96 protein-coding genes, 1 pseudogene and 1 riboswitch (1 of these 98 running past the window's edge) are annotated in these 115,343 nt (G+C 71.9%); of the genes and pseudogenes, 61 read left to right on the top strand and 36 right to left on the bottom strand.

The window, feature by feature from the left end:
• The 6 genes in view from hppD to ACFYL6_RS09650 are tightly spaced (at most 56 nt apart) and all read left to right on the top strand, a layout consistent with a single transcriptional unit that may run on beyond the window.
• Nucleotides 1–741: the 3' portion of a 4-hydroxyphenylpyruvate dioxygenase gene (gene hppD / locus ACFYL6_RS09675; protein WP_387169700.1), read on the top strand. Its footprint begins 351 nt before the window's first position; 741 of the gene's 1,092 nt are visible here — the last part of the coding sequence; its start codon lies beyond the left edge, outside the window; the stop codon is at nucleotides 739–741.
• 56 nt (nucleotides 742–797) lie between these two features.
• A complete protein-coding gene (locus ACFYL6_RS09670; protein WP_387169698.1) occupies nucleotides 798–1,727 on the top strand; it encodes a phytanoyl-CoA dioxygenase family protein in 930 nt (309 codons plus the stop codon).
• A 1-nt stretch (nucleotide 1,728) separates the two neighbouring features.
• Nucleotides 1,729–2,520 (top strand): DUF3050 domain-containing protein, encoded by a 792-nt coding sequence (locus ACFYL6_RS09665; protein ID WP_387169696.1) that lies wholly within the window; start codon nucleotides 1,729–1,731, stop codon nucleotides 2,518–2,520.
• Complete coding sequence (locus tag ACFYL6_RS09660; protein ID WP_387169695.1) at nucleotides 2,517–3,488, top strand: thiamine pyrophosphate-dependent dehydrogenase E1 component subunit alpha; 972 nt, start codon at nucleotides 2,517–2,519, stop codon at nucleotides 3,486–3,488. The genes ACFYL6_RS09665 and ACFYL6_RS09660 overlap by 4 nt, the downstream gene beginning before the upstream one ends.
• A gap of 28 nt (nucleotides 3,489–3,516) precedes the next feature.
• On the top strand, nucleotides 3,517–4,485 hold the full coding sequence (locus ACFYL6_RS09655) for an alpha-ketoacid dehydrogenase subunit beta (RefSeq protein WP_387169693.1): 969 nt from the start codon (nucleotides 3,517–3,519) through the stop codon (nucleotides 4,483–4,485).
• Entirely contained in the window at nucleotides 4,482–5,840 is a 1,359-nt protein-coding gene (locus tag ACFYL6_RS09650; RefSeq protein WP_387169692.1) for a hypothetical protein, read from the top strand. The genes ACFYL6_RS09655 and ACFYL6_RS09650 overlap by 4 nt, the downstream gene beginning before the upstream one ends.
• A gap of 82 nt (nucleotides 5,841–5,922) precedes the next feature.
• Here ACFYL6_RS09650 and ACFYL6_RS09645 read toward each other — a convergent pair whose 3' ends face one another.
• Both ACFYL6_RS09645 and ACFYL6_RS09640 read right to left on the bottom strand, forming a co-directional pair.
• Entirely contained in the window at nucleotides 5,923–6,639 is a 717-nt protein-coding gene (locus ACFYL6_RS09645; protein ID WP_387169690.1) for an SGNH/GDSL hydrolase family protein, read from the bottom strand.
• Nucleotides 6,640–6,678: 39 nt separating this feature from the next.
• The gene (locus tag ACFYL6_RS09640; protein WP_387169688.1) at nucleotides 6,679–7,629 is read right to left on the bottom strand and encodes a sialidase family protein; all 951 of its coding nucleotides are present in this window, start codon (nucleotides 7,627–7,629) and stop codon (nucleotides 6,679–6,681) included.
• 222 nt (nucleotides 7,630–7,851) lie between these two features.
• On the opposite strand from ACFYL6_RS09640, the gene ACFYL6_RS09635 reads away from it, so the two are divergent.
• Nucleotides 7,852–8,427 carry a hypothetical protein gene (locus tag ACFYL6_RS09635; RefSeq protein ID WP_387169686.1) on the top strand — a complete coding sequence of 192 codons (576 nt, stop codon included), beginning with the start codon at nucleotides 7,852–7,854 and terminating at the stop codon, nucleotides 8,425–8,427.
• Between the two features lie 14 nt (nucleotides 8,428–8,441).
• Here ACFYL6_RS09635 and ACFYL6_RS09630 read toward each other — a convergent pair whose 3' ends face one another.
• The 3 genes from ACFYL6_RS09630 to ACFYL6_RS09620 are packed head-to-tail and all read right to left on the bottom strand — an operon-like array spanning nucleotide 8,442 to nucleotide 12,186.
• Complete coding sequence (locus tag ACFYL6_RS09630; RefSeq protein ID WP_387169684.1) at nucleotides 8,442–9,365, bottom strand: aminoglycoside phosphotransferase family protein; 924 nt, start codon at nucleotides 9,363–9,365, stop codon at nucleotides 8,442–8,444.
• Between the two features lie 41 nt (nucleotides 9,366–9,406).
• Entirely contained in the window at nucleotides 9,407–10,630 is a 1,224-nt protein-coding gene (locus tag ACFYL6_RS09625) for an MFS transporter (protein ID WP_387169682.1), read from the bottom strand.
• Nucleotides 10,627–12,186, bottom strand: coding sequence for an AMP-binding protein (locus tag ACFYL6_RS09620; RefSeq protein ID WP_387169680.1), 1,560 nt, complete (start codon nucleotides 12,184–12,186; stop codon nucleotides 10,627–10,629). The genes ACFYL6_RS09625 and ACFYL6_RS09620 overlap by 4 nt, the downstream gene beginning before the upstream one ends.
• Nucleotides 12,187–12,500: 314 nt before the next feature.
• Here ACFYL6_RS09620 and ACFYL6_RS09615 point away from each other — a divergent pair, with 314 nt between their 5' ends.
• The 6 genes and pseudogenes from ACFYL6_RS09615 to ACFYL6_RS09590 all read left to right on the top strand — a co-directional run bounded on the left by ACFYL6_RS09615 (nucleotide 12,501) and on the right by ACFYL6_RS09590 (nucleotide 18,837).
• Complete coding sequence (locus ACFYL6_RS09615; RefSeq protein WP_387170386.1) at nucleotides 12,501–13,778, top strand: SGNH/GDSL hydrolase family protein; 1,278 nt, start codon at nucleotides 12,501–12,503, stop codon at nucleotides 13,776–13,778.
• A 67-nt stretch (nucleotides 13,779–13,845) separates the two neighbouring features.
• Nucleotides 13,846–15,057 (top strand): cytochrome P450, encoded by a 1,212-nt coding sequence (locus ACFYL6_RS09610; protein ID WP_387170384.1) that lies wholly within the window; start codon nucleotides 13,846–13,848, stop codon nucleotides 15,055–15,057.
• Nucleotides 15,058–15,064: 7 nt separating this feature from the next.
• Nucleotides 15,065–15,979: pseudogene (locus ACFYL6_RS09605) on the top strand (alpha/beta hydrolase); the annotation flags it as partial.
• Nucleotides 15,980–16,073: 94 nt separating this feature from the next.
• Entirely contained in the window at nucleotides 16,074–17,177 is a 1,104-nt protein-coding gene (locus ACFYL6_RS09600; protein ID WP_387169678.1) for an alpha-hydroxy acid oxidase, read from the top strand.
• A 3-nt stretch (nucleotides 17,178–17,180) separates the two neighbouring features.
• Nucleotides 17,181–18,509, top strand: a complete 1,329-nt coding sequence (locus tag ACFYL6_RS09595; protein ID WP_387169676.1) for a PLP-dependent aminotransferase family protein — start codon at nucleotides 17,181–17,183, stop codon at nucleotides 18,507–18,509.
• 67 nt (nucleotides 18,510–18,576) lie between these two features.
• The gene (locus tag ACFYL6_RS09590) at nucleotides 18,577–18,837 is read left to right on the top strand and encodes a hypothetical protein (RefSeq protein ID WP_091397680.1); all 261 of its coding nucleotides are present in this window, start codon (nucleotides 18,577–18,579) and stop codon (nucleotides 18,835–18,837) included.
• A gap of 101 nt (nucleotides 18,838–18,938) precedes the next feature.
• Here ACFYL6_RS09590 and ACFYL6_RS09585 read toward each other — a convergent pair whose 3' ends face one another.
• Nucleotides 18,939–20,375: a glycine hydroxymethyltransferase gene (locus ACFYL6_RS09585; RefSeq protein ID WP_387169674.1), complete on the bottom strand. Its 1,437-nt coding sequence runs from the start codon at nucleotides 20,373–20,375 to the stop codon at nucleotides 18,939–18,941.
• 19 nt (nucleotides 20,376–20,394) lie between these two features.
• Nucleotides 20,395–20,484, bottom strand: a riboswitch (ZMP/ZTP riboswitch).
• 149 nt (nucleotides 20,485–20,633) lie between these two features.
• Here ACFYL6_RS09585 and ACFYL6_RS09580 point away from each other — a divergent pair.
• Nucleotides 20,634–21,440, top strand: a complete 807-nt coding sequence (locus ACFYL6_RS09580) for an SDR family NAD(P)-dependent oxidoreductase (protein WP_387169673.1) — start codon at nucleotides 20,634–20,636, stop codon at nucleotides 21,438–21,440.
• A gap of 60 nt (nucleotides 21,441–21,500) precedes the next feature.
• On the opposite strand, the gene ACFYL6_RS09575 is transcribed toward ACFYL6_RS09580, so the two are convergent.
• The 3 genes from ACFYL6_RS09575 to ACFYL6_RS09565 all read right to left on the bottom strand — a co-directional run bounded on the left by ACFYL6_RS09575 (nucleotide 21,501) and on the right by ACFYL6_RS09565 (nucleotide 23,665).
• Complete coding sequence (locus ACFYL6_RS09575) at nucleotides 21,501–22,001, bottom strand: hemerythrin domain-containing protein (protein WP_387169672.1); 501 nt, start codon at nucleotides 21,999–22,001, stop codon at nucleotides 21,501–21,503.
• A gap of 79 nt (nucleotides 22,002–22,080) precedes the next feature.
• Nucleotides 22,081–22,950: an NAD(P)H-hydrate dehydratase gene (locus tag ACFYL6_RS09570; RefSeq protein WP_387169670.1), complete on the bottom strand. Its 870-nt coding sequence runs from the start codon at nucleotides 22,948–22,950 to the stop codon at nucleotides 22,081–22,083.
• The gene (locus ACFYL6_RS09565) at nucleotides 22,934–23,665 is read right to left on the bottom strand and encodes a histidine phosphatase family protein (protein WP_387169668.1); all 732 of its coding nucleotides are present in this window, start codon (nucleotides 23,663–23,665) and stop codon (nucleotides 22,934–22,936) included. Before ACFYL6_RS09565 ends, ACFYL6_RS09570 begins: the two co-directional genes overlap by 17 nt.
• Before the next feature lie 110 nt (nucleotides 23,666–23,775).
• Here ACFYL6_RS09565 and ACFYL6_RS09560 point away from each other — a divergent pair, with 110 nt between their 5' ends.
• Nucleotides 23,776–24,747 carry a DNA polymerase domain-containing protein gene (locus ACFYL6_RS09560; RefSeq protein WP_387169666.1) on the top strand — a complete coding sequence of 324 codons (972 nt, stop codon included), beginning with the start codon at nucleotides 23,776–23,778 and terminating at the stop codon, nucleotides 24,745–24,747.
• A 33-nt stretch (nucleotides 24,748–24,780) separates the two neighbouring features.
• Here the strand turns inward: ACFYL6_RS09560 and ACFYL6_RS09555 are convergent, their stop codons facing one another.
• The gene (locus tag ACFYL6_RS09555; protein WP_387169665.1) at nucleotides 24,781–25,287 is read right to left on the bottom strand and encodes an Lrp/AsnC family transcriptional regulator; all 507 of its coding nucleotides are present in this window, start codon (nucleotides 25,285–25,287) and stop codon (nucleotides 24,781–24,783) included.
• A 105-nt stretch (nucleotides 25,288–25,392) separates the two neighbouring features.
• On the opposite strand from ACFYL6_RS09555, the gene pdhA reads away from it, so the two are divergent.
• The 4 genes from pdhA (at nucleotide 25,393) to ACFYL6_RS09535 (ending at nucleotide 30,755) form a co-directional block, all read left to right on the top strand.
• Nucleotides 25,393–26,559, top strand: a complete 1,167-nt coding sequence (gene pdhA / locus ACFYL6_RS09550; protein ID WP_387169663.1) for a pyruvate dehydrogenase (acetyl-transferring) E1 component subunit alpha — start codon at nucleotides 25,393–25,395, stop codon at nucleotides 26,557–26,559.
• Complete coding sequence (locus tag ACFYL6_RS09545) at nucleotides 26,556–27,560, top strand: alpha-ketoacid dehydrogenase subunit beta (protein WP_387170382.1); 1,005 nt, start codon at nucleotides 26,556–26,558, stop codon at nucleotides 27,558–27,560. Before pdhA ends, ACFYL6_RS09545 begins: the two co-directional genes overlap by 4 nt.
• On the top strand, nucleotides 27,557–28,915 hold the full coding sequence (locus tag ACFYL6_RS09540) for a dihydrolipoamide acetyltransferase family protein (protein ID WP_387169661.1): 1,359 nt from the start codon (nucleotides 27,557–27,559) through the stop codon (nucleotides 28,913–28,915). The genes ACFYL6_RS09545 and ACFYL6_RS09540 overlap by 4 nt, the downstream gene beginning before the upstream one ends.
• A gap of 160 nt (nucleotides 28,916–29,075) precedes the next feature.
• Complete coding sequence (locus ACFYL6_RS09535) at nucleotides 29,076–30,755, top strand: right-handed parallel beta-helix repeat-containing protein (protein ID WP_387170381.1); 1,680 nt, start codon at nucleotides 29,076–29,078, stop codon at nucleotides 30,753–30,755.
• An 87-nt stretch (nucleotides 30,756–30,842) separates the two neighbouring features.
• Here ACFYL6_RS09535 and ACFYL6_RS09530 read toward each other — a convergent pair whose 3' ends face one another.
• Together ACFYL6_RS09530 and ACFYL6_RS09525 are read right to left on the bottom strand one after the other, a co-directional pair.
• Entirely contained in the window at nucleotides 30,843–32,933 is a 2,091-nt protein-coding gene (locus ACFYL6_RS09530; protein WP_387169659.1) for a PQQ-dependent sugar dehydrogenase, read from the bottom strand.
• Nucleotides 32,934–32,956: 23 nt separating this feature from the next.
• Nucleotides 32,957–33,922: a sugar phosphate isomerase/epimerase family protein gene (locus tag ACFYL6_RS09525; protein ID WP_387169657.1), complete on the bottom strand. Its 966-nt coding sequence runs from the start codon at nucleotides 33,920–33,922 to the stop codon at nucleotides 32,957–32,959.
• 713 nt (nucleotides 33,923–34,635) lie between these two features.
• Here ACFYL6_RS09525 and ACFYL6_RS09520 point away from each other — a divergent pair.
• A complete protein-coding gene (locus ACFYL6_RS09520; RefSeq protein ID WP_387169655.1) occupies nucleotides 34,636–35,904 on the top strand; it encodes an Ig-like domain-containing protein in 1,269 nt (422 codons plus the stop codon).
• Between the two features lie 230 nt (nucleotides 35,905–36,134).
• On the opposite strand, the gene ACFYL6_RS09515 is transcribed toward ACFYL6_RS09520, so the two are convergent.
• Nucleotides 36,135–37,151 (bottom strand): SMP-30/gluconolactonase/LRE family protein, encoded by a 1,017-nt coding sequence (locus ACFYL6_RS09515; RefSeq protein WP_387169654.1) that lies wholly within the window; start codon nucleotides 37,149–37,151, stop codon nucleotides 36,135–36,137.
• Nucleotides 37,152–37,333: 182 nt separating this feature from the next.
• Here ACFYL6_RS09515 and ACFYL6_RS09510 point away from each other — a divergent pair, with 182 nt between their 5' ends.
• Complete coding sequence (locus ACFYL6_RS09510) at nucleotides 37,334–37,720, top strand: STAS domain-containing protein (protein WP_387169652.1); 387 nt, start codon at nucleotides 37,334–37,336, stop codon at nucleotides 37,718–37,720.
• Nucleotides 37,721–37,805: 85 nt separating this feature from the next.
• Here the strand turns inward: ACFYL6_RS09510 and ACFYL6_RS09505 are convergent, their stop codons facing one another.
• Nucleotides 37,806–38,198: an FKBP-type peptidyl-prolyl cis-trans isomerase gene (locus ACFYL6_RS09505; RefSeq protein WP_387169650.1), complete on the bottom strand. Its 393-nt coding sequence runs from the start codon at nucleotides 38,196–38,198 to the stop codon at nucleotides 37,806–37,808.
• Between the two features lie 273 nt (nucleotides 38,199–38,471).
• Here ACFYL6_RS09505 and ACFYL6_RS09500 point away from each other — a divergent pair, with 273 nt between their 5' ends.
• Entirely contained in the window at nucleotides 38,472–39,428 is a 957-nt protein-coding gene (locus tag ACFYL6_RS09500) for a TerC/Alx family metal homeostasis membrane protein (RefSeq protein ID WP_387169648.1), read from the top strand.
• 84 nt (nucleotides 39,429–39,512) lie between these two features.
• Here the strand turns inward: ACFYL6_RS09500 and ACFYL6_RS09495 are convergent, their stop codons facing one another.
• Genes ACFYL6_RS09495 through ACFYL6_RS09475 form a run of 5 tightly spaced genes read right to left on the bottom strand, consistent with a single transcriptional unit; the run spans nucleotide 39,513 to nucleotide 41,933 of the window.
• Nucleotides 39,513–40,238 (bottom strand): helical backbone metal receptor, encoded by a 726-nt coding sequence (locus ACFYL6_RS09495; RefSeq protein ID WP_387170379.1) that lies wholly within the window; start codon nucleotides 40,236–40,238, stop codon nucleotides 39,513–39,515.
• A gap of 49 nt (nucleotides 40,239–40,287) precedes the next feature.
• Nucleotides 40,288–40,848, bottom strand: a complete 561-nt coding sequence (locus tag ACFYL6_RS09490) for a hypothetical protein (RefSeq protein WP_387169646.1) — start codon at nucleotides 40,846–40,848, stop codon at nucleotides 40,288–40,290.
• The gene (locus ACFYL6_RS09485) at nucleotides 40,845–41,366 is read right to left on the bottom strand and encodes a DUF6286 domain-containing protein (protein ID WP_387169644.1); all 522 of its coding nucleotides are present in this window, start codon (nucleotides 41,364–41,366) and stop codon (nucleotides 40,845–40,847) included. Before ACFYL6_RS09485 ends, ACFYL6_RS09490 begins: the two co-directional genes overlap by 4 nt.
• A 1-nt stretch (nucleotide 41,367) precedes the next feature.
• Nucleotides 41,368–41,748: an Asp23/Gls24 family envelope stress response protein gene (locus ACFYL6_RS09480; protein ID WP_387169642.1), complete on the bottom strand. Its 381-nt coding sequence runs from the start codon at nucleotides 41,746–41,748 to the stop codon at nucleotides 41,368–41,370.
• Nucleotides 41,745–41,933 carry a hypothetical protein gene (locus ACFYL6_RS09475; RefSeq protein ID WP_387169640.1) on the bottom strand — a complete coding sequence of 63 codons (189 nt, stop codon included), beginning with the start codon at nucleotides 41,931–41,933 and terminating at the stop codon, nucleotides 41,745–41,747. The genes ACFYL6_RS09480 and ACFYL6_RS09475 overlap by 4 nt, the downstream gene beginning before the upstream one ends.
• Before the next feature lie 163 nt (nucleotides 41,934–42,096).
• Here ACFYL6_RS09475 and ACFYL6_RS09470 point away from each other — a divergent pair, with 163 nt between their 5' ends.
• Together ACFYL6_RS09470 and ACFYL6_RS09465 are read left to right on the top strand one after the other, a co-directional pair.
• The gene (locus tag ACFYL6_RS09470; RefSeq protein WP_387169638.1) at nucleotides 42,097–42,972 is read left to right on the top strand and encodes a hypothetical protein; all 876 of its coding nucleotides are present in this window, start codon (nucleotides 42,097–42,099) and stop codon (nucleotides 42,970–42,972) included.
• Between the two features lie 296 nt (nucleotides 42,973–43,268).
• Entirely contained in the window at nucleotides 43,269–44,543 is a 1,275-nt protein-coding gene (locus ACFYL6_RS09465) for a hypothetical protein (RefSeq protein ID WP_387169637.1), read from the top strand.
• Between the two features lie 125 nt (nucleotides 44,544–44,668).
• Here the strand turns inward: ACFYL6_RS09465 and ACFYL6_RS09460 are convergent, their stop codons facing one another.
• Nucleotides 44,669–45,016: an Lsr2 family protein gene (locus ACFYL6_RS09460; protein WP_091397759.1), complete on the bottom strand. Its 348-nt coding sequence runs from the start codon at nucleotides 45,014–45,016 to the stop codon at nucleotides 44,669–44,671.
• Nucleotides 45,017–45,160: 144 nt separating this feature from the next.
• On the bottom strand, nucleotides 45,161–45,769 hold the full coding sequence (locus tag ACFYL6_RS09455) for a response regulator (RefSeq protein ID WP_387169635.1): 609 nt from the start codon (nucleotides 45,767–45,769) through the stop codon (nucleotides 45,161–45,163).
• A 98-nt stretch (nucleotides 45,770–45,867) separates the two neighbouring features.
• Between ACFYL6_RS09455 and ACFYL6_RS09450 the strand changes: the two genes are divergently transcribed.
• From ACFYL6_RS09450 to lon, 3 genes are all read left to right on the top strand, one after another.
• Nucleotides 45,868–46,587, top strand: coding sequence for a sensor histidine kinase (locus ACFYL6_RS09450; protein WP_387169633.1), 720 nt, complete (start codon nucleotides 45,868–45,870; stop codon nucleotides 46,585–46,587).
• An 83-nt stretch (nucleotides 46,588–46,670) separates the two neighbouring features.
• A complete protein-coding gene (locus tag ACFYL6_RS09445; RefSeq protein ID WP_387169631.1) occupies nucleotides 46,671–47,540 on the top strand; it encodes a manganese catalase family protein in 870 nt (289 codons plus the stop codon).
• 141 nt (nucleotides 47,541–47,681) lie between these two features.
• Complete coding sequence (lon, locus tag ACFYL6_RS09440; RefSeq protein WP_387169629.1) at nucleotides 47,682–50,012, top strand: endopeptidase La; 2,331 nt, start codon at nucleotides 47,682–47,684, stop codon at nucleotides 50,010–50,012.
• Between the two features lie 159 nt (nucleotides 50,013–50,171).
• On the opposite strand, the gene ACFYL6_RS09435 is transcribed toward lon, so the two are convergent.
• Nucleotides 50,172–51,905: a DEAD/DEAH box helicase gene (locus ACFYL6_RS09435; protein ID WP_387169627.1), complete on the bottom strand. Its 1,734-nt coding sequence runs from the start codon at nucleotides 51,903–51,905 to the stop codon at nucleotides 50,172–50,174.
• Nucleotides 51,906–52,211: 306 nt separating this feature from the next.
• Entirely contained in the window at nucleotides 52,212–53,111 is a 900-nt protein-coding gene (locus ACFYL6_RS09430) for a hypothetical protein (RefSeq protein WP_387169625.1), read from the bottom strand.
• Between the two features lie 132 nt (nucleotides 53,112–53,243).
• On the opposite strand from ACFYL6_RS09430, the gene ACFYL6_RS09425 reads away from it, so the two are divergent.
• The 5 genes from ACFYL6_RS09425 (at nucleotide 53,244) to ACFYL6_RS09405 (ending at nucleotide 56,853) form a co-directional block, all read left to right on the top strand.
• Complete coding sequence (locus tag ACFYL6_RS09425) at nucleotides 53,244–54,398, top strand: sensor histidine kinase (protein ID WP_387169623.1); 1,155 nt, start codon at nucleotides 53,244–53,246, stop codon at nucleotides 54,396–54,398.
• Nucleotides 54,395–55,000 (top strand): DNA-binding response regulator, encoded by a 606-nt coding sequence (locus ACFYL6_RS09420; protein ID WP_387169621.1) that lies wholly within the window; start codon nucleotides 54,395–54,397, stop codon nucleotides 54,998–55,000. The genes ACFYL6_RS09425 and ACFYL6_RS09420 overlap by 4 nt, the downstream gene beginning before the upstream one ends.
• A gap of 267 nt (nucleotides 55,001–55,267) precedes the next feature.
• Nucleotides 55,268–56,035 (top strand): DUF5753 domain-containing protein, encoded by a 768-nt coding sequence (locus tag ACFYL6_RS09415; protein WP_387169619.1) that lies wholly within the window; start codon nucleotides 55,268–55,270, stop codon nucleotides 56,033–56,035.
• Nucleotides 56,032–56,217: a DUF397 domain-containing protein gene (locus ACFYL6_RS09410; RefSeq protein WP_387169617.1), complete on the top strand. Its 186-nt coding sequence runs from the start codon at nucleotides 56,032–56,034 to the stop codon at nucleotides 56,215–56,217. The genes ACFYL6_RS09415 and ACFYL6_RS09410 overlap by 4 nt, the downstream gene beginning before the upstream one ends.
• A 117-nt stretch (nucleotides 56,218–56,334) precedes the next feature.
• On the top strand, nucleotides 56,335–56,853 hold the full coding sequence (locus tag ACFYL6_RS09405; RefSeq protein ID WP_387169615.1) for a 2'-5' RNA ligase family protein: 519 nt from the start codon (nucleotides 56,335–56,337) through the stop codon (nucleotides 56,851–56,853).
• A 23-nt stretch (nucleotides 56,854–56,876) separates the two neighbouring features.
• On the opposite strand, the gene ACFYL6_RS09400 is transcribed toward ACFYL6_RS09405, so the two are convergent.
• Together ACFYL6_RS09400 and ACFYL6_RS09395 are read right to left on the bottom strand one after the other, a co-directional pair.
• Nucleotides 56,877–57,518, bottom strand: a complete 642-nt coding sequence (locus tag ACFYL6_RS09400) for a hypothetical protein (protein ID WP_387169613.1) — start codon at nucleotides 57,516–57,518, stop codon at nucleotides 56,877–56,879.
• A 194-nt stretch (nucleotides 57,519–57,712) separates the two neighbouring features.
• A complete protein-coding gene (locus tag ACFYL6_RS09395; protein WP_387169611.1) occupies nucleotides 57,713–59,683 on the bottom strand; it encodes a tachylectin-related carbohydrate-binding protein in 1,971 nt (656 codons plus the stop codon).
• A 716-nt stretch (nucleotides 59,684–60,399) separates the two neighbouring features.
• Between ACFYL6_RS09395 and ACFYL6_RS09390 the strand changes: the two genes are divergently transcribed.
• From ACFYL6_RS09390 to ACFYL6_RS09360, 7 genes are all read left to right on the top strand, one after another.
• A complete protein-coding gene (locus ACFYL6_RS09390; protein WP_387169609.1) occupies nucleotides 60,400–69,861 on the top strand; it encodes a LamG-like jellyroll fold domain-containing protein in 9,462 nt (3,153 codons plus the stop codon).
• Nucleotides 69,862–70,304: 443 nt separating this feature from the next.
• Nucleotides 70,305–72,641, top strand: coding sequence for a hypothetical protein (locus tag ACFYL6_RS09385; RefSeq protein WP_387169607.1), 2,337 nt, complete (start codon nucleotides 70,305–70,307; stop codon nucleotides 72,639–72,641).
• Between the two features lie 97 nt (nucleotides 72,642–72,738).
• Complete coding sequence (locus ACFYL6_RS09380) at nucleotides 72,739–73,482, top strand: ArsR/SmtB family transcription factor (protein WP_387169605.1); 744 nt, start codon at nucleotides 72,739–72,741, stop codon at nucleotides 73,480–73,482.
• Between the two features lie 72 nt (nucleotides 73,483–73,554).
• Nucleotides 73,555–74,589, top strand: a complete 1,035-nt coding sequence (locus ACFYL6_RS09375) for a cytochrome P450 (RefSeq protein ID WP_387169603.1) — start codon at nucleotides 73,555–73,557, stop codon at nucleotides 74,587–74,589.
• Nucleotides 74,586–75,383 carry an isocitrate lyase/phosphoenolpyruvate mutase family protein gene (locus ACFYL6_RS09370; RefSeq protein ID WP_387169601.1) on the top strand — a complete coding sequence of 266 codons (798 nt, stop codon included), beginning with the start codon at nucleotides 74,586–74,588 and terminating at the stop codon, nucleotides 75,381–75,383. Before ACFYL6_RS09375 ends, ACFYL6_RS09370 begins: the two co-directional genes overlap by 4 nt.
• 216 nt (nucleotides 75,384–75,599) lie before the next feature.
• Nucleotides 75,600–76,568, top strand: a complete 969-nt coding sequence (locus tag ACFYL6_RS09365; protein ID WP_387169599.1) for a DUF5715 family protein — start codon at nucleotides 75,600–75,602, stop codon at nucleotides 76,566–76,568.
• A 4-nt stretch (nucleotides 76,569–76,572) separates the two neighbouring features.
• Entirely contained in the window at nucleotides 76,573–78,162 is a 1,590-nt protein-coding gene (locus ACFYL6_RS09360; RefSeq protein WP_387169597.1) for an asparagine synthetase B family protein, read from the top strand.
• Nucleotides 78,163–78,230: 68 nt separating this feature from the next.
• On the opposite strand, the gene ACFYL6_RS09355 is transcribed toward ACFYL6_RS09360, so the two are convergent.
• Both ACFYL6_RS09355 and ACFYL6_RS09350 read right to left on the bottom strand, forming a co-directional pair.
• On the bottom strand, nucleotides 78,231–79,442 hold the full coding sequence (locus ACFYL6_RS09355) for an SLC13 family permease (protein ID WP_387169596.1): 1,212 nt from the start codon (nucleotides 79,440–79,442) through the stop codon (nucleotides 78,231–78,233).
• 182 nt (nucleotides 79,443–79,624) lie between these two features.
• Nucleotides 79,625–81,070, bottom strand: a complete 1,446-nt coding sequence (locus tag ACFYL6_RS09350) for an LVIVD repeat-containing protein (protein ID WP_387169594.1) — start codon at nucleotides 81,068–81,070, stop codon at nucleotides 79,625–79,627.
• Nucleotides 81,071–81,209: 139 nt separating this feature from the next.
• On the opposite strand from ACFYL6_RS09350, the gene ACFYL6_RS09345 reads away from it, so the two are divergent.
• The 4 genes from ACFYL6_RS09345 to ACFYL6_RS09330 all read left to right on the top strand — a co-directional run bounded on the left by ACFYL6_RS09345 (nucleotide 81,210) and on the right by ACFYL6_RS09330 (nucleotide 86,469).
• Nucleotides 81,210–81,917, top strand: coding sequence for a DUF305 domain-containing protein (locus tag ACFYL6_RS09345; RefSeq protein ID WP_387169592.1), 708 nt, complete (start codon nucleotides 81,210–81,212; stop codon nucleotides 81,915–81,917).
• A 47-nt stretch (nucleotides 81,918–81,964) separates the two neighbouring features.
• Nucleotides 81,965–83,185: a sensor histidine kinase gene (locus ACFYL6_RS09340; protein ID WP_387169590.1), complete on the top strand. Its 1,221-nt coding sequence runs from the start codon at nucleotides 81,965–81,967 to the stop codon at nucleotides 83,183–83,185.
• A complete protein-coding gene (locus ACFYL6_RS09335) occupies nucleotides 83,182–83,847 on the top strand; it encodes a response regulator (RefSeq protein ID WP_387169588.1) in 666 nt (221 codons plus the stop codon). Before ACFYL6_RS09340 ends, ACFYL6_RS09335 begins: the two co-directional genes overlap by 4 nt.
• A gap of 147 nt (nucleotides 83,848–83,994) precedes the next feature.
• On the top strand, nucleotides 83,995–86,469 hold the full coding sequence (locus ACFYL6_RS09330) for an ABC transporter permease (protein WP_387169586.1): 2,475 nt from the start codon (nucleotides 83,995–83,997) through the stop codon (nucleotides 86,467–86,469).
• Between the two features lie 109 nt (nucleotides 86,470–86,578).
• Here the strand turns inward: ACFYL6_RS09330 and ACFYL6_RS09325 are convergent, their stop codons facing one another.
• Both ACFYL6_RS09325 and ACFYL6_RS09320 read right to left on the bottom strand, forming a co-directional pair.
• A complete protein-coding gene (locus ACFYL6_RS09325) occupies nucleotides 86,579–87,841 on the bottom strand; it encodes a nucleotide sugar dehydrogenase (protein ID WP_387169584.1) in 1,263 nt (420 codons plus the stop codon).
• A 124-nt stretch (nucleotides 87,842–87,965) separates the two neighbouring features.
• On the bottom strand, nucleotides 87,966–89,330 hold the full coding sequence (locus ACFYL6_RS09320; protein ID WP_387169582.1) for a protein kinase: 1,365 nt from the start codon (nucleotides 89,328–89,330) through the stop codon (nucleotides 87,966–87,968).
• 517 nt (nucleotides 89,331–89,847) lie between these two features.
• Between ACFYL6_RS09320 and ACFYL6_RS09315 the strand changes: the two genes are divergently transcribed.
• The 10 genes from ACFYL6_RS09315 to ACFYL6_RS09270 all read left to right on the top strand — a co-directional run bounded on the left by ACFYL6_RS09315 (nucleotide 89,848) and on the right by ACFYL6_RS09270 (nucleotide 97,692).
• On the top strand, nucleotides 89,848–90,495 hold the full coding sequence (locus ACFYL6_RS09315) for an RNA polymerase sigma factor (protein WP_387169580.1): 648 nt from the start codon (nucleotides 89,848–89,850) through the stop codon (nucleotides 90,493–90,495).
• Nucleotides 90,496–90,511: 16 nt separating this feature from the next.
• On the top strand, nucleotides 90,512–91,336 hold the full coding sequence (locus ACFYL6_RS09310; protein ID WP_387169578.1) for a hypothetical protein: 825 nt from the start codon (nucleotides 90,512–90,514) through the stop codon (nucleotides 91,334–91,336).
• Between the two features lie 158 nt (nucleotides 91,337–91,494).
• Nucleotides 91,495–92,730, top strand: coding sequence for an ergothioneine biosynthesis glutamate--cysteine ligase EgtA (gene egtA, locus ACFYL6_RS09305; protein WP_387169577.1), 1,236 nt, complete (start codon nucleotides 91,495–91,497; stop codon nucleotides 92,728–92,730).
• Between the two features lie 80 nt (nucleotides 92,731–92,810).
• Complete coding sequence (gene egtB, locus ACFYL6_RS09300; RefSeq protein WP_387170377.1) at nucleotides 92,811–94,157, top strand: ergothioneine biosynthesis protein EgtB; 1,347 nt, start codon at nucleotides 92,811–92,813, stop codon at nucleotides 94,155–94,157.
• 43 nt (nucleotides 94,158–94,200) lie between these two features.
• On the top strand, nucleotides 94,201–95,001 hold the full coding sequence (egtC, locus tag ACFYL6_RS09295) for an ergothioneine biosynthesis protein EgtC (RefSeq protein ID WP_387169575.1): 801 nt from the start codon (nucleotides 94,201–94,203) through the stop codon (nucleotides 94,999–95,001).
• Entirely contained in the window at nucleotides 94,998–95,963 is a 966-nt protein-coding gene (gene egtD, locus ACFYL6_RS09290) for an L-histidine N(alpha)-methyltransferase (protein ID WP_387169574.1), read from the top strand. Before egtC ends, egtD begins: the two co-directional genes overlap by 4 nt.
• A 217-nt stretch (nucleotides 95,964–96,180) precedes the next feature.
• Nucleotides 96,181–96,768, top strand: a complete 588-nt coding sequence (locus ACFYL6_RS09285; protein ID WP_387169572.1) for a TMEM165/GDT1 family protein — start codon at nucleotides 96,181–96,183, stop codon at nucleotides 96,766–96,768.
• A 39-nt stretch (nucleotides 96,769–96,807) separates the two neighbouring features.
• On the top strand, nucleotides 96,808–97,170 hold the full coding sequence (locus ACFYL6_RS09280) for a DUF1622 domain-containing protein (protein ID WP_387169570.1): 363 nt from the start codon (nucleotides 96,808–96,810) through the stop codon (nucleotides 97,168–97,170).
• Nucleotides 97,167–97,490: a hypothetical protein gene (locus ACFYL6_RS09275; protein ID WP_387169568.1), complete on the top strand. Its 324-nt coding sequence runs from the start codon at nucleotides 97,167–97,169 to the stop codon at nucleotides 97,488–97,490. The genes ACFYL6_RS09280 and ACFYL6_RS09275 overlap by 4 nt, the downstream gene beginning before the upstream one ends.
• 4 nt (nucleotides 97,491–97,494) lie before the next feature.
• Complete coding sequence (locus tag ACFYL6_RS09270; RefSeq protein ID WP_387169566.1) at nucleotides 97,495–97,692, top strand: hypothetical protein; 198 nt, start codon at nucleotides 97,495–97,497, stop codon at nucleotides 97,690–97,692.
• Between the two features lie 81 nt (nucleotides 97,693–97,773).
• On the opposite strand, the gene nhaA is transcribed toward ACFYL6_RS09270, so the two are convergent.
• On the bottom strand, nucleotides 97,774–99,141 hold the full coding sequence (nhaA, locus tag ACFYL6_RS09265) for a Na+/H+ antiporter NhaA (RefSeq protein ID WP_387169564.1): 1,368 nt from the start codon (nucleotides 99,139–99,141) through the stop codon (nucleotides 97,774–97,776).
• 338 nt (nucleotides 99,142–99,479) lie between these two features.
• Between nhaA and ACFYL6_RS09260 the strand changes: the two genes are divergently transcribed.
• Nucleotides 99,480–100,943 carry a polysaccharide biosynthesis tyrosine autokinase gene (locus tag ACFYL6_RS09260; protein ID WP_387169562.1) on the top strand — a complete coding sequence of 488 codons (1,464 nt, stop codon included), beginning with the start codon at nucleotides 99,480–99,482 and terminating at the stop codon, nucleotides 100,941–100,943.
• On the opposite strand, the gene ACFYL6_RS09255 is transcribed toward ACFYL6_RS09260, so the two are convergent.
• On the bottom strand, nucleotides 100,924–101,478 hold the full coding sequence (locus ACFYL6_RS09255; RefSeq protein ID WP_387169560.1) for a low molecular weight phosphatase family protein: 555 nt from the start codon (nucleotides 101,476–101,478) through the stop codon (nucleotides 100,924–100,926). The two genes, ACFYL6_RS09260 and ACFYL6_RS09255, sit on opposite strands and share 20 nt — an antisense overlap.
• Nucleotides 101,479–101,646: 168 nt before the next feature.
• Here ACFYL6_RS09255 and ACFYL6_RS09250 point away from each other — a divergent pair, with 168 nt between their 5' ends.
• The 4 genes from ACFYL6_RS09250 to ACFYL6_RS09235 all read left to right on the top strand — a co-directional run bounded on the left by ACFYL6_RS09250 (nucleotide 101,647) and on the right by ACFYL6_RS09235 (nucleotide 106,967).
• Nucleotides 101,647–102,912: a glycosyltransferase family 4 protein gene (locus tag ACFYL6_RS09250; RefSeq protein WP_387169558.1), complete on the top strand. Its 1,266-nt coding sequence runs from the start codon at nucleotides 101,647–101,649 to the stop codon at nucleotides 102,910–102,912.
• Nucleotides 102,913–102,996: 84 nt separating this feature from the next.
• Nucleotides 102,997–104,775, top strand: a complete 1,779-nt coding sequence (locus tag ACFYL6_RS09245; RefSeq protein WP_387169556.1) for a DUF4012 domain-containing protein — start codon at nucleotides 102,997–102,999, stop codon at nucleotides 104,773–104,775.
• Nucleotides 104,776–104,788: 13 nt separating this feature from the next.
• Nucleotides 104,789–105,418 (top strand): hypothetical protein, encoded by a 630-nt coding sequence (locus tag ACFYL6_RS09240; protein ID WP_387169554.1) that lies wholly within the window; start codon nucleotides 104,789–104,791, stop codon nucleotides 105,416–105,418.
• A gap of 988 nt (nucleotides 105,419–106,406) precedes the next feature.
• Nucleotides 106,407–106,967: a hypothetical protein gene (locus tag ACFYL6_RS09235; protein WP_387169552.1), complete on the top strand. Its 561-nt coding sequence runs from the start codon at nucleotides 106,407–106,409 to the stop codon at nucleotides 106,965–106,967.
• Between the two features lie 775 nt (nucleotides 106,968–107,742).
• Here ACFYL6_RS09235 and ACFYL6_RS09230 read toward each other — a convergent pair.
• Together ACFYL6_RS09230 and ACFYL6_RS09225 are read right to left on the bottom strand one after the other, a co-directional pair.
• Entirely contained in the window at nucleotides 107,743–109,182 is a 1,440-nt protein-coding gene (locus ACFYL6_RS09230) for an MFS transporter (RefSeq protein WP_387169550.1), read from the bottom strand.
• 85 nt (nucleotides 109,183–109,267) lie between these two features.
• Nucleotides 109,268–109,504 (bottom strand): hypothetical protein, encoded by a 237-nt coding sequence (locus ACFYL6_RS09225; RefSeq protein WP_238661377.1) that lies wholly within the window; start codon nucleotides 109,502–109,504, stop codon nucleotides 109,268–109,270.
• Between the two features lie 147 nt (nucleotides 109,505–109,651).
• Here ACFYL6_RS09225 and ACFYL6_RS09220 point away from each other — a divergent pair, with 147 nt between their 5' ends.
• Nucleotides 109,652–110,812 carry a geranylgeranyl reductase family protein gene (locus ACFYL6_RS09220; RefSeq protein ID WP_387169548.1) on the top strand — a complete coding sequence of 387 codons (1,161 nt, stop codon included), beginning with the start codon at nucleotides 109,652–109,654 and terminating at the stop codon, nucleotides 110,810–110,812.
• Nucleotides 110,813–110,891: 79 nt separating this feature from the next.
• Complete coding sequence (locus ACFYL6_RS09215) at nucleotides 110,892–111,065, top strand: hypothetical protein (protein WP_357765563.1); 174 nt, start codon at nucleotides 110,892–110,894, stop codon at nucleotides 111,063–111,065.
• Between the two features lie 57 nt (nucleotides 111,066–111,122).
• On the opposite strand, the gene ACFYL6_RS09210 is transcribed toward ACFYL6_RS09215, so the two are convergent.
• On the bottom strand, nucleotides 111,123–112,916 hold the full coding sequence (locus ACFYL6_RS09210) for a bifunctional metallophosphatase/5'-nucleotidase (RefSeq protein WP_387169546.1): 1,794 nt from the start codon (nucleotides 112,914–112,916) through the stop codon (nucleotides 111,123–111,125).
• 186 nt (nucleotides 112,917–113,102) lie between these two features.
• On the opposite strand from ACFYL6_RS09210, the gene ACFYL6_RS09205 reads away from it, so the two are divergent.
• Nucleotides 113,103–114,005, top strand: a complete 903-nt coding sequence (locus tag ACFYL6_RS09205; protein ID WP_387169544.1) for an SDR family oxidoreductase — start codon at nucleotides 113,103–113,105, stop codon at nucleotides 114,003–114,005.
• A gap of 71 nt (nucleotides 114,006–114,076) precedes the next feature.
• Here ACFYL6_RS09205 and ACFYL6_RS09200 read toward each other — a convergent pair whose 3' ends face one another.
• Nucleotides 114,077–114,736 (bottom strand): nucleotidyl transferase AbiEii/AbiGii toxin family protein, encoded by a 660-nt coding sequence (locus tag ACFYL6_RS09200; protein ID WP_387169542.1) that lies wholly within the window; start codon nucleotides 114,734–114,736, stop codon nucleotides 114,077–114,079.
• Nucleotides 114,733–115,074, bottom strand: coding sequence for a hypothetical protein (locus ACFYL6_RS09195; protein WP_387169540.1), 342 nt, complete (start codon nucleotides 115,072–115,074; stop codon nucleotides 114,733–114,735). The genes ACFYL6_RS09200 and ACFYL6_RS09195 overlap by 4 nt, the downstream gene beginning before the upstream one ends.
• Nucleotides 115,075–115,343 lie beyond the last annotated feature (269 nt).

The raw sequence follows: 115,343 nt of genomic DNA, 5'->3' as shown, positions 1-115,343 counted from the left end.
GTGATCGCCGAGGTGGACGGCTTCGCCGACGTGCGGCACCGGCTGGTGCAGCGCCGAGGCGACCGGGGCGAGTTCCTGCCCGGCGCCATCACCGCCGCGGCGTCCACCACGGACGGCCACCCGCCGGTGCTCGCCGAGATCGACCACCTGGCGGTCTGCGTCCCGCCCGGCCAGCTCGACGAGACGGTCCGGCACTTCGAGGCGCTGTTCGACTTCGCGCAGATCTTCGAGGAGCACATCGAGGTCGACGGGCAGGGGATGAACTCCAAGGTGGTGCAGAGCCCCTCCGGGCGGGTCACCGTGGTCCTGCTCGAACCGGACCGCACGCGGCGGCCGGGGCAGATCGACGCGTTCCTCGACCAGCACGCCGGTGGGGGAGTGCAACACCTGGGGCTGCGCACCGACGACATCGTCGGCGCGGTGGAGGCGCTGGGCCGGCGCGGGGTGCGTTTCGCCGGCACCCCGGCCAGCTACTACGACGCCCTGGAGGCGCGGGTAGGTCGGGTGGACGCCCCGCTGCACCGGCTGCGCGAGCTGGGGGTGCTCGTCGACTCCGACCACGACGGCCAGCTGTTGCAGATCTTCGCCGAGTCGATGCACGTGCGTCGCACGCTCTTTTTGGAGCTGATCGAGCGGCGCGGCGCGCGGGGCTTCGGCAGCGGCAACATCAAGGCGCTCTACGAGGCCAAGGAGCGGGAACTGGCCGCCGTGGCGGCCACACCACAGGGGGTGGGGGCGTGAGCGCGAGGAGTGAGCCGGGTTTTGCGAGCCCCGCAGTCGCGAACCAGGGAGGCACAGTGACCGCGACCGACTACGAACCGACGCTGACCGCCGAGGAGCAGGCGCTGCTGCCGTCCGACGACGACGTGCGGCACTACGCCGAACACGGCTGGTACCTGTCGAAGAAGGTGTTCACCGACGACGAGGTGGACGCCCTCGCCGCCGCCGCGCAGCGCTACTACGACGGGGAGCGGGACCGCCGGCTGCCGGTCCGCCCACCGAAGTTGGCCTACTGGGAACCGTCCAGGGGCCCGGTGCAGCGGCACAACGACTACGTCCACCACGAGCACGACGGGCTCGGCGCGATCCTGCGCAAGCCGCTGATCGGCGCGGTCGCCGCCCGGCTGGCCCAGGCCGACGAGATCCGGGTCTTCCAGGCCACGCTGATCTACAAGCCGCCGATCTCCGGCGAGCCGAGCAACATCGTGCCCTGGCACTTCGACAAGCACTACTGGGCGTCCTCGTCGTCGGAGAAGATGCTCACCGCGTTCATCCCCTTCCACGACTGCGGGGAGGAGATGGGCACCATCACCATGGTCGACGGCTCGCACCGGTGGAAGGAGATCGGCGCGGACGACACAGTGGTGCGGCACTTCGCCGACCGGGACCGCAGCCAGCTGGAGGAGATGCTGGCCGAGAACGCCGCGTTCAACGGCGTGGAGATCCGCAAGGTCCCGATGGTGATCCCCAAGGGACACGTGAGCTTTCACCACTGCCGCACCTACCACGGCAGCGGCCCGAACGTGAGCGGTCGCCCCCGACAGGCGATCTCGCTGCACCTGCAGGACGGCGACAACGCCTGGCGGGAGTTTCCGCTCTCCGACGGCACACTCGCCGCGTACAACCACGACGTGCTGGTCCGCCGCACCCACGACGGGCGGCCGGACTACGCGGACCCCGACTACTGCCCGGTCATCTGGCGCCACCGCGCCCAGCAGGGAGGCTGACATGTCACGGTACGACTGGGGTAAGACGCACCCGGGCATCGAGCGGTTGGAGCAGGCGGTGACCGACCGGCGCGACGCCGTGGTCAAACACCCGCTCTACGCCAACCTGGACACCCACGGGGCGCTCGTCACCTTCATGGAGCACCACGTCTTCGCGGTCTGGGACTTCATGTCCCTGCTGAAGTCGCTGCAACGGCAACTGACCTGCGTCACCGTGCCGTGGGTCCCGACCGGCCCGACCGGCAGCCGCCGCCTCATCAACGACATCGTCATGGTCGAGGAGAGCGACGAGCTGGGCGGCGGCTACATCAGCCACTTCGAGCTGTACGTACAGGGCATGGCCGAGGCCGGCGCGGACACCACGGCGGTGAACGCCCTGGTCGACCTGCTGCGCGCCGGCCGGCCGGTCACCGAGGCGCTCGCCGAGGCCGGGGTGCCGGAGGCGTCGGCGAGGTTCGCCGCGACCACCTGGCAGATCATCGAGTCCACCCCGGTGCACTGCCAGGCGGCGGCCTTCGCGTTCGGTCGGGAGGACCTGATCCCGGACATGTTCACCCAGGTCGTCTCGGTCAACGAGCACAGCAACCGACTGCACACCTTCGTCGACTACCTGGAGCGGCACATCGAGGTCGACGGCGAACAGCACACCCCGATGGCCATGCAGATGCTCGCCGACCTGTGCGGCGACGACGACACCAAGTGGCAGGAGTGCGCCGACACTGTCAACACCGCCCTCGCCGCCCGGGCGCGGCTCTGGGACGACATCCTGGCCGCCATCAAGGGGCCCGCGTGACCGACGCCGACCCGGTCCGGCTCTACCGCACGGTCCGGCTGATCCGCCGGTTCGAGGAACGGGCGGTGGAGCTGGTCCACGGCGGGCAGATCGTCGGCGGCATCCACCCGTACCTCGGTCAGGAGGGGATCGCCGCCGGCGTCTGCGCCGCGCTGGGTGTCGACGACGTTCTCGCCGGCACCCACCGCGGGCACGGGCACGTCCTGGCCCGCGGGGCCGACCCGGCCCGGATGCTCGCCGAGCTGTGCGGCCGGGTCACCGGCCTCAACGCCGGCCGGGGCGGTTCGATGCACGCCGCCGACCTGAGCATCGGCGTGCTCGGCGCCAACGCGATCGTCGGCGCCTCCGGGGCGATCATCACGGGCGCGGTCTGGGCCCACCGCCGTCGGGGCCGCGACACCGTCGGGGTGAGCTTCTTCGGCGACGGCGCGGTCAACGAGGGGATGCTGCTGGAGGCGTTCAACCTGGCCGCGCTCTGGCGGGTGCCGGTGCTGTTCGTCTGCGAGAACAACGGCTACGCCACCACCATGCCGGTCGCCGGCGCGGTGGCCGGCAGCATCGCCGGCCGGGCCGCCGCGTTCGACATCCCGGCCGTCCAGGTCGACGGCCAGGACCCGGAGGCGGTACGCGTCGCCGCGTCCGCCGCCGTCGGCCGGATGCGCGCCGGCGGCGGCCCCGAGCTGATCGAGGCCCGGACCTACCGCTTCGACGCCCACCACACCTTCGAACACGCGGTACGCCTCGACTACCGCCCGCCCGACGAGGTGAGCCGGGGCCGGGCCCGGGACCCGGTGCGCATCCAGGGCGAACGGCTCTCCGACGCCGACCGCACCGCCGTGGACGCCGAGGTCGAGGCGACCCTCGACGCGGCGATGCGGTTCGCCCTGAACAGCCCGGAACCCGACCCGGCCGACGCGTTGACCTACCTGTACGCCAGCGGCCTGACCGCCCGCACCGGAGGTGGCTGAATGTCCCTGCGCACCGGAGGTGGCTGAGGTGCCCCGACTGTCGTACCGTCGGGCGTTGACCCGGGCCCTCGCCGACGAGTTGACCCGCGACGAGGCGGTGTTCCTGCTCGGCGAGGACGTCCAGGTCGGCGCGTCACTGGTGACCACCGGGCTGGCCAAGCGGTTCGGGACCGAACGGGTCCGCGACACCCCGCTGTCGGAGCAGGCGTTCACCAGCTTCGCCACCGGGGCGGCGCTGGCCGGGCTGCGACCGGTGATCGAGTTCCAGATTCCGTCGCTGTTGTTCCTGGTCTTCGAGCAGATCGTCAACCACGCGCACAAGTTCCCGCTGATGACCGGCGGGCAGTGCAGCGTCCCCGTCACCTATCTGGTGCCCGGCTCCGGCTCACGCACCGGGTGGGCCGGGCAGCACTCCGACCACCCGTACAGCCTCTTCGCCCACGTCGGCGTGGTCACCGTCGTGCCGGCCACCCCGGCCGACGCGTACGGGCTGCTGGTCACCGCGATCCGCCACGACGACCCGGTGGTCGTGTTCGCGCCGGCCGGCGCGATGGACGTGCGCGACGACGTCGACGACCTGGCGCCGGTGCCGCTGGGCCGGGGCCGAATCCACCGCTTCGGCGACGACGTGACAGTGGTCGCGATCGGGCACCTGGTGCACGACGCGCTCGCCGTCGCCGAGGAGGTGGCCGACCAGGTCTCTGTGGAGGTGTTCGACCCGCGCACGCTCTACCCCTTCGACATCGACGGTCTCACCGAGTCGGTGGCCCGTACCGGGCGGCTCGTGGTGTTCGACGACGCCAACCGTTCCTGCGGGATGGCCGCCGAGATCATCGCCTCGGTGGTGGAGCGGGTCCGGCTGCTCGCCCCGCCGCGCCGGGTCACCCGCCCGGACGGGGCGGTGCTGCCGTTCGCGCCCGCACTGGACCGGGCCGTCCAGCCCGGCCGCGACCAACTCACCACCGCCATCCACCTGACCATGAAGGACGGATCATGATCGACCCGAACTATCCGTGGCCGGCGGCCGACCGGGCCTGGACCGACCTGCCGGAGCCGGCCCGTCAGGCCATGGTGGCCAGTGGCGCGGCGGCCTGGAAGCAGGTCTTCCACGGCCGGGCCACCTACAACAAGCAGTGGCGGTTGGCCCGCCCCCCGGTGCTCACCGCCGACGCCTGGCGGCACCTCAACGAGGTCTGCGACCGGCTCGCCCAGCTCATCCTCGACGCCTGCCGTCGTCGGGCCGGCACCGCCGGTGAGCTGCGCCGGCTGCTCGGCGTACCGGTGGGGGAGACCCGGCTGCTGGACGAGTCCGAGCCGCTGACCGAGGCGCTGCTGGCCGCGTACCGCCCGGACGTGATCTTCTCCGCCGGGGTGCCGAAGTTCGTCGAGTACAACATCGACAGCAGCCTCGGCGGCGGGTTCGACGCCGACACCGTCATCCAGCGGTTCGCGCACCTCTACCGGGAGCAGGGCATCCTGGACGACCTGCCGGTGCGGGCCGCGCCGTCCCTGCTCGACCAGCGGTTCGTGGCGATCCGCGAGGAGCTGCGGCTGCCCGAGGGCGCCCGGGTGGCGCTGCTGATGGACTTCGACGCCGACTACCCGGGCCTCGACGACCCGCAGACCTTCATCCGGATCCTCGACCCCCTCGCCGTACGGGCCCGGGACTTCGGCATCGACCTGGTCATCGCCCCGGTGTCCACCGCCACCCTGGGCGCCGACAACCGGCTGGTCGTCGACGGCGCACCTGTCGACGCGCTGTTCCGGCTCTTCGTGCCCAACCGGGTCACCCCGACCGCCGGCCTGGACGCGGTGGCCCTGGCCCTCGCTGCCGGCACCCTACCGATGTTCGTGTCGGCGGCGGCCTGGCTGCTCGGCAACAAGACCACGTTCGCCTGGCTGTGGGAGGACGTGGACGGGTTGCCGGCCGACGACCAGGCGCTGATCCGCCGGCACGTGCCGTACACGGTGCCGTTGACCGCCGCGGTGCTCGACCGGGCCATCGCCGAGCAGGCCACGCTGGTGGCGAAGCCGGCCGACGGTTCGGCCGGGCACGGCGTGCTGCTCGGCCCGGAGCTGAGCGCGGCGGACTGGGCCGACGGTGTGCGGGCCGCCGTGGACCAGGGCGGCGCCATCCTCCAGGAGTACCTGCCGACCGACCGGGTGTCGATGGACTTCGTCCAGATCGAGACCGGCGAGACGTTCACCGCCGACGTCCCGTACTCCCTGGCCCCGTACCTGTTCGGCCGGCACGCCTCCGGCGGCCTGGCGAGGGTCGGCTACCCCGGCTGCGACGGAGTCCTCAACCTGGCCCACGGCGTCCTCCTAACCGGAATCCTCCTCCAGGGCTGACCCCCGCCCCTGACCCCTTCGCCCCCGTTGATCATGAAGTTATTGCCCTTCGCGACGGCGTGTCGTGGCAATAACTTCATGATCAACGCGCTGGGCGTGGGGTTGGGGGTGGGGGTGGGGTGGGGTGGGGGAATTGGTGGGAGAGGGTGCGGAGGGTTTGGGCTGTTGCTATGGCGTCGCTGCGGGCGCTGCCGTGGCGGCCGTCGGTGCTGTAGAGGGTGGGGTCGGCCGTCAGCGGGTGGTCGGTCAGGTGCACGTGGAGGGTGCCGAGGCGTTGGGCCAGGCTTGCCGTGTGGGCCGAGAGGCGGCGCATTCGTTCCCCGAGGCCGGCCCGGAGGTGCTCGGGCACCGCGGGGCTGTGCGAGACGTCGAACATGCCCACGGTGATCACGTCGGCGCCCACGTCGCGCAGCGCGGTGATCATCGCGGTCAGCTCGGCGTCCACCGCCTCCGCGTCGTACGCCGGGTGGAAGGCGTCGTTGCCCCCGCAGACGACAAGCGCGAGGTCCGGGGCGAAGGCCAGCGCCGGGGCGAGCTGGCTGGCCCGCACCTGGTGCGCGCGCAGCCCGCGTCGACCCAGATTCAGGTACGCCAAATCGGGGCGTACCGCGGTCAGCTCGGCGGCGACCCGGTCGACCCACTGCACGTCCGGGTAGCCCGGTGTCGGCTCACACATGCCCTCGACGACGCTGTCGCCGAGCGCCACGAACCGCCGCCACGGGTGCCCGTGCAACAATCCGGCGGCCTCCCCGGGGCGCAGACAGTACGGGTCCGTCGATTCGGTGAGCGTCGATGGCATGCCGGCACGCTAACCGACCGCCGGGCTGCCGGACCAGGCTCAGCCGGTCAGGCTGACCTCGGCCAGGTAGACACAGGTCTGCCCCTCGTGGGAGGAGTAGTAGCTGACCCACAGCCTGTCGTCGTGCCAGACCAGGCCGGGGTAGCTGGTGTCGCCGCCGGAGGGCAGCGCGACCAGCTCGGTCAGCTCGCCCCGGTCGGGGTCGACGGCACAGATCGCGGTGCGGACCCGGCCGTCGTGCAGGCGGACCCCGGCCAGCAGCAGCCCGTCGGGCAGCCGGAGCAGCGTCGGCCCGCCCAGCTGGACACCCAGGTCGGTCCAGGTCCAGTCCCGGTACGGCGGCACGGCGCGGCCGAGCTGAGCGCTCGCGGTGCCCGCGTCCCGCCGCAGCAGGCACCGGGCGGTGCCGTCCGGGTCGAAGACCAGACCGGACTCGTTGGGGTACCCGTCCTCGAACAGCGTCGGCACCCAGGGCCGCAGGTCCACCCCGTCGGTGCTGCGGTAGAGCCGGGCGAACCTCGGTTCTCGGGTGGCGTAGCCGACGCCGTACATCGCGTCGTCGTGCCAGGCCGCCCGCCACACCCACACGCCGGGCTCGCCCACCGGGGTCGGATCGCCCCAGGCGCGCCCGTCGGTGGAGAGCCAGGTCACCGTCTGGAACGTCTTGGCGGCTCCGCCGGCGGCCCCGCCCGTGGCGGCCGCTGCCAGCAGTTGCAGCCGCCCGTCGGGGCGCGTCACGAAGCGCGGGTCGCGCAGGTCGGTGCCGGCCTGCGCGATGACGGTGGCGGAGGTCCAGGCCCGTCCGTCGGTCGACGTCAGCACCCGGATCACGCCGTCGTCGCTGAGGTGGCTCCGGGCCTCCCGGAAGGCGCAGAACCAGCTCCCGGCGTACCGGACGAGGTCGGTGAACGCGCTGTGCGGCGCGCTGTCGCCGATCCGGCGCACGGCGGTGACCTCGGCGGTGCGGCGGCGGGTGGGTGACGACGTCATACGCGGCAGCCTCCAGGTGCGGTGACGACGGTGGACGCTAGCCGCCCCCGCCGACGCCCGCGCGGCCAGCAGCCGAACGGCCGACGAACAACGCGCGGGCGCTGTCGGATTGGCGTCGTCGGCGCTGCGGATTCGGCGCGCTGGGGTGGGCTGTTGGCACCCGCCGCCCACGATGGGTGGTGGGCCGACCGCGGAACCCATCGGCGAGGGAGGTGGCTGACGATGCTCGGTTCGTTCCTTCAGGCTCTCGCGACGAAACTGGTCGAAGAGATCCTCAAGCTTCTGGTTCAGTGGCTGGCGCCGAAGGCGCTGCGGTCGGTGCCGCACCGCGCCTCGCCGAACTGCCCACGCTGCGGCGGGTACGGGGTCCGCCGGTGGGCGCCCGGCGGCATGTGGATGTTCCTGCCGTCCCTGCTGGCCTTCGCCTGGGGTTTCGGGTTCACAGTGCTCGGTGTGCCGGTGGTCGTGCTCACGGTGGTCGCCGTGCTGGTGTCCGACGGCGTCGGCGGAGTGCCGACCGCGCTGCTCGCGCCGCTCGGCCTGCTGGTCCCCGCCGCGCTGATGGTCGCGGGCGCGTTCGGCCTGGCCCACTACCACAGCTACCCACCGAAGTGGTGCGCCCGCTGCCACGGCCGGTGGCCGCACCGGGAGCGGGACGAGTACCTGCGGGCGTCGGCGCCGGTGCTGACCTGCGGCTGCGGTCAGCGGCTGCGGGTGCCCCGGACGGCGGCCGGGACGCGACTGCGCTGCCCGAGCTGCCGTACCGAACACACCACCCCGGCCCGGGCCGGGCGCTGACCGGCCCAGTCGGTTCAGCGGGCCACGCTGTGCTCGGCGAGGAGTTCTCCGAGCACTCGCCCGGCCTGCTCGGCCTTGGCCGGGTCCCGATTGTCCAGGGTGATCAGTGCCTTCCACAGCGCCCAGCCTCGTCCCCGGGCCCAGGTGGCGTCGTCGAGACCGAGCCCGGCGCGGAAGGCGGCCCGGCTGGGGCCGTGCAGCAGGGTCCAGGCGATCACGGTGTCGCAGGCCGGGTCACCCACGCCGGAGCAGCCGAAGTCGATGACCGCGGCGAGCCGGCCGTCGCGGACCAGCAGGTTGCCGTCCGCGACGTCGCCGTGGAACCAGACCGCCGGCCCGGCCCAGGTGGCGTCGAGGGCGGCCTGCCAGATGCCGGTGACGACGTCGACGGGCACCCGGTCGCGGTGCGTCTCGATCGCTGCCCGGGTCTCGGCGTCGTACGTGGACAGCGGGCCACCCCGCCAGGCGCTGTGCGGGCCGGCGGCCGGACCGTCGGTGGCGTCCACGCGGCGCAGGGCGCGCAGGAAGGCGGCGAGGTCGGTGGCGAACCGGGACAGGTCGTCGATCCGCTCGGCTCGGGCGGTCCGCCCGTCGATCCACCGGTAGACCGACCACGGGTACGGGTAACCCGCCCCGGGCCGGCCGTGGGCCAGCGGCACGGGGATCTCCACCGGCAACTGTGGCCCGAGCACCGGCAGCCAGCGCTGCTCCTTGGCGACCTGGAGGGCGTACCCGGCGCCGCTGGGCAGTCGCACGCTCATCTCATCACCCAGGTGGAACGTGCGGTTGTCCCAGCCGTCGACCTCGACGGGGCGGACCGGCAGCTCCGCCCACCGGGGGAACTGCTCGGCCACCAGTCGGCGGACCAGGGTCGCGTCGATCCGGTCGGCCACGGCGGCGTCGGTCACCGGGACGCCCGGGGGCGGCTGCGCGCTCATCGGTCCGAGCCTGCGGCAGCCGCGCCGGGCCCGCAACGGGTTTACCGGGTGGCGACGGGGGTGGGCCGCGCTGGCGTCTCCGGGCCGGACGCCCTGTGCAGCAGCGGGTACGCGGTGACCACCAGGCACGCGGCCGCCATGGTCAGCAGGGCCGGGGTGAGCCCCAGCGCGTCCACCGACCAGCCACCGAGCAGCGCGCCGACCGGCAACCCGACGAACGCCAACGAACCGGCGATGCCGATCACCCGGGTCTGCAACTCCGGCGGCACCCGCTCGTAGAGCGCCACCCCGAGCAGCGGGTTGACCGCCGCGATGCCGATTCCGGACAGGAACGTCACCACGAGCACCACCGGCAGTTCGTCGCTGATCGCCAGCGCCACCAGCCGAGGCGTACCGGCGACCAGCGCGCCGACCAGGAATGTCAGCCGTCGGGGCAGCCGGGGCCCGAGCGCGGTGAACACCAGGTTGCCCAGCAGCGCGCCCGCCGAGAACGCCGCCAGTACCAGGCCGAGTCCGCTGGGGCCGTGCAGCTCCCGGGCGACCCAGACCGGGATGTAGACGGCCACGCTGGCGTTGGCCACCATGTTCAGCGCCGAGATGACGGCGAGCATGCCGAGCAGCGGCCGGTCCCGACCCAGATAGCTGAAGCCGCCCCGCAGCGCGCGCAGGTAGCTCTCCGGTTGGGCGGGTCGCGTCGGCGCGGCCGGCGGGCGGACCAGGACGCCGATGAGCAGCGCGCAGACGCCGAAGCTGGCCGCGTCGATGAGGATCGCCTCGGTCACCCCGAACGCGGCGATCAGCAGGCCGCCCACGGCGGCGCCGAACAGGGTCATCACCCGGCTGAGCCCGTCGTACGCGGAGGTCAGCCGGATCAGCGGCACCCCGGCGGCCTCCGCGACCGGGCGGAACATCACGTGCTTCACCCGGTCCCCGATGCCCCGCAGCGCGCCGGCCACCGCGACGAGCGCCACCAGCGGGGCGAAGCCCAACCACGGGGTCAGCGCGACGACGACCATCGCCACCGCGCTGCCCGCGTCGCAGAGGATCGACGTGCGGCGCAGGCCGATCCGGTCCGCCCAGGGTGTGCCCAACGCGCTGGACAGCAGGTACGGCAGGGTCTCGGCGAACGCGACCAGGCCCATCTTGGTGGGGCTGCCGGTGGTGACCAGCACCAGCCACGGGATGGTCACCACCGAGATGCGGGTGCCCAGGTTGGAGATCAGGTCGGCGCTGACCAGGACGACCAGTTGCCGGCGGGAGGTCACGCCCCGACCACCGAGGCCCGATCGGCCGCGTACCGCGCGCGCAGCGCCCGCTTGTCCACCTTCATCGACCGGTTCACCGGCAGCCGGTCGAGGAACTCCACAGCGGCCGGTGCCCACATCTCGTTGAGTTCGGCGGTCACCAGGTCGATCAGCTCCGCCCCGGTGACCGTCGCGCCCGGCCCGAGCACCACGTACGCGTAGGGGACCTCGCCGGCCGTCTGGTCCGGCACGCCGATCACGGCGGCGGCCCGTACCTGCGGGTGCCCGGCCAGCACGTCCTCAATGGGACGGCAGAAGATCGGCCAGCTCCGCCGTTGCGTGAGGATCGCGTCATCCGCCCGGTCGACCAGATAGAGGTAGCCGTCGTCGTCGAGGTGGCCGATGTCGCGGGTCCGCACCCACCCGTCGACGAGCGTCTGCGCGGTCAGTTCCGGCTGACCGTGGTAACCGGCGAAGCTCAGTCGGGTGCGCACCCACACCGTGCCGTCGCGGCCCGTCGGCAGCACCGCACCGTCGTCGTCGCGGATCTCGATGCGGACGTCGCCGTAGGGCCGCCCGCAGGAGCGCAGCCGCTCCGGGTGCTCCGGATCGTCGGTCAGCCCGGGCAGCGCGGTGATCACGACCGCCTCGCTGAGGCCGTACACGATGCGCAGCACCGGACCGAACCGCGCGATGGCCTGGCGCAGCCGGGCGGGCGCGGCGGGCCCGGCGCCCACGTTGAACATGAACATGGCGGAGAAGTCCGCGCCGGCCAGCGCCGGGTGGTCCAACACCTCGTAGAGCATCGGCGGGGTGACGAAGGTCGAGTTGATCCGTTCCCGTTGCACGGTGTCCACGAAGGCCACCGGGTCCCAGTCGTCGCGCAGGAACAGCACCCCGCCGGTGAACAGGTTGAACAGCGTGGTGATCTGCCCGCTGGCCAGCCACATCGGCGAGTGCGACAGGTGCCGCAGCAGCGGGAACCCGGCGGCGCGGAAGTCGGCGGCCAGGGCGAGGATCTGGGCGTAGAAACTCTCCCGGTGGTGCACCAGCTTGGGGCTTCCGGTGGTGCCGCTGGTCTGCAGGAACGACTCGGGCGCCGGCACCGACGCCGGCAGCTCCGTGACGTCGGCGTCGGCGGTGAGGTCGGGTCCGGCGCCGCCCGCGCCCAGGCAGCACACCGGTGTGCCGGGCAGCGCGGCGGCCAGCTCCGGGCCCAGACTGGCCCGGTCCCGGGCGTCGTAGACCAGGGCGTCCGGGCGGGCCAACCGGATGAACTCGTCGACCTCCCGGCGCGCGGTCACCGGGGCGACCCACATCGTCCGGCAGCCGAGCAGATGCAGGGCGAGTTGCAGCAGCGGGCCCTCCACCGCGTTCGCGACGGTCACCAGCACCGCCGACCCGGGCCGTACGCCGTGCCGGGTCACCGTCGCGGCCATCGCCCGGACCCGCGCGGCGGCCTCGGTGTAGGTGAGACGCCGACCGCCGCCGACCAGTGCCTCCCGGTCGCCGAATTCGGCGAAGAGCTCCAACACCCTGTGCACGTAGGTCGTGGTGTGCCCGGGTCCGTCAGTCATCCGGCAGCCCCCCATCCCAGAAAGCGGCGGTCCCCGGGCAGCTCCCGGTGACGACGCGACGGTGGCGCGCTCGGGCGACCGCACCGCCGCCGCCTGGAAGCCTAGGCGGGAAACGGCTGGTCGGAACCGTGCCGACGGGCGATCCGAGCGGCCCGCCGGACATTTGATCGCGTCGATCAGGTTGATTGACGCCCGTCAGCGGCGGCGGCTAGGTTTCTGGACCATCGTCCAGGCGGGCGCCGTCAGCGGACGGCCCTGGGCTGCCACACGATGGAGGTTCCATGGCAACGGCAACCCCGAAGAGATGGCCTGTCATCGCCGCCGCGGCCGCGCTGTTGGTCGCCGGCGCACCCGCCGTCGTCGCCAGCGCCGGTCCGTCCGGCACCGCCGCCGACCGACCCGACCGCGCCGAGTGGGCGGGCAGTTGGGCCACCGCGGTCACCCGGGGCAACTCGGTCGGGTTGACCAACACCGGCCTCAACGACCAGAGCGTCCGGATGATCGTGCACGTGTCGGTGGGCGGCCCGGCGCTGCGGGTACGCCTCAGCAACCTCTACGGCGAGCAGGCGGTCACTGTCGGTCGCGCCACCGTCGCCCGGCCGAACACCGCGACTCCCGACGACCTCTCCGACGTCGACGCGGCGTCGGTGCGCCCGCTGACCTTCACCGGTGCCCCCACGGCGACCATGAACCGGGGCGCGGAGCTGCTCAGCGACCCGTTGGCCTTCCCGGTCTCGGACGACAGTGACCTCGTGGTCACAGTGCACTTCCCGACGCCGACCGGCCCGACCACGTTCCACGGGCAGTCCCAGCAGGCCAACTTCATCGGCGCGGGGGACCTGACCGGGGTGGCCGAGGGCACCGGGTTCACCATCCGTCCCACCTGCTGCTGGTTCTTCCTCTCCGGCGTCGACGTGCAGCGCAAGGGCAGCCCCGGCGCCCTGGTCGTGCTCAGCGACTCCATCGGTGACGGCAACGGCAGCACCGTCAACGCCAACCGGCGCTGGCCCGACCTGCTCTCCGACCGGCTGCTCGCCGACCGGCCGGACCGGCGCACCCCGGGCGTGCTCAACCTGAGCCTGGCCGGCAACCGGCTCAACCACGAGGGCACCGAGCCGGGCGACGGCAACTACCCCGGCTACTACCAGCTCGGCCCGAACGTGGCGGCCCGGCTCAACGAGGACGTCTTTCCCCAGACCGGGGTGCGTACCGTCGTCACCCACCTGGGCATCAACGACATCTGGATGTCGAACGACACACCCGAGGCGATCATCGGCACCCTGCGGCAGATCAACCAGCAGCTCCAGCAGCGCGGGCTGACCAGCCTGGTGGCCACGCTGACGCCGTACGAGGGGCACGGCGCGCCGGGCGTGTGGACGCCGCAGAAGGAGGCCACCCGCCAGGCGGTGAACGCGTACCTGCGCGGCAGTCGGGAGTTCGACGGGCTGCTCGACTTCGACCGGGTGCTGCGCGACCCGGCCCGTCCCAGCCAGCTGCTGCCCGCGTACGACTCGGGAGACCACATCCACCCGAACGACGCCGGCAACCAGGCACTGGCCGACGCCGTGCCGCTGCGGCTGCTCGACCTGTGACACCGGCCGGGGGCGGCGGGTGATCCCCGCTGCCCCCGGCCCCGACATCGGCGGGGAGGAGTTGACCGTGGACGTGGAGGAGATACTCACCGGCCTGTACAGCGAACAGGGCAGACAGGACCCGTACCCGTGGTACGCGGACCTGCACCGGCTCGGCCCGATCAGCGCGGTGCCGGCGCGCGCCGAGCACCGGACGGTGAGCGCGGTCGCGGTCGGCTACGACCTTGTCGACAGTTTGCTGCGCGATCCGGAGTGGACGAAACAGCCGCCGCCGGGCTGGGAGGAGCAGGAGATCCTGCGTACCTTCCAGACCTCGATGATGTTCGTGAACCCGCCCGACCACACCCGGATGCGGCACGTCTTCTCCCGCACCTTCACGCCGCGCCGGCTCGGCGCGTTGGAACCGGTGATCCTGCGGGTGGTCGACGAGCTGCTGGACCGGATGGCGGACGCCGGGGAGGGCGCGATCGACTTCGTGGCCGACTTCGCGTACCCGATTCCGGCCCTGGTGATGGCCGAGTTCATCGGCATCCCGGCCGCCGAGTTGCCGTGGTACCGCGAGCGGGTGGAGTGGATCGACGAGTTCCTGGACGTGGCGGGGAAGACCCCGCAGCGGCTGGCCGCGGCCAACACCGCCGCGCAGGAGTTGCGGGCCTTCTACCGGGAGTTGCTCGGGCACCGCCGCCGGGTGCCGGGGGACGACCTGCTCAGCGCGTTGGTCGAGGCGCTCGACTCCGGGGAGGTGGAGCTGACCGAGGATGAGCTGGTCAGCAACCTGATCGTGCTGTTCAACGCCAGCTTCGTCACCACCGTCTACATGTTCAGCAACGGGCTGCCGTTGCTGCTGGCCCACCCGCAGACGGTCGCGGCGCTGCCCACCGACGCCGCGCTGGCGCAGGGCTGCGTCGACGAGGTGCTGCGGTTGGCGAGCCCGGTGCACTTCCTGGCCCGCGCCGCGCCGGCCGACACCGTGCTGGACGGCGTGCCGGTCGGCGCTGACGACAACGTGTTGATCATGATCGCGGCGGCCAACCGGGACCCGGCCCGCTTCCCGGCTCCGGACACCTTCGACCCGACCCGTCCCGGCCCTCCGTCGCTGGCCTTCGGCGTGGGTCTGCACTTCTGCCTCGGCGCGGCGGTGTCGCGGTTGGAGGGTCGCCTCGCGCTGCCCCGGCTGTTCGCCCGGTTCCCCGCGCTGACGGTCACCGAGACGCCGACGTACAGCGGCAGCCTGTTCCTGCGCGGCATCGACACGTTGCTGGTCAGCACCGGTGGATAGGAGCGACATGGCAGTTCACCCGGAGGTGGCGGCGTACCGGGCGGCCCGGGCCGCGGCCGGCACCCCGCCGCTGTACGCGCAGACCCTCTCCGAGGCGCGCGCCGCGGACCTGGCCGCGATCCGCGCCGGCAGCGGCGCGGTCGAGCAGGTCGCCGAGGTACGCGACGTGCGGATCCCCGGCCCCGCCGGGGAGCTGCCGCTGCGGGTGTACCGGCCGGCCGGGTCGGGTCCGCTGCCCACCCTGCTGTACTTCTTCGGCGGCGGCTGGACGCTCGGCAGCATCGACACCGCCGACGGCATCTGCCGGCGGCTGGCCAACGCCGTGCCTTGTCAGGTGATCACCGTCGGCTACCGCCTCGCCCCGGAGCACCCCTTCCCGGCGGCGGTGCAGGACTGCCACGCCGCCACCTCGTGGATTGCCGGGCACGCCGACGAGCTGGGCGTGGACCCGACCCGGCTGGCGGTGGGTGGGGACAGCGCCGGCGGCAACCTGGCCGCCGCGGTCACCCTGCTCAGCCGTACGCACGGGCCCCCGCTCGCCGCGCAGCTGCTGGTCTACCCGAACACCGACCAGAGCGGCGAACCGGACGGTGACGACGACCCGACGCTGTTCAACCGCCGATCGGTCGCCTGGTACCGGACGCACTACCTCGCCGACCCGGCACACGCCAAGGATCCGCTGGCCTCGCCGCTGCTCGCCGACAACCTGTCCGGGTTGCCGCCGGCGCTGGTGATCACCGCCGAACTCGACCCCCTGTGCGCCGAGGGGCAGCGGTACGCCGAGCGGCTGCGCGACGCTGGGGTGTCCACCCGACTGGAGCACTACCCGGGCATGATCCACGGGTTCTTCGCCATGCCGGGAACCTTCACCGACGGGCGACGGGCACAGGACAGCGCGGCGGCCTTCCTCCGCGAGCGCTTCGGACTGCCGGCCGAGCCGGGCGAGACTGCCGAGGCCGCCCGGCCGGTCGAGGCGGATGGCCCGGCCGAGCCGGCTGCCGCGAGGGGCCGGGGCGATGGGTGAGCGGTTGTTGGCCGACCGGCCGGCCGTGTCGCTCGCCGACTACGCCGAGCGGGCCCGGGCGGTGCTGCCGCCGGACGTGTGGGACTACCTGGCCGGCGGCAGCGCGTCCGAGGTGACCCTCGCCGCGAACCGTCACGCGCTGGATCGGGTCGCGGTGCTGCCCCGGGTGCTGCGCGGGGTGGACAGCGTCGACCTCGGCACCGAACTGCTCGGCCGTCGGTACGCCATGCCGGTCGGCGTGGCGCCGATGGCGTACCAGCGGTTGGTGCACCCGGACGGGGAGCTGGGCCTGGCGGCGGCGGCCGGCGCGGCCGGGATCCCGTACCTGGCGAGCACGCTGGGCAGCACCCCCATCGAACAGGTCACCCGCACGGGCGCGGACGTCTGGTTCCAGCTCTACTGGCTGCGCGACCGGGCCCTCGTCCGCGACCTGCTGGACCGGGTCGTCGCGGCCGGGTGCCGGGCGCTGGTGGTCACCGTGGACGTCCCGGTGCTCGGTCGACGTCCCCGGGACCTGCGCAACGCGTTCCGGCTGCCGGCCGAGGTGGTCGCCGCGAACCTCCCCGACGGTCGTGACGCGTTGGCGCACTCGGGAGCCCCCGGGGTGTCCGCGATCGCCGCGCACACCGCCGCGTCGTTCGCGCCGGCGCTGCGCTGGGCGGACCTGGCGTGGCTGCGCGAGCAGGCCGACCTGCCGCTGGTGGTCAAGGGGCTGTTGGACCCGCGCGACGCGACCGAGGCGGTACGCGTCGGCGCGGACGCGGTGGTCGTCTCCAACCACGGCGGGCGGCAACTGGACGGCTCCCCGGCGAGTGTCACCATGCTGCCGGAGGTCGTCGACGCGGTCGGGGACGGCTGCCAGGTGCTGCTGGACAGCGGCATCCGCGGCGGCACCGACGTGCTGCGGGCGCTCGCCTTGGGTGCGGCCGGGGTGCTGGTCGGCCGGCCGCTGCTCTGGGCGCTGGCCGCCGGTGGCGAACCGGCCGCCCGGGACGCGCTGGGCCTGCTCGTCGCCGAGTTGACCGACGCGCTCACCCTGGCCGGCTGCGCCGACGTGGTGGCGGCCGGCGAGCTGCGGACCCTCGGGGTGGGGTGAGGGGTGACCGCCGCCGAACCGGTCGACCTGAGCGTCGCCGACCTGCACCCCGCGCTGGGCGATCCGGCGCTGACCTCGATGAACTTTCTCAACGAGGTGTCCGAGCGCTACCCGGGGGCGGTGTCCCTCGCGGCCGGCCGACCGTACGAGGAGTTCTTCGACCTCGCGGCGGTGCACCGGCACCTGGACACCTTCCACCGGCACCTCGTCGACGACCTGGGGCACCGACCCGAGCAGGCTCGGAGACTGCTGCTGCAGTACGGCCGGACGAAGGGCATCGTGCACCACCTGATCGCCCGTAACCTCGCGGTCGACGAGGGGATCACCGTCGACCCGGAGGACATCGTGGTGACCGTCGGTTGCCAGGAGGCGATGTTCCTGGTGCTGCGCGCGTTGCGGGCCGGGCCGACCGATGTGCTGCTCGCGGTCGCCCCGACCTACGTCGGGCTGACCGGGGCGGCCCGGCTGGTGGACCTGCCGGTGTGGCCGGTCGCCGGCGGGTCGTCCGGGATCGATCTGGCCGACCTGGCCGCCCAGGTACGCCGGGCACGGGCGGCGGGGTTGCGCCCGCGCGCCTGCTACCTGATGCCGGACTTCGCCAACCCCTCCGGGGTCAGCATCGACACCGCCCACCGTCGGCGGCTACTGGACCTGGCGGCGCAGGAGGATCTACTGCTGCTGGAGGACAACCCGTACGGCCTGTTCCACAGCGACGACGGGCCGCGCCCGCCCACCCTCAAGGCGTTGGACACCGGGCGGCGGGTCGTCTACCTCGGCTCGTTCGCCAAGACCGTGCTCCCCGGCGCGCGGGTCGGCTACGTGGTCGCCGACCAGCGGGTGGCCGGCCCGGGCGGGCGGGTCGGTCCGCTCGCCGACCAGCTCGCCATGATCAAGAGCATGGTCACGGTGAACACGTCACCGATCGCGCAGGCGGTGATCGGCGGCCGGCTGCTGGAGCACGGATGCAGCCTGGTGGCCGCGAACACCCGGGAGCGGTCCGCGTACACCCGGAACCTGCGCCACCTGGTGGCCGGCCTGACCCGGCGCTTCCCCGATCAGCCGGACCGACCGGCGGCGGTGCGTTGGACGGTGCCGGCCGGCGGGTTCTTCGTGGTGGTGACCGTGCCGTTCCCGGTCGACGACGCGTTGCTGGACCGCTCGGCGCGCGACTACGGGGTGCTGTGGACGCCGATGGCCCACTTCTACGACGACACCGCGCCGGTTCACGCGTTGCGGTTGTCGGTCAGCGCGGTCACGCCGGAGCAGATCGACGTCGGGCTGGACCGCCTCGCGGCGCTGATCACCGACGAGCTGACCCGCCGGGCGGGTTGACACACCGCGTTCACGGGATGGCAATGCGCGACGACCCGCGTGCCGCCGTCCTCGGTGGACGGTCATAATAAGCCGCATGGTTGCCTGGGAGTACGCCCTGCTCGTCCGCCGCTATCAGGGACAGGGCCGCAATTTTCACGTCTCGTTCGTCTGGTACGCGCCGGACGGGTCACGCAAGGACATCACCGCCTACGGCGACACCGCCATCGCGCACCTCAACCGCGCCGGCCGGGAGGGGTGGGAGCTGGTCTCCGCGGCCGAGGACGTCAACAACGTCCAGGGCAGCACCGAGGTCCACCGCTACCACCTGAAGCGCCCCATGGCCTGACGGCCGCCCCTCCGCGTCGATCATGGAGTTGTGGTGGTGGACGAAAGTCGCGTTCCAACCCGGATCGGGCACCACAACTCCATGATCGACGGGAGCGGGGGCTAGCTCAGGTCGATGCCGGGGTAGAGGGGGTACGTGGCCAGCAGGTCGGTGGCCTGGCGGGCGACCTTGTCGGCCAGGCCGGCGTCCAGGTTGTACTTCGCCTTCGACGGTGTGCCGTCGGCGTTGGCGCCGGCGGTCGTCTGGGTCAGCACGGTGTGGATCAGCTCGGCGGTCTGGTCCATCTCGGCGGTGCCGAGGCCCCGCGTGGTCAGCGCCGGGGTGCCGATCCGGATGCCGGACGTGTACCAGGCCCCGTTCGGGTCCTGCGGGACCGAGTTGCGGTTGGTGACGATGCCCGAGTCGAGGAGGGCCTGCTCGGCCTGCCGGCCGGTGAGCCCGTAGCCGGACACGTCGATCAGCACCAGGTGGTTGTCGGTGCCGCCGGTGACCAGCGTCGCGCCCCGGCGCAGCAGCCCTTCGGCGAGCGCCTGCGCGTTGTCGACGATCCGCTGGGCGTAGTCGGCGAAGTCGGGCCGGCGGGCCTCGGCGAGCGCGACCGCCTTGGCGGCCATCACGTGCGGCAGTGGACCGCCGAGCACCATCGGGCAGCCCCGGTCCACCTGGTCGGCCAGCTCCGGCTGGCAGAGCACCATGCCGCCGCGTGGGCCGCGCAACGACTTGTGCGTGGTGGTCGTGACGATGTGCGCGTGCGGCACCGGGTCGAAGTCGCCGGTGAAGACCTTGCCGGCCACCAGGCCCGCGAAGTGCGCCATGTCGACCATGAACGTCGCGCCGACCGAGTCGGCGATCTCGCGCAGGATCCGGAAGTTCACCTTCCGGGGGTACGCCGAGTAGCCACCCACCAGGATCAGCGGCTTGAACTCGCGGGCGGCCTCGGCCACCCGGTCGTAGTCGATCAGGCCGGTCGCTGGGTCGGTGCCGTAGCTGCGCTGGTCGAACATCTTGCCGGAGATGTTCGGCCGGAAACCGTGGGTGAGGTGACCGCCGGCGTCCAGCGACATGCCGAGCATCCGCTGGTTGCCCAGCTCGCGGCGCAAGGCGAACCAGTCGGCCTCGGTGAGGTCGTTGACCTGACGGACCTGGGCCTTCTTCAGGGCGGGGGACTCCACCCGGTCGGCCAGCACCGCCCAGAAGGCGACCAGGTTGGCGTCGATGCCCGAGTGGGGCTGCACGTACGCGTGCGCGGCGCCGAACAGCTCCCGGGCGTGCTCGGCGGCGAGCGCCTCGACGGTGTCGACGTTCTGGCAGCCGGCGTAGAAGCGGCGGCCGACGGTGCCCTCGGCGTACTTGTCACTGAACCAGTTGCCCATGGCCAGCAGGGTCGCCGGGGAGGCGTAATTTTCGCTGGCGATCAGCTTGAGCGACTCCCGTTGGTCGGTCAGCTCGGCGCCGATGGCGTCGGCGACCCGCGGCTCGACAGCCCGGATCACCTCAAGGGCGCTCCGGAATGCGGTGGACTCGGCGTTGCGGGACATGCGACCTCCAACAGACGTGCGGGAAGGCCCAGGCGCTCGGCAAACGTCCACGTGACGAGGCCGCTCCCCGATGGTTCTCCATCCCCACGCGCCAGTAACGGCCCGGGCCGATCCTACCGGGCCGGAACCGGCCGTTCGGGCCGCCCTCCGGGAGGCGACCCCGCCGACGTGATTGGGCGGTGCGTCGCGGGGCACACGGTAGGTGACCACCGCACCGTCGAGGGTGCGGCCAGGGTTCGCACAGAAGGAGTCGAGAACATGACCACACCCACCTCCACCCGGCCGCTCGCCCTGGTGACCGGGGCCTCCAGCGGCATCGGGTACGAGCTGGCGGCGCAGTTCGTCGAGCACGGCTTCGACCTGGTGATCGCCGCCGAGGACGACGGCATCGACCTGGCGGCACAGAAGCTGCGCCGCGACGGCGGCCCGCAGATCTGGTCGGTCCGCGTCGACCTGGCCCGCGAGCAGGGGGTGACCGAGCTGGTGGCCGCCGTCACCGCGACCGGACGGCCGCTGGACGCGCTGGCGCTCAACGCCGGTCGCGGCGCCGGTGGCGCCTTCGTCGGCGGCACCGACCTCGCCGACGAGTTGGAGATCGTCGACCTCAACGTGCGCTCGACGGTGCACCTGGCGAAGAAGCTGCTGCCCGGGATGGTCGAGCGGGGTACGGGACGGGTCCTCTTCACCTCGTCGATCGCCTCCACCATGCCGGGGCCGTTCCAGGCGGTCTACAACGCGTCGAAGTCGTTCGTGCAGTCCTTCGCCGAGGCGCTGCGCAACGAGCTGAAGGACACCGGCGTCACGGTGACCTCGCTGATGCCCGGGCCGACGGACACGGAGTTCTTCGACCGGGCCGACATGGAGGACACCCGGGTGGGCTCGGGTAAGAAGGACGACCCGGCGAAGGTCGCCGCGCAGGGCTTCGAGGCGATGATGAGGGGTGATCAGACGATCACCGCCGGTTCGCTGATGAACAAGGTGCAGACCGCGGCCGGCAAGATCATTCCGGACAAGCTCAAGTCCGAGCAGCACCGCAAGATGGCCGAGCCGGGCTCGGGCAGCTGACCCGTGGAGCACGACGAAGGGCCCGGCACGATGCCGGGCCCTTCGGTGTGAGCGGGCGCCTCAGGCCGTCACCGCATCGAGCGCCTTCTTGATCGCCTTCGGCGCGGTGGGGGTACGCGGCGCGTCCGCGCGCAACGCGATCATCTTCTCGCCGATCTCCTGGAGCTGCTTGCGGCCCAGCGCGTCCCGGACCTTGGGGAACCACTCCTCCTCTTCCTCCTCGACGTGGTGGGTGACGTTCTCGATCAGCACTGTCGTCTTGGCGTTGAACCGCTCGTCGTCGGCGTCCATGCTGGCCAGCTCGGCGCAGAGCACGTCGGCGACGTGGTGTTCCTCGTACGACTCGAGGATGTCGTCCTCCAGGTCGGGCAGCAGCCGACGGACCTCCGGGTACATCACCTCGTTCTCCAGGTAGGTGTGCACCGTCAGTGCCTCCAGGATCTGGTTCACCAGCTTCTGCCGCTGGCTCGCCGGCCCCTCCTCGGCGTCCTGGAAGGCCTTGAACAGGCGGCGCATTTCCTTGTGGTCCTCTTTGAGCAGGACGATGGCATCGGTCGACACCGGTATGACCTCCCTGAAAAGTCTCGGCTGGTGCAGTTCCGGTACCCCCACGCCGACTGCGGAAACAGGTGAAACCGGCTCAGACCATGGCCAACGTGCGGGGGATCTCGTCGAGCAGCTCCCGAGCCAGAAAGCCGATCCGGCCGTAACGGGGGATCAGCCGCTGACCGCTCACCGAGTGCGCGAACGAGCCCCAGCAGGCCGCCTGCGCCGGGTCGGCACCCCGGGACAGCAGCCCCGCCAGCAACCCGGCGAGCACGTCCCCGCTGCCGGAGGTGCCCAGCCCGGCGTCGCCGCTCTCCTCCCGCCAACCCCGCCCGTCCGGGGCGGCCACGTGCCCGTACAGCGACACGACCGCCTCGTACCGGACGGCCAACTCGGCCGCCTCGGCGTCCAGGTCGTCGCCCGGGTCCCGCCCGAGCAGGTGCCCGGCCTCGGTGACGTTGGGGGTGAGCACCACGGGCCGACCCGAGCCGACCAACAGCTCCGGTGCGTGGCTGAGCGCACCGAGGGCGTACGCATCGAGCACCAGCGACGTCTCCGGACGGGCCGCCTCCAGGACCAGGCCCAGCAGCCGGTTGGTCTCGTCGATCGCCTTCAGGCCGGGGCCGACCGCCACCACGTCGGCCTGCGCGACCAGGTCGCCGAGCTGCCCGTCCCGGTCGGCGGCCACCGCGCCGTCGGCGGTCTCCGGCAGTCCGACCACCAGCGCCTCGGGCACCTGGATGCTCAGCGCGGCGGCGGTGGACTCGGCGGCGGCGAGCTGGAGCACCCCGGCGCCGGCGCGCAACGCGGCCACCCCGGCGAGCAGCACCGCGCCCGGTGTGAAACGGGAACCACCGACCACCAGCACGGTGCCCCGGCTCTCCTTTCCACCGGCCGGCACCGGCAGCGCCCAGTCCCGCAGCAACGCAGGGGTGATCACCTTCACCTCAGACCGGCTCGGCATGGATCTCGTCCTCCCTGGTCGGCCGGGCGCCCTGCTGACGCAGGTGCTCGACGTGGTTGAAGGCGGTGAGCGCCAGTCGGTCCTCGCCGTCCGCCGACCACTCGGTGATCGAACAGTTGGCGATCACGTCCTGCCGGGTGAGCGCCATCAGCTCGTCCTCGGTCAACCCCTCCACCAGATAGCGAAGCAGGAAGACCAGCGCGTCGTGGCCGAAGAGCAGCACCCGGCAACCCTCGTGGTCCCGGCGCAGGTCGCCCAGCAGCGTCCGCAGCCGCAACGCCACGTCGGTCCACGACTCCCCGCCCGGCGGCCGGTAGTAGAACTTGCCCAACCGCTCCCGGCGGTCGGCCTCGTCCGGGTAGCGCCGCCGCACCCCGTGCCCGGTCAGCCCGTCGAGGATGCCCAGCTCCCGGTCGCGCAGCCGTTCGTCGCGGTGGACCGGAATGTCGGTGCCGGCCAGCGCCAACCGGGAGGTCTGCACCGCGCGCAGGTACGGCGACACCACCGCCACGTCCGGGCGCCTCGCCTCCGGCAGCTCGGCCAGCCAACGGCCGGTCGCCCGAGCCTGATCCTCGCCGGTCGCGGAGAGCGGCACGTCGGCGTCGCGGTGGGTGAGGTCGATCAGCTCGGCGCCGGTTGCCTCGGCCTGTGTCGCCGCCACGTTCGCGGTGCTCTCGCCGTGCCGGACGATCCAGAGGGTTGCCAGTTCCGCCATGCGGCCCCCCTACCCGGGCGCCGCCGACGGTAACCGTGTCCGGTGATCCGCCATGCCGATGTCCGCTCGGTGGACGTCCGGCGTGGGCCACAGGTCGTACCCTCGGGGGCGTGGCCACAGCGGCGGAGGAAATCAAGGTAGGGGAGCGGCTGGTCCGCGTCTCCAGCCCCGACAAGCCGTACTTTCCCGAGCGTGGGCTGACCAAGCTGGACGTGGTCCGCTACTTCCTGGCGGTGGGCGACGGCATCCTGCGCGCGCTGCGGGATCGGCCGACCATGCTGGAACGCTGGCCGCGGGGGGTCTTCGAGGGCGCGACGATCGCCACCCGGCAGACAAACCGGGGCGACGCGTTCTACCAGAAGCGGCTGCCGGCGGGCGCGCCCGAGTGGGTGCGGACCGCGCACATCACCTTCCCCAGTGGTCGTACCGCCGACGAGGTCGCGCCGAGCGAGTTGGCCGTGGTCATCTGGGCGGCCAACCTGGGCACCCTGCGGTTCCACCCGTGGCCGGTCACCGCCGCCGACGTGGAACGCCCCGACCAGCTGCGCATCGACCTGGACCCGATGCCCGGCGTCGACTTCGCGCAGGTGGTGCCGGTGGCGCACGAGGTGCAAGCCTTCCTCGCCGAGCTGGGCATGACCGCCTATCCGAAGACCACCGGCGGTCGGGGCCTGCACGTCTACCTGTCGATCGAGCCGCGGTGGAGCTTCGGTGAGTGTCGCCGGGCGGTGCTCGCGCTGGGCCGGGAGATGCAGCGCCGGCTGCCGGACCTGGTCACCACCACGTGGTGGCGCGAGCAGCGGGACCGGCCGGTCTTCGTCGACTACAACCAGATGGCCCGGGACCACACGGTGACCTCGGCGTACTCGATCCGGCCGACGCCGGCCGCGCTGGTCTCCGCGCCGCTGGACTGGTCGGAGCTGGACCAGGTTCGCCCGGAGGACTTCGACGTGCTCAGCATGCCGGCCCGGTTCGCCGAGCGCGGCGACCCGCACGCCGGCCTGGACGGTGCCCGGCACTCGCTGGAACCGCTGCTGGAGTTGGCCGACCGCGACGGGCTGGAGGCCCCGCCGGAGCGCTGAGCCGCGCCGCCGGCAAGGCCCAGAGGCCGCCGCTCACGCCCAGGGGCTGCCGGCGCCGTCGAACTCCTCGAAGACCAGCCAGGTGCGGGTGGACAGCACCCCGGGGATGCTCTGCACCCGGCCCAGCACCACGTCACGCAGGGCGGCGTTGTCCGGCGCGCGTACCAGCGCGAGCACGTCGTGGTCGCCGCCGAGCAGCGCGGCGTGCTCGATGTAGCGCACCTGGGCCAGCTCGGCCGACACCTCCCGCCAGGTGTTCTGCTCGATGGTCAGGGCGATGTACGCCGACGTGCCCAACCCGGCCGCCTCGGGCGCCACCTGGGCCCGGAACCCGGTGATCACCCCGTCGCGGAGCAACCGCTCCACCCGCGCGTACGCGTTGGTGCGGGAGATGTGGATCCGTTCGGCGAGGGTGCGCACCGACGTCCGACCGTCGCGGACCAGCTCGTCGAGGATCCGTCGGTCGACCTCGTCCAGGGCTCGGGCCGATCGTCCCGATCCCGCACCCCGACCTGCTTCGTCGGCGGCCTCCTGGCTCACTGACCGGCCCTCCGCATGCCAACCGTCCCGCCTTCTGTGTCGATCTTGAGTCAATCATCCACAAGCGGAAGCATAGGCTCACCACACGTCCCAGGAGGTTCCGCCGTGACGACCACTCCCCAGGCGGTCCGCAGGGCATCCCCGCGCACCCGTCGAACGGTCACCCCGCCCGACCCGGCGCGCTCGTTGCTGCCCGACGCCGAGCCGGTCCGCCTGCTCGCCGAGAACGGCACGCCGCTGCCCGCCCGCGCCGACTACCCCGAACCACCCGCCGAGGTGCTGCGCGAGCTGTACCGCCGGATGGTGCTCGGTCGGCGCTTCGACACCCAGGCGACCGCCCTGACCAAGCAGGGCCGGCTCGCCGTCTACCCGTCCTCCCGGGGTCAGGAGGCGTGCCAGGTCGGCGCGGTCCTCGCGGTCCGCGACACCGACTGGGTCTTCCCCACGTACCGCGAATCGATGGCGCTGGTTGCCCGGGGCATCGACCCGGTCGAGGTGCTCACCCTGCTGCGCGGCGACTGGCACTGCGGCTACGACCCGACCGAGGTGCACACCGCACCGCAGTGCACCCCCCTCGCCACCCAGTGCGTGCACGCCGCCGGGCTGGCGCACGGCGAGGCGTACCAGGGTCGCGACACCGTGGCGCTTGCCTTCATCGGCGACGGCGCCACCAGCGAGGGTGACTTCCACGAGGGGATCAACTTCGCCGCCGTGTTCAAGGCACCGGTGGTCTACTTCGTGCAGAACAACCGGTACGCCATCAGCGTCCCGCTGTCGCGGCAGACCGCCGCGCCGTCGCTGGCCTACAAGGGCGTCGGCTACGGCGTACCCAGCGAGCAGGTCGACGGCAACGACCCGGTCGCGGTGCTCGCCGTGCTCACCCGCGCGGTCGCCCACGCCCGGGCCGGCAAGGGGCCGTTCCTGGTCGAGGCGCACACCTACCGGATGGAGCCGCACACCAACGCCGACGACGCCAGTCGCTACCGCGACGGCGCCGAGGTCGACGCCTGGCGGGACCGGGACCCGGTCGCCCGGCTGGAGACCTACCTGCGCGCCCGTGGTGTGCTCGACGACGCGGCGGTCGCCGAGATCGCCGAGCAGGCCGAGGCGTACGCGGCGGACCTGCGGACCCGGATGAACGAGCAGCCCACGGTCGACCCGCTGAGCCTCTTCGACCACGTCTACGCCGAGCCCACCCCGCAACTGATCGAACAGCGTGAGCAGGTCCGCGCCGAACTGGCCGCCGCCCACGCCGAGGAGGGCGACGCCTGATGGCCACCACCATGGCGAAGGCGCTCAACGCGGCGCTCGCCGACGCGCTCGCTGCCGACGACCGGGTCGTCGTCTTCGGTGAGGACGTCGGCGCGCTCGGCGGCGTCTTCCGGATCACCGACGGCCTCCAGGCCCGCTTCGGCGAGAACCGCTGCTTCGACACCCCCCTCGCCGAGGCCGGCATCGTCGGCTTCGCCGTCGGCATGGCCATGTCCGGCCTGCGCCCGGTGGTCGAGATGCAGTTCGACGCGTTCGCGTACCCGGCGTTCGAGCAGATCGCCTCGCACGTGGCGAAGCTGCGCAACCGCACCCGGGGCAAGCTCAGCGTGCCGATCGTCATCCGGGTGCCGTACGCGGGCGGGATCGGCGGAGTCGAGCACCACTGCGACTCGTCCGAGGCGTACTACGCGCACACCCCCGGGCTGAAGGTGGTCACACCGGCGACCGTCGACGACGCGTACTCGCTGCTGCGCGAGGCGATCGAGGACCCCGACCCGGTGGTCTTCATGGAGCCCAAGAAGCTCTACTTCGCCAGCGCCGAGGCGTCCCTGCCGACCCGCACCGAGCCGTTCGGCCGGGCCGTCGTGCGCCGGCCCGGACGCGACGCCACCCTGGTGGCGTACGGGCCGGCGGTGCCGGTCGCGCTGGAGGCCGCCGAGGCCGCCCGGGAGGAGGGGTGGGACCTGGAGGTCGTCGACGTGCGCACGATCGTGCCGTTCGACGACGCCACCATCACCGCCTCGGTCCGGCGAACCGGCCGGTGTGTGGTGATCCAGGAGGCGCCGGGCTTCGCGGGTGTCGGCGCGGAGATCGCCGCCCGGGTGCAGGAGCGCTGCTTCCACGCGCTGCACGCCCCGGTGCTGCGGGTCGCCGGGCTGGACATCCCGTACCCGGCGCCGATGCTGGAGCACACCCACCTGCCCGGCGTGGACCGGGTGCTCGACGCGGTGGCCCGCCTGCAGTGGGACGACCAGCCGGACGCGCGTTGGGCGGCGGCATGACCACCGTCGGACGGACGCAGGTCTTCCTCCTGCCCGACCTGGGCGAGGGGCTGAGCGAGGCCGAGATCGTCGAGTGGCGGGTCGCCGTCGGTGACGTGGTCACTGTCGACCAGAGCGTGGTCGAGGTGGAGACCGCCAAGGCCGTCGTCGACGTGCCCTGCCCGTACGCCGGCCGGGTCGTCGCCCTGCACGGCGCGGCCGGTGAGGTACGCCCGGTCGGCCAGCCGTTGATCACCATCGCGCCGCTGGACGGGGGCGACGAGCCCGCCGGGCACGCCACCTACCGCGAGGAGGAGCGGGCCGGGTCCGGCAACGTGCTGATCGGGTACGGCACCGGCCACGGCACCGCCACCCGCCGTCGGCGTCGACCCCGCCTGGCGGTGGCGCCCGAACCGGCCGACGCGGGCCCGGCCGGCGCGGCTGCCGAGGCCGCTCCCGCCGCGTCTGTTGACCCGGCGCGGTCGTCCGCCGCCCGGGTCATCTCGCCGATCGTGCGGCGGCTGGCCCGCGAGCACGGCGTCGACCTCGACACGGTGCGGGGCACCGGGCCCGGGGGCGTGATCCGCCGCGCCGACGTGGAGGCCGCGCTGACCGCGCCCGCCGCCCGGCTCGCCGCCGTGCCGGACCCGCAGGTCGGGTCGGCCCCGGTCGGCGACGGCGACGGCGACGTGATCGTCCCGCTCACCGGCATCCGCAAGGTGATCGCCGACAAGCTCTCCCGCAGCCGGCGGGAGATCCCGGAGGTGACCATCTGGGTCGACGTGGACGCCACCGGGCTGCTGGAGACCCGCGCCGCGATCAACGCGGCGACGCCCGACGCGCCGGTGAGCATCCTGGCCCTGCTGGCCCGGATCTGCCTCAGCGGGCTGCGCCGGTTCCCGCAGCTCAACTCCCGGGTCGACACCGAGGCGCAGCGCATCGTCCAGTCCGCCGGGGTGCACCTCGGCATCGCCGCGCAGACCGACCGAGGTCTGCTGGTGCCGGTGCTGCGCGATGCCCAGCGGCTCACCACCGCCGAACTGGCCGCCGAACTGGCGGCGACCACCGCCGCCGCGCGGGCCGGCAGCCTGCCCCCGGCCCGGCTGACCGGCGGCACCTTCACGCTGAACAACTACGGGGTGTTCGGCGTCGACGGCTCCACACCGATCATCAACCACCCCGAGGCGGCCCTGCTCGGGGTCGGGCGGATCGTGGACAAGCCGTGGGTGGTCGACGGGCAACTCGCCGTCCGCAAGGTGACCCAGCTCAGCCTCACCTTCGACCACCGGGTCTGCGACGGCGGGGTGGCCGGGGGCTTCCTGCGGCACGTCGCCGACTGCGTGGAGCGCCCGGCGCTGCTGATCGCCGCCGTCTGACGCGTACCCCCGGCCCCGGCGCTGCCCGTGCGGCGCCGGGGCCGGCGCACGTCCAGGGCTGCCCGGCGGTGTCAGCGGGCCGGGGTTTCCCGGCGGCGTGATCGGGAAGTCGGCCCCGCCGGAACGCACCGAACGCGTCGAAGGGAGCCGACCTGTGGCCGTGGCGAACGAACTGCTACTGAACTCGGTCCGGGTACGACGGCCCGCCTCGGCCGGCGCGCCGCTGTACTGCGACGCGCTGGAGTACGGGCTGACCGGTGACGGCGCGACAAACGACCAGCCGGCGCTGGCCGCCCTCGTGGACCGCCTCGGCGCCGGTTACGCCTCGGACGGGCGGGCCCGGGTCATCTACTGCCCGCCGGGCATCTACTCGATCCGGGACGCGGGCACGGTGTGGCGCAGCGGGGTGTCGCTGATCGGGGCCGGCCCGGCGGCCACCCGGTTCATGCTCAGCAACGAGGGCAACCGGGCCGACCCGACCCCGTTGGCCTTCTGGACCACCGTGCAGCACGGCGCCGACCGGGACCGGCACATCGCCGACTGCACCTTCGCCGACTTCCAGATCGACGGCTCCGGCGTCGCCATGGCCGAGTACAACTACCTGGCCAAGGGCCTCGGCATCCAGTACATGGTGCGGGGCGTCTTCCGCAACCTCTACATCCACCACACCGCAGCCACCGGGCTGGGCTGCGACTTCCTCCAGGACTCCCTGGTCGACGGTGTGGTGGTGGTCGGCTGTGGCCGCCTGGACAACGGCGAGCAGATGGGCGGCGCGGGCATCGGCATCGGCATCGGCGGCTGGGGCACGGTGGAGCGGCTGACCATCGCGAACTGCACCGCCCTGGCCAACGGCACCAACGGCATCTTCCTGGAGCTGCAGAAGGACTACTGGCCGCCGCCGCGCGGCTACCGCATCATCGGCTGCCACAGTCAGGGCAACCGCTTCGGCATCTCCGACTGGGGCGCCGACGGGCTGATCGTCTCCGCCTGCACCATGACCGAAAACCTGGAGACCGGGTTCGACGTGTCGGCGCAGGGCACCTCGTCCGTGGCCGGCCGCGGCGGGCTGCTCACCGACTGCGTCATCGACGGCAACATGTGCGACGGGATCAGCATCGGCAACAGCCCCGGCCCGTACACCGTCCGGGGCAACCGGATCAGCGGCAACGGCCGGCACGGCTACCATGCGCACGACCTCGGGCGCGGCTACCGGGGCTCGATCCGCGACGTGGTGATCGAGAGCAACGAGTTCTGGGGCAACGGCCTCGACGCGATCCGGATCGACCACCAGATGACCGACGCGGTGCTGCTCAACAACCGGATCCGCAACAACGGGCGCCAGACCGGCGAGGGCACCGGGAATGCCGGCGACGCCGTCCGCTACAGCGAGCGGTGCCTGGTGGACCGGTCGGCCACCTGGCCGCACGACGGACACCGGGGCAAGGTCCTGCGGGTCGGGAAGGCCGTTGCCATGGTGGCCTCCAACACCGGCGACGAACTCACCCTCGCCCCGGTGCGCCCGGACGCGTTCACCGCGTGGAGCGGGGACGTGCCACCGCCGGGATGCGGGTACGAACTGGCCGCCGCACCGCAGTTGCGGGCCGGTATCGCCATCGACGCGCACTTCGACTCGGCCACCATCCGGGGCAACCGGATCTGGGACAACCACGACAACCAGACCCAGACGCACGGCCTGTGGATCACCGGGCGGGGCAGCTGCGTGGACTGCCGGGTGGAGGACAACGACCTAGCCGGCAACGCCGACGAGGGGATGCGACTGGACACCCCGCCGGTGGGCGGACGGTGGCGCGACAACCACGTGGACAGCGACTGGAGCTGAGCGGCCACCCGGCGGGACCCTGGAGCTGGACGACGTGCGGCGGCGGCCGGAGTGATCCGACCGCCGCCGCTGTCTCGGTTGAGCTGATCAGCCGGCCAGACCGGCCACCGCCGGGGTCGGGTCCAGCACGACCGTCGCCGAGCCCGACTGCGCGGGTGAGCCCGCGTCGGTGTACTCCGCGACGAACACCGCGGTCAGGTTGTCCGCGCCGCTGTGCCCACCATCCACGAAGGTGGGGATGCTCCCGGAGCAACCCGTCGAGGTGGAGAGCGGGTGCCCGTGCTCATCGTGCCCGAGCACGTAGGTGACCTTCACCTTTGAGCAGTCCACCGGCAGGTCGTCAGTGACCTTCACCTCGTACGCCACCGTCTGACCGAACTGGAACGGCTGCCCGGTCACCGGGGCGACGAACTCGACGACCGGCGCGGTCGGCCCCACCACCAGCGGCAGGGACGCCGAGGCGGACCGTCCGGTGCGGTCGGTCACCTTCAACGTCGGCGTGTACGAGCCGTTCTCCGGGAACGTCCAGCTCGCGTTCGGGTCGGTGCTGTCCACCGAGCCGTCCGCGTTGAAGTCCCACGCGTAGCTCAGCTTGTCACCGTCCGGGTCGGTCGTTCCGGCGCTGGAGAACGCCACGGTCAGCGGGGCCTGCCCCACCGTCGGGGTGCCGCTGATCTTCGGGATCGGCGTCCGGTTGCCCCGGACGAAGTCGATCCGGGACAGCTGCGCGTCCGGGTTCTCGGCGAAGTAGCCGTCGCCGTACTCCAGCACGTAGAGCGCGCCGTCCGGGCCGAACTCCATGTCCATCGGGTTGTCCACCACCAGCGACGGCGCCACCGGACGGATGTCCGTCACGTCGCCGTCCTCGTCGAGGCGGAACTCCTTGATGTAGTCGCGGGACCACTCGTAGAACAGCGGCACCCCGTCGTAGTAGGCCGGCCAGCGGGTGCGCGACGTGCTGGTTCCGTCGTAGTCGTACGCCGGGCCACCCATCGGAGAGATGCCGCCGGTGCCCAGCTGCGGGAACTCGGCCGAGGGGGCGGCCGCGTACCAGACCTCCGGCTGCTCGACCGGCGGCAGCACGCGCTTGCCGGTGTTGTGCGGTGAGTCGTTGACCGGGCGCTTGCAGTTGAACTTGGCGCCGGACTCACCGGTGGCGAAGTCGTAGTCGCGGTAGGCGATCGTCGGCGTCACGCAGTACGGCCAGCCGTAGTTCGCCGGCTTGTCGACGAGCAACCACCGGCCGTGCCCGGCCGGGCCGCGCTCCGGGTTCGGGTTGGAGGCGTCCGGCGAGTAGTCGCCCACGTACACGTTGTCGGTACGCCTGTCGACGGCGAACCGGAACGCGTTGCGCAGCCCCATCGCGTAGATCTCCGGGCGGGTCTGCGCCGTGCCGGGCTTGAACAGGTTGCCGGCCGGCACCGTGTAACCGCCACCGTTCTTCACCTTGATGCGCAGCAGCTTGCCGCGCAGGTCGTTGGTGTTGGCCGCGGTGCGCTGGGCGTCGAAGGCCGGGTGGCGGTCGGCCCGCTCGTCGATCGGGATGTAGCCGTCGGAGGCGAACGGGTTGGTGTCGTCACCCGTCGACAGGTACAGGTTGCCCTTGCTGTCGAAGTCGATCTGGCCGCCGACGTGGCAGCAGATGCCCCGGTCGGTGGGCACGTCGATGATCTGCTGCTCGCTGGCGAGGTTCAGCTTCGTCCCGTCCAGCTTGAACCGGGACAACCGCAGCGCGCCCTTGAACCGCTGCCAGTCCGCCTCGGTGCCGGTCTCCGGCGCGTCCCCCTCGTTGACGCCGGGGGTCGTCGGGTCGTCCACCGGCGTGTCCATCGGCGGCGAGTAGTAGAGGTACACCCACTTGTTCTGGGCGAAGTTCGGGTCGATGGCGACCCCCTGCAACCCCTCCTCGTCGTGCTCGTACACCGGGATGTCGGCGGCGAGGGTGTTCAGCCCGGTGCGCGGGTCGTGGATGCGGACCTCACCGGTACGGGAGGTGTGCAGCACCCGCAGGTCGGGCAGGACGGCGAGGCTCATCGGCTCGCCCGGGAAGTCGTTCAGTGTCACTTTCTGGAAACTACTGTCCGGCGGCGCGGCCGGCGCTGCGGCCGCTGCCGACGGTGGTACGGCCAGACCGGCCGTCACCAGCAGCAGGGCGGACGCGAATGCGGTCCTTCTCATCAGGTGTGTCCCCCGGGGTGTTTTCAGTACCGAAGTGAAGCGAGATAGTCGAAGCCGACGCGAGCGGTGTCCAGGGCGTCGGCGGGGGAGCGCGGCGCGGTGCCCGCGTCGTCACGCTCCACGATGTACTCCTCGATGCCGGCCTCCCGCTCGTGGGCGAAGATGCGGCCGAAATCGATGACGCCGTCGCCGAGGTCGGCGAAACCACCCTCGACGTCGAGGTCCTTGACGTGCACTTGGCGGATCCGGCCCCGGTTGGCCCGGAACACGTCGACCGGGTCGTGCGCGCCCCGCCAGGTCCAGTAGAGGTCGAGTTCGAAGTGGACAAGGCGCGGGTCGGTCTGCCCGGTGAGGATCTCGAAGCCGGTCGAGCCGTCGGTCAACGGCACGAACTCCAGTTGGTGGTTGTGGTAGCCGAAGTCGAGCCCGGCGCGTTCAGCCAGCCGGCCGGCCTTGTTCAGGTTGCGCGCCAGGGCCCGGTAGACGTTGGGGTCCCGGATCGCCTGACCGTTGGCGTCCCGACCGAAGTACGGGTGGACGATCTTCTTGCAGCCCACCACGTTGGCGTCGGCGAGGGCCTGCTCCCAGGTGGCCGCGTCGAACGGCTGCGGGATGCCGACGTGCCCGGAGGTGGAACGCAGCCCGGCCTCGTCGAGCGCGGCCCGGAACTGTGCGGCGGTGCGTCCGACGAAACCGGCGTGCTCCACCCGCCGGTAGCCGATCCGGCGCAGCGCGTCCAGGGTGCCGGGCAGGTCGGCGGCGAGCTGGTCGCGCAGCGTGTAGAGCTGAATGCTGATCCGGTCCACCGGCACCCGACGCCGGCCCTGGGCCTGCCCGGTGGACGCGGCGGGCGCGGCGACGGCCGTGCCGCCGAGCAGACCGGCGGCGCCGACGGCGGCCGCGGAAACGGTCGCGGCGCGCAGCACTCCACGCCGACTGACCGGCTCGGATGCCGGTGTCGGCCCCGGTCGGTTGAGTTGTTGATCCATGGTGGTGGTCCCTTCCTGACGGCTGGTACGCCGTCGGCGGCGGTCGACCTGACTGCCGTCCGCCGGGCGCGCCGAACCGGCCGGAGGCGGGCTCCGGCTGGACGGTGAGGGACGGCGCGCGGGTGCGGCCCGGACCCATCGGGAGCGGAACGCGGCGACCCGGCAGAGGTGGCGGCAAGTTGATCGACGAATGGGCAACCCTCTATCTAGATCGAGACCTTACCCTTGCCCCCGGACGAAGGCAAAGCTTCGTCGCGTTCGGCAGAAGTTTCGCTCCAACTGACAAAAGTCCGCCCACGAGGTGCGCCACCGGGCCTGACCTTCTACTTCCCGCCGGTGATCCACTCGGTTCACGGAAGTCGCGGTATCCCGGACGTTGCGATGCCGCCACTTCCTGCAACGCGAGTGGATCACGAAGCGGATCGACCGCACCAGCACCCACGGACCGGACAAACGTCGCGCGGATGGGTGTAGGCGGCGACAGGCTGCCATCGGGTGCCAACGCCGCCCCGACATCCGGACAGTCGACGTCGCGTCGCTCAAGCGGAACAAAGCGCATGACATGGGTCGGTTGAACGCCTGTTCCGCCAACTGGAACATTGTCGGAGAATGCTCCGGTAAATGCGCCGCCGATTATTTCCGAATGCCGCTAATGACCCCGTGAAGCGGGCAAGAATGTGGCGGAGGGAAGTCGAAAACGGGGGGATTGAAACATGACGTCTAGGCGGCGATTGACGCTGTTGGCGGTAACCATCGCAGCCGCACCACTCGCCCTGGGTGCGTGCACCGTCGACCGAGGGTCGGCGACCGGCTCGGCCAAGAAGCACGCCGCCCCGCCGGAGCTCGCCGTGACACCGGGGGACAAGGCCCGGGACGTCCCGGTCAGCGCCGAGCTGGGCACCGTGGTCAAGGGTGGGCGGGTCACCGGCGTACGCCTCACCGACGACAAGGGCAAGCAGGTCAACGCCGAGCCGCGCGAGGACGGCTCCGGCTGGGTGCCGAGCGCTCCGCTGCAACCACGACGGACCTACACCGCCGAGGTGACCGCGACCGGTGACTCAGGTGCCACCACCACCCGCACCACCACGTTCACGACGATGGCCAAATCGACCAAGCCGCAGATCACCAGCACCCTCTATTTCAACGGCAATCGGACGTACGGCACGGCGATGCCGGTAACGGTGGCGTTCGACCCGGGAATTCCGAAAGAGGCCAGAGCGGATGTCCAGCGACGGTTGTTCGTAAAGACCAATCCGCCGCAGCCGGGCACCTGGTCGTGGCTTGAGGATGGAAGTCAGGTCTATTACCGGGCACCCGATTTCTGGAAGCCGGGTACCACCATCAGCGTCCGGGCCGGTCTGGAGGGTCTGCCGATCGGAAAGGACCGGGTCGGCGACGCCGAGCGGACTGCGACCTCCAAGATCGGACGACAGGTCTCGCTGGAGATCGACAACGCCACCAAGCAGATGACGGTGCTGCGCGACGGCAAGCAGGTCCGCCGGATCCCGGTCAGCCTGGGTAAGCCGAGCACGCCGAGTTCCAGCGGCAAGATGGTGATCATGGAGAAGCACGAGCGGGTCACCTTCGACACCCGGGGTGAGCCGGACGGTGGCTACGTGGTCGACGTCGACGACGCCCAGCGCTACACCTGGGGCGGTGAGTTCATCCACTCCGCCCCCTGGTCGGAGGGGGACCAGGGCAACACCAACGTCTCGCACGGTTGCGCGAACGTCTCCGCCACCGCGGCCAACTGGTTGATGGGGGTGACGCAGGTCGGTGACCTGGTCACCGTCAAGGGCACCGAGGTGGAGCTACAGCCGGGCAACGGTTGGACCGCCTGGAACGTGAGCTGGGACGAGTTCGCCCGGGGCAGCGCCCTGCCGGTGCCGCCCGGGCTCAAGCCCGCCCCGGTCGCCCCGGCGCACCCGGGCGCGGTGGCCGGCGGCTCACCCGCACCGGCACCCTCGGTCAGCGGCCGCTGAGTAACCGCCTACGGCAGAACGAGGCCGGCCCGCCACGACGGCGGACCGGCCTCGTCGCCGTCTGACGATCGCTGGCCCAGCCGCGACCACACAGGCGGAGCCGCGCCCCGAAACGCCACCGGTCAACCCAACGCCGCCGGTCAGCGCCAACGCCGCCGGTCAGCCCCAACGCCGCCGGTCGCCGCCGGGCGCCGTTTCGGCGACCGGCGCGGCGTCCGTGGCTACGGCCATCACCCCAGGGGTACGCGGGCCACCCCGGAGCCGGTCAGGCTGCCCAGCCAGAGCTGGTCGCCGTGCTGGCGTACCCCGGTGATCATCGAGTAGTGCCCGTTCGGACCGTGCAGCGTTCGGCGGACCGCGCCCGCGCCGTCGACCAGCGCGACCAGCCCGTAGCGGCGTGGCTGCGGCTGCATCGCGTCGGGCAGCAGGGCGGCGATCTGGCGCAGCCGCGGGTGGGGCAGCAGCCGCTCGGCGATCGGCACCCGTGGGCTGGGCAGTGCGATCCAGTACGTTCCGTCGCCCACCGAGGCGAGGTTGTCCGGGTACGCGGGCAGGTCGGCGAGGACGCGCACACCTCCGCTCAGCTCGACGCGCAGCAGACGGTGGGTGCTGGTCTCCACGAGCATCAGCGCCGACTCGTCCGGGGTCAGCGCGATCCCGTTGGGGAAGTACAGCCCGTCGGTCACCACCTCGGTGCGGCCGCTGCCCGGATGGTGGGCCAGCACCCGACCGTTGGGGCGGTGCTCCAGCAGGTCCCGCTTCCAGTGGGACACCGGAAACCGGTCGGAGCTGTCGGTGAAGTAGATGGTGCCGTCGCGGCCCACCGTCGCGTTGTTGGCCAGGTGCACCGGGGGTCCCGTTCCGGTCAGTTCGCGTACCGCGCCGTCCGGCGTGACCCGCAGCAACCCGCGGTACGCGTCGCAGACCACCAGGGCCTCGCCGGACCGGTCCAACTCGATGCCGAGCGGACGGCCACCGGTCTGGGCCAGCAGTTGGGGTGGGGTGCCGGCCGAGGCGTCGACCGGCCACCACCAGAGCCGACCGTCCTCGTCGCCACTGATCACCCGTCCGGCGCCGTCGACCAGCACGTCCTCCGGGCCGACGGCGCCCGCGGGGAGGGGTAGCAACTCGGCCTCGTCGAGCCGGCGGTCGGTGGGGGCCCACGCCCCGGTCAGCGCCGGAGGGCTGGTCGCCGGCTCGCGGACGGGACGGATCAGCCGGGGCGGCCGGGGCCGGGGGATCAGCATCGGCCTATTCTCCACCCCGGTCTCGGTCGACCCCCGGGTTCCGCGCCCGCGCGGCGCGCCGCCCGGGCCCCCGACTCCACCCCGAGAGGGAGGTGGTGCACCTCGGGGTATGCCCCTGGGCGTACCCGGAATCACTCCGCGGAGGGGCGAAAGTGTCGGTGGTGGCGGCTAGATTTTTGGGCATGGAAGAGCACAGCGATCGGCTCGACGTGCAGGTCAGCGTGGGTGACCAGATGGTCCTCGTGCGGGTGGCCGGCGAGGTCGACATCGCCACGGTGGCCGCGTTCCGGTCCGCGTTGTGGTCCGCGCCGGCCCGCCCGGTGCTCCAACTGGAGATGTCCGGTCTGCGGCTGCTCTCCGCCGCTGGCGTTCGCACGCTGCTCGCCGCGCATCTGCGCGTGCGGGCCTGCGGTGGCGAGTTGGTCCTGGTCGACCCGAGCCCGATGGTGGCGAGGGTGCTGCGCGTCAGCGGGCTGCACCGCGTGATGCCGATTCTGGAGCTGGCCTCGCCGATCGAGGCCGCGGGTCGCCCGGTGGTCGCGACCACCGACCTGCAACTGGCCGCCTGATTCCCGGCCGACGAGGCCGGCGCGCACCGTCACACCCGGGCGCGGCCCGGGGCCGCCGGTGTGAACCGGCGACCCCGACAAACGGTCAGCTCACGCCGAGCAGGTCGACGACGAAGACCAGCGTCTCGCCCGGCTTGATGACGCCGCCGGCGCCCCGGTCGCCGTACCCCAGGTGCGGCGGGATGGTCAGGCGGCGGCGACCGCCGACGCGCATGCCGGCAACGCCCTGGTCCCAGCCGGCGATGACCTGACCGCCGCCGAGCGGAAAGTCGAACGCCTCGCCCCGGTTCCACGACGAGTCGAACTCGGCGCCGGTGGAGTGCGATACGCCGACGTAGTGCACGCTGACCAGCTGGCCCGGCTCGGCCTGCGGGCCGTCGCCCACGGTGATGTCCTCGATCACGAGGTCGGCCGGCGGTGCACCCTCGATCGGACCAACCTCGGGCTTGCCCGAACGGGCGCCTGCTGCCTGGTTCATGCGGGGATCTCCTGCCGTGTTGGGTGATGTGTCCGGTCACCGTCGATCCTGCCGGATCACCCGTCACCGATGCGCGGCGGACCCGCCACCTGCTCCGCAGCCCAGCCGACACGCCGTTGGTGCGCAGAGCGGGGTCCCCGCCCGCTCGGACGGCCGGGACGGACCCCGAGAGCGACCGAGCCGACTTCGTCGGACCGCCAGATGCCGGGTCGGACGCTCACCTAGGCTCGAAAAGGGCCGGCCGGCCTGGTAACGGGCGGTGTGCGGTGGTCGATGCGGAGGGCCTCGGTGGCTGAGGCGACGGTCGCGGTCCCGCTGTGGGCCTGGCCGGCGGTCGGCGCGGTGATCGCGGTGCTGCTCGCCGTGGACGTGCTCCTGCACCGGGACAACCACGTCATCGAGCTGCGCGAGGCACTGCTGTGGAGCGCCGTCTGGATCGGCGCGGGCCTCCTGTTCGGGCTGGTGGTCTGGTGGAGCCTCGGCGGCGACCCGGCCGTCGCGTACTTCTCCGGCTACCTGCTGGAGAAGGCGCTCTCGGTGGACAACGTGTTCGTCTTCGCGCTGCTCTTCGGCTACTTCCAGGTGCCGCCGGGTTACCAGCACAAGGTGCTCTTCTGGGGTGTGGTGGGCGCGCTCGTCTTCCGGCTGCTGTTCATCTTCGCCGGTGCCGAGCTGCTGGACCGGCTCGCCTGGGCCGGGTTCGTGCTGGGCGCGTTCCTGATCTGGACCGGCTGGCGGCTGGCCGTACGCGGAAAACCGGACGTCGACCCGGAACGCAACGTCGTGGTCCGGCTGTTCCGCCGGCTGGTGCCCACCGACCCCCGCTACCACGGCGACCGGTTCACCGCCCGGGTGGCCGACCGACGCGTGGCCACGTTGCTGCTGGTGGCGCTCGTCGCCATCGAGGCCACCGACGTGGTCTTCGCCATCGACTCGGTGGCGGCGATCCTCGCCATCACCACCAACACCTTCCTGGTCTGGACGGCCACCGCGTTCGCCGTCCTGGGGTTGCGCAGCCTCTACTTCTGCCTCGCCGGTCTGCTGCGACACTTCGGCTACCTGCGGTACGGACTCGCGCTGCTGCTGGCCTTCGCCGGGCTGAAGCTGATTCTCGCCGAGACGCCGGTGGGCAAGCTGCCGGTCTGGTTGACCCTGGCCGTGGTGCTGCTGACCCTGGTGGTCTCCATCGGCGCCAGCACCCTGGCCGCCCGCCACCGACCCGACGGCTGAGCCGCCGCGCCGCCGGGCCGCGCCGCGGCGCCGCCGGGCCGTCGGGCCGCCGGGCCGCGTTTCGACCGCCGGGTGGCGGCCGGGTCAGCCGACCAGCACCGGCCGGGACAGTTGGTCGGCGAGCAGCGCGGGCGCCTCGGCCAGGGACGGGCCGTACCAGGTGAGGTGCCGCCCGGAGAGCAGGGCGCACGGTACGCCGGGAAAGGCCTCCGGCCCGTCGTCGGCGGTGAACCGGTACGGCTCGTCGGGCAGCACCACCAGCTCGGGCTTCCGTTCGCGCAGCTCGGTCAACGTCGGGCGGGGATAGCGCTCGGAATGCTCGTCGTATGTGTTGACCACGCCGAGACGGCGCAGCACGTCACCGGCGAACGTGTCACCGCCGAGCACCACCCACGGCCGACGCCAGACCGGCACCACCGCGCGGCGGGTCGGTGCCAGCCGGGGTGGCGCGGCCCATGCCCGCCGGGCGGCTCGCAGCCATGCCGGCTCCGTCGGCGCACCCAGTTCGGTGAGCAGCTCGCCCAGCTCGGTCAACGCGCCGGGAACGGTCCGCGGGTAGGTGACCCGCACCGGTACGCCGGCCGCCCGCAGCGCCTCCGCGTCGGCCCGGCGGTTCTCCTCCACGTTCAGCAGCACCAGGTCCGGTCGCAGCGCGCGCACCCGGTCCAGGTCGGGGTACTTGCTGCCGCCGACCCGGGCCACGTCGAGACCGGCCGGGTGGCTGCACCAGTCGGTGGCCCCGACCAGCACCCCCGGCACGGTCAGCGCCACCGCCTCGGTCAGGGACGGCACCAGCGACACCACCCGCACCCGCGTACCTCCGTTCGCCACCGGCACCGATCATGCCCTGCGGGCCGGGTCAGGGGTGGCCGGGCTCGATGCGGGCGGTCACGTCGAGGTGCGCGGGCTGGCAGTCGGTCGTCGCCGCGAATCGGCGGACGGCGGCGCGAACGTGCTCGCGTACGCCAGCGGCCGGCGCGTCGGCGGTGAGGTCCACGCGGATCCACACGTCGGGGTGCGGTGGCGCGCCGGTGAGGACCACCCGGGCCCGGCGTACCCCGGGGTTGCCGGTCAGGTCGCGCACCAGCGCGTCGGCGAGGACGTCGGCGGCCAGCCGGGTCCGGCCCGGCCGGCGTCCGGGGTGGCTCAGGACGCCGCGCAGCGTGCCGTCCGGGCCCCGCAGCTCCCGGACCAGCAGGCGCTGCCCGGCCAGTGCGAACAACGCCCCGGCGACCGCCGCGGCCAGGGTGCTCCACGGCGCGGCCAACCGCCACCGGTCGACCAGCTCGGCGCTGAGCAGTACCGCCGCCGGGTCAGCGCCGGGCAGCGTGCCGAGGCTGGCCGCCAGCGCCGTCGCACCACCGGCCACCAGCAGCAGCGCGATGACGGTCCACAACAGGCGGTGCCCGGCGTTGGTCACGCCGGCCGCCGCCGGGGCAGCAGCCGGACGTCGATCCGGGCGGGGCGGGGTGCGGTGAGGCGGTGCAACTCCTGGTGCACGGCGAACTCGATCTCCGCCCGGGCGGCCGGGTCGCCGGTCGCGCGGACCCGCGGACGCCACTGGCCGCCGCGCCGTCGGACCCGCACCCGCGCGCGAAGGACGCCCGGCACCGCGCTGGCGGCGTCGGCGAGCCGCCGCTCCACACAGCGTCGGTGCAGGTGCCAGCCGTCGCGTTCGTCGGTGCGCAGGCGCACCGGTGTCCAGCGGCGCAGTTGGGCGACGAGGAGGGCCAGGCCCAGAAGCAGCGCCCCGCCGGCGACGGCCCGGACCGTGGGGTCGCGCCACCGGGTGCCGCTCAGCGCGTCGAACCAGCCGGTGGTGTCGAGCAACGTCGGGCGGTGCAGGGTGAGCAGCAATGCCTGGACGGTCGTCGCCGTGCCGCCGAGAAGCAGGGCGGTGGCCAGCAGCACCGAGGCGACCCGGTTGGCGGTGCGCATCTCAGCCGTCCTCCGGTGCGGCGGTGCCGACTGCGGAGGAGTCGACCCCGGGGACGAGCAGATCGTCCACTGTGACGGTCACCACCGCCACGCTGAGCCCGGTCTGGGCGGCCACCCGCTCGGCGACCACCGCCCGGACCGTTTCGGCGATCGTCGGCACGCTGTGCCCGTACCAGGTGATCAGGTGCAGGTCGAGTCCGACGGACCGGTCATCCAGGCGGACCGCCGCCGGGCGGACGACGGACACGCCCGGCACGAGGCTGGCCGCCTGTACCGCGATCCGTGCGACGTCCGCCGCGTCGCCCGGGCGACGCTCCGAACCGGTCGTCCCGGCGGCCAGTCCGGTGCTGGGGTTCGTCCCGGTGGACGGGCGGGTGGTCATCGGCGTCGCCGGGCGTCGGTGCGGTCGCCGAGACCGGTCACCGCGAGGTCGCCGTCGAGCACCCGGACGACCAGCCAGCCGAGCAGGCCGGCGAGTACGGCGAGGGCGGCCACCCCGACGCCGGCGAGCGCCCAGACCGCCACGGCGAGGAACCCGGCGAGGAAGCCGAACTGCTGTCGCGACATGGTCACCTCCGGGCCGGTCCGGTACCGGCGTCGCTGGATACACCCGGCGGCCGTCCCTGGAACATCAGCGCTGCTGTGATCCCGGTCACATCAGAAGTCGGTGCCCCATGATCGACCACCTAGACTCGGCCCGGCTCGACCGACCGGCGGATGGATCAGGCAGATGACGAGCATCGGGAGCGACGACCGCGGTTGGCTGCGGGCGATGCCCGCCGAGGCGGGGCGCGACGCGCTGCTCAGCCGCGCCGGCCACCGGGTCCTGTCGGCACGCCGGCTCAGTGAGCTGGTCCAGGGTCGCCCGCCCGGTGTCACCGGCAGCCAGTGGACCTCGGCGAGCCGCGCCAGCTTCGACTTCGTGGTCTACGCCGCCGACACCGGCCGTCCGGTCGTCGCCGTGGAGATCGGCCCGGAACCGTCACCCGGCTCGGCGGAGCAGCGCGTGGAGCGACTCAAGGACGCGGTGAGCGCCGCCGCCGGCCTGCCCGTGCTGCGGATCGGTTCGCCGACCCTGCGGGCCGCCGAGCACGGCCGCCGCCTGGTCGAGTACGTGATCGACGCGCGCAGTTACGCCGCTGGCGGGACCACCGCCGGCGAGACCGAACCGGCGCCGGTGGGCTTCCGGGACATCCTGGGCCGGCTGCCGGACGGGCGTACCGGGCCGGTCAACGACCTCGGTGCGCTGACCCGCGCGGCGGCGGTCGAGGTGTACGTGGCCGGGCAGGTGGCCGACCCGATCGTGCGAGGGCTGCACGTCCGCTGGGTGGACGGGCCGGCGCAGGGGTGGAGTTGGGTGCAGGTACGCCCCGACGCCTGCCTCGTCGAGCGGGTCTCGGTGACCGAACACCGCTTCTCCTGCGGCGTCGACGCGGCCCGGCTGGCCGAAGACCTCGCCGCCGTCGCCGTGGGGGAGCGACTGCGGGAGAACGCGGTCACGGACCTGCTGCCGCGCGCCGAGTGGACCGCGCAGATCGCCGCGCTGAGCCAGCGCCGCCACGAACTGGTCGGCGGGTTCGCCTTCGACCACCTCTGCGCCGACTGACCGGCGTCCGTTTCACCTGCTGATCCCTGCTCCGCACCGGCTCCGTGCCGGGTCGCGGCAATTTCCTGTGCGTCAGTTGAACCTTCCCGGCCGCCGCCCCGTACTCCTGCGCGAATGAACAGGATCTCCCCATCCGCGCCCCCGGGCGCGGGAGACGGTGCGGAAAGGGCATCGTCGGCCATCGACGCATTACCGGGTAGGTCACGGCGGGTCCCCGCCGCGGCGTGCCCCGTCAAACATCCGTCGGTCCGCCGAGGGCAGAAATCCACTACCGGATCGAGAAGGAGAGCAATTCGATGCGCAGGTCCACTCGGGCGCGCCGGCCTTCCGGCAACGCGCGGAGCAAGCGTCTGCTGGCAGTTGTCGGCACGCTCGCGGTCTTCGGCGGAGTTGTCGCCGTGACTCAGATTTCGTCGGCCCAGGACCGGCGGACAAATAAGCCACGTCCGGCTGCGGGGCAGTGCGTGGAGCCGAGCCCGGGCGCGACCGCGCCGACTGGCGCCGGCTCGACCAGCCGGACCTGGCAGAACGGTCGGTGGGTGCGTAATCACTGGGGTGACGGACAACAGTCGGTCCCCGAGTGCGAGGACGGCAAGGACGGCACCGTGGGCACCGGCACGGCCGTCGCCTGTCCGGATGTGGCGGCCAAACTGCCGCAGGTGCCGGACCGGGCGCGGGCCGAGGTGGACCGCAACCTCGCCCAGTTGCAGACCCAGATCGCCGAGGCGGACCGCCGGCTGGCCGCCGAGGGCAGCAAGGGTGAGGCGTTCATCCGCAGTGCGATCCTCCAGCCGTTGGCCGGCAAGCGGCGCGCCGTGCTGGACCGGATCACGACCGCCATCGACCGGGTCGGACCCCGGCCGCAGGGGCTCGCGCAGCTCGCCGAGTGCCAGGTGCAGCCCACCACCCCCGGTGGCGGCAACAACGGCGGCGGCAGCACGCCCACCACCACCCCCGGTGGCGGCAACAACGGCGGTGGCAACAACGGTGGCGGGAACAACGGTGGTGGCACCGAGCCCGGCGCCGGGCTCGGCGTGCTCGCCAACGACTGCGACGAGAGCCGGCTCCAGCCGCACGACGGTTTCCAGAACGGCAACCGCTGCGTGAGCACCGAGTTTGGTGAGGTCGGCGCGGCGGCCAACAACCCGTCGCTGCTGATCACCCAGTTCCCCGAGCAGGTCGGCCAGAACCAGCCCTTCACCCTGCGGGTCAGCACCCGCAACCTGATCCGGGACCGCTTCCTGGCCGCCGGCCAGGGTGGCTACTACGTGGAGAGCTCGCTGCTCAACGACCAGGGCCTGGTCCGCGGACACTTCCACACCGCCTGCCGGATGCTGGACAGCCTGACCGCTCCGCCGGAGCCGCAGGAGGTGCCCGCGTTCTTCGTCGCGACCGAGGACGGCCGCGGTGGCGCCCAGCCCGACGAGGTGACGATCCAGATTCCGGGTCTGCCGGAGTCGGGTACCGCCCAGTGCTCCGTCTGGGCCGGCGACGGCTCGCACCGCCTGCCGATGATGGAGCGGGCCAACCAGACCCCCGCCTTCGACTCGGTGCGCATCGACGTCAACTGAGCTGATGTACCAACGGCGGCCGGTCACCCGGGGCGACAGCCCGGGGTGGCCGGCCGCCGCGTCACGTCGGTGCCCGGAGAAACGACGGGGCCCCGCCGTTTCCGGCGGGGCCCCGTCGAGTCGCGTCAGCGGCTCTTGTATGCCTCGACGACCTCAACCGGGATCCGGCCGCGCTCGGAAATCTTGTAGCCGTTCTTGACGGCCCATTCCCGGATGGCCCGGTTCTGCTCCCGATCCATTCCCGCGCCGGCGGGTCGCCCCGGCCGTCGGACTGAACGGGTGCTCTCCACCGGGCCGCGCCCGATCCGCCGACCCGCATTGATGTACGGATCGAGCGCCTTGCGCAGGACGCCGGCATTCTCGTCGGAGACATCGATCGTGTAGGCCACGCCGTCGAGACTGAACTCGACCGTCCGGTCGGCCTTCCCACCGTCGAGGTCGTCGGTCAGGACCGTGATTACTTTTCTCGCCATTGCCGATTACTCCCTGTGTGCGGCGGGATGTGTCCAAAGTCTGACCTATCACCCCGGTAATCCGCAACAATATGCCTTCCATTCATTCGGCGCGTCGCGATTCCGTTACCGAGCAAAACCGTGAATCGGTCCGACCACGAGGCGTCATTCCCCGAGGATGCCGCTGTGACCGGCGATGGCGGCCGCCTCGGCCCGGTTCGAGACCCGCAACTTGCGCAGCAACGCGGCGGTCATCCGTTTCACGGTCCGTTCCGAGACGTGCAGTTCTTCGGCGATGTCGACGGTGCTGCGACCGACGGCGATCGCCCGCAGCAGCCGCCGTTCCTCGCCGTCCAGGTCGACGGGCGCGGAGCGGGTGGGCCGCAGCATGGCGCGCAGCAGTTCGGCCGGCAGCACCGCCCAGCCGTCGAGGATGGCCAGCAGCGGCGGCAGCAGTTCCTCCGGTTCGCTGGTCTTGGGCAGGAACCCCTCGGCGCCGGCCCGCAGCGCCTCCACCGCCGGCCCGGGGTCGGCGGAACCGGACATCGCGACCACCCGTACCCGTGGGGTGGTCCGCCGGATCGCGGCCACCGCCCGGATGCCGCCGGGCGGCGGCATGTGCAGGTCGACCAGGGCCAGGTCGGGGCAGCAGTTGCTGACCAGCGCCGCCGCCGCGGCGGCGTCGCCGGTCGAGGCGACTACCTCGGCGCGGCCGTTGGTGGTGATCGGGAGAAGCAACTCCAGGCCGCGGACGAACAGGGGGTGATCGTCCACGACGACGAGTCGCAAGGTGGAGGCTCCCGGCATGTCTGGGCCGTTCCCCAGCGGGTACCGATCATGCGGGTTCGCACCGAACGAGGGGAGTCGGGTGGATGCGCGTACGGCACGGTTTGCGGGACCTGCTGCGAGGGTTGCACCACATCGAGCCGACACCCGGCGAGAGGCGACCGACGGAGGCCGACTCGGACCTGCTGCTGCGGGTGCTGTGTCACGAGTTCCGGACGCCGATCACCACCCTGACCTCGCTGACCCGCGCGCTGGCCGACGAGCGTCGAGAGCTGACCAGTGACGACCGTCGGGCGATCACTGAGCTGGCCCGCGACCAGGCCGCCCACCTGCAGAGCCTGCTGCGCGACGCGACCGCCGGCACCGGCGTGCTGACGCCGCCCCCGCAGCCGGAGCCGGTCGTCCCGCTGGCGGGCATCCTGCGGGAGGCCGCCGCGCTGGTGCCGGTCGGCCGTCGACGGGCGCGGGCCACCCGACGGGCGGCCTCCTGCCCGGTGCCGGCCGGACGAACCCGACAGGTGCTGGTAAACCTCGTGGAGAACGCCTTGCGGCACGGGCCACCGGACGGACAGGTCGGGCTCTACGCCACCCTGCGCGGCCCCGGGGTGAGCATCCTGGTCACCGACGAGGGTCGGGTCGACGATGCGCTGCTGGTCGCGTTGCGGCGTCCGGCGCCGGCCGTCGGGATGTCCGGCCTGGGTCTGTGGATCGCGCGGCAGCTCGTCGCGACGGACGGGGGAGCGTTGCGGGCGTACCGGCTGCGGCCCCGTGGAGTGGCGCTGGAGGTGCTGCTGCCGCTGCCCTGACCCGGGCGGGACACCGGTTGGCCCGCTCGGGTCAGCAGGGCGGGAACGGCCTCGCTACCTGTTTCTGGTACCGAGGAGGTTGGATGTTCAGCCACGTCAAGGATCTGCAGTTCGAGGCCAAACCGGACGGCCCGGACGCGGCGTTCGCCCGGCGGTTGCAGGAGGTGCTGGGCGGCAAGTGGGGCGAGATGACAGTCGCCAACCAGTATCTCTTCCAGGGTTGGAACTGCCGGCTGCCCGGCAAGTACAAGGATCTGCTGCTCGACGTCGGCACCGAGGAGATGGGCCACGTCGAGATGATCGTCACGATGATCACCCGGCTGTTGGACAACGCGCCGCTGTCGCTGACCGAGGGGATCGCGGAGGACCCCGGAGGCGCCGCGACCTACGCCGGTGAGAACCCGGCGCACTTCATCCACGGCGGTGGTGGCGCCCTGCCCGCCGACTCGAACGGGGTGCCCTGGAACGGCTCGTTCATCACCGCCAGCGGCAACCTGTTGGCCGACTTCCAGCTCAACGTCACCGCCGAGGCGCAGGGTCGGCTCCAGGTCGCCCGGTTGTTCCACATGACCGACGACCCGGGCGTCAAGCAGATGCTGCGCTTCCTGCTGGCCCGCGACACGATGCACCAGAACATGTGGCTGGCGGCGATCGAGCAGCTCAAGGAGGACGGGCTGGAGGAGATGCCGGTGCCGGAGGCGTTCCCGGACTCGGGCGAGTTCACCGAGGAGTACGGCTACACCTACCTGGGTTTCTCCTCGGGCACCGACGCCGCCCAGGGGCGCTGGGCGTCCGGGCCGTCGCCGGACGGCAAGGGCGAGTTCCGGTACGACGACAACCCGCGGGCGAACGCGCCGGAACCGGTGCTGCCCCCGGGTGACCCCCGCCTCTACGGCACCAACCCGGGGGTGGCCGGCTCGGTGGTGAACACGGTGAAGGGCAAGCTCACCTGAGGTGTCTCGTCGGGTCGCCCGCCGGTCCCGGGCGACCCGACGGACCGGGCGGAAGAGTGGTCTGGGTCACAGGCCGGAACAAGGGGAACGCTTTGTTACTTGAGTGAGACACGCTCAACTCAACGCGATAGCAGGTGTTCGATGGCAACTCTTCCGGTACTTCCCCTGACCGACGCCGTGCTGCTGCCCGGCATGGTCATCCCGGTGACCCTCGATCCCACCACCCAGGCCGCGATCGACGCGGCGCGGGCGACCGGCGACCGCAAGCTGCTGGCCGTGCCGCGCATCGACGGCGAGTACGGGCCGGTCGGCGTGGTCGCCACCATCGAGAAGGTCGGCCGGCTCCCCGAGGGTGAGCCCGCCGCCGTCATCCGCGGCCTGTCCCGGGCCCGGATCGGCTCCGGCGTGCCCGGCCCCGGCGCCGCCCTCTGGGTCGAGGCGACCGAACTCGACGAACCCGCCTACGCCGGACGGGCCCGGGAACTCGCCCGCGAGTACCGCGCCCTGGTGACCTCCGTACTCCAGCAGCGGGGCGCCTGGCAGGTCATCGACGCCGTGGAGCGGATGACCGACCTCTCCGAACTGGCCGACTCGGCCGGTTACGCGCCCTGGCTGACGCTGGAGCAGAAGAACGAGCTGCTCGCCGCGCCGGACGTCACCGCCCGGCTGGAGCTGCTGGTCGGCTGGGTGAAGGACTACCTGGCCGAGCAGGAGGTCACCGAGCAGATCAACAGTGACGTCCGCGAGGGGCTGGAGAAGTCCCAGCGCGAGTTCCTGCTGCGTCAGCAACTCGCCGCGATCCGCAAGGAGCTGGGCGAGGACGAGCCGGACGGCTCCGCCGACTACCGGTCCCGGGTCGAGTCCGCCGAGCTGCCGGAGAAGGTACGCGAGGCGGCCATGCGCGAGGTCGGCAAGCTGGAGCGGGCCAGTGACGCCTCCCCGGAGGCGGGCTGGATCCGTACCTGGCTGGACACCGTGCTCGAGATGCCGTGGGGCACGCGTACCGAGGACAACACCGACCTGGCCGCGGCCCGGGCGGTGCTCGACGCCGACCACGCCGGCCTGGCCGACGTGAAGGACCGCATCCTGGAGTACCTGGCGGTGCGCAACCGGCGTGCCGAGCGCAACCTCGGTGTGGTCGGCGGTCGCGGCTCCGGCGCGGTGCTCGCCCTCGCCGGCCCTCCCGGGGTGGGCAAGACCAGCCTCGGCGAGTCCGTGGCGCGGGCGCTCGGGCGCAACTTCGTCCGGGTGTCGCTCGGCGGCGTCCGCGACGAGGCGGAGATCCGCGGGCACCGGCGCACCTACGTGGGGGCGCTGCCCGGTCGGATCGTCCGCGCGCTGCGCGAGGCCGGTTCGATGAACCCGGTCGTGCTCCTCGACGAGGTGGACAAGCTGGCCGCCGGCTACGCCGGTGACCCGGCCGCCGCCCTGCTGGAGGTGCTCGACCCGGCCCAGAACCACACCTTCCGGGACCACTACCTGGAGGTCGACCTCGACCTGTCCGACGTGCTCTTCCTGGCCACCGCCAACGTGGTGGAGTCCATCCCCGGCCCCCTGCTGGACCGGATGGAGCTGGTCACCCTGGACGGGTACACCGAGGACGAGAAGGTGGCCATCGCCCGTGACCACCTGCTGCCCCGGCAGCGGGAGCGGGCCGGGCTGACCGCGGACGAGGTCAGCGTCGCCGACGAGGCTCTCGCGCTGATCACGGGGGAGTACACCCGGGAGGCCGGCGTCCGGCAGCTCGAGCGTGCTCTGGCCAAGATCCTGCGCAAGGTGGCGGTGGCGCTGGCGACGGACCCGACGCCGGTACGCGTCGGCACCGACAACCTCGCCGGCTACCTGGGTCGGCCGAAGTTCACACCGGAATCGGCCGAGCGCACCGCCGTGCCCGGCGTGGCCACCGGCCTGGCCGTCACGGGCGCCGGTGGGGACGTGCTCTTCATCGAGGCGACCAGCATGGAGGGCGAGCCGGGGCTGACCCTGACCGGCCAGCTCGGTGACGTGATGAAGGAGTCGGCGCACATCGCGCTCTCCTACCTGCGCTCCAACGGGCGGCGGTTCGGCATCGACCCGAACGCCCTGGCGGGACGCCGGATCCACGTCCACTTCCCGGCGGGCGCGGTGCCCAAGGACGGTCCGAGCGCCGGCATCACCATGGTCACGGCCCTGGCGTCGCTGGTCACCGGTCGTCCGGTCCGCCCCGAGTTCGGGATGACCGGTGAGGTGACGCTCTCCGGTCGGGTGCTGCCGATCGGTGGGGTGAAGCAGAAGCTGCTCGCCGCGCACCGGGCCGGCCTCACCGAGGTCATCATCCCGGCGCGCAACGAGCCCGACCTGGACGACCTGCCGACCGAGGTGCGCGAGGCGCTGACCGTGCACACCCTGGCCGACGTGGCCGACGTGCTCGCCCTGGCGCTGCGCCCGGCCGACGTGAAGACGCTGGACGGTCCGGCGCTCTTCGCGGTCTGACGCTCCGACCATCCGGGCCCCCGCCGTCTTGCGACGGCAGGGGCCCTTTTGGTACGCCGACAGAGGTCTACTGTCTCGTCTGCACCGTCGCCCACCTCTCCGCCGCCAGGCGGCCCACCGGCATCGTCACGGTGCTCACCCCGCTCGCCGACGGCGTGCTCAGCGCTCGTCGCCCCCGCGGTCGCGGCGCACGGTGGCCTTGCGGCCCTTGATCGTGCTGGAGCGCAACCCGGAGATGACCTCGTCGGCCACCCCCTGCGGCACCTCCACCAGCGAGAACCGGTCGGCGATCTCGATCGAGCCGATGTCCCGGCCGCGGATGCCGGTCTCCCCGGTGATCGCGCCGACCAAATCCTGCGGGCGCACCCCGGCGCGTCGGCCCAGGCCGACGAAGACCTGGACGGTGTTGCCACCGCCGGAGCGTGGCCGGCCACCGCCCCGCCGGTCGCCGCCCCGGCCACCGGTCTCCGGGCGACCCTCGCGCGGCCCGCGGACCGGAACCTGCGGGATCTCCTCCTCGTCGTCGGAGCCGGGCGAGGTCAGCTCGTGGGCCAGCTTCACGGCGGCGAGGGCGACCTCCATCAGGTCGAACTCGTCGGTCAACGTCTCCACGATCACCCGGAACGGGTCGAGGTCGTCCTCCAGCAGGCTCTCGCGCAGGGCCGCCTGGGTCAGCTCCAGCCGCCGGGTGCGCATGTCGGCCACGGTCGGGATCTTGTCGATGGTGATCCGCTGGCCGGTCACCCGCTCGATGGTCTTGAGCATCCGGTGCTCACGCGGCTCGGCGAGGGTGATCGCCACACCCTCGCGGCCAGCCCGACCCACCCGACCGATCCGGTGCACGTACGACTCAGGGGCGGACGGCACGTCGTAGTTGACGACGTGGGTCAGCTGCTCGACGTCCAGCCCACGGGCCGCCACGTCGGTGGCCACCAGCAGGTCGGCCGTGCCCGCCCGCAGCCGGCCCATGACCCGGTCGCGCTGCTCCTGGCTCATGCCACCGTGCAGCGCCTCGGAGCGGTAGCCACGACCGTTCATCGTCTCGGTCAACCGGTCGACCTCCTCCCGGCTGCGGCAGAACACGATCGCCGCGGTCGGGGACTCCACGTCCAACACCCGTCCCAGCGCGGCCGGCTTGTGCGCCCGGGTCACGATGTACGCGCTCTGCCGCACCCGGGGCGCCTCACCCGCGACCGTCTGCTCGCGGCCGATCTCGATCCGCACCGGCTCCCGCAGGTGCTGGCGGGCCATCCCGTCGATGCGCGACGGCATGGTGGCCGAGAAGAGCACCGTCTGACGCTGCGCCGGAGCGTGCTCCAGAATCGCCTCGATGTCCTCGGCGAAGCCCATGTCGAGCATCTCGTCGGCCTCGTCGAGCACCACCGTGGCCAACCCACCGAGGCGCAGGGTGCCCCGGGCGATGTGGTCGAGGGCCCGCCCCGGGGTGGCCACCACCACGTCGACACCGCTGTCCAGTGCCCGCAGCTGCCGCCCGATCGGCTGCCCACCGTAGATCGGCAGCACCCGCGCGCCCAGGTCCTTGCCGTAGCGGTGGAACGCCTCGGAGACCTGCACCGCCAGCTCCCGGGTCGGCACCAGCACCAGCGCCACCGGGTCGCCGCCCTGGCGGTGTGCCGCCATGAGGTTCAGCAGTGGCAGCGCGAACGCAGCCGTCTTGCCGGTGCCGGTGGCCGCCTGACCCAGTAGGTCCCGACCCTCCAGCAGCGGTGGGATAGCCTCCCGCTGGATGGGGGTCGGCTCCTCGTACCCGAGGGCGGCGAGCGCGCCCAGCAGCTCGGCGCGCAGCCCGAGCTCGGTGAAGGCGCTCACCTCGTCGGTGCCGTCGGGGGTGGCGTCAATCGGTGCGTCGTGCTGTGCAGGTGCGGAACTCATGTGCCAAGCCTTTCATCACGCCGTCCGGGCCGTTGCGGCGACCGCCACAAGAGCGCGACAAGCGCCGTGCCAGGCATGCGAGATCGGGGCGGGTTCGGGGAAAAACGCTCCCTCGGACGTCGCGGAGAAGCAGGTTTCCCGTGCTTGGGCAGATCGTGAGTAACGTGCCCGCGGCACCCCGGCCTGCCCCCGGCGATCTTGCACTTCCTGTCGCCCTTTTGTCGCCATTCGCGGCACAAGTCCCAGCAGGAAGTGCAAGATCGGCGAGGTCGAGACGGCTTGCGCGGGGCGGGCGGACCGGCGTGGTCAGAGGGGGCCGGTCAGGATCGCCACGATCATGATGCCCCCAAGTGCCGCGTCGAGCACTCCGCAGAATTCGGCGTACCCATGTGGCACCACCCGGCCGGTGCGGTGGTTGACCAGGTCCCAGCCGGCGTGCACCAGCCACCCGAGCGCCACCAGCCACGCGGCCGTTTGCCCCCCGACCGCCACGGCGACAAGCGTCACGGCGACCCAGACCACCAGGCCGACCATCTGGGTCGCGAGCACCCCCGGCCCGCGCAGGGTCCGGCGAACCACGCCGATCAGCAGGTATCCACCGGGCAGCACCAGCATCGTCCACGGGTTGAGCACACTCGGATCGACCCACATGTCCGCGGTCAACAGCACCGCCAACCCGGCCGGCCAGCGGCGGGCGAGCGCTACCACGGCCGGATGCCGGCGCACCGGCACCGACGCCTCGTGTCGATGGCGCACCGCCACCAGCACCATGGCCGGCACCATCAGCAGATGGCCGCCGAGCATCAGGGCGTCGGCATCCAGCAGGCCGGCCCACCACGGGACGAGCACCAGCAGGAACGGCACGTACATCGCGGCGGCCATCTCGACGACCCCACGCCACTGGTGCGCCCGGTAGCGCATCCACACCGTCATCCCGACGGTCATGTTCGTCGCCATCACCAGTGCCGCGACATCCGGGCGGCCCAACGTCCCGGTGAGCCCCAGTGCGACGCCGGCTGTGTCCCACAGGGGCCCGAGCAGCAGCATCCCGGCGACCATCGCCAGCGCCATCTCGGCGAGATGCCACAGCAGCCGCCGTGTGCCGCCGACCGACACCGCGTCCGTGGGCGCCGGCTGGTCGCCGGGCAGCGACCCGGCTGACGGTACGACGATGCTGGTGTCCGCGTACATCTGGGTTTTTTCCATGCCTCGACCCTGCCGGTGTCCCCGGTGCGGCCGGCAGACCTGTTCGTCACGGGAAAAGCGTGCGGACCGCACGGTCCGACCGTGACGGTTCGCAGGGGTGGACCGTGCGCGGGGCGGTCCTAGGATCGGTGCGTGGCGAGCGAGGCGGTGACTCCCCGGGCGGACCGCCGGTTGCGCCGCGCCCGGCGGGCGACGCTGGTGTCGCTGGCCACCGGTGTCTGGGCGAGCGTCCTGCTTCCGGCGGTCGGCCTGACCCGCGAGCCCGACCGGGGCCGGGTGGCGCTCGGCGCGGTCGGCATCCTCGCCTTCGTGATCGCCCAGACCGTCGTCCTGTACGCGGCCGTGACGCCGTGGCTCGACCCGCGCTGGCGGCGTCGCGCCGAGCTGAGCCTGGTCGGCGTGGCGGTGCTGACCGTTCCGCTGGTGGGCCCGGTCGCGGCCGGCAGGTGGCCGACGTGGGCCTGGCTCGGTGCGGCGCTGATCGGCATGACGCCGCTGCTGGTGCGCTGGCGGGCCGCGCTGGCGGTGGCGGTCGGCGTCCTGGCGGTGGCGGTAGCGGTGGCCTGGTGGACTGGTGGTTCCGTTCCGCGCCACCTCGCGGTGACCGGTGGCATCGGGGTAGGCGTCGCCGCCGTCAACGGGTTCCAGGTCTGGTTCTGGGACCTGCTCGTGGAGGCCCGGCAGGGCCAGGCCGCCCAGGCGCGGCTGGCCGCCGCCGAGGAGCGGCTGCGCTTCGCCCGCGACGTGCACGACGTGCTGGGGCACCGCCTCACGGTGATCGCGTTGAAGGCCGAACTCGCCGCCCGGCTCGCCCCGGTCGACCCGGAACGGGCCGGGCGGGAAGCCGCCGAGGTGCAACGCCTGGCCGCCTCCGCGCTCACCGAGGTACGCGAGACCGTGCACGGCTACCGGGCCGTCGACCTCGACGAACAGCTCACCGCGGTGGTGGGGGTGCTGCGCTCCTGCGGGGTGCGGTGCACGGTCCTGCCACTGCCGGCGGACCTGCCGCAGCCCGCCGCGATCGAGCTGGCGGCGGTGCTGCGCGAGGCGAGCACCAACGTGCTGCGGCACAGCCGGGCCGACTGGTGCCGGATCCGCATCGACCGGGAGGATGACGTGGCCAAGATGACCGTGGCCAACGACGGCGCCGACGACCGTGGCCCGGACGCGCACAGCCACGGCCTGCGCGGGCTGGCCGACCGGCTCGCCGCTGCCGGGGGCGAGTTGCGGGTACGCCGGGAGGACACGATCTTCACCCTCGAAGCCACCGTGCCGGCGCCGTCGTGATCCGCGTCCTGCTCGCCGACGACGAGGACCTGATCCGGGTCGCCGTCGCCGCGCTGCTCGGCCTGGAACCGGACATCGAGGTGGTGGCACACGCCGCCGATGGGAAGGCAGCCGTTACCGCCGCGCTGGCGCACCGTCCGGACGTGGCAGTGGTGGACCTGGAGATGCCCGGCCTGGACGGCATCGCCGTAGCCGCCGAGCTGACCCGGGTCCGACCCGACTGCGCGGTGGTCGTACTGACCGGGCACGGTCGACCCGGGCACCTGCGCCAGGCGTTGACCGCCGGCGCCCGAGGGTTCCTGCCCAAGGGCTCGCCGGGTTGGGCGCTCGCCGACGTGATCCGCCGGGTGCACGGCGGAGGCCGCTACGTCGACCCGTCGCTGGCCGCCGACGCGTTGACCCTGCCCCCGTGCCCGCTGACTCCCCGGGAACTGGAGACGCTGCGGCTGGCCGAGGTCGGTGCCCCGGTCGCCGTGATCGCCCGTCGGGTGCACCTGTCGACCGGCACCGTACGCAACCACCTCTCCGCCGCCGTGCAGAAGCTCGGTGCCGCCGACCGGGCCGAGGCCGTCCGTACCGCCCGGGACAACGGCTGGCTCTGACCGTCGTACCGGCTGGTCAACGGAGGTCCTCACCTTCCGGGCGCCCGGATGCGTGGCGTCCTCGGGCACGTCGCTCTGCCTCTCGGTCGTTGGAAGGGGCCGCCCGTGAGTGCGCGTTCAGGGGCGGCCCCGGCACGAACACGTCCGCCGGTTTCGGGGTCCCCGCCGGCCGCGCCGTCTGGAATCACCCTGCCGACCGTTGCGATGCAACTACACTGCGTTGCACTATGGCCTCTGGACGTTCGGGATATCCGGGGAGGACAGAGGATGAATCACGCCGTAGTGGAGGCCATGACCCAATGTGGTGAGACGGCCGACTCTCTCGCTGCTCAGACCGGGGTCGATCCTAAGACGGCCGCCCGCTGGGCAAACCCCGGCCGGATTCCGCAGACGCGGCACCGCGCCCAGGTCGCCGCGATCCTCGGCCGAGAGGTGATCGACCTGTGGCCGGACGTCCTGAAGCGCCGGGATCCGACATGGCTGCGCGCATGGGTCGACTGGGAACGAGAAGCGGTGGCGCTGCGTTGGTACGAGCTGGCGTGGGTGCCTGGCCTCTTGCAGACCGAGGCGTATGCACGGGCGACACTGGCTGGCGAACCACTGTCCACCGAGGAGGTCGACCAATACGTCAAGGCCCGGATCGGGCGACAGAACATCCTCCACCGCGACCAACCACCCCTCCTGATCGCCGTGATGGACGAAGCGGTACTGCGGCGCTCGGCGTACGGCGATCGGGACCTGATGCGCGACCAGTGCGACCACCTCGTCACGTGCGCGCAGCTTCCGTCGGTGCAGGTTTATGTGGTGCCCGCGTCGGTCGGGATGTACCCGGGCCTGGGCGGGCCGTTCATCGTCGCCGAGTTGGAAGGCGGTGGGCGCGTGGCACACATCGACGGTCAGGCGCAGGCACAAATAACTGAGCAGCAGGCAGAAATTGCTATTCTTGACCGACGATGGGAACGCATTCGCGGCGAAGCTCTCTCTCGCGGACAGTCCCTAGACCTGCTCAGGGAAGCGGCATCATCATGGACGTGACCGGCGCGCAGTGGCGTAAGAGCACCAAGAGCGGCAACAACGGTGGGTCGTGTGTGGAGGTCGCCGACAACCTGCCGGGCATCGTCCTGGTCCGCGACACGAAGGACCGTGACGGCGGGACGTTGACCTTCCAGTCGGAGGCGTGGCGGGGCTTCGTCGCCTTCGCGCGAGCCCGGCACTGACCCCCACTCGACAGGACAGGCCCTCGGCTGACCGGCCGAGGGCCTGTCGCTGACCGAGCCCGGTCCAAAAGTGCTGCTCGGTGCCGGTCTGCGGGACGATCCGGCTAGCGTGGGTGCGTGCGTACGGTGGAATTGGTCTGCTCGCCCGGCCTGGAGGTCGCGGTCCGGGCGGTCTGGGGCCGGCTGGCGGCCGCCGGTTTGCCGAGCCTGGCCCGCAACATCCATCCGACCAACCGGCCGCACCTCACCCTCGCCGCCGTCGACGAGTTCCCACCGGGGGTCGAGCACCGCCTGGCCGGGTTGTTCGATGCCGCGCTGCCGGTGCCGGTGACGCTCGACCGGGTCGTCGTCCTCGACGGCAGCGCCCCGCTGGTCTGGATCGTCCGACCCACCCCGGCGCTGAGCGCGCTGCACGCCGCCGTCTGGGATGTCCTCGCCGAGGCCGACGGACACCGCCCGTGGCACGCGCCGGACGTGTGGGTGCCGCACCTGAGCCTGGCGCTGCGGTTCCGCAACGCGGACCTGCGGCTGGCCCGCGCCGTCACCGGTGGGCAGCGCCCGACGGGCGACTTCGACGCCGCCCGCAGCTACGACGGCACGGACCGGTCAGTGACCCCGCTGAGCAGGGGCGGCTGAGGTCTCACGCGTCGTCCGAAGCCTCAGTTGCTGCCTCCACCGCCGTCGCCGCCTCCGCCGTCGCCCCCGCCGCTGAACTCGCCGCCGCCACTGCCACCCGCACCGCCGGCGTAGCCGTGACGGCCGTCGTTGAAGGGCAGGTCGCCGCGAATGCCGGGTGGCTTGGGTCGCTTGCCCGGCCCGGCGAGGTGTTGCAGGCAGACCCGGCCGGAAACCGGGAAGCATTCGCCACGGCCTCCGCAGTCGGCCAGGTAGCGGTTGCCATCGTGGACGCGGAGTTCCTCGTCCACACGGAACAGCAGGGGAAGGCCGGTCGGGCCAGAACCCTCGTCCCGCCGGCCGTGGCTCAGCGTGGTGAGCAGTAGTGGGCGTCGGTCGGCGTCGGTCGTGTCGCCGCTTGTCGCAGACCTCGGCTGGGGGTGCGGGAGGCGCCCGAACGCGGCGTCGCAGAAGGTGGCGTAGTCCTGCGCATGCAGGGTCAGTTCCTGCCACAGATCGTCCACGACCACCGACGGCATCGACAGCTTCGCGCTGGGCTGGCGGGCGATGATCCGGAACCACTGCCGGGTCGCGGTCTCGACGAGAACGATGTCGTCGTCGCTGAGGTGGGGATACCGGTTTCGTAGATGTTGACGTCCGCTGGCAGGAAACCGCAGGTCGGACACGGCGCGGAGTCGGCGGGGGACACGGTCGCTTCTGAACTTCGTCCAGATCATGCGTTGCTTCTATCCGCCCGGCGTGCAGGCGCTAAGGCCCCGACTTGCCGAAGTGGCGCCGCGGCTCCTTCAGAGTAGGGCCGTAGGCAAGCCGATGCGGCCGTCGGGGCGTGTCGCCCCGACGGCCGCCGGCCGGACCCTGATCAGTTGTCGCGCGGCTGCGGGATCTCCCGCCGGTTGAACGAGACGCCGGTGGAGGCGGCGTTCCGGGTGGTGAGCGAGGCGGCCGACTCGTCCATGTCGTAGAGCCGGACCGAACCGTTGGCGGTGCGGCTCACGAACCCGAGTCGAGTGCCGCTGGAGTTCTGGAAGACGAATGCCGTCGGGTCGGTCGGGTAGGTCTCGTCCTGGATGGTCGCGCTGGCCCAGTTGCCCCAGGCGGTGGAGCCCGCGGCGGTCTGTCGGCTGTGGTGGATGGTGCCGTCGGCCGTACGGGTGAAGACCGAGATGCGCCCGGTGTTGGGGCTCAGGACGGCGGCCGGGGAGCCCACCGGAGTGATGCCGCTGTCACCGACCGCGTTCCAGGTGCCGGGCCAGGTGCCGTCGGTGTTCTGCAACTGGCTCTTGACCACTCCGTCGCTGTGTCGGGCGAACACCATCAGGCGACGGCCGGGCAGTGTCACCACGCTCGGCGTGTCCACGAAGCCGGCGTCACCCAGCCCTGCCCAGGCGGAGGTCAGCGCGCCGCCCTTGTACGTGGCGGTTTGCAGGGTGCCGGCCGCGTTGGCCACCAGGAGGGTGGCCGTGCCGTCCGTGCCCGGCACGACGACCGGCGTACCGGTCAGGCCGGCGCCGCCGAGCGGCGTCCAGGGAAGCAGATCTCCGGCGGTGCCGTCCTGTCGGCGGCTCCACAGCCCGCCATCGGCGTCCAGGGCGAAGACCGCGCGCGTGTCGTCGGAGAGACGGACGGCGGTTGGCTCCGAGCGCATCGCCCCACCGAGGGCGAGCCACGGGTTCCAGTCCGGCATGGCCGGCGTCTTCTGGGTCAACGAACCCACGTTGCTGGTGGTCTCGTGGGCGACGATGGTGACCCGGTTCTGAGCGTCCGAGACCACGGACGGCTTGCCGGTGTACGCCTCCGTGCCGGGCACCGGTGACCACTGGATCGAAGACAGCGAGTCCGGGTTCGCGCGCCCGTGCCGCAGTTGGCCGATGTTGTCGCTGTAGGCGATCTCCAGGCTGCCCAACGCGGTGCCGGCGGCCGGGGCCTGCGCGACAGCCAACGGGGCGTTCTGCTGCACCGGAGCGGCGGGCAGCGCGGGGCTGGTGATCGCCCCCTGCCGGCAGGTGTTGGTGGTGGTGAAGACGTTCGGGAAGCCGGCCCAGCCCGTGCCGATCGGGTCGGCGGTCAGCGCCCAGGACAGGTTGTCCTCGCGGTAGCGGTACTGGAGCAGGTCGCCGTCGGCCTGGATGCCGAAGAGCGAGTCTCCGCCGGCGGAGAAGAGCCCCTTGGTGAACCCCTGCCAGCCGCTCGAACCAACCAGGCGGTCACGGAGCAGCCACCGCTGGCTCGCCGGGTCGAACCGGTGTCGGTAGAGCCTGCCGTCGGCCGCTCGGGCGTAGAGGACGCCGGGGGCGCCGGCCACGATCAGGTTGTACCGGTCCCAGCCGGTGTCGATGACGCGCGCGTTGATGGTCCACGTCCGCGTCGGCTCGTCGAACCGGTACCAGCGCAGCTTGCCCTGGGCGTCGACAGCGTAGAAGTCGCCGATCTGGTCCACAGTGATCTTGTCACGGAAGCTGGCCGTCGCGTAGTTCGTGAAGCTCGTACTGATGATCCAGCTCTGCTTGCCGTCGACGGTTTCCCAGGTGCTGCCCGTCCATCGGTAGCGGTTCAGGCCGGTCGAGTTGATGCCGTAGACCCGGCCGTCCGGCCCACCCAGAATGCGACCGAAGTTCTGCCAACCGGCGGGGCCGATGGTGGTGGCGGCGGTGAAGGATCCGCCGTCGCGGCCCGGGGTGCTGTACTGGCGACGGACGAGCGTGCCGGTCGTGGTCGAGTTGAAGAACGCCGCCGCTCCGGTGCAGCTGAAGGCGTCGGTCGCCGCCTGTGCGGGAGACGCCGGCAGCGGTGCCACGAGGCCGGCGGCACCGATGAGCGCTGCGGCGGTCAACGCAAACGATCGACGCCGAGAATGCGTCCGTGGTGCGGATTTTCTGGTCAACTGGGACACGTTTGTGTCATCCTCCCCCGAGAATAATAGAACGACCGTAGCGAATTGATTAACCAGCGGTTCCCGCCACATATGCAAAGAATTCACTGCGCACGGCGAGTGATTCATCCATCACGGTCGCGGCCCATCATGCACGACCGTGGGTCGCCTGCCAAGCGTGGAGGCTCGGTCCGACGCGTGAACCTCGCCAGCGTCCATGATGGACATTCGGGAGCCGGTCGACGCGAGCAGTAAACGGACTTAAGCCGCCAAATGACCCGGGTCTTGACGGAAAGTAATCGTCCCAGGTCGTAGTGCTGATCAGGAAGACCTCCGCCGCAGCGGCTTGACAGCCGATTGGGTGTGCTGCAACCTACAGCGGCATATCGACAAGTAGCAGCACACGGGGGTGTGAAGCTGTGACCGCGAACCTGGCGGCTTTCTGCCGTGCCGAGGCGATACCGGATTTGTTGGGCGACCCGTTCCGACGTGAGTTCCGCCCACCCGATCTGCCTCTTCGTTTCTCCTGAGATTTCCGTCGACCGATGGGTCGACGTGGTACCGCCGTGCCTGTGAAGGAAACGGCGATCACCCACGGCTCCGCGTGACCGTCGCCGGTCTCGCGGCTCTCGCTTGCCTCTCTCCGCCTTCAGCCCGTCCTTGATCCAGGGGTGACCATGTCCTTCAGCATTCGGCGTCTGCCCGACCCGCGCGGTCGGCTGACCGATCTGCGTGGTCGGCTACCCCGGCAACGCTCGGTGTTCGGCTCCGGCACCACCCGGTCCGTCCTGGCGGCCGCCCTGGCCGGCGTGCTGATGCTCAACCTGGGCGGCAGTGGAGTGACCGCGCTGCCCGCGGGCGGTGCTCGGGACCGCGACGGTGTCGCCTCCACCGGTCGGGGTGGCGGCACGAAGCCGACTCAGGCGTGGGGCTCGGCGGCGGGCAAGGCACACGTGACGCCCGGACGACCCAACCGGGACCTGCCGAAGTCGCAGCGCGGGCAGTACCCGCTGCACAAGCTCGCCGACAAGCCCGCCCCCGGCCGCAACAAGGCGTCGGTGGCGACCGCGCCCGTCGACGACACCAAGGGCTTCGACAAGCGGACCAGTCGGGAACGGCCGGCCGAGCGCGACGTCAACCAGCGGGTGTTCGACAACGCCGACGGCACCCAAACCACCGAGTTCTCCTCCGCTGCGGTCAACTACCGCAAGCCGGACGGCACCTGGGCGCCCATCGACCACACTCTGGTTCCGGCCGCCGACGGGTGGGGGACCACCGCCGACTCGGTCGGTCTGCACCTCGCCGGCAACGGGGCCGCGAGCCAGCTGGCCCGGCTGCGCTTCGACGGTGACACCGAGTTCGGCTTCGGTCTGGCCGAGGCGACCAACGCGCCGGGCCGGGTGGACGGGAACGCCGTCACCTACCCCGGCGTACGCCCCGACGTCGACCTGCGCCTGGAGCCCCGGGCCGGTGGCGTGAAGGAAACCCTGGTCCTGCACTCGGCGAAGGCGCCCACCTCGTACGTGTTCCCGCTGAGCCTGCGCAACCTCACCGCGAAGCTGGTCGACGGTCAGGTCGTCCTCAGCGACCGCGACGGGCACCAGCGCGGGGTCATCCCGCCGGGTTACATGGTGGACGCCGGCTCGGGCACGGATGGTCCCGCCACCTCCACCAAGGTCGCCTACGAGCTGGTCACCACGGGTGGGCAGACGGCGCTGAAGGTCACCCCCGACCGGGCCTGGCTGACCGATCCGGCCCGGCGTTACCCGGTGGAGGTCGACCCGACGGTCGGCCCGCCGGTCGACGCGGTCAAGGCCGACAGCAGCATGTACGTGCACGGAGACAGCTCCACGTCCGGCAGCAGCGAGCTGCTCGTCGGCCGCTCCGGTGGGTCCAACGCGGCGGCCTACCTCAAGTTCGGCGACCTGGTCAGCCGACTCCAGAACCACACCATCCACGGCGCGGCGCTCTCGGCGGTCAACTTCGACGCGGCCTCCTGTAAGGCACGCGCGGTCACCGTCCACCCGGTCACCGGGTCGTGGTCGGCCGGCACCGGCTACTCGTATCCCGGGCCGGCGGTGGGTGGCTCGCTGGTCAGCCGCTCGTTCGCCCACGGGTACGTCGCCCTCGGCCAGTCCCAGTCCGCCTGCCCGGCAGCGGGGGAGATGTTCGACCTCGGCGCCGCCGGCCGCAACCTGGTCCAGCGCTGGGTCAACGGCCAGCAGGCCAACAACGGTCTCTCGCTGCGCGCGTCCACGACCGACACCTCGGCGTGGAAGAAGTTCGCCGGTACCGGCACGGCCAACCCCCCGGCGCTCTACCTCACACACAGCCCGTACAACGCCGGGTACGCGATCCCGAAGCCCACCCCGGAGCCGCCCGTCCTGCGTAACCAGGACGGCAAGGTGAAGGTGACCGTCACCAACCTCGGCGCCGAGGCGTGGACGCCGGCCAACTACTACCTCGCGTACCGGGTCTACAACGCGCAGACCGGCGCCGCGGTGACCCAGCAGCGGGCGGCCAACCTGCCCTCCACCCTGGCCCGTGGCGCGAAGGTCACCCTCGACGCGACCGTGAAGCGGTTGGAGCCCGGCTCCTACTTCCTCGACTTCACCATGGTGCGTACCGGTGGGGCGGTCTTCACCGACCACCAGGTGCCACCCGGTCGGATCGTGCTCCAGGTGTTCGACGTTCCGCCGGTGGTGCAGGAGCTCTACCCGGAAAACGGCTACCAGGCTCCGACGCTCACCCCGTTGCTCTGGGCCCGGGCCGTGGACACCGACGCCGCACCCGGTGCCACCCTGTCGTTCAAGTTCGAGATCTGCGACCGGACCGACGCCGGCGCGGCGACCAACTGCACCAACTCCGGCTACCAGGCCAAGCAGTCCTGGGTGGTGCCCGCCGGCCGGATGGTCTGGGGCAAGAGCTACCTGTGGCGGTCCTTCGTCAAGGACAGCGCCAACGAGGTCATCTCGCCGTACTCGACGATGATCAGCTCGGTGCCACAGCCGGACCTGCTGTCCCGCATCGCCACCTCACCCAACGCCGAGCAGGGCCGCGAGTTCGACGCGCAGACCGGCAACTTCGCCACCTCCGCGGTGGACGCCACGGTGGTTACCGTCGGTCCGGAGCTGAACCTGGTCCGCACCTACAACAGCCTCGACCCCCGCACGACCGGCGTCTTCGGCGCCGGCTGGTCCAGCCGGTACGACATGACGCTGGTCCCGGACAACGACGGCACCGGCAACGTGGTGGTCCGCTACCCGGACGGCCAGGAGGTGCGGTTCGGCAAGAACCCGGACGGCACGTACGCGCCGCCGCCGGGCCGGGTCGCGAAGCTCACTGTCGACAGCAGCAACTGGAAGCTTGTCGACCGCTCCGGCAGCACCTACCAGTTCTCCCTGCTCAACAAACTCCAGAAGATCACCGACAACTCCGGGCACTCGGTCAACCTGACCCTCGACCCGATGACCGGCAAGCTCGCCAAGGCCCAGGTCTCCAACAGCCAGACCAACACCGCCGGCCGTTCGCTGACCTTCACGTGGAACGGCAACCACATCGCCACGGTCAGCACCGACCAGGTCAACGGCGCGAGGCTGACCTGGAACTACACGTACAACGGTGACCTGCTGACCAAGGTCTGCGGCCCGGAGTCCGCCTGCACCAACTACGACTACACGGCCGGTTCGCACTACCGCACCGCCGTTCTCGACGCCAAGCCCGACTCGTACTACCACCTCGGCGAGGCCGAGGGCACCGGCGCGGCCAGCGACGTGGCGATCAACCTCGGCAAGGACGCCGGCACGTACCGCAACAACGTCACCCTGGGCCAGCCCGGCGTGCTGGAGGGCACCAACGGCACCGCCGCCGCCTTCAACGGCACCTCGGCGTACCTCGAACTGCCCAAGGGCCTGGTGAAGAAGAGCCGCGACGTCTCCGTCGAGCTGTGGTTCAAGATCGGCCTGACCCAGACCGGTGGCCCGCTCATCGGCTACCAGGACAAGGCCGTCGGCACCGCCGCCACCAGCGGCGTTCCGCTGCTCTACACCGGCAGCGACGGCAAACTGCGCGGCCAGTTCGCCACCGGCACGATCGCACCGATCACCTCGGGCAAGACCGTCAACGACAACACGTGGCACCACGTGGTGCTCTCCGCGATGGCCAACACCCAGACCATGTACCTCGACGGCGTCAAGGTCGGTGACCTGGCCGGGCAGCCGATCGAGCACTCGCTGCTGACGTTCAACCAGGTCGGCCTCGCGTCGGCGACCACGCCCAGTTCCTGGCCCGCCTGGGGCGGCACCGCCCAGCGCAACTTCGCCGGCACGATCGACGAGGTCGCCGTCTACTCCCACCCGGTCGGCCCGGACACGGCCAAGGCGCACTTCCAGTACGCCAAGCCGGCCGCCCAGCAACTGACCCGGGTCACCCTGCCCAGCGGCCGGGTCGCCACCGAGGTCGAGTACGACACGGCCACCGACCGGGTCAAGGAGTACACCGACGACAACGGCGGCACCTGGAAGGTGGGCCAACCCACCGTCTACGGCGGCGACACCGACCTGCGGCGCAGCGTCCAGGTCCTCGACCCGGCCAACCGCCCCTACCTGTACGAGTACGACGCGCTCGCCGGTCGGCTGCTGCGCTCGGGCACCCCGCTAGGACTGGAGACCCGCGAGGAGGACCGCCCCGGGCAGACCAGCCCGACGCCGACCCCGCCGCCGACCGAGGTCTGCACCCAGCCCGACCCGAACGACCCGGCCTTCTGCACGGTGATCCCCGGCGACGCCGGTGGGCCGATCTTCGTGCGGCACCCGTTGGACGGCATGGCCATCCGCTCGTTCTCCTACAACGAGGACGGCCAGCAGAGCAAGGTCACCAACGAGAACGGTGACACGGTGGAGATGACGTACGACAGCAAGGGTCGTCTCGCCACCCGCAAGAGCTGCCGCACCTCCACGCAGTGCTTCACGAACTACTACACCTACTCGACCACCATCACCGACCAGTTCGACCCGCGCGTCGACCTGGCGGTGGAGCAGCGCGACGGCCGCTCCAGCGGACCGACCGACAACAACTACCGGACCACCTTCTCGTACCACTACACCGGTCAGCTCCTCAGCCAGGGCAACCCCGACGGCAGCACGGTCACCCACACCTACACCACGGGCGCGGAAGCCGGCATCAACGGCATTTCCCCGTCCGGGTTGTTGGCCACCAGCTCCGACGGGCGCTCCAAGGTGACCCGCTACGCGTACTACACGAACGGTGACCTGTACAAGGTGACCGAGCCATCCGGGCTGGTGACCGAGTACACCTACGACGCGCTCGGCCGACGGATCACCGAGAAGGTCATCTCCGACACCTATCCCGCGGGTGTCACCACCACGATCACCTACGACGGACACTCGCGAGTCGCCACCGTCACCGGCCCGGTCACCACCGACGCCGTCACCGGCAAGCAGCACCAGAGCCGGACGGTCAACGAGTACGACGCCGACGGCAACCCCACCAAGGTCACCGTCTCCGACCTGCTCGGCGGGGACCCCGAGCGGGTCACCAGCACCGACTACGACGACGAGGGCCGGCCGGTCCGGGTCGTCGACCCCGAGGGCAACGAGACCAGCTACGGGTACGACCGGTTCGGCAACAAGACGACCATGACCGACGCCAACGGCAACCGCTACGACTGGGCGTACACCGCGCAGAACAAGGTGGCCGAGGTGCGGCTGCGGGACTGGCGCAGCGACCCGGCCGGCACCCCGGGCACCGGCACCGGCGACTACCTGGTCCTGCACTCCTACTCGTACGACTTCGCCGGGCGGCTGGCCAGCGACACCGACGCCATGGGCCGGCGACTGGAGTACAAGTACTACCGCGACGACCTGCTGGAGAAGATCACCCTCAAGGACTTCCGTAACCCCGACGGCTCCAAGCGGGACTACGTCGTCGAGGAGAACACCTACGACGGCGCCGGCAACGTGACCCGCAAGGTCGGTGCCAACGGCACCCAGATCACCGACCACACGCCGGACAAGACCGGCAAGGTGAAGAGCACCGTGCTGGACCCGAGCGGAGTGCGCCGCACCAACACCTTCACCTACGACCTCAACGGCAACGTCACCCAGACCGTCCGCACCGGCAATCCGTCGAACCTGAACTGGGAGGTGCTGGCCACCTCCGAGGTCGTCGACTACACCTACGACGACGCCGGCAACGTGCTCACCGAAAAGGTCACCGCCGGCAGCGAGACCAGGGTGACCAGCTACGCGTACGACCGTCGCGGCCTGCGTACCTCGGTCACCGACCCGCGCGGCAACGTCAGCGGCGCCGACAAGGCGAAGTACACCAGCACCTTCCGCTACGACGAGTTGGGCCGTCAGGTCGGGCAGAGCGGCCCGACCGTCCTGGCCGAGAGCGACGGCAACCCGGCCGTCTCCACCAACCCGACCAGCTCGGTCGGCTACAACACCTTCGGTGAGCAGGTCGCGGTCAAGGACCCGCTCGGGCGGGTTTCCACCTCCGAGTACGACAAGCTCGGCCGGGTGGTGCGCAGCCTCGCGCCGACGTACCAGGCACCCGGGGTGTCCCAGACGGTCACCCCTGAGCACAAGCGCCGCTACGACGCCGTGGGCAACGTGCTGGAGGAGACCGACCCGGCGGGCGTCACCAGCTACACCTACGACCAGCTCAACCGGCTGACCGTCCGGGACGAGCCGTCGAAGACCAACGACGACCGCGCCCTCACCCGCTACACCTACACCCGCACCGGTGAGGTCCTCTCGGTCACCGGCCCGACCGGCGCCCGGGTCGAGTCGACCTACGACGACCTCGACCGGCAGGTCACCCAGACCGTCGTCGAGCGTCGGCCGACCACCCGCAACCTGGTCAGCAAGCTCGCCTACGACGACGCGGGCAACCTGACCTCGTCGTCGTCCCCGACCGGGGCGACCACTGTCAACACCTTCAACGGGGCCGGCGACATCACCCGCAGCACCGCGCCGACAGGCGAGGCCACGATCTTCGGGTACGACTTCGCCGGCCGCCAGGTCCGGGTCTCCGACGGCCTCGGCCGCACCACCCGGATCGGGTACGACCAGCTCGGCAACCGGGTCAGCACCCTCAACCTCAAGGCCGACGGCACGGTCCTGCGCAGCCAGACCTACGGCTACGACGTGGCCGGCAACATGACCTCGTCGAAGGACCCCTACAACACCGTCACCACCTTCGAGTACGACGCGGCGGACCAACTCGTCAAGCAGGTCGAGCCGACCGACGCGGACCCGATCACCACCACGTTCGGGTACGACGCCGCCGGTAACCGCACCCGCTACACCGACGGCCGCAACAACTCCACCATCTACACGTACAACACTCTGGGTCTGCCGGAGTCGGCGATCGAGCCGTCCACGGCGAGCCACCCGGCCGCCGCGGACCGCACCTGGACCGTCGCGTACGACGCTGACGGCAACGCGGTGCGGCTCAGCGCCCCGGGTGGGGTGAGCCGCACGCGGACCTACGACGCGGCCGGTCGACTGACCGTGGAGACCGGCTCCGGGGGTGACACGCCGACCGCGACCCGGACCCTGGACTACGACCAGGACGGGCGCTTGACCAGTGTCAACGCTCCCGGTGGCAGCAACACGTACAGCTGGAACGACCGAGGCGGGCTGCTGTCCACCGCCGGCCCGTCCGGTACGGCGAGCTTCGACTACAACGACGACGGCCGGGTGACCAGCCGCACCGACCTGACCGGCACGGCCACCTTCGGCTACATCAAGGGTCGCCTCGACACGCTCACCGACAGCATCACCGGCCAGCAGCAGAAGCTTGACTACGACGCCGCCGGTGACGTCAAGACCGTCGACTACGGCGCCGGCCGCGTCCGCACCTTCGGCTACGACGACTACGGGCGGGTCGCCAGCGACGTGCTGCGCAACGCGGGTGGTCAGACGGTGGCCTCGGTCACCTACGGCTTCGACCTGAACGGCCACCTCACCAGTAAGAACACCACCGGCACCGGCACCGCCGGCGCCGGCGCGAACACCTACGACTACGACAAGGCCGGCCGGCTGATCTCCTGGACCAGCCCGGCCGGGACCGTCACGTACGCCTGGGACGCCAGCGGCAACCGGGTTCGGGCCGGGTCCAAGACCGCGACCTTCGACGAGCGCAACCGGCTGCTCTCCGACGGCGACTACACCTACGCGTACACCGCTCGGGGCACGTTGCGGACCCGCACCAGCTCCGGACTGGCCGAACAGTTCTCCTTCGACGCCTTCGACCGGCTCACCGGGGCGCAGGACCAGACCTACACCTACGACGGCCTCGACCGGGTCGCCTCCCGGACCGGCAACTCCTTCGTCTACGCCGGCCTGGGTGACGAGGTGGTGCACGACGGGTACGAGTACTACGGCCGCGGCCCGAACGACGAACTGCTCGCCACCGCCCAGGCCGCCAACAAGCGGCTGTCGCTGACCGACGCCCACGGTGACGTGGTGGCGGCCATCAACCCGGCCGACACCCAACTGTCCACCCTCAACGACTCCACCGCGTACGACCCGTTCGGCAAGAAGGTGGCCAGCACCGGCAGCACCGGCCGACTGGGCTTCCAGGGGGACTGGACCGACCCCGACACCGGGCAGGTCGACATGGGTGCCCGCTGGTACCAGCCCGGCACCGGCACGTTCACCTCGCGGGACAGCGTCAACTACACCTCCGGCGACTCGATCCTGGCCAACCGCTACACCTACGGTGCTGGCGCCCCGCTGGACTTCGACGACCCGGACGGCCACTGGCCGCGCTGGATGAAGCGTGCCGCGAGCGCGGTCGCGAACGCCACGTCCAATGTCGTCAACACGGCGTACAACGTCGGCGCCTCGATCTACAACGGTGCCAGGAGCTTCGTCTCCTACACCGTCAACCTCGCGGTCTCCGGCCTCAAGGCGGTCGGGCGGGCTATCTCCAGCACCGCGAAGTGGATCGGCGAAAAGACGATGAACGCCGTCCGCTACGTCGGCAGTAAGATCCAATCCGGACTCAACCAGCTCTCCCGCGCTGCCGACTGGGCGAAACAGCAGAGACAACTCGTCGCCCAACGCATCCACCAGGCCAAGGTCGCGGTGACAGCCGCCGCGAAGTCAGCCATCCAAAAAGCGGTCAAGTTCACCAAGCTGCCGGTGATCCAGGCCCTGACGAAGCCGCTCATCGCGCTCGGCAAGGTGGTCTCCACCGGCTTCAAGATGGCGGCCAGCGTCGTCGCGGTCACCACAATGGCCATCAAGGACCCGCAGAAGTACAGCCAGAACCTCTGGTTGGCAGCCGCACAAAAGTTGGCGCCGCTCGTCGAGGGCGCCGAGAAGATGTGGGACAAGGCGACCCAGTTCGTCGACGAACACGCCGCCGAAATCGCCGGCTTCGCCGTCGGTGCCGTCGTCGGCCTGGGTTGCGGCGCGGCCATCGGCTGGACCGGTGTCGGAGCGGTGGCCTGCGGGGCGCTCGCCGGCGCGGTCGGCTCGGCGGTCACCGGCTACATGGACGGCAAGCGCGGCTGGGACCTCGCCGGCGCCACCGCGATGGGCGGCCTGTTCGGTGCTGCTGGCGGTGCGCTCGGCTCCATCGCGGGCCAGGCGCTGGGAGCGGGTATCCGCGGGCTGAGCGGGGGTCTCCAGTCGGCGGGTAGCAAGGCGCTCAGCGCAGGTATCGGAGAAGCACGCGGTCTGCTGACTTCCGCTGGCCGTGGCGTTCAAATAGGACCCTTCCGTGGCTTCTCACAGAGTTTCCCTGGCGGACGGAATGGTGCTGCGGTTACGGTCGGCCAGCTCAAGAGGAGCCTCGGCCGGGCTGGCATGAGCGTCCGGAAATACGACGTCGAGCGCGTACCGGAGATCTTGCAACCGGACGGTGGCCTGGCTTTTGGTAACAGCCCTCATATCAATGGCGTTCCAGAACTGGGCGCCACAGGGAAACCTCTGATTCAGATCTCGGACCTTGGGCTGAGAGATATGGATGAGGCCGTCACGACGGTCTTCCACGAAATCTTCCACCATCGAACGAAGGGTGCGCTCGGTTTTGAGGAAGCGGCCGAGGCGTATGGTAGGCGGATGTTGGACAGGTTTAATGCTCGGACGAGAGGCAATTGACCCATGCGAGTGTTTGACGCAGCTGAGGTGCAGGCGCTGGCTGCGGGGCCGCGCTTCGTGGATCAGCCAGTGGAACGGCTGTGCCCAGCTTGTGGAAACAAAGGAGTCAGAACGTACATGTACGGTTCTGACCGCCAGGGCAGGCCGACGATTATTAGCTACACGTGGTGCGCGTCCTGTCGGCGTTACCACGGCTCGGTCGGCCCTCGCCCCGACAGGCTTCGTTTCAATGACCCATTGAGCCATATGTCTCGTGACGATCGGAAAGCGCTGGAGCGTAAGGGCGCGGAGTTCTTCCGGACGTTGGATGAGTTGTGGGACAGCGGCCTTCTGCCGCAGAAGTTCGACCGTTAACCTCGCCGGCTATACGCGGATAATTCGCTGCCGGGGTGATCCCTTACTGCCTGGAGGCTGATAATTTGAGATCTGCCCGAGCTTTGTCGTTGCAGAAATTGGCCGTCAAGACGCTCGTCATAAGTCTTGTCGCGGCTGCGGCTGTCCTCGTCGCGCCGTCGGGGGCCAGCGCCGACGCCGCCGGCAGGGGTGGTGACTTCGTACCGATTGACAGCGTCCCCCTTCTGGACACCCGGGACGGCACTGGCGGCACTACCGGAGTTCGGGGCGCCAAGTCTGTCACCACGTTCAACGCCGTCGGCATCGCCGGTATCCCTACCAGCGGGGTCAGCGCGTTGATGGTCGACGTGACGGCGATCTACCCGACCGCCAACACGTTCCTGACCATCTACCCGGACTTGACGGACCCGAAGGCCTCGGCCATGAACGCCTCGATCGGTGAGGTCATGACCAACTCGGCGGTGGTCAAGCCCGGTACGAACGGCAAGCTCGCGGTGCGCAACGCGGGCGGTGACGTCCACATCAGAGTTGACGTGGTGGGCTACTTCACCACCGCCACCGGCAGCACCGGTTCCGGATTCGTGCCGGTGAACCACACGCGGGTGGTCGACACCCGGACCGGACAGGGGATCACCGCCGGCACGATGCCCAGCCGTGGAACGCGTACCGCCAACATCTACGGCGGTGGGCTGGTGCCCAGTTCCGCGACGGCGGTCATGCTGGACGTCGTGGTGATCGGCGCGACCGGCAACGGTTGGATGACTGTCGCGTCGAGCACGGCCGCGGAGACCGGCATCGACTACGCCAAGGGCGCCACCTCGATGGGGATGGTCGTCAAACTGAACCCCGGTGCCAGCTCCGTGACGTTGGAGAATCGCGGTTCGGCCGTACATGTCGCCATCACCGTCCAGGGTTACTGGACCGGCAGCCCGACCACCGGCGCCGGCCTGCGCATGGTTCCGGCGACCACCCTGTACGACAGCCGCTTCCCCAGTGGCGCCCAGCCGGTGCCCGCCTACGGCACCGTCGATGTCGCGGTCGCCGGCACCAACGGCCTGCCGACCCGTGGCATCGCCGCCGCCGTCCTCAATGTGCACGCGGTCGCCCCGACGGTTGACGGGTTCTTCAACGTCACGCCCCTGGGCAGCGCCCTGAACACCGCGTCGACGACGAACTTCCCCGCCGCGCACGTCGCCCGGTCCAGCCTCGTGGTGACCAAGCTGGGCACCGAGGGGAAGGTCCAAATCAGGAACGCCAGCAGTGGGACCGTGCACATCGTGGTCGATCTGCAGGGCTGGTACGCCGACCCGATGCCGTTCCTGCCAACTGAATCCTTCACCCGCTCGACGGCGTTGCAGGGGGAGCCGAGCGACGGCAGCTCGCTCGGGGTCATCGTCTACGCGCACACCGACAACAACGGTCAGGTACGGGTCGTCCACCAGCAGAACCCGGACGATTTCAGCAGCGTTCAGCACATCCCGCAGTTCGGTGCGGAGGCGTTCACCGGGCAGCCCGCGTTGAACGTGCAGAGCGGCAGCAAGCAGGTGCAGATCAGCGCCCTGCACACCAACGGCACCGTGTGGACCGGCGCCCAGACGGCGGCGAACGCGGCGACCTGGGCGACGACCGGAAACCTCGGCGGCACCATGGTGGGCAGGCCCGCCACGGTCACCCTCGCCGACGGCACCGGCGTGATCTTCGGGGTGGACGTCGATGGTCGCCTGTGGCACTACCGCCAGACTGGGACGAGTGCGTTGTGGAAGAGCCTCGGTGACGTCGACCTCACCGGCGGCGTCACTGTGGTGAAGGTTGACACCGGTGTCCGGCTGGTTGCCACCACCATGACCGGCACCATCAAGACCGCGGTCTACTCCACCGACGGCACCCTCAGCGGTTGGACCGACCTGGGCGGGAACGTGACCGGTGTGCCGGCCGCCTTCCTCAACCAGGGTTACCGCACCGGCGTGGTGGTCCGTGCCGCCGACGGTTCGGTGGTCATGAAGAAGCAGGAGCTGGGTGGGGCCTGGCCGAGCACCTGGCAGACGGTGGGTACGTTCACCGCGGCCGGCTCCCCGGCCGCGATCCTCGACCCGGCTCTTGGTCGGATCGTTGTCGTCGCCCGCGGGTCCGACAACGAGATGTACCGGGTGTACGAGACCGAGCAGGGCTCGGGCACCTGGGGTGAGTGGCTGCGCCTGTACGAGAACCCCGGCGACCCGACCGCCGCCACCGCCGCCACCGATCCCACCATCGCGCCGATCCAGAACTCCGGCGGACCCGGTTTCGTGGTGGTCTACCGCAACCGGAACAACACCACCATCGCGCTGGACCGGCGGTTCGCCGCCCCCGGCGGGATGGCGGCAGCGAAGGTGAGCCCGTCCGCGGTCAGCTTCGCCGCGCACCTCATCCCGACGCCGCCGGCCTGATTCTCGGCACCACCAGCCCCGGGGGCCTTCGTCCACGTGACGGAGGGCCCCGGGTCGCTGTTCACCGGCTCGGCGCCTGCCTTCCTAGACTGGGGCGATGAGCGTTGGCACCGAGGGCCGGGGGATGGCCGAGCTGGCGGCCCTGCTGGCCGACGGCACCCGCGCCGGAATGTGCCTGGCGCTGCTCGACGGGCGGGCGTGGACGGCCGGTGAGCTGGCCCGGCGCGCCGGGGTCGCCCCGTCGACGGCCAGCGACCACCTCACCCGACTCGTCCGTGGTGGGCTGCTCGTCGAGGAACGGCAGGGCCGGCACCGCTACCTGCGGCTGGCCGGGCCGTCGGTGGCCCAGCTGATCGAGGACCTGGCCGGGCACGCCCCGGCCGCGCCCACACCGACCGGGTCGCTGCGCGCGGCGACCGCCACCGCCTCCCTGGCGTACGCCCGGACCTGCTACGACCACCTCGCCGGACGGCTCGGAGTGCTGATGTACGACGCGCTGCTCCGCGAGCGTCGACTCGACCGGTCCAGCGGGCTGACGCTGACGCCCGACGGGTGGGCCTGGGCGGCCGGGTTGGGCGTACCCGTGGACGTGCTGCGCGCCGCCCGCCGCCCGGTGGTCCGCGACTGCCTGGACTGGACCGAACGCCGCCCACACCTGGCCGGAGCGCTCGGCGCGGCGCTCTGCCGCCGCTTCACCGACCTGGGCTGGATCAGCCAGGGCGCGGGCCGCGCCGTCCGTCTCACGCCCACCGGCCGCCCTGGCCTGGCCGCTGCCCTGGCCATCCCCGAACACACCCTCGACCCGCCGGTAGCCCCGCCGCCCACCAGCGGCCGCGCCTGACGGGCGATCCGCAGGTGACCGCGGCAGATTCGTTCGGTGCGGGGCGAAACGTTCCCGCCCTACGGTCGGGCGGTGACCGACAACTGGCCCGTCATCGCGCCCGCCCCGGGAACACCGGCGTGTGGGCCGCCCTCGTTCGAACCGGAGCGCGGCTGGACGGTGACGCGCCACGCTGATCTGCGTGCCGCGCTGACCGATCCGGCGTTCCAGGTGCCGGCCGTCGGCACCGGCCGGCCGGGCACCCTCGCCTGGCTGCGCGCCACCGTCAGCCGGTTCAGTCCACCGGAACGGCACGGTGAGCGTCGGGCGGTCGTCGTGGCGGCGTTGGCCCCGCTGAACCCCGACAACCTACGACACGATGCGGCGCGGCTGACCATGGACGTCCTCGACCGCGCCGGCGACTGCTTCGACGTGATACGGGAACTGGCCCGGCCGGTACCGCTGCGGGCGTTGGCCGATCGCCTCGGCTTCGCGGATCCGGCAGCCGCCGGGACGGCGGTCGCGGTCGTCGCGACGGCGTACCACCCGGGGGTGGACCCGGCCCTGACCGCGCGGGCCGACCGGGCGGTGGCGGCGCTGCTGGCGCTCGCGCCGCAGGGTCCGCCGGCGGTACGGGCCAACCTGATCGGTCTGCTGGTCCAGGCGTGCGACGCGACCGCCGGCCTGATCGGCGCCGCCGCCCATCACCTGCTGCCCCCGGCCACTCCGCAAGCGCCGACCACGGCAGGAACCGCCGACCTGCTGGCCGAGGTGCTACGCCTCGACCCGCCGGTCCGGGCCACCCGACGGGTCACCGTCGACGGGGTACGGCTGGGCGGGCAGGACCTGCCGGCGGGAAGCCCCGTGTTGCTGCGCTTCGACGCGGCCAACCGTGACCCGCAGGCGTTCACCGAGCCCGCGCGGTTCCAACCCGGTCGGCCCGGAGCTGGCCTGTTGACCTTCGGGACGGGGGAGCGGGGTTGCCCCGGCGACCGGCACGCCCTGGCGCTGGCCACCGGGGTGCTCGACGTGCTGCGGGAACGGTGCCGGCGCGGCCCAACCCCGCTGCGCCACACGCCACACCCGACCCTGCGCGTGCCAACGAATCTGGAGGTGATCGTCCGATGATCGAACGTCGTGCCGCCTTCCACGCCCTGCACCGCGCCGGCCGTCCTCTGCTGTTGCCGAACGCGTGGGACCACGCCTCGGCGGCGGCCCTCGCCGCGCGTGGGTATCCGGCCGTCGGCACCACCAGCCTCGGGGTCGCCGCGACCGCCGGCCTTCCCGACGGCGCGGCGGCCACCGCGGCGGAGACCCTCGCCCTGGCCCGCCGGCTGGCCCGACTGCCGGCGCTGCTCAGCGTGGACGTGGAGGCCGGGTTCAGCGACGACCCGGCCGAGGTAGCCGAGTACGTGGCGGAGTTGGCCGGGCTCGGCGTGGTCGGGATCAACCTGGAGGACGGGCGCCCCGACGGCACCCTGGCCGAACCCGAGTGCGTCGCCGACAAGGTCGCGGCGGTGAAGGCGGCGGTGCCGGACCTGTTCGTCAACGCGCGCACCGACACGTGGTGGCTGCCGGTGGCCGACCCGCTGCCGCAGGCCCTCGCCCGAGCCCGGACCTACCGGGCGGCCGGGGCGGACGGGATCTTCGTGCCGGGCACCGTCGACGGCGCGACACTGCGGGTGCTCGCCGAGCGGATCGACGCGCCGGTGAACGCGCTGTACCAGCCCGGCGGGCCGGGGCTGACCGAGTTGGGCGGCGCCGGGGTAGCCCGGGTCAGCACCGGCTCGCTGCTGTTCCGGGCCGCGCTGGGCGCCGCGCTCGCCGTCGCCGACGCCGTCCGACTCGGGGGGCCCACCACACCGGCGGGACTGCCGTCGTACGCCGAGGTGCAGACCCTGGTGCCGACGGACGGCGAGTGACGGTGGCGGCCGCTTGCCCAGCCGGCGGGCCCTGCTTCGTTGACGACATCAGCTCCAAAGCGCCCCCAACCCAGGACCACACACCGGCGGGCGGTGCACCGCTCACGCTCCGTTCGGGGGGAATAGGAGGAATGTTCGGTCCGTTCTCTTCCCGATGATTACGGTGTGTTTCAGGGCGAGTCACCCAGCGCCGTGACCGGAGAAAGGGACCCCGTCATGCGAGTGCCCAGCCGTAGCCCGGGACAGCAGCCCGGTTCGCCTCCGTCGCCCACCGCTCCGGCCCGCCGCCGACCGTCCGGCGCGACCCCCCGCCGCGTTCCCGCCCCCGCGCCCGACCTGGCCGCGTACCGGACCGCCGTCGCCGAACTGCTGGTCGAGGTCGGCGCGTTGGCCGACGCGGCGAGCACCCGGGCCCGGCAGGTGCTCATCGACGAGCGGTTGCGGGAGCCGGCGCTCGCCGCGGTCCTCGACGCCACCCCGCAGGGGCTGATCGGCGCGCGCGAGACGCTGCTGCTGGAGATGGCCCGCTACCAGCCGAACGACCGCACCTCCGCGAGGGACCTCAGCGCACTGGTCCGGATCTACCTGCTCTCCCGCATCGACGTGCTGTGGTGGCAGGACGCGCCGACCTTCGTCACCGACGACCAGGTCAACGGCAGCGCCGAGCTGGTCGACCTGGAGTGGCTGCGCCGCCGCGACCTGCTGCGTTTCCGCTACCAGGAGCAGCCCGCCACGATGCTGGGCCGGGCCGCGCGCGGGTTGCGTCGCCGGCTGCGACCCGACTCCACCCCGCAGACCGCGGGCCTGCTGTTCCGCCGCGCCCGGCGCGAGGTGGTGGCGCTGCTCAACGACATCGGACGGGAGTTCACCACCGTCGCGCCGCCGGCCACCCCGCCGCTGTGGGTGACCAGCCTGGTCCGCAGCGCCGAGCACCAGTACCGGCTGCGCCGCCTGGGATACGCGGCGATGTTGCCCAGCGGGCACTGCCTCGGCTACTCGGTCGACGTCGAGCTGGCCTGGTTCGAGCGTTTCGGCGCGCGGGACGCCCTGGCGGAGCTGCTGCTGAGCCGGCAGGAGGCCGGCGAGCTGAACGTGATCGACGAGGGGCAGGCCTGGCACCTGTGTCTCGCGCCCACCGCCCGGCGTCGACTGCGCCGGGCGTACGAGGCCGAGATGGGGGTCTGAGCCGGTGTGCGGCATCGCGTTGAGCATCGGGCCCGAGGCCGACCCGGCTACCTTCCGGCGGATGCTCGCCGTCCTGGCCCCGCGCGGTGAGGTCACCGAGACCCGTTCCGAGAACGGGCTGCTCGCCGGCACCCGCCGGCTGCGGGTCGTCGACCGGGACCGGGCCGTGCAGCCGTGGACCTCGACCGACGAGCGGTGGCTGCTCTGCTTCAACGGCGAGATCTTCAACTACCGCGAGTTGCGGGCGCAGCTGACCCGCCTGGGGCAGGCCTTCCGAACCGAGAGCGACACCGAGGTGCTGCTCGCCGCGTTCCAGCAGTGGGGCGAGGCGGCGGTGACCCGACTGCGCGGTGAGTACGCCTTCGCGGTCGTCGAACGGGCCACCGGCCGGGCGTACCTCGCCCGCGACCCGCTCGGGGTCAAGCCGCTGTACTGGTCCCGTCGGCCCGGCTGCCTGCACCTCGCCTCCGAGGTCAAGGCGCTCGTCGGGCACGGCGCCCCGATCGCCGAGGTGCCGCCCGGGCACCACGGCTGGGCGGACGCGGACGGGCACGTACGACTGGGCCCGTACGTCGACCTGCTCACCATCGGCGACGGCCTGCCGGTCATCGACGACCCGGACGAGGCCGCGCTGCTGGTCCGCGCCGCGCTCAGCGACGCGATCCGGATGCGGGTGGAGACCGACCTGACCGTCGGGGTGGTGCTCTCCGGTGGCCTGGACAGCTCGCTGACCCTGCGGCAGGTGCGCGACATCCACCCGGACTGCGTCGCGGTGACGGTCGGTGTGGCGGACAGCCCCGACGTGGCGTACGCCCGGCGGCTCGCCGCCGACCTCGACGTGCCGCACGTGGTGGTCGAGCTGCGTCCGCGCGACATCCGGCTCGCCGACGTCCGGGAGGCCATCCGGATCTCCGAGCTGACCGAGTACGGCGACATCATCAACGCGGTCGTCTCGGTGCCGATCTTCCGGCGGCTCCGCGACCTGGGCATCAAGGTGGTGCTGACCGGTGACGGCTCCGACGAGCTGTTCGGCGGGTACCCGATGTACCACCGGGTGGGCCCGGAGGCGGCCCGCAGGCTGTTCCTGCACCGGATCCGCAACCTGTGCCGCACCGAGTTGCAGCGGGTCGACCGGGCCGCCATGGGGCACGGCGTGGAGGCCCGGGTGCCGTTCCTCGACCTCAGCGTGGTGGAGCTGGCGATGCGGCTGCCGGTCGATCTGAAGCTGCGCCACGGGCAGGAGAAGTGGATCGTCCGGCGGGCGTTCGCCGACGTGCTGCCCGACTACATCCTCCGCCGTCCGAAGAACCCGATGTCGTACTCGTCCGGGTTGCACGAGCGGGTCCGGCTGTACAAGCCGCTCTTCGCCCGGCTGCACCGCTCGTTCGGCTACGACCTGCAGGAGCCGGTGCGTCGCGACTTCGACACCGTGCTGAGCCGCTGCGGCAACGACCTGGACCGGGCCATCGCCGACGGGCTGACCCGACCCGACTACACGGTCCTGGAGCACGCCCGCGACCTCGTCGGGGCGGCCAAGTGGAACGCCGCTCCGATGGTCCGCCGGCTGGTCGGCCCGCGCCCGGCCCGGCACTGACGGCCGCCCCGCACGCCACGCCTGACCCGCCCACCGACCGAGCCGGCCGGCCGCGCCGCCGAGGGCGCTCAGGTCACCAGCAGCAGCGCGCCGACCGCGGTGAGAGTCGCGGTGACCGCGAGCAGGGTGCTGGTCAACACGAACCGGGTCACCGGCACCGCCACCCCGGCCGCCCGGCAGCGCTCGAACCACAGCAGGGTGGCCAGTGACGCCCAGGGGGCGGCCAGCGGGCCGACGTTGGTGCCGATCAACAGGGCCAGCAGCCGGGTGTGGTCACCGGTCGGTAGTACCGACTCGCCGGCCAGGTAGGCGGGCAGGTTGTTCACCGCGTTGGCGAGCAGGGCTCCGGTGCCACCGGCGCGCAGGGCGCCCAACGCGCCACCGTCGGCGCCGAGCAGGGTGCCGACCAGGTCGTCCAGCCCGTGTCGGCCGAGGGTCTGCACCACCAGGAACAGGCCGGTGACGAAGAACAGCAGGCGCACCGGGACCAGCCCCGGGCGCAGCGTGGCGGGGGAGCGGACGAGGAACCCGACCAACACCAGCGCGACCGCGACGGTGGAGGCGAGCCCGATCTCCACGCCGGCGAGGATGCCGGCGACGAAGAGCAGGCAACCGACGAGCGCCGTACGGTGCAGCACCGGGTCGGCCGCCACGTGTCGGGTCGGCGGAACGAAACGCCCACCGGCCGGCCGCTCCCGTCGCCACCACCCGAACCAGAGCAGGGCCATGGTGACCGTCACGGCGGCGAGCTGCGGCAACGCCATTCGGGCCGCGTACGCCAGGGGCGCCAGCCCGACCCGGTCGGCGGCGAGCAGGTTGGTCAGGTTGGACACCGGCAGCAGCAGGCTCGCGGTGTTCGCCAGCCAGACCGTGGTGACGGCGAGCGGGGCGGCGGGGATCCGCAGGTTCCGGGCCAGTGCGAGCAGCACCGGGGTGAGCAGCACGGCGGTGGTGTCGAGGTTGAGCACGAGGGTGGTCAGCGTGGCGAGACCACCGCAGAGCAGGAACAGCACGGCCCAACTGCCCCGGGAGGCGATGGCCAGCCGGCTGGCCAGCACGTCGAAGACACCGGCCACGGCGGTCAGTTCGGCGAGCACGATCACGGTGCCGAGGAACAGCAGCAGCGGCAGGATCCGGTGCAGGGTGGCGGTGGTCTCCGCGCGGGGGAGCAGCCCACTCAGCGCGCAGGCCGCGCCGACCACGGCGAGGACGCCCGCCACCAGGTCCAGCGGGTGGGGCCGCCAGCGCGTGGTCGGTTCGGGAGGGGCGGCAAGGGTCACGTCTGGTCACGTTCGCACAGCGTCTGGCCAGCCCGTTCGCAACCCCCATCCTGGTGACGGACCCCACCGCGCCCGCCCCGACCGTGCCCGCGCCCGCGCCCGCGCCCGACGAGCCTGGCATCGCAACGGGCCGGGCCCGACCCCCGAAGATCGGGGGCCGGGCCCGGCGTCGTGTGCGGTGCCTACCAGCCCAGGTAGCTGGGCTGGGTCTGCACGTTGAGCTCCTGGTAGCGGGTCAGCTTGGCCGTCCAGGTGCGCCAGTCGTTCAGCTCCAGGACGTCCAGGCCCTTGACCATGTCGTTGGAGTAGATGTGGCCGTTGTAGTAGTACGCGGACCAGGTGCCACCGCCGACGAAGGTGTCGGCCGAGAGCGGGCCGCGCTCCCAGAAGGCGATCTCCTTCGGGTTGGCCGAGTCGGTGAAGTCCCAGACCGAGATGCCACCCTGGTACCACGCCTGGACCATGATGTCCTTGCCGAGCACCGGGATCAGCGAGCCGTTGTGCGCCACGCAGTTCTCGGTGTCGGCGTTCGCCCGGGGGATCTTGTAGTAGCTGCGGAAGGTCATCGTCCGAGCGTCGCCGCGGCCGGCGATGTCGTAGATGGCGTCCGCGCCCCGGTTCGGGCCGATGGCCTCGTTGCAGGTCGCCGCCCCGCCACCACCCAGCTCGTCGGTGAAGATGACCTTGGTGCCGGAGTTGTTGAAGGTGGCCGAGTGCCAGAACGCGAAGTTGACCTCGTCCCGGACCCGGTTGATGACGCGGGGCGCCTCGCGGTTCTTGATGTCGAGCAGGATGCCGTCACCCATGCAGGCGCCGGCGGCCAGGTCCTTCGACGGGTAGGCGGTGATGTCGTGGCAACCGGTGGTCGCCGAGCCGGTCTGGCTGCCGGGGAAGCCACCGTCCGGGAAGAGGTTCGGCGTCGCGACCACGGCCGCGTCGGTCGGCTTCTTCACCGGCACCTTGATGATGGAGATGGAGTCGTGCGGCGGCTGGCAGTCCGGGAATTCGGCCCGCGGGCTGTACGACGAGACGTACAGGTAGATGGCCTTGCGGTCCTTGCCCGGCACCAGGGTGTGGGTGTGTGAGCCGCAGGCCGTCTCGACGGACTTGATGTAGCGCGGGTTGGCCTTGTCCTTGATGTCGAAGACCTTGATGCCCTCCCACGAGCCCTTCACGTCCGCTCCCTGCGCGGTGCTGTTGCAGGAGTCGTCGCTGCGCGACGAGTCGGTGGAGAGGAAGAGCAGGTCACCGTGGACGGAGATGTCGTTCTGCGACCCCGGGCAGAGCACCCGGGCCTTGACCGTCGGCGCGCTGGGCCGCGAGATGTCGTAGATGACGAAGCCGTTGTAGTTGCCGGCGAACGCGTACTTGCCCTGGAAGGCGATGTCGCTGTTGGTCGCGTCCAGTGGGGCGACCTTCGGCACGTTGGCGATCTGGCGCAGGTTGGGGCTGCTCACGATCTCGTCGACGCCGGGGATCTCGTTGGTGAGCGCGGGAGCGGGCGCCGCCTGCGGCAGCGCCTGGGCGTTGCTCGCCGGGGAGATGAGCACGCTGGCGACGAGGAGGCCGGTCGTGGCGAGAGCCACGACACGCAGTTGTCGTAACCGTGGCTTGTGGAATCTGATCATCGGCGGGGGCCCTTCGCAAGGGGGAGACGATGGTTGACACGTTACAGTTCCGCGAAGAACGTCGATGTGAGCTGGTTCACATCACAGTGGCTTCTTCAATGGATAGCATCGCGGTGACCTCGACTCCAGGGAGTGGCCCATGACCAACCGGCGCGCACGAACCCTGGCGATCGTCACAGCGGCCCTCGTGGTGCCGCTGGTGGCGTTCCTCATGATCCGCCTCGGTGACGACGCCGGCACCGGCGCCGCGCAGCCGGTCTCCGCGCCCGCCACCTCCGCCCCGTCGCCGACGGCCAGCCCCGTCCCCACCGACCTGACCGTCATCGCGCCCGGCCGTCCGGGCGAGACGGCGGCCACCCGCCCGGCGCACGAGGTCCGCGACGCCGGCCCCGCCCCGCACAACTCGCTGGACGTCTGGTTCGTCCGGATGATGATCCCGCACCACGCGCAGGCCCTGGCGATGGCGGAGCTCGCCCCCGAGCGGGCCGCCGACCCCGTCGTCCGGGCCATCGCCGAGCGCATCCGGGCCAGCCAGGGGCCGGAGATGGGCATGATGCGCGGCTGGCTGCAGACCCGGGGCCTCCCGGCGGAGGTTCAGGGGCACGACCACGGCGCCATGCGCGGCATGCAGTCACCCGAGGCGATGCGGCAGCTCGCCGCGACCCGTGGCGCGGACTTCGACAGGCTCTTCGTCCGGATGATGACCGAGCACCACCAGGGCGCCATCGAGATGGCCACCGACCTGCTCAAGGTCGGCTCCGACCTGACGCTCAACGAGTTCGCCAACTCCGTCGCCACCGAGCAGACCGTCGAGATCGACCGCATGCGTGAGGTCCTCGCCCGCTGAGCCCGGGCGCGGGGCGCGAGGGCCGAGCGTTCCGGCACGTACGCTGGGTGACCGTGAGACCCACCCTGTTCGGTCGCCCGCTGCGTGGCGTCGCCTTCGACGTGGCCGTCGCCGCCCTGGTGGTGCTCGTCTCCGTGGCCGCGGCGGTGAACCAGCCGGGCGGCTGGGCGGCCACGGCGGTCGGCCTGGGAATGGCGGTGGCGCTGCTGTTCCGCCGCACCCACCCGAGCGCGGTGACGGTGGCGGTCGCGGTGCTCGCCCTGGTCCAGGTGGTCGCCCGGTGGGGGCCGCTCATCTACGACGTGGCCGTCCTGATCGCGCTCTACAGCGTGGTGAAGTACGGCCGGCGGCTGCGCGACGGTGTGCTGGCCGGCGCGGTCGCGGCGGTCGGCGTGCTGCTCGCCGCCGCACAGACCCCCAACGTCATCCAGTGGTGGGTGAACGCGCTGTGGTACGCGCTGGTGACCGGCGCGGTGTGGTTGGTCGCGCTGAACGTGCGGACCCGCCGGCTCTACGTGCTCAGCCTGGAGGAGCGGGCCACCACCCTGGAACGCGAGCGGGAGGCCGAGTCCCGGGCGGCGGTCGCCGAGGAGCGCACCCGGATCGCCCGTGAGCTGCACGACGTGGTCGCGCACAGCATGGCCGTGATGATCGTCCAGGCGGACGGGGCCCGGTTCATGCTCGACCGCGACCCCGCCCAGGCGCGTACCGCCGTGAAGGTGGTCGCGGACACCGGCCGGCAGGCGCTGGAGGAGATGCGCCGGCTCGTCGGCGTCCTGCGCGACGCCGGCCCGGCCGGCGCGGACGGGGCCGACGGGCTGGCGGTGGCGGCCGATCCCGAGCACCGGCGCCTCGCCCTGGCCGAGTTGCCCGACCTGCTGGCCCGGTTCGACGACGCCGGCCTGCACGTCCGCAGCACCGTCACCGGTGCGCCACCGGCCCTGCCGCCGGGCCTGGAGCTGACCGTCTACCGGGTGGTGCAGGAGGCGCTGACCAACGCACTCAAGCACGCCGGGGTCGGCGCCGGCGTCGAGGTCGTCCTGTCGTACACCGCCGAGGCCGTCGTGGTCCGGGTGGTCGACGACGGCCGCGGCCGCCCGCTGGTCAGCCCGGCGCCGTCCGGGGGTCACGGCCTGCTCGGCATGCGGGAGCGGGTGACGGTGTACGACGGCAGCCTCACCGCCGGTCCCCGGCTGGCCGGGGGCTGGCAGGTCGAGGTCCGGCTGCCGCTACCGTCAGAGCCGGCAACGGAGGTGATCGCGGCATGACGGTCCGGGTAGTGATCGTGGACGACCAGGCGCTGGTCCGCGCCGGGTTCCGGATGGTGCTGGACTCCCAGCCCGACCTGGAGGTCGTCGGGGAGGCGATCGACGGCGCGGACGCCCTGCGGGTGCTCGCCCGCACCGAGGCCGACGTCGTCGTCATGGACATCCGGATGCCCACCATGGACGGGGTGGAGGCGACCCGGCGGCTCTGCGCCGAGCGGCCCGCCGGCGGCCCTCGGGTGCTGGTGCTGACCACGTTCGACACCGAGGCGGACGCGTTCGCGGCGTTGCAGGCCGGGGCGAGTGGCTTCCTGCTCAAGAACGTCCCGCCGGAGGAGTTGCTGGCCGCGATCCGGGTGGTGGCCCAGGGGGACTCGGTGGTGGCTCCGTCGATCACCCGGCGCCTGCTGGACCGGTTCGCCGGCCAGCTCGGTGCCGCCCCGACCGCCGATCCTCGGCTCACGCAGCTCACCGAACGGGAACGGGAGGTGCTGCTGCTGGTCGCCCAGGGTCTGTCCAACGCGGAGATCGCCGCCCGGGTGCACGTGGCCGAGGCGACGGTGAAGACCCACGTCGGGCGGATCCTGGCCAAGCTCCAGCTGCGCGACCGGGTTCAGGCGGTCGTTCTGGCGTACGAGAGCGGGCTGGTCACGCCCGGCGGATGACAGCGCGTACGACCTGGGTCGTAGCGGCTGGCGGGCGCACCGCGACCCGGGGCGCACGCAGGTCGAGCGCGCAGGTGGAGATCGACAGACCGGTGCCGGCCCTAGCGTCGGAGGGGTCCGATCCGCCACCTGCACCGGGAGCCCCGCATGATCCGCCTGACCCTGCGCTCGTTGCGTGCCGAGGCGCTGCGCATGCTGCTCTCGGCGCTCGCCGTCGTGCTCGGCGTCGCGTTCGTCGCCGGCACGATGATCTTCGTCGACGGGATGCGGACCGGGGCCTACGAGCGGGCCGGCACCTTCGACCGCCACACCGACCTGGGTGTCTACTCGGCCGGCCGGGAGGTGTTGCCGCCGACCCTGGTCGACCGGGTGCGGGCGGTCGACGGGGTGGCTGCCGCCGGCGGTGAGCTGACCAACACCGCCGGGATCGTCGGTGCCGACGGTCGCCCGGTGCTCGGCTTCACCATGCTCGTGGCCATCCCCACCGAGGACGCGCTGCGCTCGTACGACGTGGTGGCCGGCCGGTTGCCCGACCGGGCCGGGGAGGTGGTGCTCGACGCCCCGACGGCGGCCGAGCAGGGCTTCGGGCTCGGCACGGCGGTCCGGATCGGCGCCACCGGCGGGGCGGCCCGCCCGTACACCCTTGTCGGCACCGTCGACGCGGCCGGGACCTCCCGCGACGTCGGCGGTCCGTTCGTCGGTCTGGTCGGGCCGGACGCGTTGGCCCTCACCGGCGAGCGGGGCTACGGGCGCATCATGGTGGCGGCCCGGCCGGGCGCCGACGTCGCGGCGCTGACCGAGAAGGTACGCGCCGTGGCCGGCGCCGAAGCCACCGTGAAGAGTCGGCAGCAGATCCTCGACGAGGCCGTGGAGGACGCGGTCCGCAACGTGGACCAGTTCCGCATGCTGTTGTTGATCTTCGTTGGGGTCGCGATCGTGGTGGCCGGCTTCGTGATCGCCAACACCTTCGCGATCGTGCTGGCCCAGCGCACCCGACGGACCGCGCTGCTGCGTCTCATCGGCGCCACCCGGGGACAGGTCTTCCGGTCCACAGTGCTGGAGTCGGCCGTGCTGGGGCTGGTCGCCTCCGCGCTCGGGGTGCTGTTCGGGGTGGCTCTCGCCGCCGGGTTGCGGCTGCTGCTGTCCCGGCTGGACGTGCCGGTCACCGGCGGCCTGACCGTGACCGGTTCGACAGTGCTGACCGGCCTGCTGCTGGGCACCGGGCTGACCGTGTGCGCCGCCCTGCTGCCGGCCTGGCGGGGGACGCGGATCGCCCCGGTGGCCGCGCTCACCGACGCCGCGGTGCAGCCCAGCCGGGGTGCTGGCCGGGTACGGCTGAGCATCGGCGCAGTGGTGCTCGCCATCGGTGTCGCCGCGCTGGCCGGCGCCGCCAGCGCCGGTCAGCTGCTGCTGGTGGCGGTCGGCGGGGTGCTCACCTTCTTCGGGATCGTGCTGTTCGGGCCGGTGCTCGTCCCGGCGCTGGCCCGGGTGTTCGGCTGGCCGGTACGACGCGTGCTCGGCGCCACCGGTGAGCTGGCGGTCGCCAACACGGTGCGCAATCCGCGGCGGGTCGCCGCGACCGCCACCGCACTCGTGATCGGGATCGGACTGGTCTCGGCGTTCATGGTCGGCGCGCGCAGCACCAAGGACGGCATCGAACGCAGCGTGGACGCCCAGATCGGCACCGACTTCGTGGTCAGCGGAATCGGTCAGGACCTGCCGGCCGCGTTGGTCGGTGAACTCGCCTCCCGCCCCGAGTTGGGTGTGGTGCACGAGCAGCGCAGCACTGTCGTCGACGACGTCGAGATCCGCGCGGCCCACCCGGCGCTCGTCGGCCGGACGCTGAGTGGGGTGCTGGCCGGCGACGCCGACCGGGTCGGGCCGGGGCAGGTGCTGGTGCACCGCGAGTTGGCCCGGGCACGCGGCTGGAAGGTCGGCTCCCCGGTGACCGTCCGGGGCAGGTCGTTCCGGGTGGCCGCCGTGGTCACCGACGACACCCCCGGCGGCGAGGTGCCCGCGGGTCACGTCATCGACCTGTCCGACCAGGACTTCGCCGCGCTCTTCCCGGCCCAGCGGGGCTACCTGGCCGAGATCGACCCCGCCACCGGGGTGAGCCCCGAGCGGGCCCGCGACGCCATCGCCGCGGTGCTGGGCCGCTACCCGACCGTGAACCTGATGGACCAGGGCGCGTACAAGAAGATGCTCACCGGCACGGTGGACATGCTGCTGGCCTTCGTCACCGCGCTCCTCGGCCTGGCCGTGGTGATCGCCCTGGTCGGCGTGGCGAACACCCTGAGCCTGTCGGTCGTCGAACGGACCAGGGAGAACGCCGTGCTGCGGGCGGTCGGGCTCACCCGGGGGCGGATGCGGGCGGTGCTCGCCGTCGAGGCGGTGCTGATGGCGCTCGTCGGCGCGGTGCTCGGGATCGGGCTCGGCACCGGGGTCAGCGCGTCCACGATGTCCCTGCTGGACCGCCTCGGCGGCGACTTCCACGTGGTGCTGCCGCTCGGCCAGCTCGGGCTGATCCTCGGTGTCGCTGTGCTGGCCGCCCTGCTCGCCTCGGTGTTGCCGGCCCGCCGGGCGCTGTCCCGCCCGGTCGTCGAGGCGCTCGCCGACCAGTGACCCCGGTCGCGGCCGGACCGGTCGGGTCTGACCCCGGGAGACCGGACGGACATCCGCCGGCCGGTCCCGCCATCATCCCCGGCGGCGGGACCGGCCAGCGGTGCCGGGTCTACAGGCGCTCGACCATCGGGCCGATGCACCGGTTGCGGGTGTCGAAGACGTAACGGGCGTGCTTGACCACGAGGTCGTAGTCGAAGGCGTCGTGGTCGGTGACCACCACCACCGCGTCGGCCGCGCGGACCTCCCGCTCGGTGAGCCCGACCACGGTGACCCCGTCGGGGATCTGGTGCGCCTCCGCGTACGGCTCGACGGCGTGCACCTCGGCGCCGAGGGCCTGCAGCCGGCGCGCCACGTCGACGGCGGGGGAGTCGCGCATGTCACCGGTGTTCTTCTTGTACGCCAGACCGAGCAGCAGCAGTCGGGCGCCGCTGACGGCCCGGCCGTCCCGGTTCAGCCCTCCCATGATCCGCTGTGTGACGTGTTCGGGCATCTCGTGGTTGACGTCGTTGGCCAGCTCGATGAACCGGAACTGCCGTCCGAGGCGGCGCTTGACCTGCCACGACAGGTAGCACGGGTCGATCGGCAGGCAGTGCCCGCCGACGCCGGGGCCGGGCCGGAACGGCAGGAAGCCGAACGGTTTGGTCGAGGCGGCGTCGATCGCCTGCCAGACGTCGATGTCGAGGTGGTGCGAGAGCATGGTCAGCTCGTTGATCAGCGCGATGTTGACCTGGCGGAAGGTGTTCTCGATCAGCTTGGTCAGTTCGGCGACGCGGGTCGAGTCCACCGGTACGGTGCGTTCCACGAGGCGCTGGTAGAACTCGTCCACCCGGGCCAGCGACGCCGCGTCCACACCGGAGACCACCTTCGGGGTGTTCTCCAGTCGCCAGGTCGGGTTGCCCGGGTCGATCCGCTCCGGGCTGTAGCCGAGGTGGAAGTCGCCGGGGCTGGTCAGCCCGCTGGCCGACTCCAACAGCGGGCGCAACAGCTCCTCGGTGGTTCCCGGGTACGTGGTCGATTCCAGGATCACCGTGCAGCCCGGGCGTACGTACGGGCCGATGCCGATGCCGGCCTGCTCGACGAAGCTCAGGTCCGGGGTGCCGTCGCGCAGCGGGGTCGGCACCGTGATGACGCAGATGTCGAACCCGTCGGCGTCGGTGTACTCGGTGCTGGGGTGGTACCGGCCGCTGCCCAACGCCCGGCCCAGCCGATCGGCCGGGATGTCCTCGACGAACGACTCGCCGGAGGCGAGCCGCTTCACCCGGTCGGCGTCGACGTCGAGACCGACCACGTCGAGCCCCGCCTCGACAGCCCGCATGGCCAGTGGCAGTCCGACGTACCCCTGACCGATCACGACCAGCTTTTCAGCGCTCACCCAGGCTCCCGCAGCAGATGGTGTAAATGGCCTGCTGAGAGCCTAGAGGCGTCTTCGGCGACGTAAGTCCGTTTTGGGGATATCGGTGCTGGTGGGACTGCCGGGGTCGGCGCCAGCGGGTGGTTCAGCCGCCCGCCGGCACCTCCGGATCGACCGGCGCCGTGGAGGTGGGGGGTGGATCAGACGGCGCCGCGCTGGTCGGCGGCGCGCCCGTCGTGGGCGCCGCGCTGGTCGGCGGCGCCGTGGTGACGCCCGTCGTCGGCGTCGGCGGGCCGACCGTCTGGCTGGGTTGCGTGCTCGGCGTGGCGGTGACCGAGGCGGACGGGGCGTTACCGGGGACGTGCGGCCGGTCGGGCCGGCCCGGGTCGACGCTGGTGATCTGCTCGTTCGCCGCGGGCAGGTCGACGGGGCCGCTCGGCGCCACCGTCGGCGAGTTGGTCGGCAGGTGGACGGCCGGGTCCTCGCCGGCGTTACGCGCCGCGGCCAGTGCCGCGCCGAGCCCGACCAGAGCGACAAGCATGGCCGCCGCCGCGCCGACCAGCGGACCCCGCCGTCGCTGGCGCCGGTCCGCCACCGCCGCGCCGGCCGGCACGTCCGTGCGGGTGTTCGGCCCGGCGTCGCGCAACGCGACAGGTGTGGCCATCGCCGTCGGCGGCTCGCCGCCGGTGACCGCCGTCCGAGCGGCCTCGGCCATCGCCGCACCGCTGGTGAACCGCTCCAGTGGATCCTTGGCCAGGGCGCGCGACACCAGGGCGCGGACCGCCTCCGGAATCTCGTGCGGCAACTCCGGCGGCTCGTCGTCCAGGTGCCGCACGGCGACCTGGAGCGGATTGTCACCCGTGAACGGCGGACTGCCGGTGAGGCAGCAGTAGGTGACCGCGCCCAGGGCGTAGATGTCGGTGGCACCGCTGACCGGCCGGCCGGCGGCCTGCTCGGGAGCCATGTAGAGGGCGGTGCCCGGCACCGCGTTGGTGCTGGTGATGCTGGTGATGTCGGTGGAGCGGGCCACGCCGAAGTCGACCAGGACGACCGTGCCGTCCTCCTGCACCAGCAGGTTGCTGGGCTTGACGTCGCGGTGCACGATGCCGCCGCGGTGCGCCGCGTTGAGCGCCGCGGCCGCCTGGGCCACGATCGACATCGTCTCGGCCACGTCGAGCCGCCCGGCCGCCTCGATCCGCTTGGACAGCGGCTCGCCGGCGACGAACTCCATGACGAGGTAGTCCGCCCGACCGCCGTCGGGGAGGTCGTCCTCGCCGCAGTCGAAGACCTGCACGATGCCGGGGTGCCGCAGCGCCGCCATGATCCGGGCCTCGGCGCGGAACCGGGCGATGAAGTCGGGATCGGAGACCAGCGCCGGCAGCAGAACCTTGACCGCGACCTGCCGGCCGAGGATCAGGTCGGAGGCACGCCAAACGTCGCCCATGCCGCCCGTGGCGACACGTTCGTCCAAGCGGTAGCGACCGCTGAGCACGACCTCCGAAGACAACACCGCATTACCGTACCTAGAGTGGCGCGGGGCGGCGCGCCGTGGCAGGGGGGCCGGGCGGCTGGTTCAGCCTGACTGATCCGGCCTGACCTGTGTGGACGCTCGGCTTCGGTGACGCAGCGGATGTGCGGTGTCACGAAAAGCGACAATTTTCGTCAACCAGGTCCGCGACGGTGGCAAGAAACCGCCTCCAGGGGCGGTTGGCGTCTCCTGCTCACGGGCCGTTACGACGACGCGCCGCCCGCAGGGTTGATAATTGTCACTCTTCCGTGACACGGTGCCGACTTGTCGCGTCGTGAGCCCCCTCTTAGCGTTAGCCCGGCTCGGGCTCTCCCGGCTACCTCGGCGGGCAGCGCGCCGATCGACCACCCTGGCGTCGGCCCCCGGACGCGCCGCCCCGACAATCGTGGTCGCGGGCACAATCAGAGCGGGGGAGGGCGGTGCGGGTGCTGATCGGGCGGACGACTCGTGCCTCGTGGCCTGCCCCGGCACGCCGGGTCGGGCCAGCACGCCCCGGGCGATGCGTGGGCCGCGAATGACCGCCGACCTGTCGGAGGCGGTGCGCGCCGCGCAGGCCGGAGACGAGGAGGCGTTCCGCTTCCTCTACCGCAGCCTCCAGCCCGGCCTGCTGCGGTATCTGACCGCCCTCGTCGGGGCGGACGCCGAGGACGTCGCCTCCGAGACCTGGCTCCAGATCTCTCGTGACCTGCCCGGCTTCAGTGGTGGCGAGTTCCGGGCCTGGACGGTCACCATCGCCCGCAACCGCGCGATGGACCACCTGCGCCGGATGCGCCGCCGCCCCGCACTCCCGGTCCCGGTGCAGGCGCTCGTCGATCTGGCCAGTGACGCGGACACCGCCGAGCGAGCCAGCGAGACGATCGGTACCGAGTCCGCCCTCGCGCTGATCGCGACCCTCCCGCCCCGGGAGGCCGAGGCGGTCCTGCTGCGGGCCGTCATCGGGCTGGACGCGGGATCCGCCGGCCGGGTGCTGGGCCGCCGGGCCGGCGCCGTGCGGACGGCCGCCCACCGAGGCCTACGCCGGCTTGCGGTCCTGCTCGAGCGGCAGCGCCCAGCCGGGTCACCAGCCGGGGTCGAGGGGGTGCCGCCGCCGCGCACGGGGAGCGGCTCCACCCTGCGGGCACCGCACGCCGAACCGGCGGACGGCTGACGTGAGGGGACTCCCGATGAACCCGTTCCGGCGGGCCGACCACGCCGACACCGAGCGGCTGCTCGACTCGGCCCACGCCCGGATGGATGCCAGGCTGGATCAGGGTCACCCCGGCACGCCCGGGGAAGCGGACGTGACACCACCTCAGGTGCACCTGGCCACCCCGAGCGTGCCGGCTGCCGAGCCGGTGGCCGCGTTGCTCGCCGCGGCGGCCGGCCCCGTCCGGCCGAGCGAGTTGGCCGGCGAGGAGGCCGCGCTGGCCGCGTTCCGGGCCGCCCGGGCCGACCCCGCGCCGGCCGTGTCGCAGCGGCCACGCCGTCGCCGGGTGACCACCGGCGCGGTGGCCTGGATCGGCGCGGTGGCAGCTACCGCCACCGCGGGGGCCGCCTTCGCCGCGGTCACCCGGGACCGAGCGCCCGACCCGGTCGCACCGGCGCCGTCGCGCTCGTCAACCTCGCCCCACCAGAGCGCCCACGGGTCGGCCGAGCCCGGTCGGTCGGTGGCCCCCGGTGCCCCTTCGCCGGGCGCGCCGTCGCCCGTCACCGCCACGCCGTCGGCCGGGCCGACCCCCGCCGACCATCTACACGGACTGTGCCGCGCGTGGCGGGCCAAAAAGCCCGACCAGCGGGAGAAGGCGCTGCGCACGCCGGCCTTCCAGAGGCTGGTGACCGCCGCCGGCGGCCCCGCCGAGGTCGAGGCGTACTGCCAGCGGCTGGTGCCCGAGACGAAGCCCACCGAGCCGGCGCAGGTCACGCCCTCCGAGTCGGCGAAGATCAAGCCGTCCCCGTCGGCGAAGGCCCCGCCGTCGCCGTCGCGACCGGGCCGCCCCGCCGCCGGCTGAACGGTCGGCGGCTGCGGCGGTTTGGTTCCGCCCTGCATCGGAAATTCGTCTGTTAGACAGAGGTTGGTGGCGCCGTGCACGCCCCCCGACAGTGTCGGTGGGTCCGTTTACGGTGGCACAGTGTGCCGGAACCGGCGCATGGAGAGGGGGCACGACCCTTGGTGACGTCACCCGAGCTGGACCGCAGCGCCATTCTGAGCGAGTCCGCAGCCGCAGTCCGACACCTCGCTCGGATCTGCTTCAAGACCGGCCCACCCACCCACACCGGCGTCGAACTGGAATGGACCGTGCACGACGCCGCCGATCCCGCCCGCCCCGTCGACGCGACACGGCTGCGAGCGGCGCTGGGGCGGCACAGCCCCGCCACGCTGGATGCCACCAGCCCAGCCGAGCCGCTGCGACACGGCGGCATGGTCACCCTGGAGCCGGGTGGCCAGTTGGAGATCTCCACCCCGCCCCGCCCCTCGGTCGCCGCCTTGATCCGCGCCACCGAGGCCGACATCGCCCAGGTCACCGACCTGCTGGCCACCGCCGGGCTGATCCTCGGCCGCAGCGGCATCGACCCCCACCGACGGCCCCGCCCGGTGGTGGAAACCCCCCGCTACCGCGCGATGCGCGGAGCCTTCGACCGTCGTGGCCCGGCCGGCCGCACGATGATGTACAGCACCGCCGGCCTGCAGATCTGCCTCGACGCCGGCGAACCGGACCAGGTCGCCGACCGCTGGGCCGCGGCCCACGCGGTCGGGCCCCCACTGCTCGCCGCGTTCGCCTCCGCCGCTCGACACGCCGGGCGGCGCACCGGTTGGGCCTCCGCCCGGATGGCCGCCTGGCTGGCCATCGACCCGACCCGGACCCGTCCGGTCTGGTCCCCTGCTCGCGCCGGGGACGACCCGACCGACGCCTGGATCAGCTACGTGCTCGCCGCGCCGCTGCTCTGTCTGCGCCGCCACAACGCCGACTGGGCCGCACCGCCCGGGGTGACCTTCGCCGACTGGCTCGACGGCGCGCTGCCACAACCACCCACCACCGATGACCTCGACTACCACGTCAGCACGCTCTTTCCGCCGGTGCGGCCGCGCGGCTACCTGGAGCTGCGCTACCTGGACGCCCAACCCGACCGGGACTGGCGGCTGCCGCTGGCGGTGCTGACCGCCCTGTTCGACGACCCGGGCACCGTACGCGAGGCGTGCACGATCGCCACACCGGTGGCGCACCGCTGGTCGGCCGCCGCCCGACACGGTCTGGCCGACCCGGCGTTGGCCGCCGCCGCGGCGGCCCTGCTCGACCTGGCGCTGACCGCCCTGCCCCGACTGGAGCTGCCGGCCAGCACCCACGACGAGATCCAGCGAGGTGTACGTCGGCGGCGGACCGCCGCAGAGAGGAGAGACCAGTGAGCGCGAGGAGTGAGCCGGGGTTGCGAGCCTCGCAGTCGCGAACGGAGGGCGGCCCAGTGAGCGCGAGGAGTGAGCCGGGGTTGCGAGCCTCGCAGTCGCGTACTGAGGGTCGGGTCGACGGGGAGCAGTTGCGCGACCGTATCGCTGTGGAGTTGGCGCGGGCTCGCGCCCGCACGACGTTGTTGACCGAGGTGGTCGACGACGGCGACCTGACGCGCCAGCACTCGCCGTTGATGTCGCCGCTGGTCTGGGACCTTGCCCACGTGGGCAATCAGGAGGAGCTCTGGTTGGTCCGGGACGTCGGGGGCCGGGAGCCGGTCCGGTGTGACATCGACGAGCTGTACGACGCGTTCAAGCAGCCGCGCCGGGACCGCCCCGCGCTGCCCCTGTTGCCGCCCGCGGAGGCGCGCGCCTACCTGGCCACTGTCCGGGACAAGGTGCACGACCTGCTCGACACGGTGGCCTTCACCGAGCGGCCGCTGGTCGCCGACGGGTTCGCCTTCGGCATGATCGTGCAGCACGAGCAGCAGCACGACGAGACCATGCTCGCCACCCACCAGCTGCGCTCGGGGCCGGCGGTGCTGCATGCCCCGGCGCCACCCGAGCCGTCGGTCCGGGTCGGTGCGGAGGTGCTGGTGCCGGCTGGCGAGTTCACCATGGGCACCGACACCGATCCGTGGGCGTTGGACAACGAACGTCCGGCGCACCGGGTCGACCTGCCGGCGTACGTCATCGACGCCGCCCCGGTGACCAACGGCCAGTACGCGGCCTTCATCGCCGACGGCGGCTACACCGAGCAGCGCTGGTGGAGCCCGGCCGGCTGGGCCCATCGGGTCCGGGAGCAGCTCAGCGCGCCGATGCACTGGCGTTCCGACGGCGACGGCTGGTCGTATCGGCGCTTCGGCCAGTGGGCGCGGGTCCGCGCCGATGAGCCGGTGGTGCATGTGTGCTGGTACGAGGCGCAGGCGTACGCGGCGTGGGCCGGCAAGCGGCTGCCGACCGAGGCGGAGTGGGAGAAGGCGGCCCGGTGGGATCCGACGACCGGGCGGTCGCGCCGTTATCCCTGGGGGGACGACGACCCGACCGAGGCGCACGCCAACCTCGACCAGCGCCATCTGCGGCCGGCGCCGGTGGGCGCGTACCCGGCCGGCGCCTCGCCGTTGGGTGTGCACCAGCTCATCGGTGACGTCTGGGAGTGGACGTCGACGACGTTCGGCGGGCATCCGGGGTTTGCCCCGTTCCCCTACCGCGAATACTCGGAGGTCTTCTTCGGCGACGACTACCGGGTGCTGCGCGGCGGCTCGTTCGGTACCGACCGTTCTGCCTGTCGGGGTACCTTCCGGAACTGGGACTATCCGATCCGCCGGCAGATCTTCAGCGGTTTCCGCTGCGCGCGGGACGTGCGACCGGACGAGTCGTACCGGTGAGGGGCAGCACGACCGGCGGCCCGGCGGCGGGCCGGGGGCGTTGATGTGTCGTCACCTGGCCTACCTGGGGCCGCCGGTCACCCTCGCCGAGCTGTTGTTCGACCCTCCGCACTCGTTGGTGCGGCAGTCCTGGGCGCCCCGGGACATGCGGGGCGGCGGCACGATCAACGCCGACGGGTTCGGTGTCGGCTGGTACCCGGGTGAGGGTGAGCCGGTGCGGTACCGGCGGGCGCAGCCGATCTGGAGCGATCCGACAATCGCCCAGCTCGCGGCGGTGACCCGCAGCGCGGCGGTGCTGGCGGCGGTGCGTTCGGCCACTGTCGGGATGGCGGTGATCGACGGCGCTGCGGCGCCCTTCGCCGAGGGGCGCTGGCTGTTCAGCCACAACGGTGTGGTCCGCGGCTGGCCGGACGCCGTGGTGCCGCTCGCCGCCGGTCTGCCGGTACGTGACCTGCTCACCCTGGACGCCGCCACCGACTCGGCGCTGCTGTGGGCGCTGGTGCGGCATCGGTTGCGCGCGGGCGCCGACCCGGCCGAGGCGGTCGGGCGGACGGTGACCGACGTCGCCGCCGCCGCACCCGGGTCGCGGCTCAATCTGCTGCTCACCGACGGGCACCGGGTGGTGGCCAGCGTGGCGGGGCACGCGTTGTCGGTCCGCGAGACGCCGGGTTCGGTGCTGCTCGCCTCCGAGCCACACGACGACGATCCCGGGTGGCGGTCGGTGCCGGAGGGGCACCTCGTCGTCGCCACCGCGGGCGAGGTGCGGGTACGTCCACTGCCGGTCCCGGCGCACCAGGCCGGGCAGGCACCCAACGGTTGGTCGAACAGAGGAGCGAACCGATGACCGCGGAACCCCTGGAGATCTACCTCGAAGAGGGTGACCTGGAGCGCGGCCTGCGCGACGACGTCCGGGCCGGGCTGAGCGCCGGGCAGAAGTGGCTGCCGCCGAAGTGGTTCTACGACGCCCGGGGCAGCGAACTCTTCGAGGAGATCACCCGACTGCCCGAGTACTACCCGACCCGGGCCGAGCGGGCCGTGCTTGCCGCGCACGCTCCGGACATCGCGGCGCTGACCGGGGCGAAGACGCTCATCGAGTTGGGCTCCGGCTCGTCGGAGAAGACCCGGCTGCTGCTGGACGCCTTCACCCGCCGGGGTGGGCTGGGCACGTTCGTTCCCCTCGACGTGTCGGTCAGTGCGCTGCGCGGGTCCACCGCCCAGATCGCCGCCGACTATCCCCGCCTGCGGGTCCGGGGCATCGTGGGGGACTTCACCCGGCAACTGGACCGGCTGCCCACGGGTGGCCGGCGGTTGGTGGTGTTCCTCGGTGGCACCATCGGCAACCTGCTGCCCGCCGAGCGGGCCGAATTCCTCACCGCGATGCGCGCCGCGCTGGAGGTCGGCGACTGGCTGTTGCTCGGCACGGACCTGGTGAAGGACCCGTCGGTGATCGTGCCCGCGTACGACGACGCCGCCGGGGTCACCGCCGAATTCAACCGCAACGTGCTGCACGTGATCAACCGGGAGTTGGGCGCCGACTTCGACCCGGCCGCGTTCGCGCACGTCGCCGTCTGGGATCCCGAGCACGAGTGGATCGAGATGCGGTTGCGGGCGACCCGGCCGATGAGCGTGCGGGTGCTGGGGCTGACAGTCGATTTCGCGGCGGGCGAGGATCTGCGGACCGAGGTTTCGGCGAAGTTCCGCCCGGAGGGGATCGCCGCGGAGTTGGCCAGGGCCGGCTTCGCCACGGCGGAGTTCTGGACCGACCCGGACGCGCTCTTCGGCGTCACGCTGGCGCGGGCGCGGTGAGCCTGTTCACCCGCCTCGGCCCGGCCGGGCGGTGATCCGATAGGCTGATCACGCGAAGGGGAGTAGCCCCCAATGTCGTGGTCGACATACTGGTGCGTTCCGCACCCGGCCACGCGGCCCCGGTTCTCTCGGGGCGGGCGAGACCTTCGACTCAGGCTGTTGCAGCCGGGTCGAGGGCGCCCCTGTACCTCCTCCCGGCCTGAACGGGAAGGACGTCATGGAGGGATTTTTCGCCGCGCTGGTCGTCAGCTTCGGCGTCATCTTCGTCGCCGAGCTGGGGGACAAGTCCCAGCTGATGGCGCTGACCTTCGCCACGCGGTTCAAACCGATCCCGGTGCTGATCGGCATCTCGATCGCCACCGCGGTGGTGCACCTGGCGTCGGTCGCCATCGGCGCGGGTCTCGGGGCGGTGCTGCCGACCGAGTGGATCTCCCTGGTGGCCGGTGTGGCGTTCCTCGGGTTCGGCGCGTGGACGCTACGCGGGGACAAGCTCACCGAGGAGGAGAAGCGCAAGGCCGAGAAGACCAACAAGACCGCGCTGGTGGCGGTGTCGGTGGCGTTCTTCCTCGCCGAGTTGGGCGACAAGACGATGCTCGCCACGATCACGCTCGCCACCAAGTACGGCTGGTTCGGCACCTGGCTCGGCTCCACCATCGGCATGGTGGCCGCGGACGCGCTGGCCATCCTGGTCGGCCGGATGCTCGGTCGGCGGCTGCCGGAGAAGGCCATCAAGTACGGTGCCGCGATCCTCTTCGCCATCTCCGGTCTCTGGCTGATCCTGGAGGCGGTGAACGAGCTGACCTGAGCGCCGACTAGCCGCTGCGTGGGCGGGTAACGGCCCGGGGTGGAGCCGGCCGAGTTGTTGCACCGCGGCGACCAGGTGCTGGTTGCCGTGGTGGAGGTGGCCGGCGCGCTGGTGATCTTCGTTGGCGCGGTGTGGGCGGCGGTGCGGTTCGTGGTCGAAGGGCTGCGACACCGCAGCGCCGCCCGCTTCACGTCGATCCGGCTCTCGCTGGGTCGTTTTCTGACCCTCGGCCTGGAGTTCCAGCTGGCGGCCGACGTGCTGCGCACGGCGGTCTCCCCGTCGTTCACGCAGATCGGTCAACTGGCCGCCATCGCGACGATCCGAACGGCGTTGAACTACTTCCTTGGCCGTGAGATCCGCCAGGAGCAGTCTCAGGTGGCCGACGGGGAGCGTCGCCCGTGACGGGCGCCCTGGTCACGGCGGTCACCGCCCTGGCGCTGGTCGCCGGGGTGGTCACCACGGTCAGCACCGGGGCGCTGCGCGGCGGCGTCCGGGTGTTGCTGGACCTGCTCACCGCGGCCGGCCTGCTCCGGCTCGCCGGCGAGCCGGGTTGGAACGGCCTGGCCGGCGCGGTGGCGATCATCGCCCTGCGTCAGCTGCTCGGGGCGGTGCTGAGCCTCCCACCACCGTGGTCCGGCCGACAATCCAAGGCGCGCTGCGCCGACGACGATCACCACCTACCGTTGGCGTCAACAGGTGAAACGGGAAAAGCGGGAGGATGACCACATGGCCCGGCACGACGAACCGAACGAGTACGGCTACTCCGGCGCTGCCACCGCTCCGGAGCCGCCGCCCGGCGGGAAGGCCGACGAGCAGGATCGCGCCGAGGCGGTGGCGGTGCCGGGCGACGACCTCACCGGACCGGCGGCCGAGGCGCTGGCCGAGGAGACCGAGGACCTGCCGCCCGCCGACCGTCGCCACTGAGCGTAGGCCCGCGGTCGGTGCGGCGGCGAGACCGTAATCGTTGGGCCGCGCCGCCGCCGCGCTCGTCGGGCCGCGCCGCGTTCAGCGGGCGTCGGGATGCTGGTAGACGTCGGGTACGCCGTCCCCGTCGGCGTCCAGCCGCTCCCGCTCCGCCACCCTCCGGTACACCGCGTTGCGGCGGGTGAGCACCGCGGCGGCCAGCCCGGCGGAGATCACCGAGCCGAGCAGCACGGCCGCCTTGACCCGGTCGTCGGCCGTGCTGCCCGCCCCGAAGGCCAGGTCGCCGATCAGCAGCGAGACGGTGAACCCGACGCCGGCCAGCAGGGCGATCCCGAGCAGGTCGGCCCAGGTGATGTCCTCGTCCAGTTCGGCGCGGGTGAAGCGGGCCAGCAGGTAGGTCGAGCCGAAGATGCCGATGCTCTTGCCGAACACCAGGGCGCCGACGATGGCGATCACGATCGGATCGCTCAGCAGGGCGCCCAGGTCGGTGCCGCGCAGGGTGACCCCGGCGGCGAACAGGGCGAAGATCGGCACCGCGAAGCCGGCCGACACCGGCCGCCAGCGGTGCTCCAGCCGCGCGGCGAGCCCACCCTCGCCCGCGGCGCCCGCCCCCGCGTCGCCGGTGGCCGACTGGTCGCCGCCCGCTGGTCGGCGGGCGAGCACCGGGACGGTGAAGCCGAGCAGGACACCGGCCACCGTGGCGTGTACACCCGAGGCGTGCATCAGTGTCCAGGCGGCGATGGCGAGGGGGATCAGTGCCCACCACCAGGTACGCCCTCGTTGCACCAGCACCGCGAAGAGCCCGATCGGCGCCAACGCGGCGAGCAGCGGAACGAGCTGGAAGTCGGCGGTGTAGAAGATCGCGATGATGGTGATCGCGAACAGGTCGTCGACCACCGCGAGGGTGAGCAGGAATGCGCGTAGGCCCTGGGGCAGGTGTGAGCTGACCACCGCGAGCACGGCGAGCGCGAATGCGATGTCGGTGGCGGTCGGAATGGCCCACCCGCGCAGGCCCTCCCCGCCCGCGCTCAGCACCACCGCCACGTAGATCAGCGCCGGCAGCAGCATCCCGCCGAGTGCGGCCGCCACCGGCAACGCGGCCCGTCGCGGGTCGCGGAGGTCACCGGCGACGAACTCCCGTTTGAGTTCCAGGCCCACCACGAAGAAGAAGATGGCCAGCAGGCCGTCCGCCGCCCAGGTGGCCAGATCCAGGTCGAGGTGCCAGGGTGCGCCGGGCCAGGGTACGACCTCGCCGAGTCGGGTGTACGAGTCGGACCACGGCGAGTTGGCCCAGAGCAGCGCGATCACCGCACCCGCCAGCAGCAGCGCGCCACCGACGGTCTCGGTACGCAGCACGTCGGCCAGGTGCCGAGCCTCCGGCCAGGACGACCGGGAGAACAGCCGGATCTTCGGCGGACGCGGGTCCGACGGTGGGGTGCGGGACGTCATGTGCGGGCTCACCTACGCGAGTCGGGACAGCAGGAATCCACTCGCCGACCAGACTTCCCGGCACACCGCTGTCGACCCTATCCGGCGGTGTGGTCGGCGGCGACCGCTGGGCCGATCGGACGCCATCCGATCGGCCTTCGACTTTTTCCCCGTTGTCGCCGCAGCCGAATGGACGTTTGTCTGGTTGGTCATGCGGGCGCACTTCTCGGTCCCAGAAAATACATAACTCCGGACATAAGCCGTATGAGCCGCTTTAATGGTTTCACGAGTTTAGAGACGACCTTGGGGGTTTTCGTGAAGTTCTTTGCCGTAACCGGACCGGCACGGGGGCGCTCCTGATGGACCTGCTCCGCCAATTGCGCCACGTGCGTCGGCACTGGTGGGTCGCGCTGGTCACGGTCATGGTGGCTCTCGGCGTCTCGGCGTTTCTGACCGTACGGGCCCAACCTCGGTACGTCGCCTCGGTGACCTTCTTCGTCACCACCCCCAGCACCGGCGTGACCGACGCCTACCAGGGTGGGCTCTTCCTCCAGCAGCGCGTCAAGTCGTACGCCGACCTGCTCAGCAGCGACCGGCTGGCGCAGAGCGTGGTGGCCGAGACCCCGGTTGGCCTCACGGCCGACGAGGTGCAGCGCCGGGTGAGCACCTCCACCGAGACCGGCACCGTCCTGCTGCGGGCGACGGTCACCGACACCGACCAGACCCGCGCGTTGCGCGTGACGGAGACCCTCGCCAAGAAGTTCGTCGAACTGGTCGAGAAGGTCGAGACGACGCCGGAGGGCAAGACGCCCATCAAGATTGAGATGGTGAGTGGCCCGCGGGTCAGCGCCAACCCCGTCTCGCCGCAACCGGTCCGCAACCTCACCCTCGGCGGCCTGGTCGGCCTCATCCTCGGCATCGGCCTGGCCATCCTGCGGGGCGTCGCCGACGTTCGACTGCGCGACGCCGCCGGCCTGCAACGCGCCACCGGCAGCCCGCTGCTCGGTGAGATTCCGTTCGAGGCCAACGCACGCAGCGCCCCGCTGATCGTGGGCGACGCCGCGACCTCGGCGCGCGCCGAGGCGGTCCGCAAGCTGCGGACCAACCTGCGCTTCGTGGACGTCCACGAGCCGGCCCGGGTCATCGCGGTGACCAGCGCCCTGCAGGGCGAGGGCAAGACCACTCTCTCCTGCAACCTGGCCATCGCGCTGGCCGAGGCGGGCTGGCGGGTGCTGCTGGTCGACGCGGATTTGCGCCGCCCGAAGGTCGACGACTACCTGGGCCTGGACGCCGGCGTCGGTCTCACCGACGTGCTGGTCGGCGACGTGAAGGTGGGCGACGTCGTGCAGCGCTGGGGCGACAAGTCGCTCCTGGTGCTGCCCAGCGGGTCGGCCCCGCCGAACCCGAGCGAGCTGCTCGGCTCCAAGGCCATGTCGGACCTGCTGCTGGCGCTGCGCGAGTCGGCGGACATCGTGATCATCGACACCGCGCCGCTGCTCGCGGTGACCGACGGCGTGGTGGTGGCCGTGCAGGCCGACGGCGCGCTACTGGTGACCCAGCAGGGCCGTACCTCGCGTACCCAGGTCGCCGCGGCGGCCCGGTCGCTGCACTCGGTCTCGGTCCGGCTGCTCGGCTGCGTGCTCAACATGGCCAAGGTGGCCAAGGCCGAGGCGTACCAGTACGAGGCCTACCGGGTCGTGACCTCGACGGCCGGGGCTTCGGTGCCGGCCGACCGGGCCGCGTCCGGCCGGCACAGCGCGACCGCCGACGGGGTCAACGGCGTCCCCGACCACACCCAGGAACTCACCCGGCTGCCCCGATGAGCGCGGCGAGGGGTCGCAGCGACCGTTCGATCTCCTCGGCGCAGCGTCGGAAGTCGGCCGCGGTACCGCCGATCGGGTCCCGCAGGTCGTCCTCGTCCGGGGCGGCGGGTTGCAGCCGTCCCCGGGCCTGGGCGGCCGCGGCGATCGCGGCCCGCAACGGGTCGTCCGCCGAGTCGGCGGGCGGCTCGGCCGCCGCGGCCAGCCGGCCGAACTGGCGCAGCGTGAACGTCCGGTGCAGCGCCCCCGGCGCCAACGCGGTGCAGACCGAGCGTTGGCGTCGGGTCGCGGTCAGCACCAGCGTCGCGTCGACCAGATACTCGGGGCGCAACCCCCGGGTTCGGAACGCCGCCGGGTCCGCGCCGTTCTCGGTCGCGACCTCCATGGCGTACGGGTGCATGGCCAGCCCGTCGATCGCGTCGGTGCCGGCACTGGCCACCTCGACGGATCGGTCGGCCAGCAGCCGACGGGCCAGGTACTCGGCCATCGGCGACCGGCACAGGTTGGCGTGGCAGACGAACAACACGCGATCAGCCATCGGTGCCCCTCTCATCGGTACGGACACGGGCGCGCGCACCGCGAGGGCGGTGCGTCGACGCCGGTGGTCGTGCGGGGAGGGGTTGTCGGCATCGTACGCGGGCCGGGCGCGCGCCGGTCGTGGTGCCGCGCCGGCCGCGGGCGATCCCTGCGGGACGGGGGTGCACCGGTGAAGATCGGCATCCTGTCCTACCACTTTCCGCCCGAGCCGGCGTTCATCCCCGGGAGCCTCGCCGAGGAGTTGGCCGCGCGGGGGCACGAGGTGCGTGTCCTCACCGGCTTTCCGGACTATCCCGGCGGGCACATGTATCCCGGCTGGCGACAGCGGTGGCACCACGAGACGCACAGTCAACGGCTGAGCGTCCGACGGGTGCCCCGGTACCCCGGGGGTGCCGCGTCCGTCGGCGGGCGGATGGCCAGCTACCTCTCCTTCGCCGGCAGCGCCGGGCTGGTCGCACGCCGGTTCCTCGGCGACGTGGACGCGCTCTACGTCTTCCAACTGCCGGCGACGACGTTCGCCGCCGCCGCGGTACTCCGGTTGCTCGGGCGGGTGCCGGCGGTGCTGCACGTACAGGACGTCTGGGCCCGCGACGGCGCCGACGAGGGGGACGAGGGGCGCTGGCCGGCGCGGATGGGCAGCACGATGGCACGGATCTACCGGACCGCGGCGCGCGTCGCGGTCGCCGCGCCGTCGATGCGGGACCTGGTGGTCGCCGCCGGCGCCGACCCGGCCCGGGTCCGGTTGGTCCTGAACTGGACCGACGAGCGGATCTTCCACCCGACGACGCCCGGCGCGGCGGCCCGCCAGCTGGTCCGTCGAGACGGGCGGTGCGTGGTGATGCACGCCGGGACCATCGGCGCGCGGCAGGGGCTGGAGACCGCGGTCCGGGCGGCCGCGGCGCTGGACCGGACCATGGATCTGGTCCTGGTCGGTTCGGGTACGGCGGAGCGGCGGGTGCGGGGGCTCGCCGCCGAGCTGGGCGCGAACAATGTCCGCTTCCTGGAGCGGCGGTCGCCTGTCGACATGCCCGAGCTGTACGCCGCCGCCGACTACCAACTGGTCATGCTGCGCGACCTGCCGGAGCTGCGCGGCACGGTCCCCGGCAAGCTCCAGGCCGCGCTCTCCTGTGCCGCACCGGTGATCGCGTCGGCCGGCGGGGACACCGCCGAGCTGGTCGAACGGGCTCGCGCTGGGCTGTCCTGCCCACCGGAGGACTGGGCGGCGCTGGCCGACCGGTTCTGGTTGGCCGCCACCATTCCGCCGCCGAACCGCACGGAGATGGGTCGCCGGGGGCGGGCCGCGTACCTGCGGGAGATGTCGCTGCCCGCCGGGGTGGACCAGATCGAACGGCTGTTGCACGAGGTGGCCGGGCGCGTCGCGCAGCGACCACGCAACCACGAAGAAAGCTCGCTTAAAGGACTACAAGCGCAATAACAGTACGAAGTTCCCTTAGGCGTGCTAAGAACGTCAGGGAATCGACCTTCTGTCCGGTTCCGCGAACGGGAGTGTGGTGTGACGGTGAGCGAACGACCGATCCGGCGGCGGAGCCGCTCCCGGCGTCGTCGGCGGGCCCGACTGCGACGGGCGCTCCTTGGCGCCCTGGTGGTCGGTTCGCTGCTGCTGGCGACCGGCGGGTGGATCGGCTTCCGCGGCTGGCAGGCACGTAACCACCTGCTCAACGCCGCTGGCCTGGCCCGAGAGTTGAGCGCCCAGATCGTCGGTGGGGACAACGACCGTGCCCTGCGGACGCTCGCCGCCCTTCAGGAGCAGGCCGGCGCGGCCCGGGCGGCGACGGCCGACCCGGGTTGGCAGCTCGGACGGCGTACCCCGATCGCCGGCGACGACCTCGACGCCGTCGCGCAGATCGCCGTGGCCATCGACGAGCTGGCCCGGCACGCCTTCCCGACCCTGCTCCGGACGGACCTGACCAGCCTGGTGCCGACCGGCGGCCGGGTGGACCTCGCCCGACTCGCCGACGTCTCCACGCACCTGACCGAGGTCCACGAGTCGGTGCAACGTACCCGCCAGAACCTGGCGAGGGTGCCGGCCGACAGCCTGGTCAGCCAGATCCGGCAGGCGCTGACCGACCTCCGCGACGAGATCGACCGGCTGGCCAGCCTCACCACGGCCGCCGACCAGGGAGCCCGACTGCTTCCGCCGCTGCTCGGCGCGAATGGCCCACGCCGCTACCTGCTCGTCTCGCAGAACCTCGCCGAGCTGCGCGCCACCGGCGGCATGTTCGGCGCGTACGCGATGATCGAGGCGGAGAACGGCAAGGTGAAGATGGGCAAGCAGGGCAGCAGTGCCTCGCTCGGCCGGTTCACCCCGGCGGTGAAGGTGCCCGCCGAGACCCGGGCCCTCTGGACGGACCTGCCCGGCATCTATCCCGCCGACGTCAACCTGTCCCCGCACTTCCCGACCGCCGCGACGCTGTACCGCGAGATGTTCCGCCGTAAGACCGGCACCACTGTCGACGGCGTGCTCGCCGTCGACCCGGTGGTGCTGTCCTACCTGCTCAAGGCGACCGGCCCGGTGCTGGTGCCCGGCGGTGTCCCGCTTGCCAGCGAGAAGGTCGTGCAGACCCTGCTCAACGACAGTTACCAGCGCCTCGACGTCAAACAGCAGGACGACTTCTTCGCGGCGTCGGCGGCCTCGGTGTTCGACGCCTTCTTCAAGAAGAATGTCAACCCGCGGGTGTTGTTGTCCGCATTTGACCGTGCTATCACCGAACGCCGGATATTGTTCTGGAGTGCCCGACCTGAGGAACAGCGGACATTCGGCGAGAGCCGGATGGCCGGGACGCTTCCGGAACAGGACACCGTGCCGACGGTCGGCGTGTTCCTCAACGACGGCAGCGGCGCGAAGCTCGGCTACTACCTGCGGCCGACGGCGAACCTGACGGTCGGCGAATGCCGGTCGGACGGCCGCCGTGAGCTCCGGCTGCGAGTGACCCTGCGCTCAACGGCGCCGAAGTCCGGACTTAGCGAATCCGTGCTCGGCCTCGGTATGGCTGGCGACCCGTACACCGCTCGCACGTTGGTGTCGATCTTCAGCCCGGCAGGTGGAGCGGTGCTTGAGGCCCGACTGGACGGGGCCGAAACGGCGCTCGGCAGCGGCACCGAACGCCGCCGCCAGGTGGCGACGGCCAGCGTCGACGTCGGCCCCGGCGCCGAGAGGGCGCTGGAAGTCACCGTTCTGACGGCCAAGACCGGCGTCGGGCAGGCCGACCTGTGGCTGACCCCCACCGCCAGCCCCTGGACCACCCAAGTTCATTCCGCACCAAGCTGTGATCAGTAGGAGGGAACCAATCATGCGGCTATCCCGCATCATCATGGCGCTCACGGTCGGCCTGGCCGTGGTCGCCGTGCCGACGGCAGCGGGGGCGGCACAGCCGCAGCCGACGCCCAGCGCGACCACCGACCCGCCGCAACCGCCGCCGTACCCGCCGACCAACGCGTCGCTGACCGTCAACCGTCCGACGATCTACCTCGGCGAGACGGTCGTGCTGACCGGCACCAACTTCGGCCCGAACGAGACCGTCGACATCAACGTGACGGTCACTCCGCAGGCCGCTCCGGCCGGCGGTGTGGCTCCGGCTCGCCGCAGCGACGGCACCACCGTGGCCATGGCTCCGGTGGCCTACCAGGCGAGCGCGCCCCTGCACTTCACGGCGTTCACCAACGCCCAGGGTCGCTTCACCAAGAGCTACAAGCCGTCGGTGACGGGTCTGCTGACCTTCACCGCCACGGGCCGGGAGTCCGGTCGTACCGCCTCCACCGAGCTGCGGGTGCTGCACAAGAAGCAGCCGCTGCCCGTCACGGGTGACAGCCTCGGCACACCCATGAAGCTCGGCGGCGGCCTGGTCGGCGCCGGAGCGATCATGCTGCTGCTGACCCTGGCCTGGCGTCGCCGCCAGCGCTTCGGTGGTGCGGCGCTCTAGCCCACACCACCGGGCTGCGCCCGGATCGCACTGAAGCTGGCGCCCGTCGGAACACTCCGACGGGCGCCAGCCTGTTCGGAGTCCCCTGAGGCCGTCGTCGGTACGGGGCCATGCCCGCCGGTATCGACGTCGAATCCCGCCGGTACGGCGTTAGGCGTTCACCGCGATCGCCGTGCGGCGGTGCCCCAGCCCGTGCGCCTGCCAGCCGCGGCTGGGCGTGCGGCCAGAAGGTGGCCGTTCCGGTCGCGGGAGGCGTCGTCGGGGCATTGCGATGGTCGCGTCCGATTCCACGGCGCGTCGTGTCCGGCCCATGCGGCCTTCGCGCGGTCAGCCCGATCGTGATCGACTCGGGTTTCATGGAGTCGGGGGGTCCGGGCGTCCGGGATGCCCCGACTTCCGTGAACCCGAGTGGATCAAGCCCGGCCACGGGGGTTTCGGGTCGCGCCAGCCAGGCCGTGTGGGTGGTTTGTCCGGCTGTGGATGCTTGTGGGTGGTGACCGGGCGCACCGGTGGGCCGGAATCATGGCCGGGTCGGGGTCGTTGCACACCCTGACGATCGCAGTACCACCGACCGGCCGCCCGGTCCTTGGGCGGGTCGCGCGCAGGTTGGAATGCCAGCCTCCGCCCGGTCGTTACGGTCCCGACGAACGACCGCAGGCACCGCCTAGACGAGGGTGCCGTCAGGTGGGCCAAACCCGGAATGATCCCGGCCCCCGGGTCGTTGCAGTCCTGACGAACGACCGACGGGCACCGCCACGATGAGGGTGCCGATGGATGGGCCAACCCCGGAATGACCCCTGGCCCCCGGTCGTTACACATGGACCCGGCGCCACGAGCCCCCGCTCGCCAGGTCGCCGACCTCGACGCCCGAGAGGCGTCAACCCCCAGACTTTCCCCCTTGTACGTGCAGCGCCGGACGAGGTGCTCACACCCCACCGCCGTTCCCCTTGGCGGTTGGGGTGTCCTACCCCCGAAGGAGCTACCCCTCATGAACACGATGTTCCGTAAGAGCATGCTGTCTGTTGCTGGTCTCGCGTTCGCCGGTGGTGTCTTCGCCGGTCCGATCGCCGCTCACGCCAACCCGGTGGATGCCAAGCCGGTCGCGGTGGCGGTGCAGACCAACGCGCCGAAGCCGCAGGGCGACCAGTCGCACATCACCCTGAACGATGAGCAGACCGCCAACGTCAAGGCGATCATCGCCGCCACCAAGAAGGCCGGTCTCCCGGAGCGGGCTGCGGTGATCTCGATCGCGACGAGCCTGCAGGAGTCGAAGCTGGAGAACCTGGGTCACCTCGGTGACATGAACGACCACGACTCGCTGGGCCTGTTCCAGCAGCGCCCGAGCTCGGGTTGGGGCACGCCGGAGCAGATCACCGACCCCGAGTACTCGACCACCGCGTTCCTCAAGGGCCTGAAGCAGGTCGACGGGTGGCAGGACATGCCCCTGACCGACGCCGCGCAGACCGTGCAGGTATCGGCCTACCCGGACGCCTACGCCCAGTGGGAGCAGCAGGCCACCGACCTGGCCGGCCAGCACTGGAACAGCTGACCCGCACCACCGCACGGCAAGACCACAGCACGACACCGACCGCTGGCCGGCACCCGCAACCCGGGGTGCCGGCCAGCGGCATTTCTGTTGTGGCCGGTCGCTGCCCGCTGCCCGCTGCTCGCTGCCCGCCGGTCGCCCGTCGCCCGTCGGGGAACACTGGAGGTCCCGCGGTGCCGGAGCCCTCGGGGGATGTGGATCGCGTCATCCAACCGGCATCCGCCCGCAGATCTTGGACAGTTTCCGTTCCGAGCGAACGGAAACTGTCCAAGATCTCCATGGACGGCACGAGGGATCATCGGTCAGCCGGTTTGCCCGCCGCCCTGCAGTCGCAGGTCGCGCCCCGCGGACACAGGCCGGAGGCGTTGGTCGCGGCGATTCAAGCAGGTCGACGAGTGGCAGAACTCGCCGCTGACCGTGCAGGTGTCGACGTACCTGGACGCCTACGCCCCAGTGCGGGCAGCAGGCCACCGACGTGGTCGGCCACCACTGGAACCGGTGAAGAACAGGACCACACGATCCGCAGCGCCGCGCCGCACCACCGCATGGCAAGACCACGCACACCAGCACCACCGCATGGCAAGACCACGCACACCAGCACCACAGCACGGCAAGGCCACCGCACGGCAAGGCCACCGCACGGCAAGACCACGCACACCAGCACCACAGCACGGCAAGGCCACCGCACGGCAAGGCCACCGCACGGCAAGGCCACCGCACGACACTGACCGCTGGCCGGCATCCGCAACCCGGGGTGCCGGCCAGCGGCGTACCCGGGTCAGTTTTTGTGGTTGTGGGTGCGCCAGATGTCGATCAGCGCGGCGACCAGCGCGAGCGTGATGATGCCGGTGGCCAGGATGAGGGACTGCTCGAAGGCGCTGGTCCAGTCACCGCGGCTGTCGGCAAGCGTGGAGAAGAACAGCGAGCCGACCGCGGCGATGCCGGCGGCGGCGCCGATCCGCTGGCCGGTCTGGAGCATGCCCGCGCCGCTGCCCGCCTGCCCGACCGGCACCTCGGAGAGGGTGATCGTCTGGTTGGGGGCGATCACCAGTCCGCTGCCGATGCCGGCGATGAGTAGTGGGCCAGTGGTGACCCAGGGCGCCGGGGCGTCCGGGAAGAGGTGCAGTGCGATCACCGTCGCGGCCAGCCCGACGAGCACGGTGAGCAGACCGATGGCGACCAGTGGCCGGCCGAAGCGGTTGACGACGCGGCCACCGAGCACGGCGGCGGCCGCCGAACCCAGCGCGAAGGGGGTGATGGCCAGGCCGGCGACGAGCGCGCTGTAGCCGAGGCCCATCTGCAGGAACAGGGTGAAGATGAAGAAGATCGCGGTGAAGCCGCCGAAGTAGACGAGCGCCAGGATCGACCCCAGGGTGTACGACTGGAAGCTGAACAGTCGGAGGTCGAACAGGGGTGGGTGGTGGCGTGCGTAGCGCCGCTCCCAGAGCCCGAAGGCGACCAGCACCGCCAGGCCGGCAGGGATGAGCGCCCACTTCCAGGGGGTCCGCCACTGCTGCTCCTGGACCAGTGGCAGCAGGACCAGCACCACGCCGATGCCGAGCAGCAGGACGCCGACGGGGTCGAGTTGACGCCAGCCGGGTTGACCGGTGGGGCGGCCGGGCAGCAACCGCCAGCCGAGGATCACCGCGAGGACACCGACCGGCACGTTGACGAAGAAGACCCAGCGCCAGCCGTGTTCCTCGCCGCCGACGGCGATGAGCAACCCGCCGAGCAGGGGTCCGACGGCGGTGGAGATGCCTATGGTGGCGCCGAGCAGCCCGAACGGGCGGGCGCGCTCGGGCCCACGGAACAGTTGCTGGATCAGCCCGATGACCTGCGGGTTGACGATGCCGGCGGCGGCGCCCTGGAGCAGTCGGGCGATGACCAGCCACGTCGGGGAGGTGGCGAGGCCGGCGAGCGCGCTGGTGATGGTGAACAGGGCGATGCCGAAGACGAACGCGTTGCGTCGACCGCGGGCGTCGCCGAAGCGGCCGGCGGGCACCAGTGCCAGGCCGAAGGTGAGCGCGTACCCGGAGAGGATCCACTGCAGGTCGCTCGGCGACGCGTGCAGCGCACGGTCGATGGACGGTACCGCGACGTTGACGATGCTCACGTCGAGCAGCGTCATGAACGCGGCGACGAGTCCGACGCCGACTGCCTGCCACCGTCGTCGGTTCTCGGCCGCGCTCACCGGTTGCGGCGTCTGCGCCGCGCTCATCGTGCCCCCCGTCGACCCTTGGTCATCCATGGTTGACCGCTACCCGGGTCTTCGGGGGGTGAACCGTGCCGGCTGGTTCCGTGGGTCACGCCATCTGGCGGGCGCAGAACCGGGGACCGAAGTCGAGGCCGGCCATGGGTGAGTCTTCGCGGTGCAGCAGGCCCTTCTCGGTGAGCAGGTGCAGGGGGCTGTCCACCTGCTCCGCGGTCAGCCCGGACTCCTCGGCGATCAGGTCCGGGTAGGGCACCTGCCCGCGTGCTTCGAGGGTGGTGACCGCCTGGTACACCCGTTGCTCGGCCTCCGACAGTTGCACCTGCTGCATGGTTCCTCCTCTGCTCGTCCGCCACGTCGGTGGCGGTTGCCGTGCGCCGGTTACCCCCTCGGTACCCGAAGATGCACACCCGATCGGGCGGTCGCGACGGCCGGCGGGTCCGGCGGTCGGGCGCGGGCGGTGCCCTAGGCTGCTTCCGTGATCATTTGGGATCTCGTCGTCGTCGGCGCTGGCCCCGCGGGGCTGTCCGCGGCATACACCGCTGCCCGTGCGGGCGTCTCCACCCTGGTCGTCGAGCGGGCTGTGCACCCGCGGTACAAGACCTGCGGCGGTGGCCTGATCGGCACCTCTCTGGCGGCCGTTCAGGATCGGATCGAGGTGCCCGCGCACGACCGGGTGGACCGGGTGACGTTCACCCGTGACGGCCGTCGGGAGTTCACCCGCCGGAACGACAGTCCGGTGGTGACGATGGTGCGCCGCGAGGAGTTCGACGACCGGCTGCGCGCGGCGGCGGTGGCCGCCGGCGCGCAGCTGCGTGAGCGGGTCGCGGTCCGCGCGATCGAGCAGGACCCCGAGGGGGTACGCCTGCGGCTGGCCGACGGTACGACGATCGCGGCTCGTGCCGTGATCGGGGCGGACGGCTCGTCGGGGGTGACCGGCCGGCACGTCGGGGTGCGGTACCGGCAGGTGGACCTGGGTCTGGAGTTGGAGATTCCGGTGCCGCCCGCCGAGCAGGAGCGGTGGCGGGGTCGGCTGCTGCTGGACTGGGGTGACATGCCGGGCTCGTACGCCTGGGTCTTTCCCAAGGGCGACCGGCTGACCGTCGGTGTGATCGCCGGTCGGGGCGCGGGGGAGGGGACCCGCGACTACCTGCGGCGGTTCGTCGACCGGCTGGGTTTGACCGGGTTGCCGGCGGAGCACGACTCTGGTCACCTGACCCGTTGCCGCGCGGAGGACTCACCGTTGCGCAACGGCCGGGTGCTGGTCGTGGGGGATGCGGCGGGGCTGCTGGAGCCGTGGAGCCGGGAGGGCATCAGCTTCGCGTTGCGCTCCGGCGAGCTGGCCGGAGCGGCGGTGGCGGGCGCTGATCTGGCCGGGTACGAGCGGGCGGTGGCCGAGCGTCTGCTGCCGGAGATGCGGGCGGGGTTCCGGCTGCTCGACGTGTTCACCCGCCGCCCGGACGTGTTCCACGCCCTGTTGGCGACTCCGCCGGGCTGGCGGATGTTCGTGCAGTTCTGTCAGGGGCGGGCAAGCTTCGACGAGATGCTGCGCCGCCGCCCCATCCGGGCCGCCCTCGCGGTGCTCGACCGGTTGTCCCGCTCGTCGCGCCAGGCCACTGCCCATCACCCAGGATCCTAGGACGCCTTAGAGGGTGTGTGCCCGCGCTGGTGCTCACCTCCCCAGCCACTGGACAATGGCGGGGGAGTAGGAGGTGCCGATGGCCGAGCAGCCGTTCACCGACGACGAGTACGCGTTCCTGCGCCACGCACGGTTCGGGGAGTTGCCGCCCGCCGTCCGTCCCGACGAGCGGGTGGCCCTAACCGAGACCGATCCCGGGCGCGACCGGCCGGAGGAGTCCGAGGACCCGATCCGCTGGAACGTGCAGGGCTGACAACGCGCGACGGGCCGCGGGTGTCACCACCCACGGCCCGTCTGCGAAGTGCTCAGGTCAGAAGACCGGTACGCCCTCGCGTACCAGTCGCCAGTTCTGCTGGAAGAAGTCGGCCGGGTCGATCGTCCCCCGGGCCTGCGCCCAGTCGATGAGCAGCTGACGGATCTCCTGCTGCGCGTTGTAGACCTGGGTCTTCACGATGCCGGGGAAGTTGCCGCCGCCGCTGCGCCGGTAGTTGTTCACCGCCATCACGAACTGGGCGTTGTCCGCCACCGGAGTGTCGGTGCCGGCCAGCACCAGGCGGGTGATCCGCTGCCCGACCGGCTTGGAGATGTCGATGTCGTAGTCCAAGCCGGAGATCACGTCGTAGTTGTAGTCCGGGACCGCCGGTGAGTCGCTGATCTGCTCCGGGTCGACCGGGGCTCCCGGGGCTAGGGTCCGGAAGTACTTCGCCGAGTACTCCAGGTACGCGCGCACCTCGACACCGCTGAGCACGACCGCCTCGAGCGTGTTGTCGAAGACGTAGAGCCCTGCCACGTCACGGATCTTCACGTCCCCGGCGGGGAAGACCGCGGTGCGGCTGAACGGCGAGGCCTGGGACAGCACCGGCAGGTCGGCGTACTGCGTGCCGGCCAGCGCCTTCGTGACGGTCTCGGCCTGGACGTGGTTGATGAAGTCCAGGATGGGAGTGTCCTTGTACCGGGATTCCACAGTGGACATCTCGACGGTGGCCTGGGCCACCACCTGGTTCACGTACGCGATGGTCTTCTGGTGTTGGGCCCGCACGGCGGCGAGCACCTTCGGGTCCTCGACCACCGTGTTGGTGTTGAGCATGGTGGCGGCCTTCTTGGTGATCGTCCACCGGCCATGCTCACGGGCGAGGGTGAAGTCCATCCGGGTGAGCCGCTGGCCCCACTTCGACGGCTCGGAGAGCAGCACCTGCGTGCCGGTGCGCTCGTTGGTGACGAACCGCTCGACCACCTCGTTGTGCGCGTGACCGAAGAGGATCGCGTCGATCCCCGGCACCTGCTGGGCGATCAGCGCCACCGGGTTCTCGTTCGGCAGTTCGGGGCCGTAGCTGGAGGTGCCGCTGTCCCCGCCGTGCGCGGAGATCAGCACGAGGTCCGCGCCGCGGGCCCGCATGATCGGCACCCACTTCGCGGCGGTCGCGATCATGTCGTCGAAGCGAAGCTTGCCCTCGACGTTGCCCTTGTCCCAGATGGCCACACCGGGGTTGGTCAACCCCAGGATGCCGACCCGCAGGGTCGGCGCGGCGAAACCAAGGGAGACCTTCTTGATGACGTACGGCAGGAAAGCCGGCTTGCCGGTCTTCGCGTTGACGGCGTTCGCGGCGAGCGCCGGGAAGCCGAGCTGACGGATCCACAGGTCCAGCAACGGCAGACCGTAGTTGAACTCGTGGTTGCCCAGCGTGACCGCGTCGTAGTCGATGACGTTCATCGCCCGGGCCATCGGGTGCTTCTCACCGGTGGCGGTGATCGGCTCCTGCTTGGCGTAGTACGTGGCCAGCGGCGTGCCCTGGATCGTGTCGCCGGCGTCGAGCACCAGCGTCGCCTTGCCGCGCCGCTCCCGACGGATCTGGTTGATCAGGGTCGCCAGCTTCGCGACGCCGATGTCGTTCTGCTTGCTGTCGTCGTACTCGGCGTCGCGGTAGTAGTCCCAGTTGTAGACGTTGCCGTGCGTGTCCGACGTGCCCAGGAGGGTGAGGTCCCAGGTGCGCGGCCGGGCCGCGCCGGCCGCCTGCGCGGGCGCGGCGGCGATCAGCGGAGTGGTCGCCGCGGCCGCCGCGGCGACGAGCACCTGGCGGCGCGACGGGCCGGAGGGAGAGGTCATGACGTGCCTTTCCATGGGGGTGGACGCGCCTCGTGAGCGCCTTGCGCACCATAACCAGCAGCCGGCACCACCGCCACGGCAGCCCCGATCGTTGCAGCGGTTTCCGCAGGCTGGCGCAGGGTAGGGCGGTCAGGGACGACATTCGCGGGAGAGCCCCGCTTCCCGCGCGCAGCGAGGAGATTTTCAGTGAGCGAGGACCAGCACACCCAGCAGGACCCGACCAACCAGTACGGCCAGCAGTCCGGTCAGCCCGCACAGCAGCAGTCAGCGCCGGGCTCGACCGGGGAGATGACCCCGAAGCCGGACCACGGGGAAGAGTCGTACCGGGGCAGCGGCAAGCTCGACGGCAAGCGGGCGCTGATCACCGGCGGTGACTCGGGGATCGGCCGGGCGGTCGCGATCGCCTTCGCCCGGGAGGGCGCGGACGTGCTCATCTCCTACCTCGGCGAGGAGGAGGACGCCGACGCCCGGGAGACCATCCGGCTGGTCGAGGCAGCCGGCCGGCGGGGCGTCGCGGTACGCGGTGACATCACCGACGAGGCGCACTGCCAGGAACTGGTCGACCGGGCGGTGCGTGACCTGGGCGGCCTCGACATCCTGGTCAACAACGCGGCCTACCAGATGTCGCAGGACAAGGGGATCCTCGGCATCAGCACCGAGCAGTTCGACCGGGTGTTCAAGACCAACCTGTACGCGATGTTCTGGCTCTGCAAGGCCGCCATCCCGCACCTGGCCGAGGGGTCGGCCATCATCAACACGTCGTCGATCCAGGCGTTCGACCCGTCGCCGCAACTGCTGGACTACGCCACCACGAAGGCGGGGATCGCCAACTTCACCAAGGCCCTCGCCGCCGACCTGGCCGAGCAGGGCATCCGGGTCAACGCTGTCGCACCGGGCCCGGTGTGGACGCCGCTGATCCCGTCCACCATGCCGGAGGAGAAGGTGAAGCAGTTCGGCACCGACACCCCGGAGGGGCGTCCCGGGCAGCCGGCCGAGCTCGCGCCCGCGTACGTCTTCTTCGCCTCGCAGGAGTCCAGCTACGTGACGGGCGAGATCCTGGGCGTCACGGGCGGTCGACCGACCAAGTGATCCGTCGCCGGGTGGGCGTCCGCTCGGGGCACCCACCCGGCGGTGCGGCTCTTGCTCGCGCGGCCTGGTGGTCAGCGTGGCCAGGCGGCGAAGCGTTGCCGGATCTCGGCGACGTCCGCAGCCCTCAGGCCGTACCGGCCGAAGCGCTGGTCGGAGAGCCGGTCCAGGTAACGGCCGGCGGCGCGTACGTCGTCCGGGTCCAGCGCGGGGTCGACCTGCCGTGCCAGCACCAACAGCTCGGTCACGTCGTAGTGGTCGAGGGCCGCGGCCACGTCGATGAAGTCGCGAACCTCCCGCCTGTTCACCAACGCCGCGATCTTGTTCGCCACCAGGTCGCGGACGTCCATCACCGGGCCGAGGTCCATCACCACCGGGCTCTGCTGGCGGTCCAACCGGGCGAGGCTGAGCCGGATCTGCCGTCCGTCGCGGCTCACCACGAAGTCCTTCATGTCCTGCCCGTACCCGTCGAACAGTTCGGCCAGCTCACTGTCCGGGTCGGCGTCGCTGACGATGAACCCGGCCCGCTCCAGAGCAACCCGCACCCCGGCGGATGCTGCCGCTGCCGCCCCCTCCACGTCCGCGAAGAGGTCGACGTCCTCCGTCGGCCGGGCGACCAGCCCGTGCGCCGCCCATGCCACCCCACCACCCAGAACGAACCGGTACGGCCCGGCGGCGGCCAGCGCCACCCGGGCCACCTCCCGGTAGAACTCGTGCAGATGAGGTTCGGTCACGCCGCGCGCAGGCCGCGGTGCCGGCTCTCCCACGCGTGGCGTACGCCCCGGGGCAGGTTGAGCAGTCGCCACACCCGACGCAGCGTCCGCCCGTTGATCAGCGCGCGCAGATCCTCGGCCCGGGTGGTCTCGCGAAGCACGTTCTCGTACATCCAGAGCAGTTGGTCGGGGTCGCCGAGGTCGAAGGTGCGCTCGGCGTTCCACATCAGCCGTACCGGCAGCTCCACCACACCCCGGGTGGGACCGGTCAGCTCGGCGAGCGTCCGCGCCACCACAGCGGGGCGACCCGGGCGGGCCAGAAAAGCCACGCCGGTCGCGGTGGGGGAGACGGCCTGCATGGTGTCAGGGTAACGCCCACCAGAGCGTGTGTCGCTCAGGTCGATCCCAGCACGCTGCACCCGGCGCGCCGGCACGCGCTGCTCGGACGCGAAGTCTGTCCGGTTTGTATGGCCTTCGCGCGGTCGGCCGATCGTGATCGACTCGGGTTTCAGGAAGTCGGGGGGTACGGGAGTCTTGGGCTCAAGTGGTTGTTGCAACGGGGTGGATTCTCGTCAGGATGAGGGGTCATGCCGGGGCAGAGGTTGTCGTCCGCGGAGCGGGCGCAGAT

This window comes from Micromonospora sp. NPDC007208, from assembly GCF_042869175.1.
GTDB lineage: Bacteria > Actinomycetota > Actinomycetes > Mycobacteriales > Micromonosporaceae > Micromonospora > Micromonospora foliorum.
Note: the sequence above shows the minus strand (reverse complement) of the source record. Positions and strands in the feature narration are given on the sequence as shown.

Excerpts from the sequence above, each read along its gene's own strand:
- ACFYL6_RS09665 (WP_387169696.1), top strand. The coding sequence starts at position 1,729 with ATGTCACGGTACGACTGGGGTAAGACGCACCCGGGCATCGAGCGGTTG.
- ACFYL6_RS09650 (WP_387169692.1), top strand. The coding sequence starts at position 4,482 with ATGATCGACCCGAACTATCCGTGGCCGGCGGCCGACCGGGCCTGGACC.
- ACFYL6_RS09645 (WP_387169690.1), bottom strand. The coding sequence starts at position 6,639 with ATGCCATCGACGCTCACCGAATCGACGGACCCGTACTGTCTGCGCCCC.
- ACFYL6_RS09640 (WP_387169688.1), bottom strand. The coding sequence starts at position 7,629 with ATGACGTCGTCACCCACCCGCCGCCGCACCGCCGAGGTCACCGCCGTG.
- ACFYL6_RS09635 (WP_387169686.1), top strand. The coding sequence starts at position 7,852 with ATGCTCGGTTCGTTCCTTCAGGCTCTCGCGACGAAACTGGTCGAAGAG.
- ACFYL6_RS09630 (WP_387169684.1), bottom strand. The coding sequence starts at position 9,365 with ATGAGCGCGCAGCCGCCCCCGGGCGTCCCGGTGACCGACGCCGCCGTG.
- ACFYL6_RS09620 (WP_387169680.1), bottom strand. The coding sequence starts at position 12,186 with ATGACTGACGGACCCGGGCACACCACGACCTACGTGCACAGGGTGTTG.
- ACFYL6_RS09600 (WP_387169678.1), top strand. The coding sequence starts at position 16,074 with ATGGGTGAGCGGTTGTTGGCCGACCGGCCGGCCGTGTCGCTCGCCGAC.
- ACFYL6_RS09585 (WP_387169674.1), bottom strand. The coding sequence starts at position 20,375 with ATGTCCCGCAACGCCGAGTCCACCGCATTCCGGAGCGCCCTTGAGGTG.
- ACFYL6_RS09580 (WP_387169673.1), top strand. The coding sequence starts at position 20,634 with ATGACCACACCCACCTCCACCCGGCCGCTCGCCCTGGTGACCGGGGCC.
- ACFYL6_RS09570 (WP_387169670.1), bottom strand. The coding sequence starts at position 22,950 with ATGCCGAGCCGGTCTGAGGTGAAGGTGATCACCCCTGCGTTGCTGCGG.
- ACFYL6_RS09565 (WP_387169668.1), bottom strand. The coding sequence starts at position 23,665 with ATGGCGGAACTGGCAACCCTCTGGATCGTCCGGCACGGCGAGAGCACC.
- ACFYL6_RS09540 (WP_387169661.1), top strand. The coding sequence starts at position 27,557 with ATGACCACCGTCGGACGGACGCAGGTCTTCCTCCTGCCCGACCTGGGC.
- ACFYL6_RS09530 (WP_387169659.1), bottom strand. The coding sequence starts at position 32,933 with ATGAGAAGGACCGCATTCGCGTCCGCCCTGCTGCTGGTGACGGCCGGT.
- ACFYL6_RS09525 (WP_387169657.1), bottom strand. The coding sequence starts at position 33,922 with ATGGATCAACAACTCAACCGACCGGGGCCGACACCGGCATCCGAGCCG.
- ACFYL6_RS09520 (WP_387169655.1), top strand. The coding sequence starts at position 34,636 with ATGACGTCTAGGCGGCGATTGACGCTGTTGGCGGTAACCATCGCAGCC.
- ACFYL6_RS09515 (WP_387169654.1), bottom strand. The coding sequence starts at position 37,151 with ATGCTGATCCCCCGGCCCCGGCCGCCCCGGCTGATCCGTCCCGTCCGC.
- ACFYL6_RS09510 (WP_387169652.1), top strand. The coding sequence starts at position 37,334 with ATGGAAGAGCACAGCGATCGGCTCGACGTGCAGGTCAGCGTGGGTGAC.
- ACFYL6_RS09505 (WP_387169650.1), bottom strand. The coding sequence starts at position 38,198 with ATGAACCAGGCAGCAGGCGCCCGTTCGGGCAAGCCCGAGGTTGGTCCG.
- ACFYL6_RS09500 (WP_387169648.1), top strand. The coding sequence starts at position 38,472 with ATGCGGAGGGCCTCGGTGGCTGAGGCGACGGTCGCGGTCCCGCTGTGG.
- ACFYL6_RS09485 (WP_387169644.1), bottom strand. The coding sequence starts at position 41,366 with ATGCGCACCGCCAACCGGGTCGCCTCGGTGCTGCTGGCCACCGCCCTG.
- ACFYL6_RS09480 (WP_387169642.1), bottom strand. The coding sequence starts at position 41,748 with ATGACCACCCGCCCGTCCACCGGGACGAACCCCAGCACCGGACTGGCC.
- ACFYL6_RS09475 (WP_387169640.1), bottom strand. The coding sequence starts at position 41,933 with ATGTCGCGACAGCAGTTCGGCTTCCTCGCCGGGTTCCTCGCCGTGGCG.
- ACFYL6_RS09470 (WP_387169638.1), top strand. The coding sequence starts at position 42,097 with ATGACGAGCATCGGGAGCGACGACCGCGGTTGGCTGCGGGCGATGCCC.
- ACFYL6_RS09465 (WP_387169637.1), top strand. The coding sequence starts at position 43,269 with ATGCGCAGGTCCACTCGGGCGCGCCGGCCTTCCGGCAACGCGCGGAGC.
- ACFYL6_RS09460 (WP_091397759.1), bottom strand. The coding sequence starts at position 45,016 with ATGGCGAGAAAAGTAATCACGGTCCTGACCGACGACCTCGACGGTGGG.
- ACFYL6_RS09450 (WP_387169633.1), top strand. The coding sequence starts at position 45,868 with ATGCGCGTACGGCACGGTTTGCGGGACCTGCTGCGAGGGTTGCACCAC.
- ACFYL6_RS09445 (WP_387169631.1), top strand. The coding sequence starts at position 46,671 with ATGTTCAGCCACGTCAAGGATCTGCAGTTCGAGGCCAAACCGGACGGC.
- lon (WP_387169629.1), top strand. The coding sequence starts at position 47,682 with ATGGCAACTCTTCCGGTACTTCCCCTGACCGACGCCGTGCTGCTGCCC.
- ACFYL6_RS09435 (WP_387169627.1), bottom strand. The coding sequence starts at position 51,905 with ATGAGTTCCGCACCTGCACAGCACGACGCACCGATTGACGCCACCCCC.
- ACFYL6_RS09430 (WP_387169625.1), bottom strand. The coding sequence starts at position 53,111 with ATGGAAAAAACCCAGATGTACGCGGACACCAGCATCGTCGTACCGTCA.
- ACFYL6_RS09415 (WP_387169619.1), top strand. The coding sequence starts at position 55,268 with ATGAATCACGCCGTAGTGGAGGCCATGACCCAATGTGGTGAGACGGCC.
- ACFYL6_RS09390 (WP_387169609.1), top strand. The coding sequence starts at position 60,400 with ATGTCCTTCAGCATTCGGCGTCTGCCCGACCCGCGCGGTCGGCTGACC.
- ACFYL6_RS09380 (WP_387169605.1), top strand. The coding sequence starts at position 72,739 with ATGAGCGTTGGCACCGAGGGCCGGGGGATGGCCGAGCTGGCGGCCCTG.
- ACFYL6_RS09370 (WP_387169601.1), top strand. The coding sequence starts at position 74,586 with ATGATCGAACGTCGTGCCGCCTTCCACGCCCTGCACCGCGCCGGCCGT.
- ACFYL6_RS09365 (WP_387169599.1), top strand. The coding sequence starts at position 75,600 with ATGCGAGTGCCCAGCCGTAGCCCGGGACAGCAGCCCGGTTCGCCTCCG.
- ACFYL6_RS09350 (WP_387169594.1), bottom strand. The coding sequence starts at position 81,070 with ATGATCAGATTCCACAAGCCACGGTTACGACAACTGCGTGTCGTGGCT.
- ACFYL6_RS09345 (WP_387169592.1), top strand. The coding sequence starts at position 81,210 with ATGACCAACCGGCGCGCACGAACCCTGGCGATCGTCACAGCGGCCCTC.
- ACFYL6_RS09335 (WP_387169588.1), top strand. The coding sequence starts at position 83,182 with ATGACGGTCCGGGTAGTGATCGTGGACGACCAGGCGCTGGTCCGCGCC.
- ACFYL6_RS09330 (WP_387169586.1), top strand. The coding sequence starts at position 83,995 with ATGATCCGCCTGACCCTGCGCTCGTTGCGTGCCGAGGCGCTGCGCATG.
- ACFYL6_RS09315 (WP_387169580.1), top strand. The coding sequence starts at position 89,848 with ATGCGTGGGCCGCGAATGACCGCCGACCTGTCGGAGGCGGTGCGCGCC.
- ACFYL6_RS09310 (WP_387169578.1), top strand. The coding sequence starts at position 90,512 with ATGAACCCGTTCCGGCGGGCCGACCACGCCGACACCGAGCGGCTGCTC.
- egtC (WP_387169575.1), top strand. The coding sequence starts at position 94,201 with ATGTGTCGTCACCTGGCCTACCTGGGGCCGCCGGTCACCCTCGCCGAG.
- egtD (WP_387169574.1), top strand. The coding sequence starts at position 94,998 with ATGACCGCGGAACCCCTGGAGATCTACCTCGAAGAGGGTGACCTGGAG.
- ACFYL6_RS09285 (WP_387169572.1), top strand. The coding sequence starts at position 96,181 with ATGGAGGGATTTTTCGCCGCGCTGGTCGTCAGCTTCGGCGTCATCTTC.
- ACFYL6_RS09270 (WP_387169566.1), top strand. The coding sequence starts at position 97,495 with ATGGCCCGGCACGACGAACCGAACGAGTACGGCTACTCCGGCGCTGCC.
- nhaA (WP_387169564.1), bottom strand. The coding sequence starts at position 99,141 with ATGACGTCCCGCACCCCACCGTCGGACCCGCGTCCGCCGAAGATCCGG.
- ACFYL6_RS09260 (WP_387169562.1), top strand. The coding sequence starts at position 99,480 with ATGGACCTGCTCCGCCAATTGCGCCACGTGCGTCGGCACTGGTGGGTC.
- ACFYL6_RS09255 (WP_387169560.1), bottom strand. The coding sequence starts at position 101,478 with ATGGCTGATCGCGTGTTGTTCGTCTGCCACGCCAACCTGTGCCGGTCG.
- ACFYL6_RS09240 (WP_387169554.1), top strand. The coding sequence starts at position 104,789 with ATGCGGCTATCCCGCATCATCATGGCGCTCACGGTCGGCCTGGCCGTG.
- ACFYL6_RS09235 (WP_387169552.1), top strand. The coding sequence starts at position 106,407 with ATGAACACGATGTTCCGTAAGAGCATGCTGTCTGTTGCTGGTCTCGCG.
- ACFYL6_RS09230 (WP_387169550.1), bottom strand. The coding sequence starts at position 109,182 with ATGAGCGCGGCGCAGACGCCGCAACCGGTGAGCGCGGCCGAGAACCGA.
- ACFYL6_RS09225 (WP_238661377.1), bottom strand. The coding sequence starts at position 109,504 with ATGCAGCAGGTGCAACTGTCGGAGGCCGAGCAACGGGTGTACCAGGCG.
- ACFYL6_RS09215 (WP_357765563.1), top strand. The coding sequence starts at position 110,892 with ATGGCCGAGCAGCCGTTCACCGACGACGAGTACGCGTTCCTGCGCCAC.
- ACFYL6_RS09210 (WP_387169546.1), bottom strand. The coding sequence starts at position 112,916 with ATGACCTCTCCCTCCGGCCCGTCGCGCCGCCAGGTGCTCGTCGCCGCG.
- ACFYL6_RS09195 (WP_387169540.1), bottom strand. The coding sequence starts at position 115,074 with ATGCAGGCCGTCTCCCCCACCGCGACCGGCGTGGCTTTTCTGGCCCGC.